Here is a 115343-nt window from a genome sequence, read left to right on the forward strand (position 1 = left end):
CAGTGAGTACGCACCGCTTAAATTGGATGATGCCGATAAGGCGCTGGACCAGTTAGAGCGGTTAATCGCTGAAGGCGCGGATCCGGCCGAGGTCGAGCAGCAGATTTACATTGTCGAGCGTCGCTTGCAGATAGCGACCCAGACCTCTCGTATGAAACAGGCCGACGAGGTGGTCGATCAGGCGAGCGAGCGTCGCAGCGACTTGTTGCTGACTGCCAGAACCCAGCGCGCCGAAGAGGCCGAGGCCCGTGCGCGCATGGCTCAGGAGGAGGCTCTGGCCGCACAGGCGCGAGCGGATCAAATGAGCGAGCGGGCGGCGAAGCTTGAACGCGAGCTAGAAAATATCTCTACTGAGAAAACCGATCGGGGCTTGGTGCTGACCTTGGGTAATATTTTGTTCGAGGTGGATAAAGCAAGCATCAAGGCGGGCTCTCAGCGCACTTTGCAGCGAGTGGCCGATTTTCTCAGCGAGTACCCGGACCGTGATGTAATGATTGAGGGTTTTACCGACAGCACGGGTAGCGAGAGCTATAACCAGGATCTGTCTGAACGTCGCGCGCGCTCAGTGCAGGATACCTTGGTGAGCAATGGCGTCAGCGCTTCGCGCATCAAAACCCGTGGTTACGGTGAAAGCCACCCTGTGGCCAGTAACGATACCGCTTCTGGTCGACTGCAAAACCGTCGGGTAGAGATTATTGTAGCCAACGCGGGTGAGCCGGTCTCCGAGCGAGAGTAAAGCCTGTGTGCCCCGTCCCTGTGGCGGGGCTTTAGCAAATGGCTGACATGGCACGGTCATAGTTTGCGGTCTATTATCAATCCTGTCGCCCGTATTGGGTATTTCCACAGGAGAGAGAAATGGCTTATGTGACTATCGATGGCGTGCAGTACGAGAAAGAACTACTGGAACTTGCCAAGCACCATACTACGGGGCGCGGTGAATCGAATCTCGCCAAGGACGAAGTGGTTGATCTGTTTAAGTCAGCCAATGACGGCCCTGGTATTACCGACACCGAACTGCGCACTCTGCGCTATATTCGTGAAACCTTTCCCTTTACCGATGCAGCGGCCGATTTATTTGATGCCGAATTCGCTAAGCTTTAGGAGGCAATATGAGCTTACTAAAGATGGCAAGCGAGTTATTTATCAAGCAGTTGGGAGGCCAGGGCGCAGGACTTAATTTGAGCTCGGTGATGACTGGATTGCAGCAGTTGCTACCCACCGAAGGTGGCGAGCTGGATATCCCCGCACTGGTGCAAAAGTTTACCGGCAGCGGCGGTGGTCTGGCCGCAATGGCATCGTCATGGCTGGGGGACGGTGCTAACCAGAGTTTTTCTGCTGCGGATGTGATGGGGTTGTTGGGACAGGATAAAGTGTCTCAATTTGCCGATCAGGTCGGGGTAGACTCTCAAGCTGCGGCTAGTGGCTTGTCGGATATGATCCCCCAGTTGATCGACAAAGCCAGCTCCGGGGGCGACCTATTGTCGAATATGACCGGGCAGGGCGCCTCTTCGTTGTTAGGTAAACTTTTCTGATCTACAGGCCGGCGTCTTTGCGTCGTCGGCTGCCTATTCCGTCGCGCAATTTCAGCAAGTAATTTCACAGCTTAGGGTCTCAATGGAGTACTGGCACTAGGCTGTTATGATCAAATTGTCTTAAGCCTCGCGGCCAACTAGTGGCACAATAGTCGGGCTAAGGAGGTGTTATGGCAAGCGGTTACCGGTTGAGTGTGGTGGGTGTTGTTCTCATGGTATTGCTAGGGGGGTGCGGCGGATCTTCAAGCTCTGGCGCCAGTAAACCCGTGGTTTCCAGTCGGCCGTCTTCTTCGCTTGCCTCCAGCGTCTCATCCTCCAGTATATCTTCCTCCTCCAGTGCCATTGCTAGCGACAGCTCTGTGTCCAGCAGTTTGGCATCCTCATTGAGTTCGGTATCCAGTAGCTCGCAGAAGCCGGATCTTAGCAGTGCGCTTTTCCCCGCCAATTGGCAGCCTGGGTTTTCGCTGCAGTATCAAGGTGAAACCTTGGCGTTGCCCGACTTTTCCTATGCGGGTTATCAGTTTGGCGAGCGGACTTTACCCGCCGAGGCAGCCGCCCATGTGTTTAATAGCCATAGCGATGGTTCGGTAGATGTCAGTGCCGAGCTGCAGTTGCTCATCGATACACTGGGCGAGGCAGGTGGCGGTGTACTTGAGATAGCCGCCGGGCTTTACCGCTTGGATCGGCCGTTACTCATGCGCCACAGTCATGTGGTACTGCGCGGCGCAGGTCGCGAACAAACCAAGCTGTGGTTTCGTGATGGAGGCGGCACAACTTCGGCCAATCGTGCCAACATTTTACTGAGCCCCGAGACAAATCCGCAGCTGCAAGAGAGCAGCGGTTGGCGTGTTGCTGAGCCGGCACAGGCCAACGACCGGGTGCTGACACTTGCCGATACTGCAGGTCTTGCGTTAGGTGATGATATTCTGATCGCGTGGCAGATCAGCGCTGCCTTTAGAGCTGAGCACGGCAGCGAAGACTACTGGAATCACGCCGAGCTCGACCAATACAAGGTTTTTTTCCGGCGCACTATCAGTGATATTCAGGGCAACCAAATTTCCTTTAAAACCCCTCTGCGATATGACATTAGCTTACGTGATGTCCCGGTCGTACAGCAGATTTCAGGCTATCTGGAAGGCGTTGGCGTGCAAGACTTGTCGCTCACTAACGCCGTTAGTTTGCAACAGGCCTGGCAGGGGTTTGATAAATCCATCTTATTACAAATGCGCTACTGCCAGCACTGCTGGCTGACAGGCTTGTCCAGTTACGATCAAAGCGGTGACGGCTACGAGGTGCGATCTCACGGTATTGCCATTGAACAGAGTGTGAATGTGACCTTGGCGAATATTCGCATGGCCAATGCGCAACACCTGGGCGATAACGGCAATGGCTATCTGTTCCAGCTGTCGGCGGCAAACGAGGTGCTGATTCAGGATTCCCAGGCCATTAACGGTCGTCACGGTTTTACCTTCAGCTGGGATTTTGGCGCCAGCGGTAATGTCCTCAGCGGGGTCACCAGCGAAGGCGGGCGTATTTGCGACTCATACCGGGAAATGCAGAGAAATGCCTGCACCCGAGGCGGCAGTGATTTTCATCATGCCTTGTCCATCGCCAACCTGATTGAATACGCACAAATAAACGACAGCCTTCAGGTGGGCAACCGCCACTGGTTATCTTCTGGCGCGGGGCAAACCGGAACGCTGAATGTATTTTGGAATATTCAGGGCCAGGGCGATGTGTACGCCTATAACCAGGGGCCGGGGTTTGTGGTGGGCACAGGGGCGAACGTCAAGGTGACGTCTGATTTGGATGTAACCCAGGATCCGGAAAGATACCTGGCTTATCAAACTCAAATACAGGACTATACCGAACTCTTGGGTGAGGCCGAGCAGCTGGTGCCGCAATCACTTTATCGCGCGCAGCTGGAACGGCGATTGTCTCGCTAACTTATTTCACCCTTTACCGAGCATGGCGTCCAGAATTACTTGCTGCAGCTTTTGATTATCCCCGGTTAATATTAAATAGCGATGCAGCCCCTCGGCAGTTTCACGCCATTGGTTGCCGCCCTTGTCGTCGGCAATGACTTCACCTGCGGGCGAGAGCGTCCACCATTTGTCTAAACCTCCGGCGACGGCGTAAAGTACCGCTGTTTGATCGTAAGATGGGTTGGGCGAAATATCACCGTCAAAGCTGTCTTTCATCCAAGGGGCATGTTCACTGAAATGTCGATAGCTTATGTACAGAGGATGCTTGGGATCTAAACGGTTGAGCGCCTCGCCGGTTTTAATGGCCTGGCCTACCTCGTAACCGGAAAAGACAACAGGTACTTGTAGTGTCTCCAAAACCTTTTGGGTTACCCCCGGCATATTACCGTTAAAATTCCACTCCCATTCGCTGCTGGGAAAGGCTCCGCCCATAATGACAAACTCTTTGACTTTGTTCTCAACCAGTTCTTTGCCCGAGCGTGATGAGATATCGTCAGGTTGCGATTCAAGCAGTTGCAGAATATTCAGCAAAGGGCCAACGGTCACAATGGTAATACTGTGGTCCTCGGCCTGTGTTAACAAGCGTCGGTATAAATCGGTGGTGCTGGGGGTAGCGTCGATGCTGGCACCGGCGGAGCCAAGAGCATCCACCAGCGGCTTGCTGTATTGCCAGTCAGCTTCCCACAAGCCATCTTTACGTGTGCCCAGTTTGATTTCTGGGTTGCCATAGTAGGCGTTGACCGCCGCTATAGCGGGTAAAGCGTGGCGTTCGTTATTCCAGTTCATTACCGCCAGTAGTTCACAGCGCTCGGCGTTGTGCATATGGTTGAGCATCGCCAGTGCTCCCATGTCATCCGCATCGGCGCCAAAGTCCGTATCAAAAATTATGATAGGTTTAGCGAGCACTGGCAGGCTCAAGAAAAGCATAACGAGTATGAGTTTGTGCATAAAAGTCTCTGAGTATTACGATCTGGCAAGTCAGTGGGTTAACACTTTTTTATTAACAACGAACTGTACACTGGATTGGTTAATCCCCGCGCACATACTTTTGTCCCCAGCGAGTCAGTACCAAGGTGACTATCCCGGCTAGTAACCACCAGGGCGATAGTAGAATCGACAATGCGATGCCGTCCACCAACCCCATGCAAGCTATCATCCACGGGATAACGGGAAATCCGTAGCCGCCCGATTTGTGATTTTCCAGGCGCGCTACCACGGTCACCAATAGTGTGTAGGCACATTGAATCAGCCCCATCACGACCACCGCTGTGGTGGCGCTGCCCGTCAGTGCGAAGGCGGCGACCAGATAAACGCCCAGTCGGGTCAAAGCCATTAGCAGCACCGTTGCCCAATGCTTTTTATGCAAAAAATCGTAAGCTACGATCAGTGCGGCAAGTCCGCAGGCAGCAATAACTCCGCGCGCACTGGGCGCCAGCAGCAAGAGTGCAAAGCCTGCGCAGAACAACCCTAGAGATAAACTCAGGACTTTCGATGCACTGATTTTTCCCGCCGGAATCGGGCGAAATGGTTGCCGCTCGGCGTCCCAGTGGCGATCGCAGTAATCGTTTAAGCACATCCCGGCGGCGTAAAAGAAACTCATCGCCAGTGCCAATAAAAAAACAATACCTGTGGGCAATGCAAAACCAAAGGCATTAGCGGTTAGGGCCGAAGCGGCAAGCACGTTCATCCAGACCGTGGGCAGGTTGCTGACGCGGCCCAGGGCCAGTGCGGTTTTAAGCATCGGGAGTCTCTTGTTCGGAATCGCTGTTTTCAGTTTGTGTGGGTGTGGTTTTGTTTTGCGGTTCGGCAAAAATATGCTGCAAAATAATATCGCAGACATCCGTGGCTTGAACCTGATGCCCCGGCAGTAAATCCGGGTTACTGCTCATCAACACCGGGGTGGTGTAATCGCTGCCGTCCCATACCCCGTGTGAACCTTTTAATTGCGACGGGTCGGTGGATATGACATCCAGCACATAGCGAAACCCCAGTTTCTTTTGCAGCAATTTACGCACAATGCGCAGCTTGGGCAGCTTGAGTTTGGGGTTTAAAAACATCTCGCAGGGATCAAAGCCCGGCTTTTTGTGAATCTCGACCTGGTTGGCATAATCTGGTGCGCGAGTATCATCCTGCCAGTAGTAATAGGTAAACCAGCTGTCCGGCTCAGCCAGCAAAATCAGCTCGCCGGCGCGCTCGTGGTCCAAACCGTATTCGGCGCGCTCGGCGCCTGCGAGCACTTTGGCAACCCCCGGGGTATTACTGAACAAGGCTTTAATCTCGTCGATGTCTTCCGGCGCTTGAATATAAATATGCGCGATTTGATGATCGCTCATGGCAAAGGCTCGGCAGGTGTGAAAATCTAGATACTCGCGGCCTAAATCCACTTTCAACGATAACTTACCCGCTTCGCGTAAAATTCGGTTGGGGTGCACCGGGCGATTCACCGGGCCAATACCGTATTCGGATAATAAAATAACCTGGCAATCGCGCTCGGTAAAAAAGTCGATCAGCTCGCCCACTAAATCATCAATCTCTTGCAGGTCTTTACCTATGTCGCCATCGGGCCCGAACTTTTGCAGGCAGTAATCCAGGTGCGGCAAATACACCAACTGCAAGGTAGGCGAGTGCTCGGTTTCCACATGCATGGCAGCATCGGCAATCCAGCGGCTGGATTTAATGCTGGTGGCCGGGCCCCAAAAGTGAAACAGCGGAAAGGTGCCAAGCTTTTCGGTAATGGTTTCACGCAGTTCTAACGGGTAGGTGTAGCAGTCGGGTAGTTTGCGGCCATCCGCTAAATACAGTGGGCGCGGCGTGAGTGTGTAATCGGCGTCGGTGGCCATGGCGTACCACCAGAAAGTGTTAGAGCAAGTAAAGCTGGCATCGCGCGCGCGGGCAATGTCCCAGATTTTGGGGGCTTGTATTAACTTATTGCTCTGGCGCCACAGCCACACTTCGTTTTGATCGCGAAAATACCAGCCGTTGGCGACAATACCGTGCTCGCTGGGTTGCTTGCCGGTTAAGTAGGTGGCCTGTGCGGCGCAGGTAACCGCCGGAGTAACCGGCTTGATGGTGGTGCTGTGCCCGGCCAGGCGGTTGATGTTGGGGGTGTGTTCACCCAATAACGCGCGGGTTAGGCCGACTACATTTAGAACGACGGTTCTCTGCATATTAATCTCGTATCTTATTTAGATTCTCAATATAGTGTTTGAAGATTTACTGTTAGCTTTCCCAAGGTTCTTGCTTCGTCCCGTTTGGATTGAATGCGCCAACAGGTATACGTAGATCACTTTAGCCTAGCTACGAAGTGTCGATTTATGCAGCCCCTGCAGCCAGCCGAGTGGAAGCCTATTTTAGGGGGTAAGCAAACAGGACGTTTGCGCAAGCATCGCCAGTGCATGGACGCCCTGTCGATGCGGCCCTCTAAAATTGGCTGGAGCGAGGGAACCCGAAGGGCGTAGCTGCCGGGGTGGCCTTTCTTTTGGTGACTTTTCTTTGGCCAAACAAAGAAAAGTCACTCGCCACGCTCGGCGAGACGAGCTTATTAAAAAAGTCCGCGTTAGCGGCGACCTGTTCCCTCGTGTTTCCGCTTATTTCAACATATTAGCGCAGGGTTCAGCACACATAAAAGGGCATTGTAATTACCCCCTTAGCAACAGCTGATTTACCCATTCAAGCTCGCGGGCTATATTTTCGCCCACGCTGCCGTGGCGCAGGTTCTCCGGTATTGCGGTAAAGCTGTAGGTCTCGACTTCCAGCGGGACTGACTTGTCCAATAAAGGTAGCAGCTCGCGCAGAAACTGCTGGGTGGTGCCCACTCGGCCTAGGTGCTGCAAAAAAATGGGTACGTGAAAGTGCACTCGACATTCATCGAATACATCTCCGCGCTCGCAGGCGGCGGCAAATTCGGGCAAATCGGTAAAGCGGTGTAGCTCGCCGGTTTCACTGTGGCGCGCAACGCTCTGATGCAAGTAAACCGGCTCGTCAAAATTCAGTAGCGCTTTTATTTCCTCACCTGTGGCTTTTAAGGCACTGGATACCTGCACCTTGCCCAGGGGGATTTGCGCCTCGCGCAACTTCTGTAAACACTGGGTGGCGTCTTCAAATTCTACCGCTTGATGGCAGGCGTCAAAGCACAGACCCACGTAGTCGCGCAAATCATCGGGTAAATCTAAGCGCGCAAAAAAGTCGATTGCCTCGGCGGTAGTTTCCAGTACGCAGGCGGGTTCCGGCTCTATGGCCAGTACCAGCTTGGTGCCGGTGCGCGCAAAGATATCGCGGTAGTGCTCGGCTACTTCGCGCACATGGGCGATGGCCTGAGGCCAATCCGCATCATTAAAAGCCGGTTTAAACGCAATGGGCACGGTGGAGATGGAAATGCGTTCGGCGCCGGGCTCAAGGGCGACGGCTAAATCGCCCAGGCGTTTGCTGTACTCGACCCTAGCGCGCTCGCGCCAGTCGGGCAGATAGACGTTTTCTTTAACCCGGGTTTGGTGAAAGGTGCCGTAGGGGAAGCCGTTAATGGTGAGTAAGTAAGCGTTGTGTTGTTCGCACCATTGGCGAAACTCGGCAATGGCGTGGTCGTCAGCCTCCAGAACCGCTTGCTGAGCGATACGCAGGCCCAGCGGAAACGGGGCATTGCTCTTTAAACGCTGTTTTACTTCAAGCGCGTGGCTGTTGAGGTTGTGCATAACATCCGCCCAGGATTCGCCCGGGTGGATGTTGCTGCAATAGGTAACGGCGGGGTTTACTCTGGCCATACGCCCCCCAGCAATTGCTGGCGGCACTCTTCCATGGTGTGATGATCAATCTCGTTGACTTCGATCGCGGCGCCTTCGCGGGTGAGCAACGTAATGCAGAGCTTGCCGCCTAAGTGTTCGCGAAAATCTTCCAGCGCTTTGTGAATATCCAGTGATTCCAGTGCCGGGTGATTCAGAGTGAAGCCTACCCCTTCTAAGGTGGAGCGAATGCGTTCCACGCTTTCAATACCAATCATGCCTTTGAGGTAGGAGTAAAGCGAGTCCAGGGCAATGCCTATGGCCACCGCCTCGCCGTGGCGCAGCTCGCTGCCTGACAGCTCTTCTAGGCGGTGGGCGCACCAGTGACCAAAATCCAGCGGCCGGGCGCTGCCCTGCTCAAAGGGGTCGCCGCTGCTGCGAATATGGTTCAGGTGCAGCTCGGCGCAGCGGGTGATCATTCGCTCGGTGGGCTCTTGCGCAAACTCAGCGAGTGGCCCGCGGTTTTCGTACAGCCAGTTAAAAAACTCACCGTCGCGAATCAGCGCGACTTTAATTGCTTCGGCAATGCCGCTGACTTTATCGCGCTGGGGCAGGGTGGAGAGAAAATCAAAATCGTTAATGACTGCAAAGGGCGCGGCGAAGGTGCCGAGATAATTTTTGCGGCCGCGGTAGTTGATGGCGTTTTTTACACCGATACCTGCATCGTTTTGGGCCAGCACGGTAGTGGGCATACGAATAAGGCGAATACCCCGGTGGGCCGTTGCCGCGGCATAGCCAATGGCATCTACCACCGCGCCGCCGCCAATCACCAGGGCAAAGCTGTGGCGATCGATATTTTGGGTTTGGGTGCGCTGGTAAAACTCGTCCACCTCGATAGGGTCGGATTTACTGATTTCGCCGCCGCGTACAATCAGTGGCGGGTCGATCAGCTCTAGCACATCGCCGTGAACTTCGGCGTACAGTTGCAGGCGGTCGACAATATCCGGGTGCGCCTCAAGTACATTCTGATCGATGACTGGCAGTATCCGGTGGGGCCCCTCTCCGGCGCGACCGAGAATATCGGTCAATACAGTGCTTTCAGGTGCCAGGGTATCCCGGTCAAAGCAGACCGGGAAGGCGTAATTCATGGTGAAGCTTTGCTCTATCTGATACACGTACAACTGCCTTTAATTTTTGACGGGCTCGTCAATGCGAGGTTGCTGACCGCGCAGCACAGTGTTGTCGCTGAACTTTTGCGACTGGTCGATAACCGGTTGTCGCAGTAGCTCTTCAACGTCAATTTGCCCGGACTGGGCGTAGGCGTCCAGGGCATTCTGCCAGCAGGTAAGTTCAATGGCCGCTTTGTCGATGCCTCGCTCTTGCATTAAATGCGCGGTTTTGGGCACTGACAGTGGGTCGCTCACGCCCCAGTCCGCCGAGCTGTCGACGATAATGCGCTCGGGGCCGTACTGGCGTACCACTTCTACCATCCGCTCCGAGCCCATTTTGGTATTGGGGTAAATGGTAAAGGCCGCCCAGGCGCCGGCGTCCAGCACGCTCTGCACGGTTTCTTCGTTGTTGTGATCAATCACCAGCTTTTCCATGGGCACGCCTATTTCGCGGGCCACATCAATCGAGCGCAGCACGCCGTTTTTCTTGTCGCGGTGGGGGGTGTGCACCATCACCACCATGTCGTGGTCCACGGCAAATTGCAGCTGATGTTGATACACCCACTCTTCGGCGGGGGTCATTTCGTCATAGCCGATTTCACCAATGGCCACCACACCCTCTTTAAGGGCGAACTGGGGGAGTAGCTCCAGCGCTTCGCGGGCCAGGCCCTCGTTGTTGGCTTCTTTGGAATTAACGCCAATGGTGCAGTAGTGGGCAATGCCAAACTGCGAAGCGCGAAAACGCTCCCAGCCTACAAGGCTGGCGAAATAATCAATAAAACTGCCCACGTTGGTGCGCGGTTGGCCCATCCAGAAGGCGGGTTCGATCACCGCGCGAACACCGGCGGCTGCCATGTTTTGATAGTCGTCGGTGGTTCGGCTGGACATATGAATATGTGGGTCAAAAAATCTCATGGCTAACTCTCGCTCTGTCCCGCCACCAGGCGGGCAAAATGGGTTTGTTGAGTAAGTCCGCCCAGGGCGTCATCTATGGCCTGGGCCACTTCGGTGTCCGCTTCGCTGGCGGCTAATGACTGTACATGGGTTTGCAAATCTGCGCGCACCAGTCCGAAAATTATGGCTTTGCGCTCGCGCGCATCGGCGCCCACCCAGCGGCGCTCTGCCAGAGCCTTTAATCGCGCGGCGTCCTGGCTGCCAAAACACAGCCACAATCCCACCGGTAGGCTGCGCCCGGCGCTTTCACGCTCTTCAGCATAGTCCAGTGCCATTCGAGTCAGTTCGGCCGAGCGGCGCTGATCAAGCCCCACAACCCGCCACAGCGGCAAATCCAGAAACAGGGCCTTCATTACCAGCTGGTGCCAGGCTGTATCGTCAAAGTGCTTGGCCGGATAGGGCGAATCCAGCGCAATGGCCTGGAAAACGCTCAGCATATTGGTGCGGCATCCCTCTCCGGCGCGCCAGACAAAGCGCTTTCCCGCCGGTAAAAAGGGCAGGGCGCGGTACAGGGCGCAGGTTTCGCCTTCGTCGGCATAGACGAACTGGGCTTCAAAATCCTCCGCAAACTGCTCGCTCTCAATATCGCGGCGCTGGCAGATAAGTGCGACTCTGAGTAGCTCCAGTAGGTTCCAGTCGTCCATCACCAAGCCGGGTAAAGCCGCGCTCACCTCCTGTTGTTCAATACCACTCAATCCCAGCGGGCGCCTTTTGCTATAGCGGCTAGCCAGAGCAAGCAGCGCGGCAAAACGGTTTCTGCTGCAGTTTGCTGCCAGTTCGGTGCGGGCGTTATGCCAAAACTTCCGCGCTTTGTCGTCCAGGCGGGGCAGGAGCAGCTTTTCAAGTAACGTATCTGGTGTCTCTGTCATAGCGTGATGTTCTTATCAGTTGTGCGCCGATTATACGGAATGCCTCTACCAGGCGCGAGGTACTCATGGCCCCTGCAGGGCGCGAATGGGTTAAGAATTGTTGCCCTTCGTAGGCCCTAGGCAGCCAGCGGGCGGCCTGCCTATGGTAAGCTTAGCGGCTTTGTACGGCTGGAGATCAAATTAACGATGGGTAAGCTCGTTGGCGGTATTATCGGTTTTGTGATCGGGTTTATTCCCGGGGCCATCCTCGGGGTCATACTCGGCCATTTGTTTGACAAGGGCTATGCGGCCAATGTGCGTCAGCCCTCGCAAGCGGATCGAGACGCCATTGGCAAAAGCTTTTTTGAAACCACGTTTACCCTTTTGGGGTATTTGGCCAAGGCCGATGGGCGGGTCAGTGAAGCGGAGGTTGCGCAAACCGAACAGCTGATGACGCAAATGGGGTTGACCGCCGAGCAGCGCCGTGAAGCAATCGCCTTGTTTAAGACCGGCTCTGCTAAAGATTTCGATCCCAACCCTACCATGGCAGCTTTTCGCGCTCAGTGTGGTCGTCGCCATAACCTGGTGCAAATGCTGTTGTCTTACCTGGTTAATCTGGCTCTTGCCGATGGCAGTTTTGATGCCGCAGAAGAGAAAGTGTTGCGTGAGATAGCGGCGGGGCTGGGCATTAACGGTTTTGCCTTTGAGCAAATACTGAAAATGATCAAAGCGCAGAACGCTTTTGCTGGCGGCGGCTACCGCCAGGGTGCGGGCGGTGGCAATCAGTCGAGCCCGAACGCACTGGCTGAGGCCTATGCCGCTCTGGGGGTAGAATCCTCCGCCTCTGACGCTGAGGTTAAGCGCGCCTATCGCAAATTAATGAGTCAATATCATCCGGATAAACTAGCGGGCCAAGGCCTTCCAGAGGATGCGGTAAAAGCAGCTACTGAGCGATCGAAAGAAATTCAGGTCGCCTACGATCTCATCAAAAAGTCTCGCGCCTAGTTCAGGGGAAGGGCTACTTCCCCTGAACTAAATTTGCTGGCGCAATCTGGCGTTTATTCGGCAATATGCTCGATTAAATCCACCAGATCGTCGGCGTGCTCTTCTTCTTGCGCCAGCAGATCTTCGAGAATGCGGCGCGTAGTTGGGTCCTGGTCCCCCACATAGGCAATCATTTCCCGATAGCTGCTGATGGCAATACGCTCGGCAATCAGATCTTCTTTCAGCATCTCCAGGGTGTCGCCGCCGCTGTGGTAGTCACTGTGGGCTCGCTTGCTGAGGATATCCGGGTTCATCTCCGGCTCGCCTCCCAGTTGTGAGATGCGTTCGGCCAGGCGATCTGCGTGCTCCTGCTCTTCTTGCGCGTGCTCCCAAAACTCTTCCGCGGCCGCTTTAGTGCCCCGACCGTTCGCGGTGTAATAGTGGGTCTTGTAACGCAAAACACAAATCAGTTCCGTCGCCAAAGCCTCGTTCAGCAGCTTTAAAATAGTGGCGCGGTTCTCTGTGTAATCTTCTGTGACGGCGCCCTTCATCATGTGCTTACGCGCCTGTTCACGGCGTGAATCTAAATCTTGAATAAACGCTGACTGTGCCATGATCTTCTCCGGTTGCAGCCGGACGGGGTCCGGCTTGTTGTTAACATTAGTTGTGGCGCGTGAGTTAAGAGGCGACCTTCAGGTTGTTGACCACCTTGGTTACACCTTCGCGCTTAGACACAATGGCTTCTGCCAATTTGCGTTGCGCCTGTGTCTCGACTTCGCCAGACAAAGTGACTTCGTCTTTGTAGGTATCTACATCAATTGATATCCCATTGATGTTAGATGAGGCCAGTAGCTCGGTTTTAATTGCGGCGGTGGTGGAGATGTCTTCCATATACTGGGAAAAGTTGCGGCCAGTTTCCTGCTCTTGTTCCGAGCCGAGATCCGTTGCTACCGTTAGTTTGTTTTCGACATCATCAATACCCTCAATGCCGATGGCGACGTTTTCGGCCAGCTCTTTGTCTATATCGCTGGATACTTCGCCCTTAAGGGTTGCGGTGTCGTCGTCGACGCTGATGTCGATTTCAAATGGGTTCAGATGCTCGTTCAGAATTAGCGCAGTTTCCAGCTTGCTTTCAATCCAGCCGTCGCGGAAGGCCTCCTGAGTGTTGTCCCAGTTTTGCTCACTGTCTTGCTTGAATTCCGCCCAGTATTCCTCGGCGCTGCGTTTGTCGTCATAAGCACCCTGCGAGTTAGCGCCTACCGCAGTCGAAATAGAAAAAGCAGTGACCAGCGCGACGGACGTTACCGGTGCAATAAATGACTGTAAGGCTTTGCGTTTCATTTCGTGTCTCCTGACTCGTTAAATGCTTGCGAATAACTTTGTGAAAAGTACTGCCCGGATAAATGCGCAAACTGTGCCAATTTTGAATGGCCCGTAATCACGGGCTTGGTGGCAGTGTCCGCAGCGCGTTCGTGAAAAAAGTGCAGGTTTTTTGTAAGGAAGAAAGAAAAGAGGGTTTAAATCGAATTTTTACTGGTATGAATTTGGCATTGTGGTTGTGATGTATTAATTGAACTTCAATTAAAAAGGCTCCCCTGACGATGAATACTAATATAGATGTGAAACCCGAGATTGCACCGGTTGGCACCGTAAAAGCTAAAGCGTTAAATGTGATAGCGATCCTCGCGATCGCATACACCATATATTTTGCTGAGACGCTTTTAGTGCCCGTGTGTGTTGCGGGTTTTATTGCGCTGTTTTCCAGTCCGATAGTCAGGTTGATGCTGATATTGAAAATTCCTCGGCCCCTGGGGGCGATTTTGGTGATTAGCTCATTGATGACGCTTGCAGTCTATATTGTCGGGCTGCTGGTAGAGCCGGCAACGCGATGGTTTGAGGTGATCCCGGCAATCATGGAAAGGCTGACATCTGAGGTCGGGGATGTAGCGCAGCCGCTCGAAGCGTTGCGCTCAAGTGTCGGCTCTGAGGGTGGTGATGGCAAATCCATTGAGCAGGCGGTAGATTCGACCTTGCAAGGTGTGGTGTCTGTGCTTGCGGAAACCACTATGTTGTTTGCGGTACAGGTCGGGGCAATTATTGTCATCACGTACTTCTTTTTGGTGTTTGGAGATGAGTTGATGCGCAATATTGTCCGCGCTCAAAGCTCGTTTTCACGTAAAAAAACCACCGTGGTTATGTTTCAGACTATCCAGAACGACGTGTCTCGCTATGTTCTGGTGATTTCCTTAATTAATGTCGGTCTGGGTGTGGCGACGGCCGCGGCCATGGCTGCGCTGGGGGTGGACGATCCAATGTTGTGGGGGGCGCTTGCGACCATCTTGAATTTTGCTCCCTATGTCGGGCCCATGTTGTTGGCAATTATTTTAACCGGTGTCGGGTTTATTGAGTTTTACCAATTCTTTCATGTGCTGTCCGTGCCTGGGGCGTTTTTGCTGCTTAACTTTATCGAGTGTCAGTTCGTGACGCCTACGCTGCTGGGCCAGAGATTTAATATTAATCCGCTTTTGGTAGTGCTGTGGATGTTCGCCTGGGGGTGGTTGTGGGGAGCTGTGGGTATGCTGATCGCTATTCCTCTGCTTGTTTGCGTGCGCATTTTGGCGACCCATCTGAACCTGGTGGGAAGCTGGGTTAAAGTTTTGAACGGGGGCTTTGCGTCTTCTATCTTTAGTGGTGCCGAGCAAACTAAGTGATAAGTGTAAAAAGTCGTAAGCTTTTGCAGCCTTTGCAAAAAATCTTACCGAAAACCGGCAAAACTCCCGCAAAAGTACTGCTTTTACAGCAAAAATAATTGGCACGGCATTTGAGTGTGTAACAGCGAAGTCATTTAATAGGAGAATGATGATGTTAGGTTACGCTATCTTGTTTTTTGTTATTGCTTTAATCGCTGCTGTACTTGGTTTTGGTGGTATCGCCGGTGCGGCTTCAGGAATCGCGCAAATCTTGTTCGTGGTGTTTCTGGTGTTGTTTGTACTGTCACTTATTTTTGGTCGTCGTCGACCATAACGATGTCTCAAGTATTGACCTCAAGCAGGTTTAATTATTAATTAACAGGAGTTAGATATGGCTACGCAAGCAAGTAAGACAGGTTCGAATTCTACTGAGCAGGCTTCAGTCAGCGAAGCCTTTGATAAAATCAAGGATGCATCGGCAAGCGTTCGCGACGCTGTAGGTGCCGTGGGTTCCGCGGGCGCGGCTTCGGCCAAGCTGAAAGTCGAGGAAGGTCGTGAAGCGGCCCGCGAGTATGGCTCGCAAGCGGAGAACTACCTGCGTGAACGTCCTTTGGTGACAGTTGGCGTCGCGTTTGCTGCCGGCTGGGTGGTGTCTCGCCTGCTGTCGGGCTCTAAGAAGGGTTAAGCCCCGTGGAGCCGACAGAGCAAAACAGCCGCCCCCGTGAGAATCAGGAGCCTCACGGGGGCGCTGCTCATTCTGAGCTCAGCGAAGAGCTGGAGAGAATTCTGGCGCTCGGAGAACAGAGCCTGGATGTTGTCAAAAGCAGTGCCGAGCTTTTCAAGCTAGAGTTTGTGCTTGCCGTGCGCAGCATCCCTAAAGCTGCTGCCAGCTGGCTATTGATGCTCCCCGCGACCTTATTGGTGTGGCTTAGCTTTTCGGCGCTGGTCGCCTGGGCGACTTTCGAGTGGAGTGGCCAGGCTTTGGTCGGTTTCGCCACGTTGTTCGCGCTGCAGTTGTTGTCATTGTTTGTGTTGCGCTGGGCATTAAAAAAGTACCAGCGAAATATGAGCTTTCCCTATACCACGCAAAGTGTGCAACAGTTTCGTGAGGAGTTGTCCAATGCGACTGCAAAAAAAGATTCAGCACCGCCACCTTAAGCTGCAGGCTCAGGGGCGGCAGCTAAAACAGCTGCTGGCGCAGGACCCGCACACGGATGCCGAAAGTCTCTGGAAGGGGCTCGCGTGCGGCGCCTTTGTCGCAGGGTTCGTCTGGCATAGGTTGGCTCCCAATTCGCGCCTTTCTAAGGTCGCCAAAAGGGCGGCGATGACAGGGTTCATTCAGTCTTTCTAGCGGGTGGTGGATCTTTCCTAGAATAACAGCGCGATGGGGCCCCTGTTGCGGGGCCAGGCGAGCAGGCCTGCGATGGGTTTTAGCGTCCGCACAAGCGTTTCACGAAGTTGAAAATCCCTCCTTGCTTGGCGTCGATGGCGGCGCTGGATTTCTGAGTGTTTGGACGGTTATGACGCGATAGGCTATCGCTCCCCGTGCTATCTACACCGCCCAGGCCTGCCAGGTAAGTCAGGGTCTTGCTGCTTGGGGATGATTGACTCATTGTGCTACTCCTAAGGTTCGTTTAGACTCGGCTGATTCGACTTTAGCAAGCCCTGTGCCAGTGCCAAAAGTACAGTGGTAGGGGGTAGCGCGGCGAGCTTTGGGAGGTTTTAGCCGGAACTGACGGGGTTACGCCCTTCTAATCGGGCACAGATTACAAGCGCGCTGTAATTTTGGCTTCTTCCTGGGCTAGGCGGACTTTTTTCACTACACCAAATCTGCGCGATCAGTGAAACCCTAACGGGATAGATCTTTTAAAAAGAGGGGATAAAGTGGCAAAGATACTACTGGTAGACGACGACCAGGCTTTTCTTGACGCAACCGGTGAATTGTTAACGATGTTGGGGCATTCGGTGGTCACTGCAGATTCGGTAGCCGGAGCTCAGCAGGTAGCGGCGGGGAGAGTGTTTGACCATGTCATTCTGGATTTGATTTTGCCGGACGGCAGCGGCCTGCACGTATTGGATAAATTGGAAAACGGTGATACGACCAACGTCACGCTGGTGACCGGGCATCCCTCGGTTAAATCGGTAGTGAAAGATTTATACGGCCCGAACATTTCCTATCTCATTAAGCCGATTGATCTCAAGCAGTTGCAAGGCCTTTTGGATAATCCGGTGGCCAGTAAAGCGCACCGCGAAGAGCGGGCCGGCATGCATTTTGGTCATCTTGTAGGCGAATCAGCGCCTATGAAAAAACTCTACGAAATGATCGAGCGGGTGGCAGGCACCAAAGCTAATGTCTTGCTTATGGGCGAGAGCGGTGTGGGTAAGGAGGTGGTGGCCGGCGCCATCCACTACGCCAGCCAGCCCGAAGGGGAGTTTGTACCTGCCAACTGCGGTGCATTTGCCCGCGACCTTATTTCCAGCGAATTATTTGGGCATGAAAAAGGCGCTTTTACCGGTGCGTCACATCGCAAAGCGGGGGTGTTTGAGCTGGCTAACAAAGGCACCTTGTTTTTGGACGAAATCACCGAGATGCCTATCGAACAGCAGCCGAACTTGTTGCGAGTGCTAGAGACACAAAAGGTAACCCGCCTGGGCGCTACCAGCGCCATCGATATAGATTGTCGGGTGGTATCGGCGACCAACCGGACAGAAACTCAGCTGGCTGAAGAAAATTGCTTGCGAGAGGATTTATATTTCCGTCTTGCAGTGTTTCCGATTTACATCCCGCCTTTACGTCAGCGCCTGGAAGACATTCCGCTGTTAGTAAGCCATTTTCTGGAAGATTTTAATCGTCAGTACAAGGCCGAAATCGGCATTGATGAGGCGAGTCTTCAGCGTTTGCAATCTTATGACTGGCCAGGCAATGTGCGTGAGTTACGCCACGCAATACACCGAGCTTATATTATGGCCGACCGAACCACCAATACTCTGGTTTTGCCTGATGATTTATCCTCGCCGTTTTCCAAAACAGGTGAGAGCAAAATGTCCGGTATTACGGTGGGGAAAACCGTAGAGGATGTAGAGCGAGAACTGATTGAAACAACGCTTGAACATTTGGATGGTGACAAGAAAAAAGCGGCAGAAATGCTCGGTATTAGTCTTAAAACGCTTTATAACCGGTTGAACAGCTACGCTGATCAAGAGCAATAGTGAGAGTTGGTATGGATGATAACTATCGCAAGTTGATTCACGATGCGCGCAACCCGTTGAATAATATTTCGGTGCACGCTGAGCTTAGTAAGCTCGCCCTGCAGACAAGTGCGGATATAGACAAAGCCGTAGCGTCTTTAGATGTGATTCTTACCGAATGCCAGCGGTGCAGCGCAACCTTGCAGCAACTGGCCGATGAGTTGGACACGGATAAGTGAGTGTAGTGCGCAGTTTAAAAGCGACGGGTATGCCCAGCAAACCGGGAATATTAGCCCTTATAGTAGTGGTGGTTTTTTTCAGCTTTAGTATGGCTGCAGCTTATCGGTCTATTGGCTTGATGCACGATAACAGCCAGAGTGTGACCAATACTTTGGCCGTTATGGGGCTTATTAAGGACTTAAAAACCGAGTTGGTGAATGCCGAAAGTGGCCAGCGAGGCTATTTGTTGACCGGAGATGGTCAGTATTTAGAGCCCTATCACGATGCCCTAGCCAAGCTGGATCACTTATTGGCTACTCTGGCTGAGTCAACCACCGAAATAGAAGAGCAGAGGGTTCGTTTCCAAGCGATCCAGGAGCTGGTCCGCGCAAAAATTGATGAAATGCAGGAGGTCGTCGCTCTTATGCACAGTAATCGACGTGCCGAAGCCGTTAGCTTGGTAAGAACTGACCGCGGCATTGCTCTGATGCGCGAAACTTCTGAACTGATTTCACAAATGGAGTCTGACGAGCGGGCACTGTTGTATCGCAATCGCATGGTGGCTCGTGAAGACAGAGAGTTTATCCTAAACGTATTAATTGCCAATAACACCATTGGTCTGTTGTTGGCGTTGGGCGTGTTCATAGCCGTGTTCCGTCATAACAAGAAAATTACAACACTGTACGAGCGTATTGAGCAGGCAAATAACGAACTCGAAGATAAAGTTGAAGAGAGAACCCTGGCGTTACAGCAATATTCGGAAGAATTGCAGCGCAGCAATCGCGAGTTGGAGGAATTTGCCTTTGTCGCATCACACGATCTGCAGGAACCCCTGCGCAAAATACGCGCATTTGGTGACAGGTTGCGGCAAAAATACAGTAGCGAGCTGGGTGAGCGCGGCGCCGATTATGTTGAGCGTATGCACGCCGCTTCTGAGCGGATGTCGCAACTGATTGATGACCTGTTGAGTTTTTCGCGGGTGTCCACTCGGCAGCAACCTTTCGAGGTTGTCGATCTGAATAAGGTGGTGGCACAAGTTCGAGATGATTTGGAATACGCGATTGAAGACGCCAACGCGACACTAGAAGTAGCCGAGCTGCCGACATTGGATGCGGACGCTTCGCAATTGGGTCAGGTGTTTATGAACCTGATTGGCAACAGCATTAAATTCAGGCGAGAAGGTGTCGCCCCTGTTATTCGAGTTGAGGCTAGCACCGGGGAAGAGTTCGCCCTAGAGGGGGATCATCTCTATGATGGCGTGAGCTGGTGTCGGCTGCGTTTTAGCGATAATGGTATCGGCTTTGACGAACAGTATGCCGAAAAAGTTTTTAACTTATTTCAGCGTTTGCACGGGCGCGACGAATACAGTGGTACGGGGATTGGCCTCGCCTTGTGCCGAAAAATCATTGAGCGCCACGGGGGAAAGATAGAAGCGAAGAGCCAGCCTGGCGAGGGCTCAGAGTTTATTATCCACATACCGCTACAACAACCACAGTTTGATCCTGCAGAGGAAGAATGAATGAGCGCGGATAAGAAGACATTGGTAATTTTAATGGCAGACGATGATGCCGATGACCGTCTGTTAACTCAGGAAGCTTTGATGGAAAGCCGGGTGTTGAATGAGCTGCACTTTGCTGAAGACGGTGTTCAGCTGATGGAATATCTGCGTGGCGACGGTCAGTATGCCGATCGAGAGAAGTATCCTCTACCTGGCCTTATTCTTCTGGATTTAAATATGCCGAAGATGGACGGTCGCGAAGCTCTGGCATTGCTCAAACAGGATTCGGTATTAAAGCGCATCCCGGTGGTTATTCTTACTACCTCTAAGGCAGAAGAGGATATGCTGAAAGGCTATGATTTGGGCGCCGCTTCTTATATTACCAAGCCAGTGACCTTCGATGTTTTGGTGGAGCTAATGCGCACCCTGGGTAAGTACTGGGTGGAATTCGTAGAGTTGCCTTAATATCGCTATGCAAGGGGTAAAGCTGCTCATCGTCGATGACGATGAAGACGATTTTATGTTGGCCCGTGACCTGTTGGATGAAATTACCACAGGTCCGTATCAGCTTGACTGGGCCGACAGCTACGAGGCGGGCCGGGAAATGTTGGCCCAGAATCGTCACGACTTATGTTTAATGGATTACAAGCTCGGCGCTCGCGACGGTATTGAGCTGCTCAGCGAGGCTCAGGGGCTCGGTTATTCTGGTCCTATTATTCTCTTAACTGGCATGCATCAGGGCGAAGTTGATATGCAGGCCCTGCAGGCTGGCGCGGTTGACTACCTGGTAAAAGACAGATTGTCGGCAGAGCAGTTGGCCCGCTCTATTCGTTACGCTTTGGCGCGCCGAGAAATGGAGCACGAGCGTGTTGAACGACTAAAGGCTGAAGCGGAGAATCGCTCTAAAAGTGAATTCTTAGCTCATTTGAGTCATGAGCTTCGCACACCCTTATCGGCGATTCTAGGGTTTACCGAGCTATTAATTAATACCAATAAAGACGAGGATTCGCTGGGTCATCTACGGGTTGTACACCGTAACGGCAAGCACCTTTTGGGATTGCTGAATGACATTCTCGATCTGTCTAAAATTGAGGCGGGCAAGCTTGAGCTGGAAATTCAGCCGGTATACCTGTCTTCATTTCTCACCGATATTTACTTTTTGATGCACGGCGCTGCGGTCGATAAGAGCTTAAAGTTGCAGCTGGACGCGCCGCAGCCACTACCCTATCAAATACACACAGACCCAACGCGATTGCGGCAAGTGCTACTGAACCTGCTGGGTAACGCTATCAAGTTTACCGACTTTGGCTCTGTGTCTATGGAGGTGGTGCCTGTTGTTCAGGGCGGCAAAGAGCAGCTGCGATTTCTGGTGCGAGATTCGGGTATTGGTATACGACAAGAAGCATTGCAGGATATCTTCCAACCCTTTGTGCAAACGCACGGCTCATCCTATGCTGAGCCACGCGCCGGTACTGGGCTTGGGCTTGCGATCAGTCAGCAGTTGGTAGAGCGTCTGGGTGGCGCGATAAAAGTGGACAGTGTGCCGGGTGAAGGCAGTTGTTTTGAGTTCACCATTGATATAGGCGATGTTGGCAATGTTGAGCGCCGGGTTTTCTCGCTGGACTTTGAGGACCAGCGCGCCGCTCCCAATGACATTCCTGTTTTGCAAGGCAAGGTTTTAGTGGTCGATGATTTACGTGATATACGACTGCTAATTGGGCATTTTGTGCAGCAGGCTGGATTGCAGGTGACCTACGCGCGCAACGGTGAAGAGGCTTTGCGGTTGGCCGAGCTAGAGCGGGATAAAGGCGAACCGTTTGATATCGTGCTGATGGATATTCATATGCCGATTATGGGCGGACATGAGGCGGCGCAAAAGTTTCGCGAGTCTGGTGCCGAGCAACCCTTAATCGCTCTCACGGCAGCGCACATGAAAGGCGACATGGATAAATGCCTGGAGTCAGGTTTTACCGCTTATTTAAGTAAGCCGGTGGATCAGCAGCAGTTATACAACACACTGGCGACCTATCTCCGCTCAAGCAACGACGGTACTGCAAATTCTGCTACCGACGGGATATTGGTGGTTGAGGACGACGCCGATGCACTGCAAGCCACCTCTAGCTTATTGGAGCTACTGGGCTGGACGGTGTATCAGGCCTCCTCTGGGGCGCAAGCAGAATCGCAGCTAAAAAATCATCAGCCCAAAGTTATTCTAATGGATTTGAATTTACCCGACGCCAACGGCTATGACTTGGCGGCTCGCTGTAAAGCTATTGCACCCGAAGTGCGGATTATAGTGTTGAGCGGTGATCCGGTGGCGGAAGATAAAGTGACGGCGGCGGGTATCAGTGCCAGTTTACTCAAACCGGTTTCTTTACAGGATCTGCAGACTTTGTAGGGCAGGGCGCTAAGCGCGGCGTTGTAACTCTTGCAACTGAGCGGTATGAGTTTGCATATGTTTATCCTTTTGCGAATATAAGATTTTGGCGGCCGTATAAAAAGTCATATAAATCAATGGCTTATGTGGTTTGTGGAAGTTGGCACGGTTTGAGCTATAGTTTAAAGCGTGAAAGTAATACGCGGCTTGCCGCTCTCACAAAACCAAGAATCAATTTCGTATCAAGGAGCTCAATTATGTCTATTCTGAAACGCATTTTGCTGTTGGCTGTATTTGCCCTGCCACTAGCCGCTTGTGACACCAACGATGGACCGGCTGAAGAGTTAGGCGAGAATCTGGACAACGCGGCTGAAGAGACCGGTGATGCTATGGACGACGCCGCCGATGAAGTCGAAGATGCCGTCGATTAATGTCTGCGAAGAAGTGTCAGGCGAAAACTGCTAAGTTAAAGTAAGACTGACCGCGAGCAGCGGCCCGACCCCCCGGGCCGCTGCTTTTGTATGTATGGAGTAAAGAGGTAACTGATTATGGGCCTGCCCTGGCGCACCGAAAAATTCCTGCCAACTTTAGTCGCCCTTGTATTGCTGCTGGTGGGTTTGATAGTCAATCAGAGCGCCGAAGCTCAAATCCAAGCCATTGCCGAGCAGTTTACTCAAGAATCTTCCTCTAGCAGTGCAAGTAGTGCGTCCAGTGCCGCGAGCGAACAATCGCAAGACAGTGGCCAGTCGGAATCGGTCGGGGTGGATGTCAACGAGGTAATCAACGTCTCAGCGGTAACCGAGTCATGGCAGAGCGTGGTAGAAAAATTCCTCGCAAGCCTCGGTTTTACCAGCGGCTGGTCGGCTCATGCGATCGCCTCGGCGGTGGTTGGCGTCATCGCTTTTATCGTCATTATTCTGATTCGCGTGGGCAATCGAAAGCTTTATGGAAAGCTGCGCAAGCGCACCCGTATGCCGGGCAATATTAAGCGCATTAAACTGTATCAGCGCTTAAGCAATTTCTCCTTAATTCTGCTCACCGTGTTATTCGCCTGTTTGGCGCTGGTGGTTGTCTGGTGGGGCGATAGCTCCAATACAACAATCGTCGAGGGGATAACGGCGTGGTCAACCCGCTTGCTGAGTTTTACCATCGGCCTGATTGTTACCATGGTGGTGTTTGAGGTAATCGTCACCGCCGCCGAGCGCTATTTTTACCGCTTGTCCAACCGTGGCAGTGCCCGGATCAATACGCTTCTGCCGATTATTCGCAATGTTCTCTACGGCACTTTGGTGGTGATTTTCGGTATCACCCTTATTTCCGAGTTAGGGGTGGACGTGACGCCGCTGCTTGCCAGTGCCGGGGTCGTTGGTATTGCTGTGGGCTTTGGGGCTCAAGCGCTTATTAAAGATGTGCTAAACGGCTTTATTCTGATTTTTGAAGACTTGATTCAGGTGGGCGATGTTGCAGGCGTAGGCGGCAAAACCGGTATTGTGGAAAAAATTACTCTGCGCAAAGTGCAGTTGCGCGATCTGGATGGTCGAGTTTACACCGTTCCCTGCGGGGAGATTAAAGTAGTGGAGAACTACACCAAAGAGTTCAGCTACTATATGTTTAATGTGGGTGTCGCTTATCGCGAGAGCCCGGATGAAGTCATTGAGGTGCTGAAGGAAATTGGCGCCGAAATGCAGCAAGAAGACGAGTACAAAGACCTGATTATTGAACCCATAGAAATTCTAGGGGTGGATCAGTTTGCCGACAGTGCCATTGTCATTAAAGCGCGCATTATGACTAAGCCGATAAAACAATGGCAGGTGGGGCGCGAGTTTAATCGCCGCATGAAGTACGCCTTTGATGAGCGCAACATTGAAATTCCATTCCCCCATCAAACGCTTTACTTTGGCGAAGACAAAGACGGATCGGCACCGGCCGCTCGGGTTGCTGTGCAAGAAATGCCTGACACCCAACCGAGTGCTGCGAACGACGGTGAAGCCAGCGAGCAAAAATAAGGGCGCGGTTATGTCTTATAGGGCCAAGCCCTATAAGGCGGTGAATCAAGGGCTAATCTGCCGCGCCAGCGGTTGCAGTGATTTAGTTTGCCAGGCCTGGCCGTTGGGAAGCTGGTATAGCTCAAGGCCGGCGTCGGCGTAATCTACACCAACGCCGGGCTCGTGGTTCATCTGGTAATAGCCGTTACTAATCAGCGCCGGGTTATTGAACACACCTTCGTGCACGCTGCGGCTCGGCTCTTCTACAAACTCTAAAATGTCGGCGGTGCCACGGTTATCATTGGCGCCGAACAGTGCTTGCTTGATCGCCTGCACGTGGCGAACTCCTTCGCATAGGCCAATGCCACCGGCGTGGGGGCAGATACGCACATTGCGCCCCTGCTGCCGCGCTTTTTGTGCCAGTAGCAATATGGCTAGGTTGTCGGCAATACCGGCGACACGGCAATAATCCATCTGCAGCACTGGCAGTGCATAGGTTTTCTCGTGATCAAATCGGCCCAGCTGGGCGAAGAGTAAGTCTTTAAAAACACTGGGGCTGGCGCCTTGCTCGCCCGTGGATATGGGCGCTTGCAACGGTGGCTCGAAATCGGAGAAAGACATAGTCAGGGCCTGCTCGATCTGCACATGGCCCATGGCACTCTGGGCGGAGGTAGGCTCTTCAAACCACTGGATTTGGTAGGAGGGATTAACCCGGTACAAGCGTTTGGCCAGCTTATGAATGAAGACGATCGCGCTTTGCACATCGAAGATTTGATTGCTGTCCACCGCCAGGGTCATTTGCTTCAGGCGTTGATCGTTTTGGGAAATGGTGTCGAACACGGCACTGAGGCGCTCGCAGTCTTGTTCGGCGGCGCGGCTTGCCAGCTCGTCCAGCTGGGTGCGGCTTAACCATTCGCCACGGCCGGCGGCCGCAAGCCGCGCTTTGGCAAACTCGGCGCCGACCTTTACCTTAACCATGGACCAATTGCGTGAAATCAAATCCCTCACCTGTTGGCACAGAGTGTCGATGTCGATTCCGCTCCAGCCCGCGGTATTGTAGGCCAGTAGTCCATGGCGGTGAATGTCGTCAATTCGTGCATCCATACCTTGGCGAGCTTGCTGCAGCATTTGCACTGCCTCGGCGGGCGGTAGCACGTCGGCGATGGGCTCAAAATCGATAAGCGCCGCCAACTGTTCTGGGGCCAGGGTGAGCAGGGCCCGCCAGGCTGGTAACTTCAGGAATCGGCTCATTAAATCCCACAGGGCATTGATCACTGCGCCTATCGCCATACGCGAGGCCCCAGCGGCGCCGAGCCAAGCGTAGTCCGGGTCTTGTAACATTTGCTGGGCGAGGTCGCCAAGCTTTGTGCCCTCATGCAGCTGGCTGACGTCAATGGAAGTTTGCAGGAGAAAGTGCCGCGCGATGCGTTCGGTCATTTGCGCCTGCTCCTGCAGGCCACGGCCATTGGTAAAAATGATGCTACTGCCCGTAAGCGAAGGGTCGGAGGTAAATACTTGCAAATATACATTGGCGTACACCGGGCCGCCCTGCGCAATATTGCGAGGGTCGCCGCCAAACCCGGTAGGTGGCGCTGCAACAGCGCTAACACGAATGTCGGTTATGCTAATCATATAACTTGTCTGCAGGCTAAAGGAGTTTACTATCAGAATAGCAGCTATAGAACGGAGTGCTCGCCATGACTAACGCCCTGATTTATTTGTGTGCCGCCATTATTGCGGTGCCATTAGCCAAGCGCGCCGGCCTGGGGGCGGTGCTTGGCTACTTACTGGCGGGTGTGCTGATAGGCCCCTATGCACTGGCATTGGTGGGGGACCAAACCGATGTTATGCATGTGGCCGAGTTTGGTGTCGTGATGATGCTATTTCTTATTGGCCTGGAATTACGTCCCAGTCGGCTGTGGGATATGCGTCGACCGATTCTCGGACTGGGTGGATTGCAGGTGGTGTTAACGGCCAGTTTAATCACCGCTCTGGTTATGGGGGTGAGCGATCTCGATTGGCGCAGCGCCCTGGCAATTGGTTTGGCGCTGGCACTGTCCTCTACCGCTATTGTGTTGCAGTCGCTGCAAGAGCGCGGGCTGTTTAATACGCCGGCTGGTGGAAACACCTTTTCTGTACTCTTGTTTCAGGATATCGCCATTATCCCTATTTTGGCGCTTCTGCCTTTGTTGTCGAATGTTGCGGGCAGTGAGTCGCCCATGGAAAGCCACAGCTTGATTGAATCCTGGCCTGCCAGTGTGCAAGTGGTGGTCAGTCTGGCGACTATCGTGGCGGTGATTCTGGCGGGGCGTTTTTTAGCGGCGCCGATTTTTCGCAAAATTGCCGAGACAGATCTGCGCGAAATCTTCACCGCGTTTGCGCTGTTTATCGTGGTCGCTATTACCGTGCTGATGCAATCTATCGGTTTATCGCCGGCGCTGGGTGCCTTTATCGCCGGGGTAGTATTGGCGGACTGTGAGTACCGCCATGAAATAGAAGCGGATATCGAACCTTTTAAAGGGCTGTTGCTGGGCCTGTTTTTTATTACCGTGGGCGCCGGCATCGATTTTGACTTGTTGCTGAATAAACCCCTGGTGATCACCCTGGCGGTGGTGGCGCTGGTGGCTGCCAAGTTGCTGGTGCTGATGCTGTTGGCGGTGGTGTTTAAAATGGGCAAGTGGCGCGGTTTGCTTTTTAGTCTGGCACTGGCGCAAGGCGGTGAATTTGCGTTTGTGATTATCGCTGCCGCGAAAGCGAATCAGGTGGTGGATGCCGGCGTTGGCGATACAGTGATTTTGGTAGTGGCGTTATCGATGTTGCTAACACCATTGTTGCTCGCTGCCTACGAAACCCTTTTTTCCCGCACGGGACGTAAAACGGCCTCGTCTCTACCTGAGGATGAGTCAATCCCTTCGTCAGAGCATGTGATTATCGCCGGTTATGGCCGCTTTGGGCAGATAATCGGCCGCCTGCTGTCGGCCCAGGGGTACGACCTGACCATTCTCGATCACAGCCCGGGCCAGGTCGAGCTGGTGCGTCGTTTCGGCAGTAAGGTCTACTATGGCGATGCTTCGCGTGAAGACCTGCTGCGCGCTGCCGGTGGCGATCAGGCCAAGCTATTGGTGATTGCGGTGGACGAACCGGATCGCGCCATGCGCATTGTTCACACCGCCAAGCGCCATTTCCCCAATTTAAAAATATTGGTGCGGGCCATCGACCGTCCGCACGCCTACAAGTTAATAGCCGCTGAGGTAGACGGCTTGCGCCGCGAAACATTTCATTCGGCACTTAAGTTGGGGGTGGATGCACTAAAGCTACTGGGACAACAAAGCGATGCGGCCGAGCGGGCCGGTCATTTGTTTGAACAGCATGACGAAAACTCTCTAAGCAAGCTCGCCAAGATTTGGGGCGACGATAAAAGCTATGGGCGCGCAATTCGTAAAAACCTGGATGATTTGCGCCGGGTTCTGCAGGAAGATCAGAGCCGTCGCTCCGACTCCGGTAGTGCAGAGAGAGACTAAATTCACGGTGGATTTAATCAGGCGATTAATTTTATAATCAACTGATTAAATTTGTTCCTTGCCGGAGGTGGGTGTGAAAAGTTCTGCAAAGCAGCGATTGGTTGCTGGGGCGTGGTTGTTATCGCTTTGGTTTGTCTTAACGGCCTGCACCGACGCTGACAAACCACTCGAGAAGCCCGCGCCGAGACTGGTGGATGCGGCGCGAGTAGAGCCCGCCAATGGCGCCAGTCAGGTGAGCTTAAGCGGTCGGGTCAGGGCGGTAGAGCGTACAGTGCTGAGCTTTGAGGTGGGCGGAGAAATTAAGGCCATTCACGTGGATGTGGGCGATGCGGTTGAGCAGGGTCAGGTGCTGGCGAGTTTACACGCTGAACGCTACCAGCTGGTTCTTAAGCAGGCGCAGGCGCAAGCGTCGGAGGCCAAGGCTGCTTTGACGGAAAAAGAGCTGGATTACAGCCGCCTGAAGGAGCTGCAGGGGCAGGGTTTTGTCAGTAAAGCAAATTTAGATACCGCCAAAGCGGCGCTGGATACGGCGCAGTCGCGTTATCGTTCGGCCCAGGCTTCGGTGAATATTGCCGAGCGGGATGTAGCGCTTACCGAGTTAAAAGCTCCCTTTTCTGGGTCTATCAGTGAGCGTGTTGCTCAGCCTGCGCAGCGTGTCGCACCCAACGAGCCGGTGCTAGAGGCTATCTCGGAGCGCGGCGGCTTTGAGGTTTATACCCATGTGCCCGAGGCTTTGGTAGGTAAGTTGCGCCGTGGTAGTGAGCAGCAGGTGCTTATACCGGCGCTGAGTCAAGAAAAGCTCCGTGCCACTATTGAGCATATTGGCACGCGCCCCGAATCTTCCAATAACTATCCTGTAGTTCTGGCGTTAAGCGCCCACGGCTCTGATCTGCGTGCGGGAATGACTGCTCAGGCGCTACTGTCTCCAAGCGGCGGAAAAAACAGCCAGGGCAGTTTTTTAGTGCCGTTAACTGCACTGGTACACGGTGAACAAAACAGTGTTTATGTGCTGCGCATTAAAGCCGATAGAACACTGGAGCAGGTTGATGTAGAGATTATCGAGCCGCGTGTCAAAGTTGCCGAGGTGCGGGGTGCTTTAACCGCTGGCGATCAAATTGTCGCTCGCGGTGCAGAGTTTGTAGCGCCGGGTGAAACCGTAGAGATTATGGGGCAGGGACCGGAGCGTTTTAATTGATGAATATCTCCGAGCTTGCTTACCGTTACCGTCCCGTTTTGCTGCTGTGTTTGGTGTTATCGGTGCTCGCGGGTATTGCCAATTATTTCACTTTGCCCGCGCGTGAAGATCCGCAGATTATTATTCGCGAGGCACTTGCCAGCACCGCTTACCCGGGTTTATCCGCCGAAGAGGTAGAGGAAAAAATCACTAAACCCTTGGAGGCGCGCATTCGCGAGGTGGGGCAGGTGGAGTCCATTCGCTCAACATCTATGCGCGGTCGCTCGTTAATTCATATTGAGGTGCGCGACGAGTTTTTTGATCTGGACCAAATATGGGATGAGGTCAGGCAAAAAATTAATGCCGCTTACCCCTCGCTGCCAGATGGCACCCAAGAGACCGTTTTTAACGATGACTTTGGCGATGTTGCCGTAGTCACCGCGGCACTGTCATCCAGCGTTTACAGTCATGCCGAGCAGCTGGAAATGGCCGAACATATTCGCGCCGAGATCTACGCACTGGAGGGCACCAAACGAGTTGAGTTGTTGGGGGTGCAGGAAGAGCGGATTTATATCAATTTACCCGAGGCGCGTTTAGCCGAGCTGGGGCTGTCTCCGGGGCAGCTGGCTTCGCAGTTGCAACAGCGCAACATATTGCCACCCGCAGCAGAAATGGAAGCGGGCGAGCAGCGCTTTGCGGTTCAGGTGTCGGGCTCGTACAGCAGTTTACAAGATTTAGCCAGCGCTGAAATTCAGCTGCCTAACAACGGCGGGTCTATGCGCCTGGGGGATTTGGGCGAAATAGAGAGAGGCTACCAAGAGCCTGTCAGTCAGACTGCTTACTTTAATGGCAAGCGTGCCATTGTATTGGCTATCTCCATGCTGGATGGGCGCAGCGTGCTGGATTACGGCCATCAGGTAAAAGACAAAATAGAGTATTTGCAAACCATTTTGCCCGCCGGCTATGAGCTGGAGATTATGACCTTTCAGGCCGATCAGGTTGCCAACGCGGTTTACGGGGTTACCTCTAGTGTCTTGCAAACATTGGCCATCGTTTTAGCCGTAGTGATTTTATTTTTGGGCCTTCGCACAGGCTTGATTGTAGGTTCAATTATTCCCGCTGTTATGCTGGTCACTCTGGCGGTTATGGGCTTTATGGATATGTCGCTGCAGCGTATGAGTCTGGCGACACTGGTTATCTCTCTGGGCCTTTTGGTCGATAACGCAATTGTGGTCGCAGAGGATTTTAAAACCCGCTTAGAGGACGGCGATACGCGCGACGAGGCTTTACGCGTTACCGGTTCGGAGTTGGCCTTGCCGTTATTGTCTTCTACCCTGACGACAATTTTGGTCTTTCTGCCGCTGATGCTTGCCAACCATGTGGCCGGGGAGTACACGCGCTCCATTTCTATTGTGATTGCCATTACCTTAACGACCTCTTGGTTTTTGTCGCTAACGGTCACGCCGGTGCTGTGCCACCGATTTTTAAGCCTGCCTGCTGCGAGAAACAATAACAGCGAGTCCGGCCCTACCACGTTGTCTGATCGTTTATTCCGCGCCATGAGCGGACGTTATGAATTGCTGCTGCGCCACGCTTTGGCGCATCGCGTGGTATTTTTGTTTGTCATGCTGGGGTTGTTAGTGTTGGGGGTGGGGCTAATGCAGTTGGTGCCGCAGAAGTTTTTCCCCGACTCGGACCGCAACCAGGTATTAGTCTATGTGGACTTTCCCGTGGATATTTCACCCACCCAGGCAGACGAGGCCATTCAAAGACTCAGTGGGGAGATTCAACAGCATTCGCAGCTGGCTGAAGATATCACTAGCGTGGCGGGTTATGCGGGCTTTGGCGGACCGCGTTTTGTCCTATCTTTAACGCCTATAGACCCGGCGGTCAACAAAGGTTTTTTGGTGGCTAATGTCGCTGAGCGCGACAAGGTGGATGCGGTTAAACAGCGTTTACACGACTATTTTGTCAATCATCATCCAGAGCTGCGCGCTCAGGTGGTAAAAATGTTTTTGGGCCCCTCCGACAGCAATTTGCTGGAGGTACAAATAAAAGGCCCAGACCGAGAAGTGCTGTTCTCTCGTGCCAAAGACGTTGAGGCAATTCTGGCCAAGCAGCCGGGTGCGCGCGATATTAAGCACAGTTGGGAAGCGCGTAATTCGGCGTTGGATGTGCAGGTAAACCAGGCGCAGGCCCGTGCCGCGGGTGTCACCTCGGAGGATATCGCCCAATCATTGCGCGGCGCCATTGACGGCTATCAGCTATCGCGTTTTCGCCAGGGGGATAAGTTGATTCCCATTATGCTGCGTAACGAAGCAGAAGAGCGCGCAAGCCTTGAGCGGCTCAAATCCCTGACCGTTTATCCGTTAGAGTCCAATGGTCGTGGCGTGCCTCTGAATCAGGTGGCCGAAATTAAACTGGTAAGCAGTTACGGCAGAATCGACCGCGAAGATTTAGTCCGTACTATTACCGTACAGGCGCGCAGCACCGTGATGACCGCCGAACAAATGCAGCCTAAAGTAGTCGCCCAGTTGACTGAGCTGGAAAAAACACTGCCGCCTGGCCATTGGATCGAGTACGACGGCGTAGTGAAAATGTCTGCGGAAGGCCAGGCGGCATTGCAGGCAAACTTGCCCATGTGCATCGGTTTGATCTTTATCTTGCTAGTCGCGCAATTTAACTCGTTTAAGCGGCCGCTTTTGATTGTGGTGACCATTCCACTGGTTATTCTCGGCGTATCTGTGGGGCTGCTGATTATGCGGGCCGACTTTGGTTTTATGGTATTGCTGGGGCTGTACAGTTTGGCGGGTATCATTATTAACAACGCGATTGTATTGATTGACCGTATTGATATCGATCGACAAAACTCTGCATATACCGCGGTTGAGGCTGTGATCAAAGCTTCTGTGCGGCGGTTGCGCCCCATCATCATGTCCACCGTCACCACGGTGTTGGGTTTTTTGCCATTAATTGCCGGTAACGATCCGCTATTTTATGGCATGGCCTGCGCGATGGCCTTTGGTTTGGCGGTAGGTACCGTTATGTCGTTGGCGGTTGTGCCTGTGCTATACAGTTACGCCTTCAAAGTATCAGTAGAGGGCGTACGTGGAAAATAATCGGCAGGATATATCAATACGACCCGAGAGCACTGAAGCCAAATTGATTGATGCGGGTATTGCTCTGTTTGGCGAGCTAGGTTTTAAGGCCACTACCACCCGCATGATTGCGGACCAAGCGGGCGCCAATATCGGCTCAATTGCCTATTATTTTGGTAACAAACAGGGGCTGTATCTCGCCATTGCTGAAACCATCAGCCGTTGCATACTGGAAAAATTATCGTTTGCCGATGCGCCCAATCCCAAAAGGCTTAATAAGCAGGAAGCCAGGGCCGAGCTTACCGCTATTTTGCATCGCATGATCGACGTATTTACCAAGGACAATGAAGCGGAGAAATGGTTAATGCTGATTTTGCGTGAGCAGGTATCGCCTGGCGCAGCCTTTGATACGCTCTACGATAATGCATTTTCCAAAGTTCAGAGTCATCTCAGCCAGCTGGTTGCCAGAGTATGCGGCACCAAGCCGAGTTCGCATCAGGTTATTGTGCAAACACACATGCTGGCGGGGCAGGTTGCCTTTTTGCTAGTGGGGCGAACTCCGCTATTGCGTCGCCTGGCTAAGCGTGAATCTCAGTTGGACGCGGCAACTATTGCCATTGCCAAAAACACTATCGCACTCAATATCAATGCCCTTGATGCTTGAGGCGTTTTTGCAGACCTCTGAGGATACTATCGCCCTCGGTTTCGCGGTTATGGCAATTTGTCAGGTACCAGTTCTGACTTATACCTCGCTTACTTTCCACTTTTGATTGCAGGCAGCTGCCGTGTCCCAAATCTACTTGGGTGCTGCCACTGATATCTCTATAGGTGCTTGGCGCGGATTCGCTTTGGCGCAGATAGCCGCCGCCAAGCCTCCCTCTCAGGCGCGGATCAAAAGCGCCTTGCGGCGCTTCCTTGGCAGATTGTAATCGCGGGTTGATCTGTTTCGCGGGCTTAGTGTCGTATTCCGGCTCAACCGGCTCAACCGGCTCAACCGGCTCAACCGGCTCAACCGGCTCAACGGTTGTCACTTTGTTCCGTTTACGGGGGGCAGGGTTGGGCTCTTGCTTTGATGTTACCCGTGGCATCGGCTCGGCTGCTATTGCAACCGGCTGTGGATTTGCGTTTGGACGTTGTTTCAGGGTAATCGCGAGAGGCTCGGTAGGCTCTGGCACACTCGTTGTTTTGCCGGGCCAAAGTAAAAAGATGCCCAGGTGTAATAATATGGACGCCCCCAGCCCCAGCGCTAAAGCCCGATGGCTGATCTCCCTACGCGCCGGCCTGCAAAGCGCATCCTCGATTGGCAAAGAATCCATTTATTACACCTATTAAACGCTAAGCCGATAGACCGCAGCGCGCAACACATGTTCCGATCAAGGTCTCGATTACCGACGAGCGAGGGTGCGGAGAAATTTTCGTCTAGAGGAAGAGCTGCAAAACGGCATGTTTTTACGCAGTAAAATTGACCGTTCTTATAGCTCTGCACCGGTGGGTTGAGGGGAGCCGAGAAAGATTCGATAGGGCTCCAATATAGAGCTACGGGCAATAAAAAAGCCGCTATCCGAGAAGATAGCGGCTTCTGTATGGTGGGCCCGCCCAGAGTGGGCTCGGCACATCCTGTGCCTCAGGCTTCGCCCGCCGTCGCTGCGCTCCCGCGCCCAAATCTGATCCCGTCAAATTTGTGAACTGGGGACCTGCCCCAGGGTTTTATAGAGAGGTGAGTCGGATGCTCTAACCAGCTGAGCTAGAAGTAATAAAAAAGCCGCTACCCGAAGAGATAGCGGCTTTCCGTATGGTGGGCCCGCCCAGACTTGAACTGGGGACCTGCCGATTATGAGTCGGATGCTCTAACCAACTGAGCTACGGGCCCTGAACTTGATCTTTTGTCCCCTGAACTGCGTTGCTTGCTCGCAATCCTCAGTCACATATTAATATATGCTCCTTGCGGGTGGCTCCCAAGCGCCTTGTCAGGGAACAAAATCTACTGCGTTCAGTAGTAATGTTTGTTTTCTGCAGCGAACTACAACACACTGTTCTGCGTTCTGCGTTCTGCGTTCTGCGTTCTGCGTTCTGCGTTCTGCGTTCTGCGTTCTGCGTTCTGCGTTCTGCGTTACGGAGCGGCATTATAGCCAGCTCCGAACTCTTGTAAATCCCTTATTCGTCCAAAAAGCTGCGCAAGTGGTCGGAGCGCGAAGGGTGGCGCAGTTTGCGCAATGCCTTGGCTTCGATCTGACGGATACGCTCACGGGTTACGTCGAACTGTTTGCCAACTTCTTCCAAGGTGTGGTCGGTGTTCATATCGATACCGAAACGCATGCGCAGTACTTTTGCTTCACGTGCGGTCAGGCCTGCCAACACTTCGCGAGTGGACTCAGTCAAGCCGATGCTGGTAGCTGACTCCACGGGCGAAACAATGGTGGTGTCCTCAATAAAGTCGCCCAGGTGAGAGTCTTCATCGTCGCCGATGGGGGTTTCCATCGAGATGGGCTCTTTGGCAATTTTAAGAACCTTACGCACCTTGTCTTCTGGCATTTCCATGCGCTCGCCCAGCTCTTCGGGGGTGGGTTCGCGACCCATTTCCTGCAGCATTTGGCGTGACACACGGTTCAGCTTGTTGATGGTCTCTATCATGTGCACCGGAATACGGATGGTGCGGGCCTGGTCCGCAATGGAGCGGGTAATGGCCTGACGAATCCACCAAGTAGCATAGGTTGAAAACTTGTAACCGCGGCGGTATTCGAATTTGTCGACCGCTTTCATCAAACCGATGTTGCCTTCCTGAATCAGATCGAGGAACTGCAGGCCACGATTGGTGTACTTTTTCGCGATAGAAATTACCAGGCGCAGGTTGGCCTCGACCATTTCTTTCTTGGCGCGGCGCGCGCGGGCTTCGCCAATGGACATGCGACGGTTGATGTCTTTGATGGCGGCCAGGCTCAGGCCGCTGTCTTCTTCAACCTGTTGCAGCTTGCGCTGGGCACGGGTGATTTCTGCCTCATAGGGCTTAAGTGCTTCTGAGTAATCGCGCTTTTTCTTGATGATTTCCGCGATCCATTCGTCGTTGGACTCGTTACCGGGAAACTCTTTAACAAAGGTCTTGCGCGGCATTTTCGCGCGACGTACACACAGTTCCATAATCGCGCGCTCTTCCTGACGGGCGCGATCGAGAATGCTGCGTACGTTGATGTAAATGGGGTCGAACTGGCGCGGCGGCAGTTTGAAGAATTTAAAAATCTCGCCCAGGGCGTTCAGTTCTTTCTCGGCCTGCTTGCTGTCACGGCCGTGTTTTTCGGCCGCTTTTTCGGCTTTAGCCAGCTGCTTTTTCAGCGCGCCAAAGCGCTCTTTGGCCTCTTCCGGGTCTACCCCAGAAGTGCTTTCCTCTTCGTCGTCGTCGCTGTCGTCGTTTTTCGACGGCGCGGCGCCAGCGGTAGGAATTTCATCAGAAGGATCGAGCCAGCCGATAATCACATCGGCGAGGCGGCGCTCTTCTTTTTCCACCAGTTCGTATTCGTCAATGACCTGCTGTACCGAGCCCGGCCAGTATGAAATGGCGTGCATCAGCTCGCGCACACCTTCTTCGATGCGCTTGGCAATGGCGATTTCGCCCTCGCGGGTGAGCAGCTCTACGGTGCCCATTTCACGCATGTACATGCGCACTGGGTCGGTAGTACGGCCTGCCTCGGTTTCTACGGCGGCCAGGGCAGCAGCGGCCTCGGCAGCGGCAATTTCATCCGCGGAGGAATCGCCGTCGGCCATCAACAGATCATCGGCATTGGGCGCCTGTTCGAAAACGCGGATACCCATGTCGTTGATCATTTGGATGATGTCTTCGACCTGATCGGGATCTGAGATGTCCTCGGGCAGGTGGTCATTAACCTCGGAGTAGGTCAGGTAGCCCTGTTCTTTACCTCGAGCAATGAGCTCTTTGATGCGAGACTGTTGCTGTTTAGCGTCGTCAGCCATTCGATACCCTGTGAAAGTAGCAGTTAAAAAGCAAGCGCGGGATTATAGCTCAAAGGGTGTGGTCAGTTCTAGGAAAATCAAGGGAAATGCAGGGTTTAAGAGGTAAAAAAGTTTATTTTTCCCGGCCGATGGCCTGCGCTACCAGAGCGGCTTTTTCCTCGCGCGATAGTTGTTTGGCTTCTGGGCTTTTCAGGCGTGCCAGAGCTTGGTTGCGCTGCATTTTGCTTTGTAGTTCGCGGATTTTGGCGAGACTGGACTCTAGAGCGGCGCGGTAGTTATAGCTGCGCTCGCTGTCGGTTTCTTTGCGCGTAATACTGGTGGCTGAGTGTAATAGGTCATTCCCGGCAATCGCGGCGAGGCGATCTGATTCTTCCTCGCCGTAGTTGGCGCGCCAGTGGCCGAGGATATGGGGCAGCTGGTAATGGCTGCGCTCGTGCAGCAGCTTTAGCAGCCGGCCCAGGCGGCGCAGTTCTATGTTGTCTTGATTGAGCCAAAATTCGTGCTCGGGTTCTGCCTCGGCAAGCTCTGGGTGTGCTAGCAGTAACGCCATGGCTTTGTGCTGAGGTGGCATCAGGTAACGGCTGGCGGTTGGCGCTGGTTGTTGTTCGCGCTGCGCTGTCGGGACGTCGTGTTCGTAATCCGGTGGTGGCAGGTCGGCGGCTGGATAGTATTCGTCCGGAGGAGGGATGTCCTCAAGCGGTGGTTGCAGCTCCTCTACGCGGATGCGCGCCACGGGTTCGGGCTCGGCGGTGGGGGTTGGTGCGGCGCTTGGCAGTGCCTCGGGTGTTTCTACCAGCTCTTCCAGAGTGGCGCGGCTGAGGCCAGTGCGGCTTGCCAGCGAGTCGAACATCAGCTCGCGAAACACGCCTTTAGGCAGCTTTTCCAGCAGTGGGGCGGCGCGCTTGCTGAGGTGAGCGCGGCCCTCCATGGTGCGAATGTTGATGCCTTCGGCGGCGGCGTCGAAGAGGTAATCTTCGAGTGGCACCGCCAGGTTAATCAAGTTTTCAAATTTTTCCGGGCCAATTTGGCGCACCAGGGTGTCCGGGTCTTCGCCTTCCGGGAGAAACAAGAACTTAACCGTGCGGCCGTCGGTCATGGCGGGCAGTGCGGCTTCCAGGGCGCGGGTGGCGGCTCGGCGCCCGGCGCTGTCGCCGTCAAAGCAAAACACCACTTCACTGGTGTAGCGGAAGGCGCGCTCTAAATGGTTTTCGCCGCAGGCGGTGCCAAGCGTGGCGACGCCGTAGCGAATGCCGAACTGCGCCAGGCTGACGACGTCCATATAGCCTTCTACCACTAGTAGTCGGGGCAGGTTGCGGTAAGCCTCGCGGGCCTCGTACAGGCCATAGAGTTCTCGCCCTTTGTGAAACACCGGAGTTTCGGGCGAATTTAAATATTTGGGTTTGTCGTCACCCAGCACCCGGCCGCCAAAGCCAATAACCCGGCCGCGGGTGTCGCGAATCGGGAAGACAATACGAAAGCGAAAGCGGTCGTAAAGCCGGTCGGTATTTTCCGGTTGAATTAACATACCGGCGGTCAACAATCCGTCTTTGGTTTCGCCGCTGGTGCCAAGGGCGCTGAGCAGGTTATCCCATCCGGGAGGGGCGTAACCTATGCCGTAATCGCGCGCAATGCGGCCGTCCAGGCCGCGGCTTTTCAGGTAATCGACGGCTTTGCTGCGCCCGGGATGCTCGCGCAGTTGCTGCTGGTAAAAATCGCTGGATTTTTCCAGCAGGTCGTAAAGACGCTTGCGCAGTCGGTCCTGTTTGGAGGCACCGGGGCTGGTTTCTTCTTTGGGAACGTCCAGCCCGCACAGGTGGGCGAGCTGCTCTACCGCTTCGGGAAAGCCTACCCGCTCGTAGTCCATCAAAAAGCCGACGGCGTTGCCGCTGGCGCCGCAGCCAAAGCAATAATAGAACTGCTTGTCGGGGCTGACGGTAAAGGATGGGGTTTTCTCGTCGTGGAAAGGGCAACAGGCGGAGTAGTTTTTGCCCGTCTTTTTCAGTTTGACGCGATGATCCACCACCTCGACGATGTCGACGCGGTCCAGCAGTTCATCAATAAAGGGCTGGGGGATACGGCTCATGGAATGATTTTACGTTCTCCGTGAGCCGAAAGAAATGCGATTCAGCCGAGTGAGGCTTTAATCCGCTTGCTTACCTCGGCCATGTCGGCGCGGCCTTGCACCTGGGGTTTCACCAGGCCCATGATCTTGCCCATGTCGCGCATCTCATTGGCGCCGGTTTGTGCGATGGCTTTGTCGACGATTTCGTCCAGTTCGGCACTACTCAGAGGCTGTGGCAGAAACTCCTGAATAATCACGCTTTCAGATTGTTCCTGCTCGGCCAGCTCGGTGCGTCCGGCCTGCTCGTACTGGGCGATGGAGTCGCGGCGCTGCTTGAGCATTTTGTCCAGCACGGCCAAAACCCGTGCGTCATCCAGCTCGATGCGCTCGTCAACTTCAATTCGTTTAAATTCCGCCATGATCAAACGCAAAACAGCCACGCGCGCCTTCTCTTTGGCTCGCATGGCGGTTTTTAGCTCGTCATTAATACGGGTTTTTAGCTCGGAGGCCATAATTTACCCTATTGTATGCTGAGCGTATGGCCCGGCCACCAGCGGGTGGCCGGCACCAGCTTAGTACATGCGCTGGAACTTGCGAGATTCGCGCTGTACTTTTTTGGCGTGGCGCTTAACAGCGGCTGCCATGTTGCGTTTGCGAACAGCGGTGGGCTTCTCGTAAAACTCGCGGCTGCGAACTTCGGCCAATACACCTGCTTTTTCGCAAGCGCGCTTGAAGCGACGCAGAGCGACGTCAAACGGCTCGTTTTCTTTAATCTTTACTGAAGGCATGCTTTTACCTTTGGTTGAACAAAAAATGTCTAACGTTCTAAGGGTGCGGGATTCTATACACTTCGGCTCTGGGCTGCAAGCGCTTCTTGCGTGTTTTTTGCGGTCGCGGCTGGCCCCCGACAAAAGGGATCTATATGATAGCGAGCTTTTACGGCATACAGGCATAAAGCATGCGAGTGTTGGGTATAGAAACCTCGTGCGATGAAACCGGAATCGCACTGTTTGATACTGAAAATGGCCTTCTGGCTCACGATCTGTATTCGCAGATCGAGGTGCACGCCGAATACGGCGGTGTAGTGCCAGAGCTGGCCTCGCGAGACCACGTGCGTAAGATTTTGCCCCTTATAAAGGAAGTGCTCGGTAAGGCCGGATTGCAGCTGAATGATATTGACGGTATTGCCTATACCGCAGGCCCGGGGCTGGTAGGGGCTTTAATGGTGGGGGCCAGTGTTGGCCGGGCGCTGGCCTATGCACTGCAGGTGCCCGCCATCGGTGTGCATCATATGGAGGGGCATCTTTTGGCTCCTATGCTGGAAGACTCGCCGCCCGAGTTTCCCTTTGTTGCGCTGCTGGTCTCCGGCGGCCATACCCAGTTGGTCAAAGTAGAGGGGATTGGTCAGTATGAGCTGCTGGGTGAATCGTTAGATGATGCCGCGGGCGAGGCGTTTGACAAAGCCGCCAAAATGCTCGATCTGGACTACCCGGGTGGCCCCCACGTGGCCCGGCTGGCAGAGCAGGGTACTGCTGGCCGGTTTACCTTTCCCCGGCCTATGATTGATCGCCCGGGGCTGGATTTTAGTTTTTCAGGCCTGAAAACTTATACGTTAAATACTGTTGCAGAGCACAAAGGTGAAGATGGGTTGCCGGATGAGCAGACCTGCGCAGACATCGCGCGCGCTTTTGAAGAGTCGGTGGTTTCTACCCTGGTGATCAAGTGCCGTCGCGCCCTGGAGGCTACTGGTTTTAAACGTTTGGTGATTGCCGGTGGTGTTTCGGCTAACAAGCGCTTGCGCACCGACCTGGAAACCGCATTGCAGAAAATCGGGGCGCAGGTGTTTTACGCTCGCCACGAGTTCTGTACCGACAATGGCGCGATGATCGCCTACGCCGGGGCCCAACGCCTGGCCGCGGGGCAGCGCGAGGGTTTAGCGATTAACGTGCGTCCTCGCTGGCCACTGGATACCCTGGCGCCGCTTTAAACGAGCCTTGGCGGATTAAAACCAACAAAGAGAACATCATGGATATTGTCTATATAAGAGATCTGCAAATCCAAACGATTATTGGTATTTACGATTGGGAGCGTGAGGTGCGTCAGACCGTCAGTATTGATTTGGAAATGGCCAGTGATATTCGCCGTGCCGCCGAGACAGACAATATTGAATACGCGCTTAACTATAAGGCTGTATCCAAACGGATTATCGCTCATGTGGAAAATCGCAGTGCGCTATTGGTCGAGTCTTTGGCGGAAGAAATTGCCGCGCTGGTGCGTGAGGAATTTCATGTTCCCTGGCTGCGCTTGCGCCTGAGCAAGCCTGGCGCGTTGCGCGGGGCGCGGGATGTGGGGCTGATCATCGAACGCGGGGAAAAGCCGGCATGAGTCGCGTGTACTTGAGTCTGGGCAGCAATATTGACCGCTATCGCCATATCGGGGCGGCCTTGGATTCGCTGGCCGCAGAGTTTGGCGAGCTGGATATTTCTACTGTATACGAGAGCGAAGCGGTAGGCTTTAACGGCAGTAACTTTTTGAACTTGGTGGTGGGTATTAATACGTCACTGCCTGTGGGGGGGCTGTCGCTAAAGCTGAAGCAGATAGAAGACGCTAACGGCCGCAACCGCGCTGGCCCCAAATTCAGTCCCCGGACTCTCGATATCGATATTCTGACCGTAGCGGAGAAAGCCGGTGACATTGATGGGGTAGAACTGCCCCGCGACGAGATCACCAAAAACGCCTTTGTGCTGTTGCCCATGGCGGAGCTTGCCCCCGACGAAGTTCATCCGTTATTGCAGCGCACCTATGCGCAACTGTGGCAAGAGTACGACCAGAGCTCGCAAAAGCTCTGGCCGGTATCGTTTGAATGGCGCGGTAAAGAGATATCGGTTGGAAAGAGGGTCTAATGTCGGAGGTCTGATGTCAGACGCGGAATGCACAATGCCTAACGCAGAACGCAGAACGCAGAACGCAGAACGCAGAACGCAGAACGCAAAAAAATGTTATCCAGCGTCCATGGCGTCCGACATCAGATGTCTGACCGCATTTATAGCCACCGCAGTTTTCTAAACAGTACCAGCAGCCCAGCGCCAATTAAGCCCATTAATCCCATAACAATAAAGTAGCCGTTTTTAACGTGCAGCTCCGGAATATTGTCGAAGTTCATACCGTATATGCCGGCGATAAATGTCAGTGGAACGAAAATGGCGGTAATGACCGTCAAAACGCGCATGGTGTTATTCAGCATGTGCGAGGTGAGCGACAGATAGCCTTCAATTAAATCACCGCAAATTTCGTAGTACATGGTCGCCAGGCTGTGTACTCGCTCGCAGCGGTCGAACAAATCCTGCAAGGCGTGGACGATATCTGGCTCGGTGCGTATAAATAGATCCGGGGTTTCTTTTAACAGGGTCTGTGCAATGCGCTCGTGGTAGTTAAACACGCGCTTTAATTTACGCAGACGAGATTTATAGGAGATTAACGTGCGCATTACTGAGTCGTTAGGACTTTCCTGCATGGCATCTTCCAGATCGTTAATCCGCTCTTCGAATGCCAGAACTGCGTCCAGATAGCGGCCTACCGAATAATGCATGATGCGAATGGCCAGCAGCGCTGGCTGGCGCACCAGAGAGCTTTTGGCGTCGTTCCAGTGCTGTTGGATGCTGAGTGATTTACCCTGATGGATACTTATAAAACACTTTTCTGAGGCGAACAGAGCAATGGGAACAAGTTCGACATTGAGTTCTTCGTCAAAGTGAGTGATACCGCGATACAGCACCAATTCCTGGTCGTCAAAACTCTCGGTCTTGGGAGGGTGTCTTTTGCGCTGGGCATCTTCGACCGCCAGAGGGTGGCAGTCCATGGCCAGCAGTAAGTCGCGTTCGGCGCGAGGGTCTTCACTTAAAATATCAATCCACAGGTGGCCGTCGCCACTTTCGCGCCATTGCGCGATAAGCTCTTCGCCGCCGCAGCGGCGTTCACCCGACTCGCTAAGCCAGAGGGTTTTAATCATAAGTTTATCCCTTACTGTTGTAGGCTGCGCCCGCCGTCAACGGCGATAATCTGCCCGGTGATATAGGGCGCCTCAGTCAGTAAAAATGCCACCGTGCGGGCGATGTCGGCAGGCTCGCCGCTGCGCTGCAAGGCGGTTTTCTCCAGTATAGATTGCTGCGCTTTATCGCTCAGCGCAGCGTCATCTTCTGGCCAGGCGATGGCCCCCGGAGCAATGCCATTGACTCGCACCTCGGGTGCCAGTTCCCGTGCCAGGGTTTTGGTTAGCATCACATTGCCCGCCTTGGCCATACAGTAAATGCTGTGATTCTTGAGAGGACGCTCGGCGTGTATGTCGGCAATGTTGATGATGCAGCCCTCGGTTTGCTGCAACGCCTGGCTCAGTTTCTGACTGAGGAAAAAAGGCGCTTTTAAATTGCTGGCAAATAAATCATCCCACTGGTGTTCGCTGGCGCTGGCTAGCGCGGTGGGATAAAAACTGGAGGCGTTGTTGATCAGAGCGTCCAGGCGGCCCCAGCTGGAGCATGCCGTTTCCGCCAGTGCTTTGAGCTCAGGCATCTTGGCTAAATCCGCGCGGACTGTGCACACACTGTTGTCCCGCTGAGCGTTTAGGTGCTCGGCCAATGCCTCCGCCTCGGTGACCGATTGGCGGCAGTGGATGATGAGGTTCCAGCCCTGCTGATGTAAATGGGAGGCAATGGCGGCGCCAATGCGTCGAGCTCCTCCGGTAATGAGGGCGACCCGGGGTGTGCTCATAAACTCTGCTCCTGTTTAAAGTCTTGCAATAAACGTAAGCGCTCGGCTTCGATTGCCTCGCCCAGCTCGCCGCCCTGGTAACCCTGTTTTACCAGAGCCTGAATATCAACTTGTTGCGCCACGTTTAGGGCCTCGGCTAGGTATTGGCTTTGTGGATAGTCGTGCTTGGTAAAACCTGTGCGCCCGCGCGAGTCGGCCTTGCAGGTCAGTAGAAATTGATGGAAACGTTTGGGTTTGCGGTAGGCGTCTGTCTGCTTAAATAATTTAAGTAAAGTGGCGGGCTTAAGTTCAAACGCGCGGTGACAGTGGGTGTGAAACTGCGCCGCTAGCAGAGCCAGATCGCGGCAATCGTTGGGCACGGCTAGGCGCTGGCATAGCTGCTTGATGGGCGCGATGCCCCGCGTTTCGTGACCAATATGGCGGGGCCATTCGTCTTTTGGTGTGAGCCCCTTGCCTAAATCGTGCATTAGGGCGGCAAAACGTACAGACACATCATCGCTTAGTTCGCAGGCTTGTTGCAGCACCATCAAGCTATGGACGCCGGTATCCACTTCCGGGTGGTGCTTGGGCGGCTGGGGGAGGCCAAACAGAGTGTCCAGCTCTGGCATGACCACTGCCAGCGCGCCACACTGGCGCAGTGTGGTGATAAACACGTCCGGATGCCGTTCGCCCAGAGCGCGTTGAAACTCTTTCCAGACTCGCTCAGCTACCAGATGATCTGCCTCGCCGGAGCTGACCATTTGTGCCATAAGTGCCATGGTTGGCTCGGCCACCGTGAAGCCAAGGTGGTGATAGCGGGCGGCAAACCTGGCTACTCGTAAAATTCTTACCGGGTCTTCGCTAAAGGCGCTGGAAACGTGGCGTAAAGTCTTTTCCCGCAGGTCGCGCGCGCCACCGTGTGGATCAATCAGTTCACCTGCTTCGTTCATTGCCATTGCGTTGATGGTCAGGTCGCGGCGAACAAGGTCTTCTTCCAAGGTAATATTTGGCGCGCAGTGAAAGCTGAAACCGCCGTAGCCGGGCGACGTTTTACGTTCTGTGCGCGCCAGGGCGTACTCTTCTTTACTGTCGGGGTGAAGAAAAACGGGAAAGTCTTTGCCTACCGGGGTATAGCCGAGCTCTGCCATTTGTGCGGGCGTGGCTCCCACCACAACCCAGTCTTGCTCGCTGTAGGGGTAGCCCAGCAGGCGGTCGCGCACAGCGCCCCCGACCAGGTAAATTTGCATCTGTTTCGCTGTGTTTGTCATGCCGACATATTATCGATTTCGGCGTTTTAGTCCCACCAATAATTTACTGCTGCGCCCGCAGTTAAGCCCCCTAAGGACGCCCACTAAGCTTCACTCATGACCTGGGTGGCGGATGGAGGCTTTGCGTCTGCTGATACGAAAAAGCCAGCTTGGCAGCAGCGTTATGTCTCACGGTGGTCATTTTTGGTGCGTAGTCTATTGTTTAAGTTTTCCGAGTGCGCAAGTTTGGTGCTTTGGCGCGCATGGTTGCTTGAGGTATTTGCTGTAAATTTGTATAAGATGTTGATATTAAAGAATAAATTCAAGTTGGCTCGCTCTTCGCTATTAACCGGGCAAGCTGGGTCGGTGTGCTAATCGACAGCTACAAAAGAAAATTACTGCCATTAGAAACTAGAGGAAGATTTCATGAAGATGATGAACAAAAAAGTACTGGCCAGTGCCGTTGCCGCTTCTGCCATTGCCTTGAGCGCCGTTGCACCCTCCGCCAGTGCCGAAGTGTCTGCATCGGTAGGCGCTGCTAACATGTACTACTGGCGCGGTATGGATCTGGGTAATGGCGATCCAGCCATCTCAGGTGACATCACTGTAAGCACTGGTGGTCTGTACGCTGGTGTGTGGGGTTCCTCTGGTGACGCTAGCTTGGGTACTGAGTACGATCTGTACGTAGGTTACGGTGGCGAAGCTGGTAGCTTTACTTATGACTTCAGCCTGTGGAACTACAACTACCCAAGTGCACCCGCTAACGCCGATGGCTCTGATGGCTCACCAGACCTTGGCGACTTGACCGAGGCCGTAGTTTCTTTGGGTTTTGGACCGGTTGCTGTGACTTACTACCACGGTCTGGAAGATCTGGATGAGTACTGGTACACCACTCTTGGCGCGAGCTTTGACAAGTTCAGCGTGACCTATGGTCTGCACGAAGACGATTATTCTCACTTGGATCTTGGCTACTCATTCAATGACAACCTGAGCTTCACCATTGGTGTGCCGGTTGATGACGTAGATGGCACTTACGATGACGATGCGAAATTCATCGTTTCTTTGAGCCTGCCAATCGAGTTTTAAGGAAGCAACAATAAGCCGCCGCCAAGGTGCGGCGGCAAAAAACAGCGAGCATGAAGCTGTGGGGGCAAACTGAGGTTTGCCCCTTTTTTGTATTGGCTTGACGGTGATAAATAAAAACGCAAATCTCGTTCACCGTTCACCGTTCACCGTTCACCGTTCACCGTTCACCGTTCACCGTTCACCGTTCACCGTTCACCGTTCACCGTTCACCGTTCACCGTTCACCGTTCACCGTTCACCGTTCACCGTTCACCGTTCACCGTTCACCGTTTCCGCTCCAGGTAGCCTGACCGTAAATCTGGCGCCGCCTAGAGGCGAGCGGGATATTTTGAGTCCGCCGTGGTAGCCGGCTGCTATATCGGCGCAGATCGCAAGGCCGATACCCTGGCCGGGTTTGGATGTGTCCAGACGCTGGCCGCGCTCGACCGGGTTAGCGTTGAGTGATTCGGCAATTCCGTCACCGTCGTCATCGACGTTAATTTGTAGTTGTGCCTCATTGAGCTGGGCGCTGACTGTTACCTGGCTGTGGCCGTATTTAAAGCCGTTGTCCAGCAGGTTGCCTAAAATTTCCAATAAGTCCTGCTCATCGCCAACGAAGGTCAGCGCCGGGTTTATATCCAGCGCGAGGTTGATGCCTTTATCGCGATAAATTTTTTGCAGTGATTGCCCCAGGCGATCGCAGGCTTTTAGAAGCGGGACTTGTTTTTTGCTGCCCGAACTCTGTTCACTGACGGCGCGTTGTAACTGATATTTCACTACTTGATCCATCCTTTCAACTTGCTCTTGTACGTTTCTAGCATAGTCCTTTGCCTCTGGTGGCGGTGTAGCGTTTTGTAATACGGCCAAAGGAGTCTTTAGGCTGTGAGCCAAATCGCCCAAGCTGTTGCGGTAGCGCTTACGCAGACTGGCCTCGCTTTCAAGTACTTGATTGAGTCTATCCACCACCCGCTGAATTTCGCGCGGGTATTGTCCCGTTAGCAGGCTTGTTTCGCCGCTTTGCATTTTGCTTAATGCGTTTGCCAGTGTTCGCAACGGACGCAGTGCCCAGGCGAGTAGCCCGGCGTAAAAAGCGGCCATGGCGGTAACGGCAAGTAAAAGCCATTTAGCCATGGCGGCGCGAAACGCACCAAGCGCGCTGTAGAAGCTCTCACCGGAGTGTACCAGGGCAAATCGGTAGGGGATGACGGCACCGCTATCGGTTTCCCAAAGTACGTCATAGTCGGCATAAAATGCTCGCTCATTTGGTCCACGCTTTCGCTGAATCCGCATTTGACCTGGGTGGTGATGACTGCCGAAATCTCGGTATTGGGGCGGGTGTTCGCTCAATAAACCCGATGCCGAGCGCCAGACCTGCGAGCCGTCGGTGCGAAAGACGTAAGCGGCGAGGCCTGAAGTCGGTTGTTCTAAGTCTGGTTCTAGCAGCGAGTCTGGCAGCTGTAAGTGCTCACCCTGCATTTCGGCGAGTGAAAATAACAAATAAAAGTAGCGCTCCAAGCGGACCTGTTCGGCCGCGAACAGGCTGCTGCGCACAGCCCGGTCAAGCGCTAAGCCCGCGAGTAACAGCAGTAGCAGTAGCGCCAGCAAGGTGCCAAACCAAAGGCGTGCCTTGAGGGTGGAGGGCTTCATGGTTTGGGCGCGGGGTGGTCCGGCGTCAGGTTAAACCGGTAGCCCAGTCCGCGCAGGGTACTGATGGGGTTAATGCTGCCGTCAGGGTCCAACTTTTTGCGCAGGCGGCCGACAAAGACTTCAATGGTGTTGCTGTCGCGGTCAAAGTCTTGCGCGTAGAGGTGTTCGGTAAGTTGCGCTTTGGATAGCGTCTTGCCGTTATTGAGTGCCAGTTGCAACAGCGTATTGTATTCATAGCCAGTCAGTTCTACCGTTCGCCCGTTTACCTGCACGCTTTTGGCGTCGGTATCCATAGCAATGGGGCCAAACTGTAACTTGCTTTGTGCCAGCCCGTGGGAGCGGCGTAGCAGAGCCTGCGCGCGAGCGCGCAGCTCCTCGGGGTGAAATGGCTTGGTGAGATAGTCATCGCCCCCGGCTTCCAGCCCTTCAACCTTGTCCTGCCAGGCGTCGCGGGCGGTGAGAATCAGAATGGGAAAGTTGCGCTGCTGCTCGCGCAGCTGCCGGATCAGGCTGATGCCATCCAGTTCGGGCAGTCCGAGGTCGATAATTGCCAGGTCATAGTTAAACTCCTGCCCCAGATAGAGCCCTTCACGGCCGTCGTGAGATGTGTCGCAGGCGAAGCCGCTGCCTTGCATTTGCGCGGCGATTTGCTGATTGAGCTGGGGGTCGTCTTCAACGATTAAAAGGCGCATGAGGGCTCCGCGGTGATTTACTTGAGGGGGCGGCCGCTGGCGGCGTCAATCAGGACTGAGTGAATGCGCCCCGATTGTTGTAGGAGCTTGACCCGGTAGGCGAGTCGGTTTTTGATTTTTACCTGCTTAATATCAATCACCTTGCCGCCAAAGGTTTTGCTGGCGATTTTACCCGCCTGAGCAGCGCTGATGGCGCAGGAGATAGGCGTGCTCAGTGGTGGCGACAGCGGGGCGGGGGGCGCGGCTTGGGCACAGACGCAAAATACTGCGGCGAACACCGGAATCAGCCATTTGAGCATTACAGTTACCTGCGAGATAGAGCGATTTATCGGTAAAACGCTATTGTAGTGTCTGCGCTTGTGTTGTGACCAGCGACAGTCAGGGAGCAATACTGAGCCTGCACGCCTTAACAAAAGCTGAAGCACCCGCTTTGTTCATGGTTTTAAGCACTGTGTTGCAGGTATAATTGCCGCAATTTTCTGCAATTTACACGGGTTTAGCATGTTGGATAAGGTTTCTGTCAAAGAGTATATGGCCCAGGTGGGTATCGACGCGCGCGCCGCGTCGCGATCCCTGGCTGCTACCAGCACCGGGGTAAAAAACGAAGCCCTGCTGGCAATGGCGCGCGAGCTGGATGCGCACCGCGAACATTTGATGGCCGAAAACGAAAAAGATCTGGCCGCAGGCCGGGCCAATGGCCTGGACGATGCACTGGTGGATCGCCTGGCGCTCAAGCCTAAAACCATCGATGGCATGATCGAAGGCCTGCGTCAGGTAGCGGCGCTGCCCGACCCCTGTGGTGAGATTACCGATATGAGCTATCGCCCCAGCGGCATACAGGTGGGGAAAATGCGCGTGCCTTTGGGGGTGGTGGGCATTATTTATGAGTCTCGCCCCAATGTGACCATTGATGCCGCGAGCCTGTGTTTAAAGTCGGGCAATGCGGCGATTTTGCGCGGTGGCAGCGAGGCGATCCATTCCAATCGCGCCATTGCCGAGTGCATTGGTCGTGGCCTGCGCGAGGCGGGGCTGCCTGAGGCTTGCGTGCAAGTGGTACAAACCACCGATCGCGCCGCTGTGGGCGAGATGATCACCATGCCTGAGTATGTGGATGTAATCGTACCGCGCGGTGGCAAAGGCCTGATTGAGCGCATCTCGCGCGAAGCCTCAGTACCAGTGATTAAACACCTTGATGGTATTTGCCACGTTTACATCGATGCCAAGGCCGATCTGGATAAAGCCTTCGCTATTGCTTTTAACGCCAAGACCCATCGCTACGGTGTGTGTAACGCCATGGAAACGCTATTGGTCGATGAGACCGTTGCCGCCAGTATTCTGCCCCGTTTAGCCGAAGCTTATGGCGCCGAGGGAGTCGAGTTGCGTGGTTGTGAGAAAACTCGCGCGATTATCGAGGCAGTAGCGGCCAGCGAAGAAGACTGGGCGACGGAGTATTTGGCGCCGGTGCTGGCCATTCGTGTGGTTAGCTCTTTGGATGAGGCGATGGACCATATAGCCAAATACAGTTCACAGCACACAGAGTCCATAGTCACCGAAGACTATACCCGCGGACGCCGCTTTATCACCGAGGTGGATTCCAGTTCGGTAATGATTAACGCCTCGACCCGCTTTGCCGACGGTTTTGAGTACGGTCTGGGAGCCGAAATCGGGATTTCCACGGATAAAATTCACGCCCGAGGCCCAGTGGGGCTGGAAGGGCTGACTTCGCAAAAATGGATCGTGTTTGGCGACGGCCACATTCGCCACTGATGCGCCGCAAAATTGCTGTTTTTGGCGGTACCTTTAATCCGATTCATCACGGGCATTTGCGTCTGGCTTTGGATCTGGTGCAGCAGGTTGGGTTTGACCAAATGCGCATGGTGCCCTGCCATATTCCCATGCACCGGGAAGACCCCAGTGTGGCCAGCCGTCGCCGTGCGCGCATGGTGGAACTGGCTATTGCCGACAGCCCAACCCTGACTCTGGACACCCGCGAGCTGGAGCGGGGCAGCGCTTCTTATTCCGTGGACACCCTGGCAGAGCTGCGCGCCGAACAGGGTGAAGATGCCTCTATTGCCCTGATTATGGGACTGGATGCTTACCAGGGATTAATGCGCTGGCACCGCTGGGACGAGCTGCTGCAGTTAGGACACCTAGTGGTGGTGGATCGGCCCGGCTATCAAATGCCCGCCAGCGGTGAGCTGGCGCAGTTTGATTGCGAGCATCGTGCAGCGGTAAAGGTTCTGGATCAGGCCAGCGCGGGTTTTGTGGTGCATTTGGATATTCGCGCTCTGGATATCAGCGCCACCGAAATTCGTAATCTTACCGCACAAGGGTTATCGACCCGATACCTGTTACCGGAAACCGTGCGCCGCTATATTGCTGAGCGCGGACTCTATGGGGCGGGCTGATTGTGTTGACAACATTTTTATTTTTGATTTTACAGATAGGTAACTCATGACCGAGCAAGTAATGCCAATTTTGTTAGAGGCGCTGGACGATTTGAAAGCGAAAGACGTGCAGCAGGTGGATGTGCGCGGTAAAAGCGATGTGATGGATACTCTGCTGATCGCTTCTGGTACCTCCAAGCGCCATGTTAAATCCCTCGCGGGCAACGCCGTTGAAGACGCAAAAAAGGCTGGTTTTCAGCCTCTGGGGGTTGAGGGGCTCGAAGGTGGTGAGTGGGTGCTGGTGGATTTTGGCGATATCGTATTGCACGTGATGATGCCCGAGACGCGCGAATTTTATGATCTGGAAAAACTCTGGTCGGTGGAACCGGCGGGACGTTCTGCGGACTAATGCGAGTTAAATTGCTGGCGGTAGGCACGCGCATGCCCGCCTGGGTTCAAGAAGGTTACGGCGAATACGCCAAGCGTTTGCCGAAGGGCGATATGCCGGTTGAGTTGGTCGAGCTGCCTCTAGGGGCGCGCGGTAAGAACAGTGATGTTAATCGCGCGATGGAAAAAGAAGGTGAGGCCATGTTGGCGGCTATCGGCCGCAGTGACCGGGTGATAGCCCTTGAGGTAACAGGCCGCAACTGGAGCACCGAGCAACTGGCGGGCAAGCTTGAAGACTGGCGTATGGACGGACGCGATGTGTGCTTATTGGTAGGCGGCCCAGACGGCCTGGCACCGGCGGCGCTGGCGCGGGCCGATGAGCGCTGGTCACTGTCGGCGCTGACCCTGCCGCACCCGATTGTGCGCGTGCTGCTAATGGAGCAGCTTTACCGAGCCTGGACAGTTATCAACCACCATCCGTATCACAAATAACAAGACCTGTTGTAAGTCTCTATGTCCGAAGCGCGTCAATTTAAAGATCACCACCGCGAAGCCAGGCTGTTTTTCGCCCGCGCAATCCTCGCCGGATTGGTGATTGTCGCACTGACGGCGCTGTTAGTGGTGCGCTATTACTCGCTGCAGGTTACTCATCACGAAGACTATGTTACCCAGTCGGATCGCAACCGGGTGCATGTTCTTCCTATTCCGCCCACCCGTGGGCTTATTTATGATCGCAATGGCGAGTTGCTGGCGGAAAACCGCGCCAGTTACACCCTTTCCATTGTCCAGGAGCGGGTCGACGACCTCGGGCTCACCCTTGCGGTGCTGGGTGAGCTGGTGGACATTTCACCCAATGACATTGAAAAATTTAACGACCAGCTGCGTCAGCGTCGTCGTCCGTTTGATGCGGTCCCTCTGAGGTATAACCTTACCGAAGAAGAAATTGCCGGCTTGGCGGTGAACGAGTTTCGCCTGGATGGGGTAGAGGTACACGCCCAGCTGGTGCGTCACTACACGCACGGCGAATTGTTTGCACACACCATCGGTTACGTGGGGCGTATTAACGAGCGCGAGCTGGCCAGCTTCAACGAGGAGCAATATCAGGCCTACGCCGGTACCCACTCGATTGGTAAAAATGGGCTGGAGCGCTCTTACGAGTCAGACCTGCTTGGGGAAGTGGGTTATCAGAACGTTGAAACTAACGCCCGCGGCCGGGTGTTGCGGGTGCTGGAAAGCGGCGACCCTAAGCCCGGTAAAGACTTGGTCTTGCACCTGGACACTAATCTGCAACGAAAAGCGTTTGAGGCTCTCGAAGGGCATCGCGGCGCTGTGGTGGCGATCGACGTGAAAACCGGCGGTGTGCTGGCAGCGGTTAGTGCCCCCAGCTTTGACGCCAATTTATTTGTCACGGGCATCAGTTTTAAAGACTACCGCGAATTGAATCAATCGCGGGATTTGCCGCTGTTTAACCGTTTCCTGCAAGGCCAGTATCCACCTGGGTCTACGGTCAAGCCAGTGATTGCCATGGCGGGGTTGCACTACGACATTGTGACTCCAGAGTACAGTGTTTACGACCCGGGCTTTTATCGCCTGCCTAACAGTAGTCGCCTGTATCGCGACTGGAAGCGGCGCGGTCATGGTACCAAGGTGGATTTAAAACAGGCGATTGCCGAATCCTGCGATACCTACTTTTACGACCTGGGGCACAATATGGGCATCGATAAAATGCATGCCTTTGGCTATCAGTTCGGTATGGGCGAGCGAACCGGTGTCGACGTGCCCAATGAGCGCCGGGGCATCTGGCCTTCGCGCGATTGGAAGCGCGGTGCCCGTGGCCAGCCCTGGTACCCGGGCGACAGCCTTAATGTCGCCATTGGCCAGGGGGATGTGTTGGCCACCCCCATGCAGCTTGGGGTGATGGTGGCCACCCTGGCCAGCCGCGGCGAACACTATAAGCCCCATATGGTGGCCAGTGTGGGCGGCGAGCCCGTAGCGCCCGAACTGATCAACCAGGTTCAGGTCGAGGGGGCTCACTGGGATTCCATACTTGAAGCTATGAAAGAAGTCGTGCATGGCACTCGCGGCACCGCCCGGCGCATCGGCCAGGGCGCCGAGTATCAAATGGCAGGCAAAACCGGCACCGCTCAAGTGGTCGCCATCGCCCAGGGCGAGGAATATGACTCGGAGGCCCTGAGCGAGCGCAACCGCGATCACGCGCTCTTTGTGGGCTTCGCTCCCTTTGATGATCCGCGCATTGCGGTGGCGGTGTTGGTAGAAAATGCCGAGTCCGGTTCAGGGGCTGCGGCGCCTGTTGCTCGCAAGGTTTTTGACGCCTGGCTGGTGGGTGAAGATAACGCGCAACAGGGGAGCGACTAATGCCTCATCAGGATTTTCTCCGCCGTCTGCCGGAATCGGACCGCTCGCTACGCAAACGCGATAGATTGCAGCAGCGTTTGCACATTGATTTTTGGCTGCTGCTGCTGCTGCTGATTATTTCCGCCGGTGGCCTGGTGGTTCTGTTTAGTGCCAGCGATCAATCCATGACCACCATTAAGCGCCAGGGCATTTACTTTTTAATCGCCTACATAGCCATGTTTATGGTGGCGCAGGTGCCAGTGCACTTTATGCGGCGCATGGCGCCCTGGGCTTACGTAGTGGGGGTGGGGTTATTAATCGCTGTGATTTTTGTCGGTGTCGGTGCTAAAGGTGCGCAGCGTTGGCTGAGCTTGGGCGGCTTTCGCTTTCAGCCCTCTGAATTTATGAAGCTCGCCATGCCCATTGCCATTGCAGCCTACCTGGGGCAAAGGCACTTGCCGCCGGTGTTTAAGCATGTATTTTTCACTTTGGTACTGGTGGCGATTCCGGTGGTGCTGATTATTAAGCAGCCGGACTTAGGTACTTCTATTTTGGTGGCGGCCTCGGGCCTAATGGTGCTGTTTTTTGCCGGTTTATCCTGGCGCTATATTTTTGCCGCTGTCGCGGCTTTATTGGCGAGCCTCTGGCCTCTGTGGCAGTTTGTGCTGCACGATTATCAAAAAAAGCGCGTCTTAACTCTACTCAACCCCGAGGCCGACCGCTTGGGGGCTGGCTGGAATATTATCCAGTCGAAAACCGCTATCGGCTCGGGTGGTGTACCGGGCAAAGGTTGGCTGCAGGGTACCCAGTCGCACCTGGATTTTTTGCCCGAAGGGCATACGGATTTTATTATCGCTGTGCTCGCCGAAGAGTTTGGCCTGATCGGTGTGCTTACTTTACTGGGGCTTTATGTGCTGGTGGTGCTGCGCGGTCTGACCATCGCCATTCGTGCCCAGGAGAGTTTTGGCCGTTTGCTGGCCGCCAGTCTTACCCTGACCTTTTTTGTCTATGTATTTGTTAATGTCGGTATGGTATCGGGCCTGCTGCCAGTGGTGGGTGTGCCGCTGCCGTTGGTAAGCCAGGGGGGAACGTCGATCGTCACCCTGATGACGGGCTTTGGTATATTGATGGCCATAGCCACAGAGCGCCGCAAGGTTATTCGTTAAGGAGTGAGTGGGTGAAAAGAACAATAATTGGCAGCTGGCTGTTGGTGATGTGGTTGAGTGCTAGTGCCGTGCCAGCGCTGGCCGATTATCGTGAGCATGCCGAGACGCAAAAGTTTATCGATAAAATGGTGAACGAGCACGGTTTTGAGCGCGCCAACTTAGAAGCTTTATTCGCCAATACCGAAAGGCAAGAGCGCATTTTAGAGTTGATTGCCCGACCGGCGGAAAAAACCAAAAGTTGGGCTGATTATCGCAAGATTTTTATTCAGGACAAACGCATCAGCGACGGGGTTAAATTTTGGCAAGAGAACCGCAATGCGCTGGCCCGCGCCGAGCAGGTTTATGGCGTACCCGCTGAGTACATTGTCGCCATTATCGGTGTGGAAACTCTCTACGGGCGGGTCACCGGATCTTACCGGGTGATGGACGCGCTCAGCACTCTCGCATTTGATTACCCGCCGCGCAGCCCGTTTTTTACCAAAGAGCTGGAAAACTACCTCATTTTAATGCGCGAGCACGGCAAGGACCCGCTGATTAACAAAGGCTCTTACGCCGGAGCCATGGGCTATGGTCAGTTTATGCCATCCAGTTACCGTCACTATGCGGTGGATTTTGACGGCGACGACTGGCCCGATATCTGGAATAACACGACTGACGCCATCGGCAGTGTTGCCAACTATTTTAAGCAGCATGGTTGGCAGCGCGGCGACTTTGTTACGGTGCGGGTGCGGCCTCCGGCTGAGATTGGCGATTTGCCCAGCCCCATTAATAAACCCGAGCAAACGGTTCCCGATTGGCAAAAGGCCGGTTTTACCCCAGTGCAATCTGTTCCCGCCGAAGCCCCGGCCGTGGTTGTTCGCCTGGATGGCGCCTTGGGGGATGAGTACTGGCTGAGCTTTATCAATTTTTATGTGATTACCCGCTATAACCGCAGCGCTATGTACGCTATGGCCGTGCATCAGTTGGCACAGGCTATTTATCGCGCAGCCGATTTGGCGCAAGGAGACGATTGACCGTGACACCTAAGCCCTACAACCGTTTATGTTTTTATCTGCTTTGGCTGTTCGCGGCCGCCGCTGTCATCTCCTGCTCGTCTAAAAAGCCTGCCAGCTCGTCGCGTTATCACATTGAGCAGGACGTCGGACCGGATAAACCCATTGATATGTCTCATGTACCGGACGCTGTGCCGCGCGTGGAGCCTCGCACCCGCGCGGGCAATAAAAACCCCTATACCGTATTGGGCAAAACCTATTACCTGATCGAGGACGAAAGCGACTATAAAGAGCGGGGCAGGGCGTCCTGGTACGGCAAAAAGTTTCACGGCCACAAAACCTCCAACGGCGAGGTTTACGATATGTATGGTATGACCGCAGCGCACAAAACTTTGCCTATTCCCTCTTATGTTCGCGTCACTCATCTGGAAAATGGCCGCAGTGTGGTGGTGCGGGTGAATGATAGGGGGCCGTTTCACGAGGGACGTATTATTGATCTGAGTTACGCCGCCGCCCAGCGTTTGGGAATCACCCAGACGGGGACCGGACCGGTTGAAGTTGCGATTGTGATGCCGGGGGATACTCCGCCGCCGCCGTTGAAGCCTGATGATCGACCCGCGAGTCAATCCGACGGTATTTATTTGCAAGTGGGGGCGTTCAGTTCTGCTTCCAGTGCTCGCGCCCTGAAAGACAAGGTGGCCTCCGCAACAGGCGAGCGGGTATTTATCAGTGAATTTTTAGCGGCTCGACCACTCTACAGAGTGCGTATTGGTCCGCTTGCCGATCAGCAGGCTGTGAATCGCGTGCGCGCACGCTTGCCTCAGGCTGGTGTATATTCCAGCCACACCGTGCAAGACTGACGGGCCCCTTTGGGGTAAGATAAATTTTGTTGTCCACTAACCAGATTAGATAATCCATGTTTGCCAAATTATTTGCCGTTCTCGGGGGGCTCGCCCTCGCTTTTTCCGCCAGTGCTCAACAAGTGCTGATCCCCGCTCCGCCGCAGTTGGCGGCCAGTGCCTATTTATTGCTGGACGCCGAAACCGGTAAGGTTCTGGTTGAGCACAATGCCGATGAGCAATTGCCCCCGGCAAGTTTGACCAAAATGATGACCAGCTACATCGTCACCCACGAGCTGGAGCAGGGCCGGTTGAGTGAGCAGGATCTGGTGAATATCAGTGTGCAGGCCTGGCAAATGGGCGGCTCAAAAATGTTTGTGCGTGAGGGCACCCAAGTACCGGTAATGGATTTGCTGCGCGGCGTGATTATCCAATCGGGTAATGACGCCAGTGTGGCGCTGGCCGAGCATGTGGCCGGCGGTGAAGACGCCTTTGCCGATGTGATGAATCAAACCGCTAGCATGCTGGGGATGAAAAATACCCATTATGTTAACTCTACCGGCTGGCCCGCCGAGGGGCACCTGACCACCGCCCGCGACCTGGCGATTCTGGCTAAAGCAATAATCGAAGATCACCCACAGTACTATCCCTTGTATGCGGAAAAATATTACGAGTACAACGGTATTAATCAGCCTAACCGTAACCGGTTGTTGTTTCGCGACGAGTCTGTGGACGGCCTGAAAACCGGTCACACCGAAGCGGCGGGGTACTGTTTAGTTGCCTCGGCTAATCGCGGCGATATGCGTCTGATCTCAGTGGTTATGGGTACCAGCAGTGAAAACTCCCGCGCCGCCGAAACGCAAAAGTTACTCGCATATGGCTTCCGTTATTTTGAGAACACCACGGTTTATCGCGCCGGTGAAGCCCTGGAAACCGCGCGTATCTGGTACGGCCGCTCCGACCAGGTGTCTCTGTCGGTGGCAGAAGACATTCGCCTGACCATACCACGCGGCAGTCGCGGCAGCATTGAAGCCAACCTACAGTTAGCCGATACCTTGAAAGCGCCTGTTAGTGCGGGCCAGCAGCTCGGGACGGTAACTCTGACCCTCAACGGCGAGGTTCTGGCTGAAGTGCCTGCGGTAGCTGTGAATGCGGTGGAAGAGGCTGGCATTTTCGCCCGTCTGATAGACGCCATTAAGCTGTTTATCAAAGGTTTGCTGAGTTAAGCTCTGCTATAATGCGGCCTGGTTTAAAGATGACGAGGCCGCATGACACAGCAAGACCCGCCCAAAATTGAGTTCCCTTGCCCCAACTACCCCATCAAAGTGCTGGGTGAGGCTGGCGAAGTGTTACAGTCGCTGGTCGTCGAGGTAATGGCCCGGCACGACCCAGACTTCAATGCCGAGCGCATCAGCGTGAAAGACAGTGGCAAAGGCCGCTGGCAGTCGGTAACGGTGTTTATCACTGCGACCGGCATTGAGCAGCTTGAAGCTATCCACCAGGATCTACGGGCGCATCCGGCCACTAAAATCGTCCTCTGATGTCGACCTCTGAAATCATCGTCCGCCAACTTGGCGTCGCGGATTACGAGTCCGTATGGCGCGCTATGTCGGCGTTTACCAATCAACGCTGCGCTGACACCCCTGATGAAATCTGGCTGGTAGAGCATCCTCCGGTGTTTACTCAGGGGCAGGCGGGCAAGCCCGAGCATTTGCTGGCGTTGACAGATATACCCCTGGTGCAGTCCGACCGGGGCGGCCAGGTCACCTACCATGGCCCCGGCCAGCTGGTGGTTTATCCGCTATTGAACTTGCGCCGCTATAAACTGGGGGTGCGAGATTTGGTCACTCTGCTTGAGCAGAGCCTGATCGAGCTATTGGCTGCCTACAGCATAGAAGCCGCTGCCAAGCCAGATGCCCCTGGGGTTTATGTGGCTGGTGCCAAAATAGCCTCTTTGGGGCTGAGGGTGAGGCGCGGTTGCAGCTTTCACGGCCTGGCGCTTAATGTGAATATGGATTTAGCCCCCTTTGCCCAAATCAATCCCTGCGGTTATCAGGGCTTGGCGATGGTGGATATGGCGCGGTTGCTGCCGAATGCACCGTTAATTGATGAGGTCAGCCACAAGCTGGTCTCAGTGCTTGTACAGAAATTGGGCGGCAAAACCGGTATAATGCCCGCCGCTCAACATACCCGGGGTGAGATCCACCCCTGAAACTGCGAGTTATCTATGACGACACAGACTCCCGAGATACAACCCGTTAAGCGTACCCGCCGCCACAAGCAGGGGGAAAAGCTGCGCGATGCCGACAAAGTAGAGCGTATTCCGGTGAAAGTTATCGCCACCGATGCTACAGAATCGCCGCGCAAGCCCGACTGGATTCGCGTACGTGTGCCCGCTTCCCCCGAGGTGGATCGGATTAAAAAACTGCTGCGCAAAAATGGCTTGTCATCTGTGTGTGAAGAGGCCAACTGCCCCAACTTGGGTGAGTGCTTCTCCGGCGGTACCGCCACCTTTATGATTATGGGTGATATCTGTACCCGTCGCTGTCCCTTCTGTGATGTCGGCCATGGTAAACCTAACCCTCTGGATGAAAGCGAGCCTGTGCACCTGGCCGAGGCCATTGCCGAAATGCAGCTTAAATATGTGGTGATTACCTCGGTGGATCGTGACGATCTGCGCGACGGCGGCGCCGGGCATTTCGCCGACTGTATTCGCGAAGCGCGTGAACGCTCGCCCAAGCTGCAAGTGGAAATTCTGACCCCGGACTTTCGCGGCCGCATGGAGCCCGCGCTGGATATTCTAGAAAAAGAAGCCCCAGATGTTTTCAACCACAACCTAGAAACCGTGCCTCGTCTCTATCGCCAGGCACGCCCCGGCGCCAACTACAAGTGGAGCCTTAAGCTGCTGGCCGAGTATAAAAAGCGTCGCCCAGACGTGCTGACCAAGTCTGGTCTGATGGTAGGGCTGGGAGAAACCAAAGAGGAAATCTTCGAGGTTATGCGCGATATGCGCGATCACAACATCGATATGATTACCATTGGTCAGTATCTGCAGCCGTCTAAAGATCACTTGCCTGTGGATCGTTATGTGCACCCGGACGAGTTCGCTGAGTACACCGAGCTTGCAAAGCAAATGGGGTTCACCCACGCCGCCTGTGGTCCGTTGGTACGTTCTAGCTACCACGCCGACAAACAGGCCCACGGCGAAGACATCAAATGGTTTGACGCCAAGGCCTGATTCTGGTGTCTGAAGCCTCTGCGTCCCGCTGCCGGGTTGAGCCTTTGGGCGCTCACCCAGAGTGGCTGGAGCTGGTAGCTCAATGGCACCATAGCGAGTGCTTGCGCCAGGGGCTAAGCAGTCGCTATGAGCGGCGTTTGCGCCGCTTACGCGCTCACACTATTGGTGGGCAGAGTGTCCCGCAGACCTGGCTGGCATTCTCTAATTCACAAGCCGCGCCAGTCGGTTGTATCAGTATTGTTAGCTATCAGCTTAATACCAGCGCTGGGGTGCCCGCGGCGGATGTGCCATTGTGGTTGAGTAATTTGTACGTAGAACCCGAGCAGCGCCGCCGCGGTATTGCCGCGTGTTTAATCGCGAAGGTAGAAGCGTTTGCGCAGCAATTGGGGCATGACTCGCTATGGTTGATTGCCAAAGAGCACACCGAATTCTATACCAGGCGCCACTGGCAAACGCTGCGTAAAACCCGTATCGCCAAGCAATGGGTGAATGTGATGCGCCGCGAGCTATAGAGATTTTGCGTTCAGATACTTCCGTAATTGCGCTGCCTTGTCGGTAAAGCAGCCGTCCACGCCGAGCGCTTCTAACTGGCGCCAATCTTCTTCGGTGTTAGCGGTGTATACCCAGTGCTGATAGCCGCGTCGGTGAATGTCCTGGGTCAATTCTCTACTCAGGAGGTTGATCGATGTGTTCACCGAATAGGGCTGTAAAGGCTCGGCGCAGGCCGCGTAACTCAGTGGCAAACTGGCTAACAACACACCGAGTTTTATGTGCGGTAGGTGTCTCCTGCACTCTGCCAATTCGTGGTGATTAAAGCTAGAGATAATTATATGCTCCAGCTTAACACCGTTGTTCCGGCCAAAGGCCGTCAGTGTTTTGCTAAGCAAATCGGCGCCCCCGGCATTTTTAAGCTCTATGTTCAACAGGCATTTATCCTGCACCAGGCTTAGCAGTTCGTCCAAATCCGCCAAGGGCTCACCGTTGCTCTGCCGAATCGCCTCCAGATCGCCCCTGGAGAGGGCTTGCAAGCTTTGCTGAGCACCCTGCCAATGACGGTCGTGAGTCATCCAAAAGCGGCCGTGGAAATACCACAGGTCAATTTCAATCCCCTCGACGCCGAGCTCGAGAGCCGCCTTGACGGCGGCTAAGCTGTTTTCTGGGCGCCCTGGGCCAGTGTGGCCTCGGTGGGCAATACAGAGCATAAGTATAATTCCAGTTGTGTCGGTAAAAACTGCTGTTAGTATGCGTCTTTTCTGTTTCGTTACATAGGTGTGGGATGCTGTTAAAAATCTTGCTGGTTTGCGGTGTTGTTGTATTGTTTTTGTTGGTGGCGCGAATTATCGATCGGGTGATTGGCGAGCTGGCTAACAAACGATCGGTGAGTGAATACCGGGTAGAGTATGTGAGTAAGATTACTCGCTTCTCCCTGTTGTTTTGCGCCGTGGCAGTTATCTGCCTGCTGTTGGGACTGGGTTATGGTGATGTGTCGCTGTTCCTGTCATCGATTTTTGCCGTGGTCGGTATTGCGCTCTTTGCTCAGTGGTCGATTCTCAGCAATATAACCGCAAGTGTGATTATCTTTTTTGGTTTTCCCTATCGGGTGGGAGATCGCATTCAGGTGTTGGACCCGGACGCGAAGCTGTGCGGCGTGATTACTGAAATTACCATGTTCCACGTTATCGTGCGCATGGACGACGGCAATACGGTAACTTATCCCAATTCATTAATGTTGCAGCGCGCGGTGCTTAAAGTTACCTCGGGGGCGCAGCCCTTAGAGCGGGATACCGGCGAGGACTAAACACTTCGCCGGTAAGACGCTGGCGTTAAATAACTTTGATGATGGCGTCGGCTAAATAATTCAGGTTGTTGCTGTTGATACCGGCAACGTTAATGCGGCTGTTATCGGTCATATAGACGCTGTATTGGCTTTTCAGTGTTTGCACTTGATCAACGCTCAGACCCAAAAAGCTGAACATGCCAGCTTCGCGGGCAATAAAGCTAAAGTCGCGTTTGCTTTGGCGTTCATTTAAGGCATTAACAAGCTGCACTCTGAGGCCGGCAATACGCTCGCGCATAGCCGTCAGCTCCCCGTGCCACTGATTGCGCAGTTCATCACTGTGGTATACCAAATCGACAATGCTGGCGCCATGGGCCGGGGGCATGGAATACAGGCCGCGGGCAATGCTCAGGGTTTGACTTAACACCGCATCGGCCCCAGCGTGGGTGGCGCTGACGATGCTCAGGCTGCCAGCGCGTTCGCGATAAAGCCCCAGGTTTTTGGAAAACGATGTTGCCAGCACCAGCTCAGGCTGAGTGTCGGCCATCAGGCGCACGCCATAGGCGTCTTCGGCTATGCCACTGCCAAAACCCTGGTAGGCCATATCAATAAACGGCGTAAAGCCCCGTTCACTGGCAAGTGCAGCCAGTTGCTGCCATTGCTCGCGACTCAGGTCGGCGCCACTGGGGTTGTGGCAGCAGGCGTGCAACAGTACCAGGTCATTCGGGCCCGCGCTTTCCAAGGTTTTCAGCATGGCCGCAAAATCAATTTTGTGCTCGGCAAAATCATAGTAGGGGTATTCTTTTAAACGCAGTCCGGCGCTGGTTAACAAGGGCACATGATTGGCCCAAGTGGGGGTGCTGATCCATATGCTTGCCTGAGGATTGGCTTTGGCGATCAGCTCAGCGGCCAGACGCAGGGCGCCGCAGCCACCGGGTGTCTGCACAGTGCTCAGGCGGTTTTCGCCAATCACCTTGTGCTCGCGGCCAAAGGCGAGTTCGGCGGCGGCGCGATTGGCTCCGGCAATTCCCGCAGGCGGGGTGTAAGATTTTGTTGTTTGCTGCTGTAGCAGTTGTGCTTCGGCGGCGGCGACGCTGCCAAGCACTGGAGTTTCACCATTTTCAGTTTTGTAGACCCCCACACCCAAATCGACCTTACTGGGGTTGGTGTCATTGCGAAAGGCGGCGCTCAGACCTAGGATCGGGTCGGCTTGCAGCAGTGGCAACTGATTGAACATGGCAGCTCCTGACGGGTGAAAAACAGTGGGCGAATGATAGCAGTAAATTGCGCTTGGCAGTGCTGGTATAATGCTTCCCTTTTTAGTCGGAGTCAGCATGTCCAAATATTGGAGCCAGGTCGTTCAGGGAATTGAGCCTTACGTGCCGGGAGAGCAGCCGCAGGTTGAAGGCTTGATTAAGCTCAATACCAATGAAAGCCCCTATCCTCCGTCACCTCGGGTGGCGCAAGCTATTACGGAAAATGTGATAAATCGCTTGCGTTACTATCCGGACCCCAATGCGCTCAAGCTGCGCGAATCCATTGCGAGCTATTATGGCGTGGACGTCCAGTCGGTGTTTGCTGGCAACAGCTCTGATGAAGTTTTGGCGCAGACGTTTATGGCGTTTTTTCAGCAGCCAGAACCTATTCTTTATCCCGATATCACCTACGGTTTTTATCCGGTTTACTGCCAGCTGTTTGGCATTGAGGCGAACTTAATCCCGCTGGCGGAGGACTTTTCCGTCGATTTTAGCGCATACCAGCGCCCCAATGGCGGTATCATCTTTCCCAATCCCAATGCACCCACCGGGCTGTTGAGTACCCTGGAACAAATCGAAGCTCTGTTGCAAAACAATCCGCAGTCGGTAGTAGTGGTAGATGAAGCCTACATCGATTTTGGCGGTGAATCGGCCGTGCCTTTGACGGAGCGCTATGACAATTTGCTGGTGGTGCAGACTTTTTCTAAGTCGCGTGCTCTGGCTGGGCTGCGGGTTGGCTTTGCGATCGGGCATCCGCAACTGATTGAAGGCTTGGAGCGGGTCAAGAACTCGTTTAACTCCTACCCTCTGGATGCCATTGCCCAGGCCGCTGCCACGGCAGCTATGGATGATGTGCCCTACTTTAAAGAGTGCCGCGACAAGGTGATTGCCACTCGCGAGCGGGTGGCAAAAGCGCTATTAGAAAAGGATTTTACTGTGCTGCCGTCAAAAGCTAATTTTGTCATGGTAAAACCGCCGGGCAGTTTATGTGCAGCCGATTTAGCCGCTCACCTGCGCGAGAAAAAAGTGTTAGTACGGTATTTCGCTAAAGCGCGTATCAGTGATTATCTGCGAATCAGTATCGGTTCGGATCAGGAAATGGATGCGCTGTTGCAGGCTTTGACCGAGCTCGGTCTATAGCTCACGGCAGGGCCTGACGATAAATTCGCGCGTCAAGCCACTCCACAGGAGGCGCTTGTAAAGCTGATTGTTGCATTGGGTTAAGCTTATATCTCGCGCCTGGGCCTGCTTGTCATCTTTAAACATTAACAGCATTGCTAGGCCGGCCAGGCTCAGTGATTTGACCTCTTTGAGGTCAAACTCAAACTGGTGGATACCATTTCCACTGGTTTCTTTTATAAGTCTGCGCCACTGCGCCATGCACTCGATATTGATATCTCCGGCAACATGAACCTTGATACTGTGGCCGTTATTGATTGGGTGCCAATCAATATGAGGCCCATGGTTTGCTTCTGATTCATCCGCAAAAGTGGTGCTGTCGCAAAAAACTCGGTTGTCGGCCTGTCTTTTGAGATATTCATCGCCGAGGAAAGGTGCGGCTTTTTTCATGGTTGCTACCTGGGTGCTCTCGGGGCTACAGCTCCCGATTGTATTATTTGTAACCAGTATAGCGGCAGTTGTGGCGTATTTTTAACCTTTTTTCTGATCCCCGTAGCGCAATTCCCCGAACAGAGTAGGAAGGTCGTTGCCAGTATCGCTATCTAGGGCCTGTCAACACTAATTAAATGCGCCTGCTGGAAGCCAGTTTTGTCTCCAGCTAGGCGTCGTGAGCGCAGTTTGTTCAGCATATCCTTATGCTTCACCCCTCCGGGGCAAAAGCGCAAAAACGCTCCCGGCGTTTTAGTGGTTATTCCAAATAAGCGATCGGCAACAACGCTGGGGGCAAAACTGGCTCCAGCCCTTCGGGTTGCGGCTAAAAATCCGCCACTCTGCGTCGCCTGCATGGACGCAGGTGAGGCGCGAGAGCAGGATGCGGTAAGCTTTGCTCGTCGTTCATTTGGAATAATCAAACCACTCTCCTCGCGCCTTGATTGGCAAATTTTTAGTGGCAACAGGCTGCATTTAATTAGTGTTAACAGGCCCTAGGGCTTCGTTATGGGCGTTGGTTTGCGAGTTGGTTATTTTTGCGACAAAAAAATCTAGCCGATTTTATCTATTTGCCGATAATTTAGTCATGTAGGCGCATTAGGAGAAAATCTCGAGGATGTTGCTTGCGTCCCACAGGGGTTTCTAATAGATTGCGGTTATTAATGCCCCAGATTATGGATGACTTAGGCATATTAAAAGAAGTGGCACGGTGCTCTTTTGAGGACAAAAACACCGGTACTTGCGCTTCTGGCGAAGCCGTTGCTCACGTTTTTGCGTGCGCCGACATTCAACTGGACACTTATGCGAGCCAAACAAGGTACCGCTGCGCTGATCAAAAAGTATCAGCAGCTGTTTAAGCGGTTAAATCACAAACAAATTGCAGAGAGGTTGGTCGGCCTGCTTGCTGCACGCCCTCATGTGAAGCGTGCAGTTCTTGTGGTGGAGTACAATGGCGAGCTGAATATCGAAGCATTGGCCGTACGTGATACCCGCGGCAGTGTGGATATTCGCGGTCTTTCGACACTCTTAAGCCAATCGCGAAATCTGCCCGTAGCGGCCATTGAACAGGCGTATCGTATACAGCGTTCGGTCAGTATTCCTCTGGCCCAAGCAGACTGCCCTGTTGATCTAAGTGCCGCCCTGCACCCGATAGAAGAGTGCGGTGAAAGCGTGGCCGCCTTTTACCTTGAGTCCACGTTGGATGCTGACAGCCTGATCGACGAGTTGGCTGAGCTTGAGTCAATTTGGCTTATTAGCTCTTTGGTGGTGCGCCAGTTTTTGGACATGAAGCGCTTCAGCCAGCAGTCCGAGCGCAGCCGCACCACTGAGAAAGCGCTGTGGGCGAGTGAAACTTACCTTAACGCGATACTGCGCTATTCACCGGCGTTGATTGCGGTAAAAGATTTGAACGGTAATGTGATCATGGCCAGTGATCACTACAAGCAATTAGCTCACACTAACGACGGCCCGCTTATCGGTAAAAATACCGCCGACATTTATCCTCCCGAGCTGGTTGAGTCGCTAAAATCCATTGAAGCGGCCGCTCTGGATGCTCGCAAGCCTTTTGAAACCGAAATTGAATTGCCGCACAAAGATGGCAGTATTCATACCTATTTAATGGTCAAGTTCCCGCTCAGCGATCGCGAAGGGGATGTGTTTGGGGTGTGCACTATCTGCACCGATGTGTCCGATCGCAAGCTGGCCGAGAGTGCCTTGCGCGAACAACAGTCGCGTTTGAATTATATGGCGTTTCACGATGCCTTGACCGCGCTGCCCAACCGCTCGCTATTTTATGACCGGATCAACCATGGTATTGCCCGGGCGCAGCGCTCGGAAAGCAAGCTGGCGTTGATGCTGCTGGATGTGGACCGATTTAAAAACATCAATGATAGCCTGGGTCATGACTCGGGCGATTTACTGTTAAAGTCTATCGCCGCCCGCCTCAATGATGGTGTGCGAGATATGGATACCGTGGCTCGCTTGGGTGGCGACGAGTTTGTCGTATTGCTTGAAGGTGTACACGATTTGGACGACGTGCGCTTTGTCGCCAATAAACTGTTGGCTCAGGTTTCTCGGCCTATGGAAATTGTGGGGCATGAGATTTCGATTACGGCCAGTATCGGTATCAGCGTGTACCCGGCCGATGGTGAAACCACTGATGAGCTTTTAAAGAACGCCGACATTGCCATGTACAAGGCAAAAGAGGCCGGTAAAAACAATTGTCAGTTTTACGCCAAAGGCATGAGTGCGACAGCGGTGAATTATTTACTGCTGGAAAACGACTTGCGCCGCGCGCTTGAGCAAGAGCAGTTGACCTTGCACTACCAGCCGCAAATTAATCTGCATAGCGGAGAGCTTACCGGGGTCGAGGCCCTGGTGCGCTGGCAACATCCGGAGCGCGGTTTGGTCTCGCCGGCTCACTTTATTCCCCTAGCTGAGGAAACGGGGTTGATTGTGCCCCTGGGCGAGTGGGTATTAAAAGCTGCTTGTCAGCAGCAAAAGCGTTGGTTGGACGCAGGACTGCAAGTGCCACAGATGGCCGTTAATCTTTCCACCCGCCAATTCCGGCAGCGGGACTTCCCCGGCAAAGTGGCAACAGTGCTGCGCGAGACGGAGCTGCCGGCCGAGTATCTAGAGTTGGAAATTACCGAAAGCTGTGCGATGGAGCACGCCAGTGAAACCATTAACCAATTAAACCAGTTGAATCAAATGGGGCTGCAGCTTTCCATTGATGATTTTGGCACGGGGTATTCCTCGCTGGCTTATTTAAAGCGCTTTCCTATCGATAAGCTAAAAATTGACAGCAGTTTTATACACGATGTCCCGCTGGATCAAAACGACGCTGCAATCGCCAAGTCCATTATTGGGCTGGCTCATAATATGCAGTTGACGGTCGTCGCAGAAGGGGTGGAGCAACAGCATCAAGCCGAATGGCTGGCAGAGGAGGGCTGCGATCAGGCCCAGGGCTTTTTGTATGCCAAGCCTATGCCCGCCGCACAATTTGAAAGCCACTTTAACGGGGCGGGCCAGTTTGATTTCAATAGTAATATCGTTTCGCTGAAGGATTTTGCGTAAGGGTTATTCGTTTTCTAGCGACTCGTCCTCGCCGATAAAAAATGGCTCTTCTTCATCTTCGGGCGTGCCAAACGTATCGTGAAAATTCACCACCTGATCTGCCACCTGATGAATTTGTTTGCTGTAATTTGCCAAGTGAAACAGCGCTTCGCCCTCGTGAATCAACGGTAAATGAGTCAGGCCAATGACGATAGATTCGGCGGGGGCACGCACCGGCATTTGGGTTAAACCTACGGGATCGGCAATATAGGCGAGAATAGTGCCTTTTTTGACTCTGGCGCCAAGCCTTACCAGCGGTCGCATCACCCCGCTGCAGGGCGCGCGCACCCAGCGACTGTCATCGGCAATAGCGACCTCGGGCACTTTTTTACTGCGACTTTTGCGCGCGAGCATTCCCAGCTCACGCATTACATTGATCACGCCCCGGGTGCCGGCTCGAATACTGAATTCATCAAAGCGCAGTGCCTCTCCCGCCTCGTAGAGCAGCAGTGGAATCCCTTTATCTGCGGCGGTCTGGCGCAGCGAGCCCTCGCGCAGTTTGGCATCGAGAATAACCGGTGAGCCAAAGGCGACGGCCAGGTCACGGGTGTCGTCCCGGCTTAAATCAACGCGAATTTGCGGCAAGTTAGTTCTGTGGCGTGCCCCCGTGTGTAAATCAATACAGTGGGTACAGTGGCCGAGAATATCATTGGCGAGGGTGTAGGCGACGCGTCCGGCCAGGGAGCCCTTCTGACTGCCGGGAAAGCAGCGGTTTAAATCTCGCCCGTCGGGCAGGTAGCGAGACTGATTGAGGAAACCGTGTACATTGACCACCGGAATGGCCATTAAAGTGCCGCGCAGTTTGCTCAGCTCTTTTATGCCAAGAATTCGGCGGATTATTTCGACGCCGTTAATCTCATCGCCGTGCACAGCGGCGGTTAACAGCAGGCAGGGGCCTGGGCGCTTACCATTGATTACATGAACCGTCAGGCCCACGTTCGTATGGGTGTACATGGCAGCCAGCGGGATGTCGACACTTTTGCTCTCTCCGGGGGCAATGGTTTCTCCTCCGATAACAACGCTGGCATTTGCTGTGCGACTCATCCTTTACCTTTCGTGCGATTACTGTGTGGGCGTGCGTTCTCTTCAATAAACTTTACAATGGCGTCGGCTACGTCCTTACCTGTGGCGCCTTCGATACCTTCAAGCCCAGGGGATGAGTTTACCTCCATGGTCAGTGGTCCGCGCGAGGAGCGTAGAATGTCTACACCGGCTATTTTTAGGCCCATGGTCTGCGCCGCTTTTATCGCGGTGCTGCGCTCATTGGGGCGCAGCTTAACCAGCTGTGCACTGCCGCCTCTGTGCAGATTGGAGCGAAATTCGCCATCGGGTGCGGTGCGTTGCATGGCGGCGACGACTTTGTTGCCTATAACTAGGCAGCGGATATCGCTGCCGCCGGCCTCTTTAATGAATTCCTGCACCAAGAATTCAGCCCGTAGTTCGCGAAAGGCTTCGATCACGCTTTCGGCGGCTTTGGCGGTTTCGGCCAAAACCACTCCGCGCCCCTGGGTGCCCTCGCACAGCTTAACTACCAAAGGTGCGCCGCCTACCAGCTTAATCAGCTCTTTGGTGTTGTGAACATTGTGGGCAAAACTGGTGCGTGGCATGCCGATGCCTTTGCGGGACAACAGCTGCAGGGCGCGCAGTTTGTCGCGCGAGCGCCCCAGTGCGACAGATTCAGTCAGGCAGTAAACGCCCATCATTTCAAATTGGCGAATAACGGCAAGGCCATAGTGGGTAACAGAGGCGCCAATGCGAGGAATGACCGCATCGAATCCTTCCAGCTCTTCGCCCTTGTACCACATGGCCGGTTTGGACGGGGTGATATCCATGTAGCATTTGAGAATATCGATAACTTGTACTTCATGGCCACGCGCTTTGCAGGCTTCCACCAAGCGGCGGGTCGAATAGAGCTTGCTGTTGCGAGATAAAATTGCAATTTTCATTTAGAGTCCTAACTAATTTCGGGTGAAAAGTGGCGCCTACGCCGAAAAGCCATTGTGGCTTTCTTTATTGCCACCGCATAAAAAGGATAGCTCTGGGTCTACCTGAAAGTGACCGGCTAGGGTATTGCGCCCGATAAGCATACGAAACAGCATGGATTCGCGGTTGGTCAAGGTCATTTCCGTTATAAATGTTTGCGACGCTACGCGGATAGCCGTTTCGATCACATAACGCTGCTCTTTGTGGCCGCCAGAGTCTGTAACTTGGCGCTGATCTTTTACCGGCGCTTCGCAGATAAACTCCGGCTCTGAGGTCCCCTGATGCGGGTGCAGGCCAAAACGTACCCATTGTTCACCCTGGCGCTCAAATGGTTCAACGAAAAAGGCATGTAGCGCCGAAGTTTTAGCCCCAGTGTCTACCTTAGCTTTGATGTGAAATGAGCCAAAGTCAGGGAACATTACCCATTCGCGCCAGCCTACACAGGTTTTTTTTTGCATTACCATGTTTTACTTCCAGTAAATTTTATTGCGCCCAGTTTGCTTGGGCGGCACTGGGCAAAGCTGCCCTCCACTATAGCAGTTAATCTCTGGGGCGTGTCCAGAGCGCCAGTCCACAGGTCGGAGGCTTTTTTTAGTGTTCAAACTAACTGTATTTGTTATGCGAAAAAAAGTCTTTGTAGAGCAAAAAAACTATGGTACATAGCGCCCATGGGCTCGCTCCTGCAGTTTGGCTTGGCGCGAGTTCGCATCTTTAGAGTATTTCGTGTGAGGTAGTAATATGACTGAAGACCACGATGAAGACGCCTTTATGGATGATGATAGCGAGTCAGAAAAAGCGGAAACTATAGCTGCAAGCGCTAAGGATAATCCCCAGCGGCAGCTGGAAATGCGGCGGCGCCTGGAAGACAGGCTAGAAAAGCGCCGCTTGCGCGATGAGCTGGGTTTTGATGATTTGTGGGAGTTGGAGCTGTAAGACTTACTAGGGCGGACTCTCGTCCGCCTCAGTTCAAACACAAGCGGGCACAAGCTGATAGATTATGGTACTTTAAGTGCCATATGCTATACCAATAAAAACAATCCAGCCCTGGGCTAGCCCAAAATGTTTAAAACCCTACGCCTTGAGAAAACTTTACTCTTGCTGGTGTTGCTCACCGCTGTTGCCATGTTTGGTCAGAACTGGCTGCTGCGCGAGAGTCATGTTCTGGCACCTGCTGAAGACACCCCCATCCGTATTTATGGCGATCAGATAGCCGGTGGTAATAGCCAGGCCGAGTTGCTTGCCAAGGGGCCCGAGGGTATTTCCTGGCGTTGTAATCTATTAGCTGGCGACCCCTACCCGTACTGTGGACTAGAGATTTTTCTCGGTGAAAGTCGCAGTCGAGGGTTGGATATGCGCGATTATAAAAAAGTGCGCTTGTGGCTTGATTATCGGGGCACCAATAAGTCTGTGCGTGTTTTTTTGCGTAACTTTGATCGCCGCTACAGTTCTGTTAATGACAATACCTCCACTAAGTACAATCAAGTTGAGTTCGAGGCGAAATCCCCTCAGGGCTATTATGAGTTTGCCTTTGATGATTTTTTTGTCGCCAACTGGTGGTTGCGCGAACACAACATCGAGCCCAACCTGAGCCACCCCCAGTTCGATAATTTAGTCAGTCTGGAAATCCAGAGCGGCTCTTCCCACCTGTTGGGCGAGCAGATGTTTACCCTGCATAGGGTCGAGCTGGTGGGGCAGCGTATCGACACTGCCGATTGGTACTTGGCAATCATTCTGGTGTGGGGTGTAGTAATTGTAGCGTTTTTGCTTTATCGGTTGATAAAAATGTCGGCTGAGCTGCGTGAGCGAAAAAGGCGTGAGCTTGAGTTAATGGAGGTGAACGCACTGTTGGATAGCCGTAGCCGCACACTTGAGACCCAGGCTAAAACCGATTCGTTGACAGGCGCTTTTAATCGTAAAGGCATTGAGGAAGCGATTAAGCACGGCCTTTGGGAGTGGCGCCATAGTCGCAAACCTTTATCCATTGTGATGATGGATGTGGATCATTTTAAACGCATTAACGACGACTTTGGTCACGCCGTGGGAGACGAAGTACTGGCAGGCATATCAGCGCTGGTAAAAGACAATATTCGCACCACAGACCTCTTTGCCCGCTGGGGCGGGGAAGAGTTTGTTCTGGTGTGTCGCAATACCCGCAGTGATTATGCCGAGCACATAGCGCAGAAACTGCGCACCCTGATCGAACAGCATGAGTTTGCCGAGGTCGGCAGGGTGAGCGCCAGTTTCGGTGTGGCTAATCTGCGCGGAGACGGCAGTATCGAGGCATTGTTTAAAGCGGCTGATGCTGCGCTTTACACGGCCAAAGAGCGGGGGCGCAACAGGGTTGAAGTGGCCCCGCGCTAAGGCTTTGCATTCCTGGTAATAGCTACGAAGCTTCGCATTTGGTGCGAAACAGCTCACCGTCCTCAAGTCGCAGCGCCGTTAAACAGCCGCCCCACACGCAGCCTGTGTCCAGTGCGGTAACATTTGCTGCCTCCGCTTTTCCCTCAAGGGCGGCCCAGTGGCCAAAGACAATCCTGTGCTGGCGGCACAGGTGATTCGGGTGAGCAAACCAGGGTAAAAAACCTTTGCTATGGGTGCGGGTGGGAGCCGATTTGTTCTCAAACTCCAGCTCACCTTCGGCGGAGCAAAAGCGCATACGGGTGAAGTAATTGGTGATTACCCGCAGCCGTTCGTTGCCAATTAACCGGTTGCGCCAGCGGTTGGGCTTGTTGCCGTACATGTTGGCTAAAAAGTCGTTGATATAGTCGCTTTGTAATACCGCTTCAACTTCGCGTGCGTGGGCGGCGGCTTGCTGCAGCGACCAGATAGGCGGAATGCCAGCGTGCACCATGGTGTAACCCAGCTGTGGGTCTGTGTGCATAAGCTTACAGTGGCGCAGCCACTGAATGAGTTCGTCGCAATCATTGGCGCGCAGCAGGTGGTCCAGGGTATCGAAAGAGCTCTTCTTTTTATAACCGTAGGCGACCGCAAGAAAGTGCAAATCGTGGTTGCCCAGCACGGCTGTGACCGCATCGCTCAGCGAATACAGATAGCGCAGTGTGGCGAGAGAGCTAGGGCCGCGATTAACTAGGTCTCCCGCGATCCAAAGGTGGTCGTGACTCGGGTTAAAACCTACCTGATTTAGCAGTCGCTGCAGGGGTTTTAGGCAGCCCTGGATGTCGCCAATGGCATAGGTGCTCATCGCTTTAACGCCTTAATGCAATGCGCCCGGCCGCACCAGCGCAAATACGGGTATAGGGGTTTCAAACTCATCACCGTTGGGATAGCGCATTTGATAAGCGCCCTCCATGGTGCCGGCCTGGGTTTGCAGTACGGCACCACTGCTATAGCGGTAAAAGCTGCCTGGTTCGATGGTGGGTTGTTCGCCCACAACGCCTTTACCCTGTACTTCTTGCACCTGGTCTTCGGCATCGGTAATGCGCCAGTAGCGACTGATAAGTTGCGCTGCCAGCGGGCCCTGGTTGTGGATAGTAATCGTGTATTTAAATGCATAGCGGCTATGCTGTGGCGCAGATTGCTCTGGTAGATAGCCGGTTTCAATTTCTATAGTGATATCGCTCATGATCCTTGCTGTAATCGCTCGTCTATTGCATCGCTAAGGGTAACAAAGTCGGCAACGCTTAAAGCCTCGGCGCGCAGCGATGTATCCACCGGCAGACCCTCCATTTGCTCAACACTGAGCATTGATTTTAAGGCGTTGCGCAGCGTCTTGCGACGTTGGCCGAAGGCGGCTGTTACCAGCTTTTCCAGAGTTTCAATGTTACCTGCAGGGTAGGGCAGGGTTTTGTGCGGTACCAGACGTACAATGGCTGAATCTACCTTGGGGGCCGGGTCGAAGGAGCCTGGGGGTACATCAAACAGCCAAGCCACGTCACAGTAGTATTGCACCATCACGCTTAAACGCCCGTAGGCCTTATCGCCCGGCGTTGCTGCGAGCCTTTTCACCACTTCTTTTTGCAACATAAAGTGCATGTCTTGCACTTGGTTTGCGTAGCTAATCAGATGAAAAATAAGAGGTGTGGAAATATTGTAGGGCAGGTTGCCAACAATTCGCAGGGGTTTGTCATCTTCGCTTAAGCTGGCAAAGTCGAATTTAAGTGCATCGGCTTGGTGCAGCTTAAACCCCGGGTGTTTTTCAAAGCGAACTTTCAGCCAGGGTACCAAATCACGATCCAGTTCAATCACGTGCAGGGTTTCGGCCTGCTCGGCCAAGGGCTCGGTTAGGGCGCCCTGGCCCGGACCAATTTCCACAATCACTTGGCCACTCTTGGGGCTGACGGCGCGAGCAATTTGCTGAATGATGGTGTGATCAATAAGGAAGTTTTGCCCGAACCGCTTTCGGGCGCGGTGTGGGTTGCCGGGAGCTGACGTGTGCTTCATAACGGATTTACTTGTCGGCGTGCGCGGGCCATGCCGCAGGCGTATTCGAGAGCTGTGTATAGGCTGCCGCTATCGGCTGTGCCCTTGGCGGCTAAGTCCAGGGCGGTACCATGGTCTACAGAGGTGCGAATAATCGGCAGCCCCAAGGTAACGTTTACCGCTTGGCCAAAGCCTTTGTATTTTAGCACCGGCAATCCTTGGTCATGATACATGGCCAGCACAGCATCGGCGTTTTGCAGGTGTTTAGGGGTGAAGAGCGTGTCGGCGGGCAGGGGGCCAATGAGGTTCAGTCCCTTTGCTCGCAATTGTTCCAATGCAGGCTCGATGATCTCTATCTCTTCACGCCCAAGGTGACCGCTCTCTCCCGCATGGGGGTTGAGACCGCAGACTAGGATGCGTGGCTGTGCAATACCAAAATGTGTAATTAGGTCTTGATGCAGTATCTTAGTGACATCGCTAAGGCGCTTGGCGGTGACGGCGCCGGCCACATCTTTTAACGGCAAATGGGTCGTTACCAGTGCTACACGCAGGCCCTTTGTAGCCAGCATCATGACCACTTGCGGGGTGTTAGTGCGCGCTGCTAAATATTCGGTATGGCCGCTAAAACCAACCCCTGACTGATTAATAATGCCTTTATGTACCGGGCCTGTCACCAAGGCGTCAAAATAGCCAGCTGTACAGCCATCGATGGCGGTGTCCAGAGTTTTTAAAACGTAAGGTGCGTTGGCGCTATTAAGTTGTCCTGGGATGACGGCGTCCGCTAATTCTACGGGCAAAACGTGCAGGCAGCCGGCTTGCGAGGGTTGCGCGGCGTCGTTGGCGGCTACGGTTTTGATCTCTAGTGCCAGCCCCAGGCTTTTGGCGCGCTCGGCCATCAGCTCAGGGTCGGCGATTACCACATACTCGTTTTCGTGGGCTTGTTGCGCCAGGGTCAAGGCCAAATCTGGGCCAATACCAGCGGGCTCGCCGGGTGTAATAGCAATGCGAAGTGGAACTGGCGCCATTAGCTGTCTGAACTCTCAAGCTCTTTAATATCGATAAAGGCGTTATCGCGCAACTCCAGCTGCCACACTTGCAGCTCTTCGTTAAAGCGGCGTTCGCGCATCATTTGCGCCGCTTTGTTGCGAATAACCACATCGCTTAGGTCTTCCTGGCGACGGTCAACAACCTGCAGAATATGCCAGCCAAATTGGCTTTTAAAGGGCCCGGCAATGCCGCCGATTTCGGTTTCGGCCATGGCGGCTTCGAAGGCGGGTACAAAGGTGCCGGGGTTAGCCCAGCCTAGGTCGCCGCCGTTAAGCATTGAGCCTATATCTTCAGAGTTTTCACGAGCCATTTCGGCAAAATCGGCGCCGTCTTCAATCTGCTGTTTAATCTCGTTCAACTTTTCCTGTGCGGTTTGGTCGTCCATGATCTCACTGGTCTTAATCAAAATATGGCGGGCTTTGGTTTGCTGTACCAGTTGCTCGCCGCCGCCACGCTGTTCAAAATTCTTAAGAATATGAAAGCCGGCGCCAGAGCGAATAGGTTTGGAGACTTCCCCTACGTCCAAATTGCCCACGACATCAGCAAATAGTTCGGGCAGTTGCGCTAGTTTACGCCAGCCCAAATCCCCGCCATCCAGGGCGGTTTGGTCATCGGAATTACTAATGGCCAACTGGGCAAAGTCGGCCCCGCCTTGCAGTTGCTGGTAGAGGGTTTCGGCCTCTTGTTTGGCAGCCTCTACCTCATCTGGCGTGCTGGAGCCGGAAACGCTGATTAATATATGCCCCAGGCGATAGTCGGGCGATGTCGCGAATTTGCCATCACTGGAGGAGAGAAAGTTGTCAATCTCTTGCTCGGTGACGCGAATGCGGTTGTTGACCACGCCTTGCTGCACCTGGTTAAGAAGTAGGTCGCGACGCACTTTCTCGCGTAGGTGATCTAGCGTCATGCCGTCGGCGGCCAGGCTTGCCGCCAGCTCGTCCATAGAGCTCATGCCATTGTTGGTCATAATCTGTTGCAGGGTATTATTAAGCTGCTGATCTGGTATTTCGATGCCATAGCGGGCCGCTTCTTCCAGCTGCAGTTGCTCCAAAATCAACTGGTCGAGAATTTGCTGGTTGAGTACGTCCATGGGAGGCAGCTGATCATATTGCCCCTGTAGTCGCTGCAAGACGGCATTTTTGCGTTCATCGAACTCGCTCTGCAGCACCACGCCGTCATCGACAATGGCGATGACCCGGTCGATAATCTGGGTTTCGGCTGTGGCGGAGGCGCCCAAGCAAAGTACTAAAGCACCTCCCATATTGGCTAGCATGCGTCTGAGCCGAAAAACTGTCGAGCTGTTATTTAGCATAATATCGTCGCTGTGTTTTAAAAATTGTCATTGCGCTGGTCGTAACCCAGCACGGTTTTGCTAAGCAGGTTGCCGATACGGTCGCTGATACTGCCCAGACCTTTAAGCTGAAGGTCCAGCATCCAACCATGGTCGTAGTCGTCGCTGTTAACTGTTTCCAGTCGATTGCCGGAGTTATAGTCAAAATTCAGCCACTTTCGCCACATCAGGCGGACTCGGTAGCAGCAATCGCTGTATTCGAACCCTGCGTAAGTGTCGAGTTCCAGGTTGTAGGTAAAATCGTAATTGGCGCGCGCCATGATGCTCCAATTATTGGATATCGGCAAATAGGTAGCTAGATCCACTTGATCAAGGCTGTGGTCGGAGGAATATTGCCCGTCAATATCCTGTCCGGCGGTATTATCGCGCATTTGGCGCATATAGCGGTATGTAAGGCTAACCAGGCGGTTTTCTTCATCGGCGTATTCGAGTAGTGCGCTGGCGCTGGAGAGGTAGTTTTGGTTCTGGTCGTACAGCACATCACTGGTAACATTAAGGGTGTCGCTTATTCTGGCGCTGATCCGGCCAGCCAGCTCCGACCACTCATAGGTTTCTTCTTCGGGTTGGTACAACGGATTAAGCGCTACTTTAGGGGCGCTAAATCGGTGGATTTGCCCTAGTCCCAAGCTCAGGTATTCCTCGCCAGTTTGCGCCGATAAAAAACGGCTGGTAATGCCCATGGCGAGCTGGTTGGCATCATCTATCCGGTCGTGGCCAGTGTAGCGGGTGGTGCGAAAAATCTGGTTGTAATCAAAAGTGAGGTAGCGCGAGTCGAACATAATCGGCGCATTGTTATCATTTAGCGGATTGTATATTTCCTCATGATTTTCGTAATCGCTGTAAAAATACAGCATCCGCGGTTCAAGGGTCTGAATAAAACTGCTATCGCCCAGGCTGCCTAGTCGCTCAAACAATAACCCCATGTCCAAGCTGGCTTGAGGCACTACCAGCGATGGGGTGCTGCTGTTGGTGACCGCATTCTCGCTATTGGACTGGTCGGGCGCTTGTTGCAGATCATAACTTAGGGTTTTTACCCCTACTTTTGGGGTTATAAAGCCCCATTCCCAACGGTTGTTCCAGGCCAAATTGTAGTCAGTGTTAATACGGGTACCCTCTACCAGGCGGTTAGTGGGGGACTCGTAATATTGGGTTATACCAAACTCGGTAAATTGGTTGTCGAGGGTAATTTGCCAATCGCCTAGATGGTACTGGCCTAAGGCGTAAATGTGGGGTAGCTCTTTATAGGGTCTTTGCTGCGATTGGTTTAAATAGCGAGTTTCTCGCGCGCGGGCGCCAAACTGCCAGGCATCGGCGGTATAGCTTATCGCTCCCATCTTTTGCACGTTTGTTTGGTGCTCGACGTCTAAATCGCTGGTGCTAATGTCCCGTAAATAGTCCACATCGCTGATGTCGGTATAGTTGATATAGGTTTTTAAGCGTGAGTTTTTACCGCCGGTTTGATTAAACTGAATGATCCAGCGGTCGTCACCTTTGTGGGGGTAAGCTTCTTCTGGGGTCAACTCGCCATTGGCGATATCGTTCTCGGCCTGACGGTCATAGCCACCTTTGTCGTTATTGAGGTAAGCGCCGGCGACATCGGTATAGAAAAACTGGTTTAGATGACGTAGCTCCGCGCCCCATAATGCACCGCGCTTTTGCATGTAGGTGGGAGTGAAGGTGGCGTCTAGCTGCGGAGCAATATTCCAGTAGATCGGCTGCGAATATTCTAAACCGTTGCGATCACTGCTGCTGAACGAGGGAAACAGCAAACCGCTCTGACGCTTGTCTCCCACCGGGAATATTAAGTAGGGGACATAGAGTACGGGGATGTCTTTGATTTCCAGGCGGGCATGTTTAGCTGTGCCAAGATTGCGAATATTGTCGACTTTCAGCTCGCTGGCTCTAAATTTCCAGAACTCGTTGTCGGGCTCACAAGTAGAAAAGCTGCCGCTTTCCAGTTGGATAACCCGGTCGCCAAATTTCTTGAGCTTCTCTGCGGTGCCATGAATGCGGGCCTGATGCAGCACATACTCAGCTTGCTCAAGGCTAGCGTCTTCATTGGCAGAATTGAGCTTTGCGGCATCGGCATAAATCAGCAGCCCTTGCTCGCGCAGGGTTATATTGCCTGTGAGCACTAGGCTGTTGTCAGTTTGGTCGAGGTCGGCCCTATCGGCCTTTAGCAGGCGAGGGCCTTGGGTCATAGTAACCTCGCCCTTTAATGTGATCCGGGTGCCATTAATTGTGCGAAAGCTATTGGCTTCGACTTCAATTGGCAGTGTTTCAATCGCTGATTCGCTATTTTCCGGATTATAAGGGTTGACATAGGCGCCGCAGCAGCCGGCAGGAAGTGCCTCAATCGCTTGCGGCGGAAGATCTTGAATGGCAACCCAATCCAGGCGGTGCGCCGAGGGTTGCGCGGCCTGGGTAGAGAGACCGATCGCCGCTGAAAGGGCGGTAAATGCCTGTACAAGGCGGATTTTCGAAGGTCTAACTACCATCAATAACTCTCAAATTGCTGCTGCGCGCTGAGCGCGCAATTCTACTGTAAAACAAGCCTCTAACACTAATTTGTTGTTGCGGCTTGTGTTGATGGGGGTAAATAAGCTAAAACAAGCCGAGTTATAAATAGGTGGCAGGTGTAAATAAAGTGCATTCAGAGGCAGATAAGCGTCTGCTGCAGCTCCATAATTGGGTTGATAAGCAGTTGGGGCTAGCGACAACTTTAGCTTCCATGCAGGGTGATGCTGGCGGGAGACGTTACTTTTATATAGAGGAAAAACCCGGCTGGTTGGCGGTGGATGCTCCGCCTGCCACTGAAAAGGTGCGTCAGTTTCTTTATTTATCCGACATTCTGCGCAAGCAGGGTGTACCTGTCCCGTCCATAGTGGCGTCTGAGCCCGAAATGGGCTTTTTACTGATTGAAAATCTTGGCGAAGGCCTGTTTTGCCGACTTGTGAGTGCCGAAACTGCGCCAGTGCTGTACGGTGAAGCGCTTCTGACGCAGCTGGCCATGGCGCAAACCCCCTTGGAGGGGGTGTCAATCCCCGTTTTCGATCGCGAATTTATTGTCCGAGAGCTGAACATCTTCCGCGACTGGTTTGTACAAGAAATGCTCGGTCTTTCTCTGGGGGCTGAAGAGAACGCTTTGCTTGACTCGCTCTTCGAGTTACTGGCCGATAAAGCTTTGCAGCAACCGCAGGTGTTTATGCACCGGGATTATCACGCCAGAAACATTCTATTGGTAGATGGTAAATCAGTAGTGATTGACTACCAGGATGCGGTTGTCGGGCCGCTCACTTACGATTTGGTTTCCCTGTTAAAGGATGCCTATTTGAGACTTCCGCCAGCCGATGTAAAACGTTGGGCTCTGGTTTACGGCGACATGGCCCGCGAGGCTGGCCTTTTAGGGGATGTCTCGGCTGAGTCGTTTATCTCGAGCTTTGATTTTATGGGGCTGCAGCGCCATTTGAAAATACTGGGGATTTTTGCACGCTTGCATTTGCGGGATCAAAAGTCGGCTTACCTCGCCGATCTGCCAAGAGTACTAGGTTATGTGCTAGAGGTAAGTGCATGTTACCAAGAGCTAAGCGAGTTTCACCACTGGCTGAACGAGCGTGTAATGCCTGTATGCCGGTTGCGTGAGTGGTATAGCGAACAGCGCTTGAGCGATACTGCCTACCCGTTGGTGGAGAGCGCATGAAGGCAATGATTCTGGCCGCTGGTCTAGGCAAACGTATGCGCCCACTGACGGACCACCTGCCCAAACCGCTCATCGAAGTGCGTGGCAAGCCTTTGATCGAATGGCATCTAGAGCGCATCGCTCGCGCGGGTATCACCGAGGTGGTCATTAATATCTCTTACCTCGGGCAGATGATTCGTGAATATATTGGTGATGGCAGCCGCTGGGGGCTCAAGGTTGCTTATTCGGAAGAGCCGGAGCCGCTTGAGACTGGGGGCGCAGTTCTTCATGCGGCCGACTTGCTCGGAAGCGAGGCATTTGTCCTGATTAATGCCGATATCTTCACAGACTACGACTTGGGTCCCCTCATTGAGAGAGGGCTGCAGAACGGAGAGAAGGGTAATTTGGTGCTGGTGCCCAACCCCGGCTTTAAGTTTCGGGGGGATTTTGATGTTCAAGAGGGGAAGTTGTTGTTGTTGGAAGATGGTAGTCATGGCTATACCTTCGCAGGTATCAGTTTGTTGTCTCCCGAGCTGGTGTTGAGTTACCCGAATTCAACACCGGTCTTTGGGTTGGCTGAAGTTTTTCGCCGCCTGGTCGGTAAGCGGTCCCTAGGCGCTGAATTGTACCTAGGGCAATGGAGCGATGTGGGGACGGCGGAGCGCTTAGCGGCTGTTGATGCTTCATTGTGATCAAAGTGTAGCATTATTGGGTTGCATTTTTGTTGGCGTAAAAAACTCGTTGTTTGGACCATCCCATAATAGGTCTTTCGATCAAATAAAAGCTGGCAGCAGCGCAAGGGATGGTAAGTGCAGTGCAAACCAATAGTGCATATAAGCTGCCGGCTGGCGAGCTCCAATCTAACATGTCGGATTGTGACACCAGCTTTTGTATGGGAAAGTGCCAAAGGTAAAGGCCAAAGCTAATTTCTCCCAGCCAAACCAAGGGGCGGCTACTTAGCGGCCTCCAGCGGTTGTCAGAGGTGGGCATGGTTTGGCTAATCAAAATCAAAGCTAGCATAAACGCGGCAAGACTGTTCCATAGCATTAATAGAAAACTGCCTTGCCAGTAGGTGTCTAGGTTGATCAAAAGTAGCTGCATCAAGGCAAGTAAACCTATGGTTCCGGCTGCGAGCAGAAGCCTGCGGTTTGTTTGTGTGTTGTTGATTCTCAGAAAGGAGGCTGCGAAGCCTGCGGCAAATGAGGATAAACTGCCAGGAAGCATGTCGAGCCACGGTAAAAGAGGTACATAGTTTGTGCTAGGGTTGCTTGCAATGATCCAGGCTCGCCATATTATCGAGCCGGTGACGCAGGCTAAGTAAACGGTCAGCCATCCCAGCTTTCTTTGGCTCACAATTAACATTGGGAGAGCCACGTAAAACGTGAGTTCAATCGGCAGTGTCCACCATACTCCGTTTAAGGGTTTTGTCATCCACGGGGGCATGTTGACCCATAAAATGGCATTACGGAAGAGTTCCGCTGTGCTCGGGTGGTAGCTAATGGTTGTGAATGTTTGGCTTGCTAACAGTAAGATGATGCCTTGAAACCACACCGCCGGGTAAATGCGTAAGAAACGACGCGTCCAAAATCTTTGTAAGGTCTGCCTATTTAAGGATTTGTCTTTCAGTTGTCCGCCCAAGAGATAGCCTGACAGCACGAAAAACAATGGCACTCCCAGCCAGCCAAAGTGGATCGGGGTGAAGACAGACCAAGTGGCGGAGCCTATAGTGAATCCCGGGGTTGCTTTATTTAATGCGGGGAATAATGAGTTCCAATGGAACAAGATGACGCCGATTGCGGCAAGTGCGCGCAAGCCGTGCAGCGACGGGGTGAACGAGGACATGAAGGTAGAACTCCAGTATATTCTTAGAGGGTTGCTATCCCTTGATGGTATTATAAAGCAAGTTGATGTCTTCGTGGCATCTGCTCTACTGCTCACTTGGTATTAAATGTGGTGATAAATGCAAGCACGGTCAAATGATTTAATTATTGCTCCTTCTATTTTGAGCGCAGACTTTGCTCGGTTGGGCGAAGAGTGTGACGCGGTGTTGTCTGCTGGGGCCGATATGATCCATTTCGATGTTATGGATAATCATTATGTGCCCAATTTAACCATGGGGCCGATGGTGTGCCGATCACTAAGGGAATATGGTATTAAAGCGCCTATAGATGTGCACTTAATGGTGGAGCCTGTAGATGCTCTGATTGAGCAATTCGCGGCCGCTGGAGCTTCTTATATAAGTATCCACCCCGAGGCGACACGCCACTTGGATCGCTCTTTGTCTTTAATTCGGGATTTGGGGTGTAAGGCTGGGCTTGTGCTAAACCCTGGTACTTCGTTAGATGTTGTGGCGCAGGTTTTAAGTCGGCTGGATATGTTGCTTCTGATGTCAGTTAATCCGGGGTTTGGTGGGCAGTCGTTTATTTCTTATGTGCTCGAGAAACTTAGGGGCGCGAGAGAGATGATCGACGAATCTGGTTTGCCGGTCAGGCTGGAGGTGGATGGTGGGGTTAAAGTTCACAATATGCCAGATGTCGCTGCTGCGGGTGCAGATACTTTTGTGGTGGGTTCGGAGATATTCGGGGCCCCGTGTTATAAGGACGTTATAGCGCGTTTGAAGGCGGCGGCTGGCTAATTAAATGCCACTTTAAGGAGTGGGGCTAAGTGCTTGCTGTGCTTTGCTTAAATTGCTTTATTTTTTTTGGGCTGGGGCCTTCCCAGTGATGAAAACAGCAGGTAAACTGCTGGCGTCTGGTAAAAGTTAGGTCTCGTGGCCACTGGTTACTTGGCAGTTACGGCATGTGACGCTGGTCTAAGTTTGAGTAAGGCGCCATATGAATTGGCTTTTGCCTCGTAAAACGCACTTTTAGGCTATTGTTATGGCTTGTGGGGTGTGGTAATTTAGAACGCGATTGGGTGTTCGACGAGCATCTGGCCGGTCATGTGCTGGTGGTAAATCGAGTTTGTAGGGCTTTGCCCGCTAACAGAAAACAATACGATACTTTGTAAATCTAGGAGCTAGAAATGAAGAAAAAACTTCTACCTTTGGCAATGCTGGCGGGACTGGCTGGTGCAGCGGGTACCGCACAGGCAGCTTATCTGAACTCAGATGGCCTGGGTCAAGTGTTGATTTTCCCTTACTATACTGTGAATGGCGAAAACTTCACCAACATTAACCTTGTTAACACCACTGGCGACGCGAAGGCTGTTAAAGTTCGCTTCCTGGAAGGTGAGAACAGTCAAGAGGTTCTTGACTTTAACTTGTACCTGTCTCCTTACGATCACTGGTCTGGTGCAGTTGCTTTGTCTGAAAACGCAGATGATGGCAGCTTGCCTTGGAGCACTGGTGATGGCGAAATGCCAGCTAAAATCATCACCCAAGATACTTCCTGTACTGCGCCTGAAATCAGTGAAGATGGCGAAGACTTCCGTAACTTTGCTTACGCGGTAGATAACTCTGGTGCTCAGCCGGTACTGTCTGACGACACCAACAAGAGCTTGTCTCGTACCCGTGAAGGTTATGTAGAAGTAATTGAAATGGGTGTTTTGAGCGATGTTGCTGACTCTGATCCGGCTGATGATACTGATGATTCGTTTGCAGTAGCTACTGCGGTAACTCACGTTGATGGTGTGCCTGCCAACTGTGATCTGGTTCGCAATGCTTGGAATGGCGGTGTATGGGAAAATGATCCTTCTTTAGGTGTTGATGCGCCTGCTGGCGGCTTGTATGGTTACGCCTCTATTATTGATGTGGCGGAAGGTACTAACGCTTCTTATGACGCGGTTGCCATCGATGACTTTATTGACACTCAGTTGAACCAGGCAACTGGTAGCTTGCTGCCTTCTTTGGCGCAGGCTCTGCCAATCTCTGATGTGTTCTACTACGACGAAACGGCTATGGCTGGCTCAGTTGCAACCAACAACTTTACCGCCGGTACTGCTGACACTGTTAGCTCGCTGTTTATGCGTGACACCCTGTCGAACGACTATGTTCTGGATGAAGTTCTGAACGCTGAAACCGACTGGGTAATTACCATGCCCACCAAGCGTTTCTACGTAAACGGTAACACTGTTACTAACGATAACGGTACTCCAGGTGACACTTCGGACGATTTCGATGAGCCAGTTGCGCTGCAGCCATTTAACGCTCCTTGGGATGGTTCTGTTGCCTGTGAGCACATCGATATCGAGTACTGGGATCGGGAAGAAGCATACCCTGTTGCGCCGGTAATTCCTGGTGAGATCGACTTCTCGCCTCTGCCTCCGCAAATTACCGAAACTCCGGATGGCTTCCAGTTCTGTACTGAAGTTAGCATCATGACTTTCAATGGTGGTAGTGTTCTGGATTCCTCTGAGAACCTGACTTATGGTTTGAACTTGGAAGAAGGTTACGAGCATGGTTGGGCGCAGATTGATCTGTCTAACCCATACTTCCCGGGTGAGTCTGGTACAGATCGTGAAGCTCGCGAGATTGCGGGCGATGCAACTACCTTCACTGGTCTGCCAGTAGTTGGCTTTGCTGTTCAGAAGTTTGAGAACGGTACTCTGGAAGGTGGTGTATTGTCTAACTACGCAGGCGTGGTTAAGCACAAGTACACTCGCATGATCACCACTTCAGCGCCTTAAGGTTCTGAAAGGGTGAAAACGCGGCCTTAGGGCCGCGTTTTTTTTGCGTGGAAGAAAAGTGCGTTAGACTTGTTGTAAATTGTACAAGAATTTGACAACCGGTTCTAAATTCTGCCTAATAGGCGTAGGGCATTTGCAGGAGCGCGAATATAATAAAATGGTTGAGTTAAGCTTGAGCTTAAAGTTGGCTTGAAGTGTGCTCTTGAATTATCGAAGTCAAATTTATGACAAAGCTATGCCTCTTTAGAAGGCAGGTACGTTCCTTATGAGGGTGATTATGAAAAAATTATTTGTGGCAGCCTGTGTCAGTGCTGCGTGTACAGCTGGCTTCGCAACGGCAGCATCCCTTACAATTGATGGACAAAATATTAATGTTGATTCGTTAACTATTAACTCCGTCGGCCAAACTTTGAGTGTAGTGGTCACCACTGCTAATGGTGGCTCTAATAGTTCTCAGTCTTCATCGAGCAGTGTGGCGAGCTCCAGCTCTTCCAGCTCTTCCAGCTCTTCCAGCTCTTCCAGTTCTTCCAGCTCAAGTAGCGATTCCAATAGTGCTTGTGGTGCCTGGCCTAGCGGTGTTGACCGTGACAATTCCTACGCTTATGGGACCTCGTTAGGTCAAGAGCGCATACAGATAAAAGACGGTATAACGTCTATGCCTTTTAAAACTTCGGGAAGTACTACTGAAGCGAATAAGGTGGATTTTGCTGCGACAATTGGTGTGACCAATATTAAGATGGAAGCTTGGGTAACGGAGTGTCCTGGTCAACCGGTAACGCAAAAAGTGTCTTTTTGTCACGGCGTAGGTTCTGAGGTGACTGGTATCAATATGTCTCAAGGCTCGCGTCGTGGTTACTGCAAGCTCCAGCCAAATACCCAATATTACCTGAACTTGCGGAGTAACGGCTGTACTAGCTACTCTGGCTGTCCGGTATATCGGTCATTGACCAAAGCATTCGACTAATTATTGTTTGATGTGAATAAAGGCGGGAGTCCTATGGGCCCCGCCTTTATTATTTGTGGTTTAGGTTTTTGGGGCGCCCCAAATATCCACTTCAGCCGAACCTTCCGGTTGATGTGCTGTCTGTTTGGCCGTACATCGACTTCTATTCTATGGCTTCAAATTGCTGGCTGTAGATGCTTCTGGGTCGTGATCAATAGTTATAGCGTGTTACTATTCTCTGCCTTATTTTTAAGGGAGTCTCAAGGCAGTATCGTCACGAGGGATAAATTCTCAGCTTGTCTTGTCTCAGTTAAGTTTGTTGGATGAAGGTTTGAAAATATGCGAGTGATACCAATAATTGCCAGTTCTGCTTTTATGAGTTTTTTGCTTGGTAGTAGTATTGCTGTGGCTGATGAAGTCAAGCCAGATGATGTTTTGCTTACAGCTGGTGACGTGACTATTACTGTGGGAGATATGCGCCACTATGTTCAAGAGCGTATTGACCATGGTTTGCCCGCTGAACGCTTTGCTGAGCCTGGTGTGGTGCCGCAGCTAATGGAAAATCTGATGTCTATTCGGACGTTGGCAAATATGGCAAGATCGAACGGTATAAGCGTCGATGAGCGAATGCAGTGGGCGTTGGATGTTGAACGTGATCGGCAGCTTTATAATCGGTATGTTCACGATACGGTTGAGGATAAACTGGCCAGCACAAATTGGAATGCTTTGGCCAAAGAAGAATACTTGGCAAATAAGTCCAATTACCAGCATCCGGCGCAGGTCAGTGTGTCGCATATTCTTGTTGCGGTCTCCAAGGAGCGTAACGAAGAGCAGGCATTGGAACGCATTAATGAAGTGGCCAAGTTGCTGGAAGAAGGGAAACCTTTTGAGTCATTAGTTCAGCAGTATTCAGACGATAATGGTTCTTTGAAACAAGATGGCGCTCTTGGCTATTTCGCCCCTGGACGTATGGTTAGGCCTTTTTCTGACGCTGCGTTTGCCATGGACGAGGTTGGTGACCTTAGTGAACCCGTCAAAACTCGTTTTGGATATCATATTATTCGTCTTGACGGACAGCGTCCTGCGGGCACTCTGCCTTTCGATGAAGTTAAGGATGAAATCATAAAAAAACTACAAAAAAATATGGAATCAGATCTGAGGACTCAGCTGACGCTTGAGGCGCGCTCGCCCAAAGAATTCGATTTGAATGAAGAAAATCTTAAAGCGCTTGAGTTGGAATATGTAAAGCCTAAACTACCGATGCCCTAGCTGGTACTGTGGCTTTTCGTGCTTAATGAATTTTGAATAACAGGTGTGCAGACGAGCTATGAGGTTAGGCGAGTGGTTGGTTGAAAGAAATAAGCTTTCCGCGCGGGATGTTGAGCGTGCACTTCTGGCTCAATCGGAAATGGGAGGCTATCTAGGTCAGGTATTGGTTAAGCTTGGGCTAGTAGCGGAGCAAGATGTAGCTCATGCGCTGGTCGATCTGCTGGGGGTGCGTTTGCTCGCAGAAGTAGATTATCCGGCAGAGCCAGTAGAGATCGCTCAATTGTCCGAGAGTTTCTTGCTTAGTAATGGTGTTGTACCGGTAGCAGCTCCCTCTGACACGTCTAATGCTTGGCAATTTGTGTCTGTGATACCGCAGGACGAGTATATCTTGAAAGCTCTCAAGATGGCTCTGGGCGAGCAGGTAGATGTGCATTTGGGGTTAGAGGCGGATGTGGCCAACGCCTTGAAACTCCGTCAGGATTCAGGTGAGGATGAAGACGAAGATGATGCTGGCTCTTCGCTAGGTGGCGTGGATGACGATGAATTTGTCGAGCACCTGAAAGATTTGGCCAGTGAGGCTCCGGTCATTCGATTGGTGAATCAAATTATCCACCGGGCGTTAGACTTGGGCGCCTCAGATATACATGTTGAGCCGTTTGATGGCGCATTACACTTGCGCTATCGAGTAGACGGTGTGATTCAGAGTATGCCTGATGCACCTTCACTTGATCTTGCCCCAGCCATAGCGTCGCGGATTAAGCTGCTGGCGCATATGAATATCGCCGAACGGCGCTTGCCGCAGGATGGCCGTATTATGACCCGTGTCAAAGGCCACGAGCTTGATTTACGGGTGTCTACGATTCCAACAGTGCACGGTGAAAGCATTGTGATGCGGGTTCTTGATCGTGAGAGTATCCAGTTAAGTCTTGAGAGTATGGGATTTTCTGCGCGAACTCTGGAAAGTTATCGTCACTTGCTCGCCAAGCCTCATGGTGTTTTGCTTGTTACAGGGCCTACTGGCTCGGGTAAGACCACTACATTGTATGCGTCGCTTGCAACCCTCGATGCTAGTGAGTTAAAAATCATAACTGTCGAAGACCCGGTTGAATATCAGTTAGATGGTGTAAATCAGATCCAGGTTCAATCACAAATCGAGCTTACTTTCGCGCGTTCTTTGCGTGCCATCTTGCGACAAGATCCTGACATAATAATGATAGGTGAAATGCGTGATGGCGAAACGGCTCAAATTGCTGTGCAATCGGCGTTAACCGGTCACTTAGTGTTGTCAACTCTCCATACAAATACTGCTGCTGGCGCGATTACCCGGTTAGAAGATATGGGCATCGAGCGCTACCTTATTACTTCATCAGTTAACGGCGTATTGGCGCAACGCTTGGTCCGGACCTTGTGTAAAAGTTGCCGTGTAGCAAAGCCCGTTGACGCCTCGGAAGCGAAACGGCTTGGCTTGGATCGTTTTTTAGTTGAGGGCGAGTCGCAAATTTATGTGCCGCAAGGGTGTTCTGAATGCAAACAGTCTGGATATCGTGGGCGCACTGCTATTCACGAGCTATTTGTTATGGATAGCGCGATGCACAGAGCGATTCAGGCTGGCTATGATGCCACCTTATTACACGAGGAGGCGCGTAAGGGCGGGATGTTAACACTCTTTGAGGATGGGTTGCGTAAAGTTGCGGCCGGTGAAACATCGCTGGAAGAAGTTTTGCGTGTCACCCAAGATCAAAATGAAAGCGTAGACGTAGACATCGCATCCTAGCTAACGCCTATTAATAGGATTTTAAAAGAAGGTTTACTGACATTGGAATGCTGTAGGTTTTGTTAACTCTTTGGTCGCGGAGTTGTTCATATGCTTGATCAACAAGCAATCTTACGTGTCTGTTTATTTAATAGTATCTGGTGCCGCTTAAAATATGCCGAGTTTTCATTATAAGGCAGCGAGAGCTGATGGAAGTGTAGTTAGCGGAACGCTAGAGTCGATTTCCAGTGATACGGCCAATCGAGACTTGCGCAACCAAGGGCTTGTTGTGCTGTCCATAAAGGCTGATATAGGTGATCGTTCCGATATAAGTGGCAAGGTAAAGTTCGGGCCCAATCAGGTGTTGTCCTTTACCAGTGAGTTGGCGGTTTTGCTGCGTGCAGGATTACCGATAGATCGCGCCCTTAAGGTACTTATTGATATGAGTGCAACGCCTGGGCTTCGGGGTGTCATTGAGGGGCTGCTTAAAACGGTCAAAGGAGGTAAGGGGCTAAGTCAAGCGTTGCAGGATCAGCCGGATTACTTTGATGATTTTTATGTCAACATGGTTCGCTCGGGTGAAGCGAGTGGTAATTTAGCGGGTGTTTTGGCTCGTCTAGCGGCCCAGCTAGAGAGATCCAAACAGGTTCGCTCTAGTGTTATTTCAGCGCTTATTTACCCGGCAATATTGGCTGTGATCGCTGTGATTTCAGTTCTGGTGATGCTTGGGTTTGTTGTGCCCCAGTTTGAGGCGTTGTTTGAAGATATGGGGGAGGCGTTGCCGTTGTTGACGCAATGGGTCATCGCCGGTGGTGAGGCTATAAAGAATTATGGCTGGCTACTTGTTTTACTTGTGGCAGGCTTTATTTGGGCGCTTCGTCGCTGGTTACGTCAACCTCGGGGTAAGCAGTGGCTGGATAAAACAGTGCTGAAGCTGCCTATTCTAGGTGCTGTTACTTTTAAATATGAAATAGCCCGTTTTTCTCGAACAATGGGTACCTTACAAGCCAGTGGCGTGTCGGTTCTGAAGTCTTTAAATATTGCTGTATCCACTGTGGGCAATGGTGTTGTCAGGGGAGCGCTGGAATCACTCTCTCCAGAGGTTAAGCGCGGTGGGCGGATGTCACATGCGCTGGCGGAAGCAAAGATGTTTTCCCCTATGATGATTCAAATGGTAAGAGTAGGTGAGGAATCTGGCCGTCTGGATGAGATGCTGCTGGAGCTTGCGCGAGTCTATGATGACGAGGTATCTAATGGTGTTAAGCGAAGCCTTACCTTGCTGGAGCCGATTTTAATATTGGGCATGGGGGGGATGATTGGATTTATCATTGTGGCTATTTTAATGGGCATACTATCGGTTAACGATTTGGCAGCGTAAAAGAACTTTTAGGTGATATAGGTGTTGGGTATGAATAATAGAAATCAGCGCGGTTTTACTTTGGTAGAGCTGTTGGTGGTCTTGGCTATCATCGGCTTATTGGCTGGCCTTGTTGGTCCTAGGGTTTTAAACCAGCTGGGCGGAGCAAAATCCAAAACGGCAAAGGTGCAGATTCGGGATTTTGAGTCCGCTCTAGAAATTTACAGTTTGGACACTGGGCATTTCCCTACATCCGAGCAGGGACTGGAGGCGCTAGTGACTAACCCGGGAAATGTTACTGGCTGGAATGGCCCTTATTTAAAGCGTAATGATTTGCCTCAAGATCCTTGGAATAATAACTACCATTATCGCTTTCCCGGGGAAAAAGCTGAATTTGATATCTATTCATTTGGTGCTGATGGGAAAGCTGGAGGGGAAGGCGATAATAAGGATATAGGCAACTGGCAGTTGTAATTAAGCTCGCTATGAACGCTCGTGCTGCTAATCCAGGTATCACTTCTGGTTTTACGCTGCTGGAACTAATGGTTGCGTTGGCTATTGCGGCCGTATTGATGGCGGCGGCTGTTCCGGCTGCTAATAAGATGTATGCAAGTATGCAGTATCGCGGTGCGGTGGCCGAGGTTAAGTCTATGCTAGAGGCCGGGCGTTACCAAGCCAGTACTACCGGTGACACGACAGTGATGCTTATTAAGCCTAAAGAGCGCAAGTTAACTGTGGGAAGTCGCTCTGAGGTATTACCCAATAGTATTACCATTGATGTGATATCCGCTGCAGAGTTGCGTCCCGATTCTGACACAGCAGCTATTCAGTTTTACCCGGATGGAAGTTCCTCTGGCGGGACTATTACCCTGACTCGCAATACAGGCCAAGCTGTAACCTTGAGTATCGGTTGGCTCTTGGGCGAGGTGGAACAAATATCAGCAATTAAGTCTGACAGATGATGCATAGCTTAAAGAGAGGCTGTCAGTCAGGGTTTTCGTTACTCGAAATGATGGTGGCGGTCTCCATTTTAGGGATTTCCCTTGGCTTGCTCTATCAGGCAGCCGGTGGCGCCGCCCGCACAGTCAATATAAGTGAGGAATATGCTTACGCTGTAATGGTTGCGCAAACTGTGCTTGCCGATCATAGCACCATGATGCCAGAAGGGGAGAGTGACAGTGGCGTTACGGAAGATGGCTTTCGCTGGCAGATTAGCAGTAATCCGGTGGTCATTAGTGCGGAAGAGGAGCCACGTTTACATAACGTTAGGGTGACTGTGACCTGGGGCTTGGGGCGTACTCCAAGACAATACAGCTTAGACTCTATTGTCCCTGTGGTCGTGCCTGAATGAAGCGCCAAAGGTCAAAAGGTTTCACTCTCGTCGAGGTGGTGGTGGCGATCACGGTCTTGTCACTGATTGTGCTGGCAACTGTAACTGCTATGCAAACTTTGGGCGTGAGTCGTCAGCGTGTGCAACAGCACGCTGACACTGTGGCCGAGATGCGTGCAGTTACCCAATTTATCCGGCGTACGCTGGAACAGGCAAAACCAGTATATGTGTACGAATCGGGCCGCCCTTTGGGGCAATATTTTTATGGTAGCAACAGTCAGTTGCTGTTTGCAGCCCCGTTGCCCATTCCTGGGCGAAATGGTGGAATAACATCCTTGCGCCTGCACGTGGATGATAGTCGTCAATTGTTGGTGCAGTTATTGGATCAGCCTACAACTGATTTGCAAGCCGTCGATGAAGGAGAGGCGTATTTACTGGCCTCCGGTATCACGGCTTTCGAAGTTAGTTATCGTGAAAACCGAGCGGCGCCTTGGCAGGAATCCTGGGGAATCGGCGGGCAGATTCCCAGCCCTCCAGGTCACGTCCGTATTAGAATACGCCAGGGGGAACGTTTTTGGCCCACTATCATTGTCGCTGTGGCTCAGCTTTAACGTGATGCTGTGATGAAATCGATCAGTGAGAGCAACTTGGGTCAATTGATTCAGCGGCACCGCTGCCCTCCGAAGTTTAGGCAGCTGCAGGGTGGAATGGCTTTAGCTATTCTGCTGTGGTTTATTGCCGCCCTGACGATCCTAGTTAGCGGGGTTGCGGTGGTAGCGAAGGTCGAAAGTCGTACCGCTAAAGCGCAAATGGCCATGGCCAGAGTCGCGGCGGCAGGGGATGGGGCTGCATTGCTCTATATGGAGACAAGAGCCGCGCTTAAGGCCAGTATCGAAGATGAGGATGCCAGGCCTCTGCAAGGCGTGTTTCAAGTTGGGGCAATGCAGGTGCACGTGCGAGCTGTGCCAGTTTCGGGTTTGATCAATCTGCTTAAAGCGCCAGAGGATGTCTTGCTGCAGCTCTTTCGTTATGGGGCTGGTGTGCCCGACGGGCGCGCTCAACGATTGACTGCATCTGTGGTAGAGTGGCGCCGGCGTAAGCTTGAAAAACGCCAGATGTTGCATGCCTCCGACACTTTTTCCCGGGTGCAGGTGCTTGAAGATGTCATGTCTGCAGAAGGAGTGACACGGGATGTATTCGAACGGATCCGTTACTTGAGTTACGCCTCGATGGCGGGTAGCTCTGAGGTTAATCTAGCGGCCGCGCCTGTGGAAGTTCTAAGAGTTTTGGCTGGTGGCAATTCAGCCTTATATCAAGAGTTTTTAGCGGCTCAGCGCCAACAACGGGGCGCTGGTGGCGGTGGGCAGATGCGTATAGATACACGTGCCATCAGCGGTTCTCGGGCTTATCAGCGTTCGGTATGGATCAAGCCTAGTGCGATTCTGGGGGGCGGCTGGAACATATACCGGAAGTTTTCTGTGCATGGTGTGCCCAGTGTTGAGTTTGATGAGTAATTTATGAGTGAACAAACGAGTCAATGGGTTCTGTTTGGTTATGATTTGCGAGGCCTCTGGCAATCATTTCGCGGGGCGTGGCGGGAAGTGTTCTGGGCCCAAGGCGCGCCCTTGCGAGAATTGATTGATGAGCCGGTAGCATTAAAATCGCCAGACGGTACCACAGAGCTTAAGGGGCGCGGTAGCGGTAATATTGCTGCTACCGCAATATTACTTCCTGATAGCATGGTGTTGAGCAAAAGCTTAATCGTGCCCAGAATGGCCGGGATAGCCCCCTCATCTGTAGTTGCGAATGAAGTTGTAGCGGCTAGCCCTTTTGGTGCTGATGACACTGCTTTTGGTTGGCGCGTGCTCGACAGTGATGCCTCAAAATCAGTTATAGGTGTCGCCATTGTTAGTAAGTCAGCCGTCATGAATCATGTACACCAATCCCGCCCAGAGGCTGCGGTAAACTCTATTGAAGTTTGGTCGGTGGTGGGAGACCAGTACATTGTATTGTCGGGGTTCGGCGAGCACGAGCGAAATAGCCGCTATCGTCGTCGATTGCAGAAAGTGGCAGTATTAGTTTCGCTTGCAAGCTTGTCGGTGCTTCTATCGGTAGCAGTGCCTGTGACTTATAAATACTACGATCTCGCGTCGACTCAGGCCGCTTATTACGATATTCAGCAGCAAGCTAAAGAAATTGTTGAGCTTCGAACTAGTCTAGCCAATGTGAACCGATATATAGATGAGCTAAACAGTACACAGGAGAATGTGTCGAACCCAATGTTTGTACTGAACTTGTTGAGTGAAAGGTTGCCGGATGACGCGTGGCTGACGAGTTTTGAACAGGAGGGGGATTCGGTAACTATTGATGGTATTGCGGATAATGGTGCAACGTTAATGCAGGAGATCTCGCAGTACCCAAGTGTACAGAATGTGCGTGCAGTGAGTGGTATTCGCAAAGTTGGTAATAACGATGAAAAAGAGCGCTATAGCTTTGCCTTCACGGTTGCGGAAGGAACACCTTAATGTTGAACAAAGCGATTTGGCGTAAACCTGAATATGTGGTTGTCGGATGTACCTTCGGCTTTCTTCTTCTTGTTGCGTTGTATGTGATTTTAGCGTTGCTTTTCAAATGGTATCAATACAGCGCCAGCGTAGCTGATATTGAGCCGAAATATGCAAGATTGGCTGGACTTGTTCAGTCTGAAGCTCAGTTGCGGGAGTTGGAGCAAGAAGGGCGTGAGTCCTTAGAGTCGCTAGTTTACGCGGCTTCTGAAAATACTAATACGGTGGCGACCAAGTTGCAGCAGCAGGCGAGAAATATTTTTTCGGTGGCAGGGCTGGAAGTCAGCGCTAGCCAGATTTCTCGCGCGAAACAAAGGGATGGGTTTATTCATATTAATATCGCTTTGAATGCCGATGGAACTTTGGATTCACTTGCTAAGGCATTTGAAGAAATTAAGCAGGCCCGACCTAAAATTTTTGTGAGCAAAGTGATTGTGCAGCCAAAGCGTCGGCGGAGTACAAACGAGCCACAACTAATCGAAGTGCGTGCGCAGCTGAGAAGTTTGCAAGCGGGGGGGCAAGGTGCCGAACAACAATCTTACTAGGCTAATTGCCGCGGAAACACCTTTTTTAAATCGTTTAATATTGCTCGTAATGGTGCTTGTTTCTGTGTTTTTCGGGTTGGTGGTAATTGCGGTCATTGTCTACGGAGCAAAGAGCTTGCCTTCACCTATTGTTCCTGCCGCAGGAGTGTTGACAGTTTCTAGCTACAACGCGGGCGAAGGCGATTCAAATTACAGTGCTCTTTTAGAACGGCCAGTGTTTTGGCGTGAACGTACACCCTACACGCCTCCGCCGGAGAAGCCAAAAAAAGAAGTTGTTGTGGCAGCTCCAAAACAAAATACCAATATTGAAGATATGCAGCTCATAGGTGTATTTGCTGCCGGCTCTGAATCTAGCGTCACCTTGCGCTACAAAGGTGATACTCATCACCTGCGGGTGGACGATGATTTAGCTGGCTGGACACTTTTGAGTGTGATGGCGAAAGGTGCTCTTTTTGGGCAGACCGACACTTTAGACGGTGACCTTGTGACTGCTCAAATTGAACTGGATCATGGGCCCTCGCTGCCAACCCAATGGCAGGGCGGTCACCCTTTTGAAGGGCAGAAACAAAATTGAATTTGCGCGAAGAGAACTTCATGACGACACGATACATAATCAAGCCACTGAACCTGGTATTGCTAACCTTGGCACTCTCTGGGTGTGCGACCGATGGTCTTTTTCCGCAAGACAGCTCTCCCGCTGTAGGGCTGACAGAAGAACCACCGTTAGATGTTAGCTCAGGAAACGAAGAGCTCGATGCCGGGCATTCTGAACCGAATGCGCAAAACGAGCCGGAGCAACTACCTGCGCAGCTATATCCAGCGACTAGAAGCATGGTTAATATGCCGGCCGCTAGTCGTCCAGTAGCGTTGCAAGGGGAGGATGTAACACTTAATTTTCAGAAAACCCCTTTGATCGACGTAGTAAACGGCATAATGGGCGATATATTGGGGCTTGATTATATTGTCGAAGGAAATCTCAACGGGCAGGTTTCTCTACGCACCCGCTCGGCCATTCCGGTGGATCAGCTGCTGGTCATTCTGGAGTCTATGCTGGAAATTAACGGTGCCTCTATAATTAAAACTAATAACGGGCGCTATATTGTCAGCTCAAACCCAAACCTTCAGCAATTGGCTCCTCGTTACTCTAACCCCGAGTCGTCAGGGGCTGGTTTTAGCAATGTCATTGTGCCGCTTGAGTACATTGGCGCAGCGCAAATGGCTGAGATTTTAAAGCCTGTCGCTCCAGAAAGTGCTTTTGTTCGTGTTGATTCCCTGAGAAACCTACTGATTTTGGGCGGCACCAGAACACAGATTGACGGCTGGATGGAAATTGTACGGACGTTTGATGTCGATTTTTTATCTGGGATGGCCGTTGGTATATTTCCCATCGAGTTTTCTACAGCTGAAGAGGTGGCAAACGCCTTAACTACCGTGTTGTCTTCGGGGCCGGGCGGCGAGGGAAACGAGCTTGAAGGGTTGGTGCGCATTGTTCCGCTCGATAGTTTAGGCAGCATCTTGGTGGTAACGCCTAAAAACAGTTATTTAGAGAAAATCAAAACGTGGGTCGCACGGCTCGATAAGGCTCCGGACGCTTCTACCGAACCGCAGCTATATGTTTATGACGTGGAAAATGGTAATGCCGTTCACCTGGCACAGCTCTTGAGTAGTGTGTTCGGAGGCGGTGGCGGCGGAGTCAGCAGTGTCAACGATGGTGTGGCCCCCGGTCTAACCGCGACATCGACTTCAGGTGGCACCCAGGGTGGAGCCAGTCGCAATCGCGGTTCGAATCGAGGTTCAGGAGGTTCCAGCGCCAGCTTTTCGTTTGGTGATTCGGCTAAGATTATTGCAGATGACATCAACAACTCTTTGTTAATTTATGCAACAAGTTCGGATTACCGAAAAATTGAACCGGCGTTGAAGCGGTTAGATGTTGTGCCGTTACAAGTGCTCATAGAGGCCAGCATTCTCGAAGTAACCCTAAGAGACGACCTCCGTTATGGCCTTGAGTGGTACTTTGATAACAGCCTTCGAAATGGCTGGAGCGGCAATGGGATGCTAGATACTGGTACGGGTGGTATTGGTCCTCAACTGGGATTCTCATATACGTTCAATAACCCATTGGGTGACTTACGTGCGGTTATAAACACCCTGGCTGAAAAAGAGTTGGTAAATGTGATTTCCACGCCTTCTATCATGGTGTTGGATAATCATTCCGCTGCGATTCACGTGGGGGATCAGCAGCCGGTGCGATCTTCGTCGACTGTGACCGACGGTGGTACGGTCACTAACTCCATTAATTATCGCGACACAGGGGTAAAGCTAGAGGTGGTGCCCTCCGTTAACTCAGGCGGTTTGGTTTCTATGTCATTAATGCAGTCGGTTACTGATGTTGGCTCTGTAGATGAAGCCACCGGGCAGACACGCTTTTACGAGCGCAATATCAATAGTGAAGTGGCTGTGCGATCGGGCGAATCTGTCGTATTAGGTGGCTTGATTAAAGACAATAAGACGACCGGAAAGGCTGGCGTGCCCTTTTTTCAGGATCTACCTATTATCGGCAGTTTATTTGGGACAACAACAATTTCTGAAGACCGGACCGAACTGTTAGTGATCATTACGCCACACGTCATTCAAAATGATCAGCAGCTTCGCGATGTTACCAGCGAGATGCGTAGGCGTATGAATGCGCTGGAAATTTTTAACGGTATGCATGGTTCGGGTGTTGAGGCCGACGATTGATAAGTGTCGGAGCCGCCTAGATAAGGCATTGCAAATCGAAATTTTTAAGTAATTTATGAGGAGTCAGAATGCTGCGCAGATATATATGTCTGTCTTTTACAATGGTGTCATTGTTTGTCGGGGTAACTGGCTGTGCTTTGCTCGAGCCCAAGTCAGATGAAGAGGTTGTGGCACAGCGCGCACAAGAGTGGTCTAACGCTTTGTTAGAACAAGATTATTCTTCGGCATATGCCTACACTTCTCCTGGCTTTAAAAGTAGGGAAAGTGCACGTAAGTATACGAAGAGATATGCTGGTTCCGGTATTTGGATTAATACCAATGTAGAAAAGGTTGCATGTGAGGTCGACACTTGCGAAGTTGTGGTGAAGGTTCGCTATAAAATCCAGAAGCAAAACCTCACGGCTAGCACGCTGTTAACTGAGAAGTGGGTTAAGGTCGATGGAGACTGGTGGTTGTATCACAGTGACTAACAATGCTAATTGTGGTGCTTGCGGTCTCTCGCATGGTATGCCTTACGATGAACTTTTTTTGAGTGTCACGCCCTGCTCATTTTACGTGGCGGAAAGTCCATGGTGTATATAGGCTGATAGAGGTTTAGTCACCTTATGTTAGGTAAAAATGTTTGAGCGTGAATGATATTTTAAGCTCAGTCGCTTCGCCTTCCTGTGCTGATGTGATTGTGCCAATGTATAAAGGCTGCGACTCCACGGTCAAGTGCGTTCAATCTGTACTGGCCACTTTGCCTGTCGATTCACAACTGATTTTAGTTAATGATGCATCACCTGAACTTGGTCTGACCGAGCATATAGAGCGATGGAGGTTAGATAAGCGAATTACTTTAATTGAGAATCAGCAGAATCTGGGTTTTGTAGCTAGTGTGAATCGTGGCATGAGTACAACAAATAATGATGTTGTGCTGTTAAATAGCGATACGGAAGTCTCTGCAGATTGGTTGAGTCGGTTGCAGCGCGCGGCATATCAAGAGACGGAAGTTGCGACTGTTACTCCCTTTTCCAATAATGCAACCGTTTGTTCCTATCCTTCGCTGAGTGGAGATGGTGTCATGTTAAAGGGCATGGGCGTGAATGAGCTTCATTCTGTTTGTGCGCTCGTGAATAGTGGCGTGACAGCAGAGTTGCCCACAGCGGTTGGTTTTTGCATGTACATTCGCCGCGATTGCCTGAACGAAGTGGGTGATTTTGATGAAGAGGCGTTTGGTAAGGGCTATGGTGAGGAAAACGATTTTTGCCTAAGGGCCAGCCAGAAGGGATGGAAACATTTATTGGCTGCAGATTGTTTTGTCTATCACGACGGTGGCGTCAGCTTTAGTGAGCAGAAGCAGGGCTTGGTCGCCAATGCTGAAAAAGTGATTGCTGAGCGCTATCCTAGCTATTTTAGCGATGTTAAAAAGTTTATTCAGCGAGACCCTATTCGTCCATTTCGCGATAGAATAGATGCCGAAATTTTTCGCCGTGGCGGTGGGGCAGCGACAGCGCTTTGGGCGTTGCGAGCCCAAGAATACCGTTCGCGCAGCAACTAATTGGCTATCAATGGACGCTACGACAGATATACCCGCTCAAGCTGCACAGGCTCTGGATTTAATACTCCGTTCTGACACTCCTACGATATTATTCGTTACACACGGTTGGGGCGGTGGAGTAGAGCAACACATCCAACAGTTGATAGACCTGTCTGGTCTTAACGTGGTCGTTCTTCACGGTGGAGAAGGTGGCCGGGTAGATGTTGCTTTATTCCCCCTAAATGCCGCTACCACTCAAATTCACACAGCCGGTTTCGGTGCTAAAACATTGGATGCTTGGCATTTGTGGCTGACGGCTTTACCTGTTAGCAGAGTGCACTTGCATCACTTACATGGTTGGCCTATTGAAATTCTTACTTTAATCCAGCGGCTTCAGTGCCCGTTGGATATAACCGCTCACGATGCCTATTTAACCTCACGATTTTATCACCAGCTTGAAAGCGGGCCTTGTTGCAATGAGCCTGGCTGGCCACATCAGGATAGTGAAAGGCAGGAGGTTTTAAAGCCCTTGATTAATTCCGCCGAGCGGGTGATCTTACCCTCGGCTTTTCTCAAGTCCGCACTGAAAGAGGCGTACCCTCAGGCCAATACTGTTGTTCAGGCCCACCCAGAGCGGGTCGAGTGCGCTCCGCAAGCGTACAAGGTTGTGGTCTTAGGAGCTCTGTCGGCAGAAAAGGGGTTGGCGCTTGTAGAGCAACTGGCTCTATTGGCCGACCAGCAGGCGTCCGGATTACACGTAGTTTTACTGGGCTACCCTACTGAGCCCACTCAGGCTCCGATCACAATACGTGGCAATTATCAGCCGGAACATTTATCTGAACTGTTGGCGTTGGAAAAAGCCGATGCGATTTTGTTTCCCGCCCAAGTCCCAGAAACTTATAGTTTTACCCTAAGTCAGGCAATGGCCTCGGGCCTTCCTATTATCAGTTCGGATATTGGAGCTCTAGGCGAGCGCCTCCGCGGCTATCCGGCTCATCACCTGCTGGAGCCGACGGCTCCGGTGGTTGAATGGCTGGCAGAGCTTAAGCAAGCGGTGAACTATAAGAGGAAAGAATACAAGACTTTTATCAATACGCTCGATAGCTACGGTCAGTGGTATGTAAAACCTATCAAGCGGGATAGAGTCGAGCCTTTAGCTGATGTGTTAGCGCTGATTGAACTGCTGCAAACTTTCCCTGCTCCGGTCCCCGTGCCAGGCAAACCCATTAAGTCGCTATTGCACTACGGTCTGCAAACGCGTCATTTTGGTGTTCTTCATGAAGTCGCACGACGGTTGCAGGTTGTGCCCGACACCGAAGAGGAAGTGGCCGGGATGCAGCAGTATCGCGAAGCATTGCAGCAGCGTGAAACTATAAGATTAGAATTAGACCGTGCCTGTGAAAAATTAGATCTAACCAAGGCCGAGTTTCGCTCATATGTTTTGGAGGCAGAAGACGATTACCGTCAGTTGACCCGACGTTACGAAGTCGATATGGCGGCAGCGGATGAATCTCTTGAGCTATATCGGGAAAATTTAGAGCAAGCTAAGGACAGTATCGAGCGCTTCCAGGAGCAGGGGCAACAGGCGCAAGGATATATCGATCATTTAGAGTCAGAGCTAAATAAGGCACGTGATCAAGTTCAGCAGGCAATTGATGAGCGAGATGCACTACTAAACAGTTTTTCCTGGAAGCTTACACGACCTTTGCGTGTTTTAAAGCGTGGCATTAAAAAGGCCTTGCTCGTACTAAAGGTGGTGTTGCGACATTTGCTTCGCCCGGCGTCTTATCAACGATTATTCTCAATGCTGCGTCGGCGTCAATGGCGTGAAGTTGCAGGCATACTTGGGTATCAAGCCAATGCGCAAGTAACTCAGCAACAGTTGGTGGGGCAGCTAAGCCACGAGGTTCAGGCGCGGGTGCAAACGGTGCAGAAGGCGCTGCAGCCGTTAGACGAGTTGACGCCTTTGAAATTGGCGACCTCGGATCAGCCTGAGGTCTCGATTGTTATCCCCGTGTATGGACAGCATCAGACGACTTATCAGTGCTTAAAAAGCATTGCCGAGAACCCTCCAGCGCAGGCCTTTGAAGTGGTTCTCGCGGACGATTGCTCTCCCGAGCCTGCCGCAGAGGCGTTGGCTGTGGTAGAGGGTATTCGTATTGTACGCGCCGAGCAAAATCAGGGGTTTGTGGGCAACAGCAATATGGGCGCCCAAGCTGCACGCGGCGAGTATGTAGTGTTGTTGAATAACGATACCCTTTTGACACCAGGTGCTTTGGATGCGTTGGTAAGCACCTTCGATCAGCATAAACAAGTAGGTATGGTTGGGGCAAAACTGCTGAACGCTGATGGCAGCGTGCAAGAGGCCGGTGGCATTATCTGGCGTGATGGGAGTGGTTGGAACTGGGGGCGTAATCAGCGCGCCGACGATCCGCGATTTAACTATGTGCGCGATGTGGATTATTGCTCGGGGGCGGTATTGGCGCTTAAGCGAGATTTATTTATCCAGTTGGGCGGTTTCGACGAATATTACAAGCCAGCTTATTATGAAGATACAGATTTAGCTTTCCGGATTCGCGAGTTGGGTTTGCGGGTGCTCTACCAGCCGGCTGCTGAAGTGTTTCACATCGAGGGGGTTAGCCACGGCACGGATGAAACCAGTGGTGTTAAAGCCTATCAGGTGAAGAACGCTAAAAAATTTCATCAGCGCTGGCAGCGTGTGCTTGAATCTCATAACGATAACGCAATAGATCCAGAAAAGGAAAGTCTCAGGTACACGAGCGGCAATGTACTTGTCATTGAGGCCTGCATGATCACCCCTGATCAGGATTCGGGCTCTGTACGAATGCTCAATTTATTGCAGATACTTAAGAGTGAGGGGTATCACGTCACTTTTATTGCGGACAATTTGGAGTTTCGGGATAAAGTGGTACGTCAATTAAACGCCATGGGTGTCGAGGTGCTCTACGGCGCTTGGGCAGGTTCTGTTCGACGAGTGTTGCGTAAACTGGGGCCTTCGTTGGATGCGATTTTTGTCAGTCGACACTATATCGCTTCTCAGTATATTTCACTTGCACGCGCTGTAGCGCCGCAGGCGAAATTCATCTTTGATACGGTTGATCTGCACTTTGTGCGTGAAGAGCGAGAAGCTGAGCTTAGTGGCGATCAGACTCTTTTGCAGCAGTCGCGCGATACCAAGCGTAAAGAGCTTGGACTGATCAAGGATAGCGATATTACTCTGGTTGTATCCGAGTTTGAAAAGAAATTGCTCGCGGATATCGTACCGCAAGCCCGGGTCGAGATTGTTTCAAATATTCACTCCCACACTCCAGAACGTCCTGGTTATAGCGAACGTGAAGGAATTATTTTTGTCGGCGGCTTTAGGCATCCACCCAATATAGATGCTGTAGAGTGGTATTCCGAGAGAGTGCTGCCTCATGTAAAGCGCCTTCTTCCAGGGGTTAAAACCACGATTATTGGCAGTCAAATGCCTGACTCTATTAAAGCTCTTGCCAGCGATGAGAGTTTGCGGGTTTTAGGGTTCGTGGAGGATATTGAGCCCGAGCTAACATCAGCCCGTGTTTCGATTGCTCCACTTCGTTACGGTGCCGGGGTAAAAGGTAAAGTCAACGAAGCTATGAACTACGCTATTCCAGTGGTGGCTACCGCCTGTGCAGTGGAGGGTATGCACGCCGAAGATGGAATTGATTGTCTTATTGCGGATGATGCGGAAGAGTTTGCCGAGAAAATTGCGCGCGTGTATAACGATGCCGACTTGTGGGCGAAAATTTCTGCTGGTGGCGTTAAAAACCTGGAGTCACACTTTTCTCCGGATGCGGCAAAGCCGGCAGTGCAGCGAATCTTTGCCTAGTCGAGTTTGGTGCGGCGCTTTAGCAGTGGAGTGATGGGCGATGCCCTGCATTAGCATTGTAATGCCAGCTTACAATTGTGAGTCGACCCTGATCGAAGCGGTTGAATCTGTGCAAAGGCAGAGCTTGCAAGATTGGGAGCTGCTAATCGTTGATGACGCTTCAGAAGACTCTACCTTAGCGCTGGCTCGTGGTCTGGCTGCCGCCGATAAACGCATAATAGTAAGTTCTAGACCGCACAATAGTGGCGGCGCGGTAGCCCCGCGAAATGAGGCAGTAGCTGCAGCGAGCGGCGACTATATCGCGTTCTTGGATGCTGATGATAAATGGTGCGAGGATAAGCTCGAATCGCAGCTTTTTTATATGCAGCGGGCGGGATTGGATCTGTCCGGAACCTGGGTAACTGTGTGCGATGACCAAGGCGCAGTCACAGGCAGGCGCTGTCCAGAGGAGCTGGTGACCTTTGAATCTATGCTAAAAAATAACGCGCTAGCCTGCTCTAGTGTTATGTGTAAATCTTATTGGTTAAAAAAGCATCCCTTTCCAAGCGTCGGCCATGAAGATTATGCTTTGTGGTTGATTCTGTTACAAGAACAGGTCCGCGCAGGAATTCTGCAGCGCTCACTCACTTTTTATCGCAAACATAAGCGGTCTTTATCTGCGAATAAGTTTAAGGTGGTGCCATATTTTTGGCATATTTACCGCCGCCTGCTTAAGTTTTCTTGGTTCCAGTCCGCGGTTTTTACTTGCCGCTATATGGCTTTAGCCGCCTTACGCGATTTAAAGCGATAACTTCGCTCGCGATCATTTTGCATCTGGATTTTATGATAATTGGCCAAGGCCTGCGGGTGGGGCTTGAAAGATTATTGCCATGTTCTCTTTTGATGAGTACGCACTCTTCTATATGCCCCATGGTGTTGCGGGTATTAGCAATCATTGCGATCCAAAGGTCGTGGGACTCTACCCATTTAGGGATCGGCAGAATCAGTGTCTTTAGGGAGCGGTTAAACCCCATGGCGCAGCCATAATATGCTCTACGGCCTAGTAAGATGCCGCCTAAATTTGTCCAGCGGTGATTGCTTTGGTTGGCTTTTAAAGAGTGTTGGTGCCTGGGCAAGGTTTTGCCGCTCGCGGCTATCGCTGTAAAGTTTCCCGCTATGGCTTCGTATTTTTCAGTCTGTAGGGAGCGGTACATGAGCTTGAGCCTGCCGCTAGGCCATATATCGTCCTGATCCGCTAGAAAAATATGCTCGCCGCGTGTCTCGGATATGGCTCTGGCAAAGCTTTGTACATGCCCCAGGCGCGTTTCGTTTTGCAGTACTCGAATTCGGGCGTCGGCGAACCCGAGGACGATATCGACCGTCGAGTCCTCTGAGCAGTCATCCACAATGATAAGTTCATCTTGCAGCTGCAGCTGAGACAAAATGGAATCAATTTGCTCGTGAATGTACTTGTCACCATTGTGGCTGGCCAGGCAAACACTGATCATCGCTAGTGAGTGTATTCTGCTAAAGCCCGGTTAAGGGAATCTAACCAATGGGGTCTTAGAACATAAAAATCTTTTTCTATCTCACGGCAGTCCAGAACACTAAAGTGTGGACGTTTAGCCGGTGTGGGAAACGCTTCGCTGGGAATGGGGTGGATGACGCATGCTTTGCCTGACCGCTGCATAATACATGTGGCAAAATCGTACCAACTGCAAACTCCGGCGTTGCTGTAGTGGTAAATAGTCGCCCGCTGTTGCGAAAGTGCTGGGCTTTGCGCGACCGCTATAAGTGCCACGGCGAGATCTTTTGCCCAGGTGGGGCTGCCAATCTGATCAGCAACCACGTTCAGGTGGTCTTTTTCTGAGCCCAGACGCAACATGGTGCCAACGAAGTTTTTGCCGAAGGCGCTGTAAACCCAGCTGGTACGAACAATTATGCCTTTCGCGCCGCTGTCGATAAAAGCGCGTTCACCTGCGAGCTTAGTTGCTCCGTATTGCCCCTGTGGGTTGGTTTGGTCCCCGGGGCGATAAGGGCGATAGTGTTTGCCGTCGAAGACATAATCGGTAGAGATGTGAATCAGACAAGCGTCCAGCTCTTGTGCTGCGCGGGCGAGCTCTGCAACGGCCAAATGATTGATAAGATCGGCGCTCTCGCGCTCCTCCTCAGCTTTATCCACCGCCGTGTACGCGGCGCAATTGATGATAACGTCGGGGCGGGCTTTGCAAATAGCTGGGCGGATAGCGTCGATTTTACTTAAGTCGAGCGTTTGGCGATCAAAAAAAGTCCACTGTTCAGCGCTTTGCGATGCCAACCGCTGCAGCTCTTGCCCGACTTGTCCTCCCGCGCCTAAGACTAAAATATGCATTCTGGTTACTCGTACAGATTGTGCTCGTAGCGAAAAAGTGAGTCCGGATCACGATTGAGTTTTTCATTCAGAGAGGGCAGTGCTCTGTCTTTGTCTGAAGTCTGAATCAGCTGCGCGTTTATGCCCCAGTCGATGGCCAGGTCCTGATCGGCAAAGTGAATGCCGCTGTCGTGCTCGGGGGCGTAAAGGTTATCGACTTTGTAGCTGAAAATCGCGGTCTCGCTCAATACCACAAAGCCATGGGCAAAGCCGCGAGGGACAAATAGCTGATGCTTGTTGTCGCTACTTAAGCGTGCGGCAACGTGTTGGCCAAATGTTGGGCTGCCGACACGGATATCAACTGCAACATCGATGACTTCGCCCTGGATAACCCGCACCAGTTTGCTCTGTGCGTAGGGTGCGCGCTGGTAATGCAAGCCGCGCAGGACACCGCGCGCCGAAAAAGATTCGTTGTCTTGCAGGAAGTTGACTGGATAACCAGTGGCCGCCTCAAAAATATCTTGACGAAAAGACTCGAAAAAATAACCTCGGGCATCGCCAAATACCTTGGGCTCTATTAATAAAACGTCAGCAATGGCTTGTGGGGTAATCTTCACAGCGGTAGTTCCTCTTGGGCGCGGCGCAACAGATACTGCCCGTACTGATTTTTGGCCAGAGGTGCCGCCAGGTCCTGCAACTGTTCGCGGCTAATATAGCCGAGCTCGTAGGCGATTTCTTCGATGCATGCCACTTTCAGGCCCTGACGCTTTTCAATGGTTTCAATAAACTGCGCCGCTTCCAACAGGCTTTCGTGAGTGCCGGTATCCAGCCACGCGTAACCGCGCCCCATAAGCTCTACCTTCAGACGGCTGTCGTCCAGGTACATTTGGTTGATGCTGGTAATTTCCAGTTCGCCGCGTTTTGAGGGTTTCACCTCTTGAGCCTTTTTCACCACATCATTCGGGTAAAAGTACAGGCCGGTGACCGCATAATGCGACTTGGGCGTTTCCGGTTTTTCTTCGATGCTGATGGCGTTACCTTGACTGTCAAACTCCACCACCCCATAGCGCTCTGGGTCATGCACATGGTAGCCGAATACCGTGGCTTGCTCGTTATCCGCATTGGCGACTGCGTTTTGCAGTGTCTCTGAAAGATGGTGGCCGTAATAAATGTTATCGCCGAGTACTAAGCATACCGAGTCATCGCCAATAAACTCTTCTCCCAGGATAAACGCTTGAGCCAGGCCGTCGGGGGAGGGCTGTACCACATACTCAAAATTTAACCCCAGATGCCGACCATCGCCCAAAAGCCGTTGAAAGCTACTCTGATCTTCCGGTGTGGTGATAATCAAAATGTCGCGAATGCCCGCCAGCATCAATATAGAGAGCGGGTAATAAATCATTGGCTTGTCGTAAACCGGGATTAACTGCTTGGAAACCCCCTGGGTGATAGGGTATAAACGCGTGCCGCTGCCGCCAGCCAATACTATGCCTTTCATTTTTCTAAGCCTATACGTTCAAGTTGGTAGTGACCGCTGAGCACATTGTCCCACCAGCTCTCATTCTCCAGGTACCACTGCACGGTCTTGCGAAGCCCCGTGGCAAAAGTTTCCTCCGGGCGCCAATCCAGCTCGCGATCAATTTTAGACGCGTCAATGGCGTAGCGCAGATCGTGTCCTGGGCGATCTTTCACAAAAGTGATCAAGTCTTCGTAGCGCCCGATAGAGGCGGGTTTTCTGTCGCCGGCCAATTCTTCCAGTAGGCTGCACAGCAGGTGAACCACGTCGATATTGCGCTTTTCGTTGTGCCCGCCAATGTTGTACGTCTCGCCAACTTCGCCTTGCAAAAGCACCTTAACCAGCGCCCGGGCATGGTCTTCCACATACAGCCAGTCGCGAATTTGATGGCCGTCGCCATACACTGGTAAGGGCTTGCCTGCCAGAGCATTAAGTATCATGTGGGGGATAAATTTCTCGGGGAAGTGGTAGGGCCCGTAGTTGTTAGAGCAGTTGGTAACCAATGTGGGCAGGCCATAGGTACGCTGCCAGGCGCGTACCAGGTGGTCCGAGCTGGCCTTGCTGGCAGAGTAAGGTGAGCTTGGAGCATAAGAGGTGGTTTCGGTGAACAGATCCTCTGTACCCTCAAGATCGCCATAGACTTCATCGGTTGAGACATGGTGAAAGCGAAAGCGCGCCTTGGCATCATCGGTTAAACTTTCAAAGTGGCGGCGCGATTGCTCCAGCAGGGTATAGGTACCGATGATGTTGGTCTGAATAAACTCACCGGCATTGGTTATGGAGCGATCCACATGGCTTTCGGCAGCCAGATGCATGACGGCATCCGGCTGGTATTTGGCAAAAACGTCCGCTATGGCGATGGCGTCGCAGATATCGACCTGCTCAAAGCGATAGCGAGGGCTGTCTGAAATATCGGCCAGTGATTCCAGATTGCCGGCGTAGGTGAGCTTGTCGACGTTGATGACACTGTGGTCAGTGTCATTGATAAGATGTCTGATGACGGCAGAGCCGATAAAACCGGCGCCCCCGGTAACAATAATATTCATTGCAGTCGCTATTATCCGTTCAAATCGTTTATTCCGGCAGGCTCTGGCTGCGCGGCCGCCATGATACCTTATGACCCCTGGTGAGAGTAGTAACAAGATGTTGCACAACCCGCAGGGCCTTGAATTTCCTGGCCCCAGGGCCTAGCATTTCGCCCTTGCTCGCCATAGGCCCAGCCATGCTGTTGATGATCGACAACTACGACTCCTTTACCTACAACCTGGTGCACTACCTTGAGGACCTGGGGGTGGAGGTATTGGTTCGCCGCAATGATTGCTTGGGCCTAGCCGACATTGAGCGGTTAGCACCCGATTACCTGGTAATTTCCCCAGGCCCCGGGCGCCCCGCAGATGCCGGTATCTGCGTGCAGGCGGTGCGCGAGTTTTCTGGTAAAATTCCGATTCTTGGAGTTTGCCTCGGGCATCAGTGTATTGCTGAGGCCTTTGGTGGTCGGGTGATTCGTGCTCACCGCGTCATGCATGGCAAAACCTGTCCGGTGCAACATAACAACACCGGCGTGTTTCGAGGGCTGGCCAATCCGCTTACCGTCACTCGCTATCATTCGCTGGTGGTGGAGCCGCAATCTCTGCCAGAGAGTTTTGAGGAGACCGGCTGGAGCTTTGCTGCCGATGGGCAGCGCGACTTGATGGGCTTTAAGCACAGCCGCTTGCCCCTCGAGGGGGTACAGTTTCATCCAGAGTCCATCAAAACAGAACAAGGGCACCAGCTCTTGCAGAACTTTTTACAGCAACCGGCCCAACAGTAGGGGAATGATCAGTGGATATAAAACAGGCCTTGGCGCAAATCGTTGATCAGGTAGATTTGTCGACAGAGGAAATGATCCAAGTAATGCGCCAGGTAATGACCGGCGAGGCAACCACGGCGCAGATAGGTGCACTGCTGATGGGCTTGCGGATGAAAGGCGAGACCCTGGACGAAATAACAGGCGCCGCCACTGTGATGCGCGAACTGGCCAGTGGTGTTGCAATCAACAGTGAAAACCTGGTGGACACCTGCGGCACGGGTGGCGATGGCGCCAATCTGTTTAATGTATCAACGGCTAGTGCTTTTGTCGTGGCGGCTGCCGGTGGCAGCGTGGCGAAACACGGCAACCGCTCAGTCTCAAGCTCTACAGGCAGCGCCGATGTACTGGAAGCGGCTGGCGTCAACCTCAATTTAAGTTCAGAGCAGGTCGCGCGCTGTGTAGAAGAGCTGGGTGTTGGCTTTATGTTCGCGCCCGCTCATCACAGCGCTATGAAGCACGCTATTGGCCCGCGTAAAGAACTTGGCCTGCGTACAATATTTAATATGCTTGGCCCCATGACCAACCCGGCCGATGTAAAGCGCCAGGTTATTGGCGTGTTCAGCGATAAACTCTGTCGCCCCATGGCCGAGGTGCTGGGCCGGTTGGGCAGCGAGCACGTGATGGTTGTGCATGCGGCCGATGGACTGGATGAAATTTCTTTGGCGCGGGAAACCCATGTGGCCGAGCTAAAAGACGGCCGAGTGAACGAGTACCAAATAAAGCCGGAAGACTTCGGTATAGAGAGTCAAAGCCTGATTGGCCTGGCAGTGGAAAGCGCGGAACAATCCCTCACCCTTATTAAAGGCGCGCTGGGGCGCAAACCCGAGGGCGCGAGCCAAAAGGCCGCCGATATTATTGCCCTTAACGCCGGTGCCGCCATTTACGTTAGTGGTATTGCAGGTTCTCTCGCCGAGGGCGTTGCCATGGCTCAGGATGCCATAGGCTCAGGTTTGGCCGGCGAAAAAATAAACGAGCTGGCCGCCTTTACCCAGTGCTTTGCTTAACTAACCCAATTTCAAATGAAGCCCGTTATGTCTGAAACACCCACCATATTAAAGAAAATTATCACCCGTAAGTGGGAAGAAATAGCCGAGCGCAAGGCCCGTATTAGCGCAAGTGAGCTGGAGCGGCAGGCAGAGCTTCAACCTGAAGCGAGAGGATTTGTGCGCGCTTTAGAAGCTAAAATCGCGGCCGGCGAGGCGGCGGTGATTGCCGAAATCAAAAAAGCATCGCCCAGCAAGGGGGTTATTCGCGAAGATTTTGTACCCTCTGAGTTGGCGCAAAGTTACCAGGCGGGGGGCGCAGCCTGTTTGTCAGTGCTAACCGACGAGGATTTCTTTCAGGGCTGCGATGCCTATCTGCAACAGGCGCGCGCGGCTGTAGACCTGCCGGTCATTCGCAAAGACTTTCTGGTGGATGAATATCAGCTACTAGAGGCGCGAGCGATGGGTGCCGACTGTGTGCTGTTGATTGTGGCCGCTCTGACGGCTGAGCGGCTGACCGAGTTGAACCAGTTCGCCCAAGACTTAGGGCTGGACGTGTTGGTGGAAGTTCACGATAGAGCCGAGCTGGATATTGCTCTTACCCTGCCCAACAAGCTCATCGGCATAAACAATCGCAATTTGCATACCTTTGATGTGACCTTGGACACCACCTTTGCCCTGCTACCGCATATTGGCGAGGAGCGCTTGGTGGTCACTGAAAGCGGAATATTGAGTCCCGCTGACGTCAAGCTGATGCGTGACAATCAAGTGAACGCATTTTTGGTCGGTGAGGCTTTTATGCGCCAGAGCAATCCTGGGGAGTCTTTAAGGGAGTTTTTTACTCGCTAAATCATCAAAACGTAAATGACACTTTGTTGTTATGTACTGTTGTTTTTCACAAGCCCGCCAGTGCCACTGCCGGGCTTTTTTATTGGTGTGTTAAAAAATATTATTTATAGCCAATATTGATATAAAGAAATAACTGACACTGTCAGATTTTCGCGTATATTTTTAATAACGATTGTGAGCGATCGCTTACCGTTTTAGTTATATATCCGTTGTTTTTTTTCCTTTCTCACCGCTTTTAATCACCAAAAAGAATAGTTGGCCCTCCTTTTAATTCCCGCTCGGGTGTAATTGGCTGTAATTGTGTTGTTATATTGACGCGTTAACATATGCAAAGATGATCTATGCGTCATTCGTCAAATACTTGATTTGGCAAAGTGATGTGTGCAGGATACAAGTGAAGGACATTGATAAGTCCTCCTTCCTCGCATCTCTAATAATTATTCGCTCGTTTACCAAAAAAACCGTGACAAAGCTGGGCTCTGCTCGGCCGTACGGGTGTTGCGTTTTCTATTGTGCGCTGCACCTGGCGGATGTTTGTTACACAAACTGCTGTGGCGTTTTGGCGCGGCTAGCGTTTGTCGATTAACCAAAGGAACAGGTATGAAAATTAGTGTATTGGGTCTGGGGTATGTGGGAGCTGTGTGTACAGCGTGTCTGGCCAACCGGGGGCACCAGGTAATTGGTGGCGATGTCTCTCGGGTAAAGGTCGATTTAATTAATGCGGGCAAATCGCCCATTGTTGAGCCTGGATTAGAAGATCTGATCGCTGAAGGTGTTGCCAAGGGCGTGATTCTGGCTACTACCAACACCGAGAGAGCCGTGTTGGAAACTGACCTTTCTATGATTTGCGTCGGTACGCCGAGCAAGAAAAATGGCGATCTGGATTTAACCTATGTGCGCGCCGTTTGCCAAGATGTTGGCAAGGCGCTTAAGCAAAAAAATACCCGTCACACCATTGTCATTCGCAGCACCGTACTGCCAGGTACGGTTCGTTCGGTCATTATTCCGGTGCTTGAAGAGGCGTCTGGTTTAAAAGCGGGCACGGACTTCGGTTTGGCGATGAACCCCGAGTTTCTCCGTGAATCCACGGCGATCGAAGATTATGACAAGCCCCCCATGACGGTGATTGGTGAGCTGGATAAGGAATCTGGCGATCCGCTGGAAGAGATTTATAAAGTGTTGGACGCGCCCATCGTTCGCAAGCCAATCGAAGTTGCCGAAATGATTAAGTACACCTGCAACGTATGGCACGCCACCAAGGTCGCGTTTGCCAACGAAATTGGCAATATATCCAAAGCGGTTGGCATCGATGGTCGCGAGGTGATGGATATTATTTGCCAGGATACCACCTTAAATATTTCTAAAACCTACATGCGTCCTGGCTTCGCGTTCGGTGGTTCCTGCCTGCCTAAAGATGTCAAAGCGCTCAACTATCGCGCACGTCAACTCGACTTAAATCAGCCTCTGCTCAGCTCCCTAATGAGCAGCAATACTCAGCAGATCGAATACGCCTTTGATCGAATTACCGGTTATGGCAAGCGCAAGATTTCGATATTGGGCTTGAGCTTTAAAGCTGGCACTGACGATCTGCGCGAGAGTCCCTTAGTGGAATTGGCGGAAAAGCTGATCGGTAAGGGATACGAGTTAAAGATCTACGATCAGAACGTGAAGTACGCAAGTATTCACGGTTCAAATCGCGAGTATATCGAAGCGCGTATTCCTCACTTATCGTCTTTGCTTCACGACAGTCGTGAAGATGTTATCGACCATGGCGAAGTTATTATTTTGGGTAACGGCGAGCCTGCCTTTGGTGAGTTGATCGACTCGCCTGTGGATGACAAGCGTGTGTTCGATCTCGTTGGCTTTATGAAAACCGGGTCGAACGGGGCCCTGGAAGGTGTTTGCTGGTAGACCTGGATGTAGGACCTATTAACCCGGTAATTAATGTTGGCGAGTTAATAGTGCGGTGCATGGATGCACCGCTACGGGCCGCGGGTCCACGCGAGTCCTTGATACTTCAATTCGTCCGCGCACGTGCGGCAGAATTTCAAGGGTGACAATAAAGTAGATCAGGACGATTTACTTTGTTGCCAGGTTAACTTTATTGCCTGGTTAAATGGGTAAGCCAAATCTGAAAATTTTTGGAGGTAAGGGATGATTCCGGTAATTTTATCTGGGGGGAACGGCACACGTTTATGGCCGCTTTCCCGTGAGGGGTTTCCAAAGCAGTTCCATCAACTGGCTAGCAGCCATTCGATGTTTCAGGAAACGGTATTGCGTTGCAGTTGTGAAATTTTCTCCAGACCGGTTGTGGTATGCAATCAGGATCACCGGTTTATCATTCGCGAGCAGCTCTCTGCGCTGGGTTTAAGTGCGCAGTCAATATTGCTGGAGCCATGCGCTAAAAATACTGCGCCGGCTATAGCCCTGGCGGCTTTGCAGATTCGTGCCAGCGGCAGCGACGATGTGATGTTGGTCTGCCCGGCCGATCACTTGATTAAGGATGAAAAAGAGTTTTTACGTATTGTAAGAAGCGCCGCCAAACGCGCTGAAAACGGCGATATGGTGCTTTTGGGCATTCAGCCAGATCATCCCGAAACTGGGTATGGCTATATACAAAGAGGGCTCGAGTATCCCTCGGAGCAGGGAAGAATCTATTCCGTGCGTTCCTTTAAAGAAAAGCCCGATCGTGAAGCAGCCGAGCAGTGGCTTGAGACAGGCGAGTATTTGTGGAACGCCGGAATCTTTTTATTTAAGCCCAGTGTGCTCTTGAATGAGCTACGCTCGTTCGCACCACAAGTGCTTGAGGCATGCGAGCGCTCGCTGCAAGAAGCAGAGCGCGACTTCGAGTTTGTGCGTGTGGATCGCAAGCAGTTTATTCAGTCTCCATCTATTTCTATCGATCATGCGGTGATGGAACAAACCAACCTGGCCAAGGTGGCAGCACTAGATTCTGGCTGGAATGATATCGGCTCCTGGTCTGCGCTGTGGGAAGCAGGGGAAAAAGATTGCGAAGAAAATGTCATCAAGGGCGATGCCATACTGCACTCCACTAAGCGATCTTTAGTCTTTAGTCAGTCGCGCTTGGTGACCGCGGTGGGTCTTGAGGATATCGTCATTGTGGAGACGGCGGATGCTGTTCTGGTGGCCGATAAGAGTGACACACAAAGCGTTAAAAAACTGGTAGGAATACTGAAGAACGAGTATCGCGATGAAACCTTGAACCATCGTGAAGTCTTTCGCCCCTGGGGCAGCTTTGATTCCATTGATCGTGGCGATCGCTTTGAAGTCAAGCATGTGTCGATTAAGCCGGGCGAGCAAATCGCGATGCAGAAGCACAATCATCGTGCTGAACACTGGGTGGTCGTCTCGGGAACGGCAGAGGTTACCTGTAACGGGGAGCAGTTTCTGCTCACAGAGAATCAATCGACCTATATCCCAATCGGCGCGGCCCACCAGTTACATAACCCAGGCTTGATTCCGCTTGAGATCATTGAAATTCGCTCTGGCGGTTATCTGGGAGAAGACGATATTCAGCGGATTGTATCCGAGCAGGATAATTCTTCCGCTATGGATGCGATCAGAGAATTGGAAGCGCTGACTTTAGCCAAGGAGAAGGTTGCATCGTGAATGCTCAATCTGCCGCAGATCCATCAGCCGTCAACCGATTTTTAAAATCGGTTGTGGCTTGGTCTGCGCTATTTTTGGTGATCGTACTGTTAGCGGGTCTAGTCGACCCTAGGTACCTCGACCCGCAGCATAAACAGTTTTTGTTCCTGCTGGGGTTTATCGGTATGTGGCGTTATAGCAATGCGTTTATGCATTATTGTCGCGGCATGTATTTTCTCTACTGGAAGTATCCGCGTATGCGTAAGCAGGCTGATAAGCTCGGTGATCAGGCGCTGCCCAGCGAGATTTACATGGTGGTGACCAGCTTTCGTATCCCCTCTCACACCACTTATCGTGTGTACCGTTCAGTGTTTGAAGAGGCCGCCCGCGTAGGCGTTCCCGTCACGGTGATTGTGTCAATCGTTGAGCGGTCTGATGAAGTTCTGATTAAAGATATTCTACGTCGCCATATCCCTGATGGAGCCCAGGTTAAGTTAGTGATCGTCAGAGCGCGCGGCACCGGTAAGCGCGATGGCCTTGCACATGCCTTTCGCGCCTTATCGCGGCAAATGCCCGCCGATGATGCGGTGGTGGGTGTAGTGGATGGAGACACTAAGCTGCTGCCGGGCTGTGTCGCTAACGCAGTAAAATTCTTTAAGCTTTTGCCCACGGTGGGGGGTATTACAACCAACGAGTTTTGCGAGGTAGAAGGCAGTGAGCTAATCCGTCAGTGGCATGCACTAAGGTTTGCGCAGCGCCACGTAAATATGTGCTCCATGGCGGTATCCAAGCGAGTCTTGACGATGACTGGCAGGTTGTCCTTCTTTCGCAGCAAAATCCTGATCGATCCGCTGTTTATCAGTGACGTCGAGGCCGATCACCTAGACCACTGGCGTCTGGGCCGGTTTCAGTTTCTAACCGGAGATGACAAGTCATCTTGGTTTAGCTTGATGCGTGCCGGCTGGGATACGTTCTACGCACCCGACAGTAACACCCTAACGGTCGAACACCCTCCCGAGAAAAACTTTTTCAAGGCGACCCGTCAATTGATGTTTCGCTGGTACGGTAACTCGCTTCGCCAGAATATCCGCACCACAAAGTTGCTGGGCTACGAAAGATTGGGCCTGTTTACGTCCTATGTGCTGTACGACCAGCGTGTCTCTATGTGGACCTGTTTGTTAGGGCTTACCGTGTCTCTGGTTGCGTCGATTATTTATGGTGCTCAATACATCATTATCTATTTTTTATGGGTCGCAATTTCGCGCACCATAATGACGCTCGCGTACGCTTTTTCCGGTCACAGCATTAACCCTATGTATCCCTTGGTGTTGTACTACAACCAGGTTGCCGGATCGGCGATGAAAGTCTACGCCCTATTCAATATGAATAAGCAAAGCTGGACCCGGCAAAAAACCACCTTGGACAGTGGCTCAGGTCGTTTCGATGCGGTTCTGAATCAGGTGTCATCAAAAATTATGCTGTTTTCATCGCTGTGCATTTTCTTTGGAGCGGTGTCGGTACTTATTCATTTAACACAAAGAGCTTATTGAGGACGTCAATTATGACAAGTGTTGCTCAAGCAAATCCAGCCGTGTTGTCAGAGCCGCAAATAGTTCATGAAGCTATTGACGAGCGGCAACACGTTAGAGCGAAAATTCCAGCGAAAGTTCGCCTGCGCGGGAAAACCGGAGAAATTAATTGTGAACTGTGCGATCTCTCATTAGGCGGGGTGGGTGTTCATACTGCGGCCCCGCTAAAAGAGGGGATGCTGTTCGACGGCGAGGTGATCATCCCTCTGTCCACAGTAGACATTAAATTGGACGTGAAACTGAAAGTGGTGAAGGTTCGGTCCGATATTATTGGCTTGGCGTATATGGACTTACCCCAGGCTAAACGAGACGTTTTACGCCATATTATGTCCGCCTATTTATCTGGAGATGTAGTCGACATTGACGGCGTGCTGAACGTAATGCAGCGGGAAAATTACATCAAGCAGCGCAAAGTTAAGTCCGGTGATTCCAGAACCTGGGGCAGCCGTATTAAATCCATTTTGGGTACGCTGCTCTATTTGGTAATGGGCCTCAGTATTCTCGCCTTTTTGGCCTACAAGGTTTATCTGTATCTATTTGAAGTTAAATCGTCCAATGCCTTTGTGGCGGCGGACACCTATTCTCTGTATATGCCGGACAATGGGTTTATCGAGTTTCTGCTTCCCCCGGGAACTACCCAAGTGAAAAAAGGCGAGCCGATTGCCAGCATTTCCAGCCAGTTGGCCTCGAGCATTACTACGCCAGCAGATCTTGAGGCATTGGCAGGCATGAGTGAGGAGAATGTCGCTGCTATTCTCGGCCGTAGCATGATTGAAACCGTGATAAGCAGCCCATGTGACTGCGAACTTGTGTACGTCAATGGTTCAGATAATCGCTATGGCTACAAGGGTGATCAGCTGATTGATCTTTTGCCCGTCGATAAACCTCTGTATATCAAGGCCAGCTTTCCGTCGCAAAAGTTGGCTGATCTGCGCAATGCCAAAACGGCAAAAGTTCAAGTGTATGGTGAGGAACAAAGCTACAGCGCAGAAATTATCTCGGCGAACTACCGCAAAGAAGATGATCTTCTTGAGGTAAAGCTGGCAACAGATCGGCAGCTGGCAGCCAAGGCTTACAACGCCCCGGCTAATGTAAGCTTGTTCAAGGACGTTTCGCTCTAAGGAAGATATCGTGAAAGGGAAAGATTGCCATTTTAGGGCGATAATTGTTGGCATGGCGCTACTCGTT

Annotated in this window: 112 protein-coding genes and 1 tRNA gene (2 of these 113 only partly in view); 70 read left to right on the forward strand and 43 right to left on the reverse strand. The window is 52.5% G+C overall.

Going from position 1 to position 115343, the window contains the following annotated elements:
- The 3 genes from NHM04_RS14930 to NHM04_RS14940 all read left to right on the forward strand — a co-directional run.
- A protein-coding gene (locus NHM04_RS14930) for an OmpA family protein (RefSeq protein WP_254264552.1) crosses the window boundary here: on the forward strand, positions 1–736 show its 3' portion. The gene continues 137 nt to the left of window position 1, outside the view; the window shows 736 of its 873 coding nt (coding positions 138–873); its start codon lies off the left edge, out of view; the stop codon is at positions 734–736.
- Between the two features lie 119 nt (positions 737–855).
- Positions 856–1101 (forward strand): hypothetical protein, encoded by a 246-nt coding sequence (locus NHM04_RS14935; protein ID WP_254264553.1) that lies wholly within the window; start codon positions 856–858, stop codon positions 1099–1101.
- Between the two features lie 8 nt (positions 1102–1109).
- Positions 1110–1532 carry a YidB family protein gene (locus NHM04_RS14940; protein WP_254264554.1) on the forward strand — a complete coding sequence of 141 codons (423 nt, stop codon included), beginning with the start codon at positions 1110–1112 and terminating at the stop codon, positions 1530–1532.
- 181 nt (positions 1533–1713) lie between these two features.
- Here the strand turns inward: NHM04_RS14940 and NHM04_RS14945 are convergent, their stop codons facing one another.
- Entirely contained in the window at positions 1714–1977 is a 264-nt protein-coding gene (locus tag NHM04_RS14945; protein ID WP_254264555.1) for a hypothetical protein, read from the reverse strand.
- A 40-nt stretch (positions 1978–2017) separates the two neighbouring features.
- On the opposite strand from NHM04_RS14945, the gene NHM04_RS14950 reads away from it, so the two are divergent.
- Positions 2018–3478, forward strand: coding sequence for a hypothetical protein (locus NHM04_RS14950; RefSeq protein WP_254264556.1), 1461 nt, complete (start codon positions 2018–2020; stop codon positions 3476–3478).
- 6 nt (positions 3479–3484) lie between these two features.
- Here the strand turns inward: NHM04_RS14950 and NHM04_RS14955 are convergent, their stop codons facing one another.
- The 7 genes from NHM04_RS14955 to NHM04_RS14985 all read right to left on the reverse strand — a co-directional run bounded on the left by NHM04_RS14955 (position 3485) and on the right by NHM04_RS14985 (position 11224).
- Positions 3485–4465: a nucleoside hydrolase gene (locus tag NHM04_RS14955; protein ID WP_254264557.1), complete on the reverse strand. Its 981-nt coding sequence runs from the start codon at positions 4463–4465 to the stop codon at positions 3485–3487.
- Positions 4466–4544: 79 nt separating this feature from the next.
- The gene (locus NHM04_RS14960) at positions 4545–5258 is read right to left on the reverse strand and encodes a UbiA family prenyltransferase (RefSeq protein WP_254264558.1); all 714 of its coding nucleotides are present in this window, start codon (positions 5256–5258) and stop codon (positions 4545–4547) included.
- The gene (locus NHM04_RS14965) at positions 5251–6684 is read right to left on the reverse strand and encodes an alkaline phosphatase family protein (RefSeq protein WP_254264559.1); all 1434 of its coding nucleotides are present in this window, start codon (positions 6682–6684) and stop codon (positions 5251–5253) included. The genes NHM04_RS14960 and NHM04_RS14965 overlap by 8 nt, the downstream gene beginning before the upstream one ends.
- 471 nt (positions 6685–7155) lie before the next feature.
- The gene (eboE, locus tag NHM04_RS14970) at positions 7156–8274 is read right to left on the reverse strand and encodes a metabolite traffic protein EboE (RefSeq protein ID WP_254264560.1); all 1119 of its coding nucleotides are present in this window, start codon (positions 8272–8274) and stop codon (positions 7156–7158) included.
- Complete coding sequence (locus NHM04_RS14975; protein WP_254264561.1) at positions 8262–9407, reverse strand: 3-dehydroquinate synthase; 1146 nt, start codon at positions 9405–9407, stop codon at positions 8262–8264. The genes eboE and NHM04_RS14975 overlap by 13 nt, the downstream gene beginning before the upstream one ends.
- 12 nt (positions 9408–9419) lie before the next feature.
- Positions 9420–10316, reverse strand: coding sequence for a TatD family hydrolase (locus NHM04_RS14980; protein ID WP_253968398.1), 897 nt, complete (start codon positions 10314–10316; stop codon positions 9420–9422).
- Between the two features lie 2 nt (positions 10317–10318).
- Positions 10319–11224 carry an EboA domain-containing protein gene (locus tag NHM04_RS14985; protein WP_254264562.1) on the reverse strand — a complete coding sequence of 302 codons (906 nt, stop codon included), beginning with the start codon at positions 11222–11224 and terminating at the stop codon, positions 10319–10321.
- A 186-nt stretch (positions 11225–11410) separates the two neighbouring features.
- Here NHM04_RS14985 and djlA point away from each other — a divergent pair, with 186 nt between their 5' ends.
- On the forward strand, positions 11411–12208 hold the full coding sequence (gene djlA / locus NHM04_RS14990; protein ID WP_254264563.1) for a co-chaperone DjlA: 798 nt from the start codon (positions 11411–11413) through the stop codon (positions 12206–12208).
- Positions 12209–12261: 53 nt separating this feature from the next.
- Here djlA and NHM04_RS14995 read toward each other — a convergent pair whose 3' ends face one another.
- Entirely contained in the window at positions 12262–12801 is a 540-nt protein-coding gene (locus NHM04_RS14995; RefSeq protein ID WP_254264564.1) for a bacterioferritin, read from the reverse strand.
- Between the two features lie 64 nt (positions 12802–12865).
- Positions 12866–13528 (reverse strand): BON domain-containing protein, encoded by a 663-nt coding sequence (locus NHM04_RS15000; protein WP_254264565.1) that lies wholly within the window; start codon positions 13526–13528, stop codon positions 12866–12868.
- 260 nt (positions 13529–13788) lie between these two features.
- Between NHM04_RS15000 and NHM04_RS15005 the strand changes: the two genes are divergently transcribed.
- The 4 genes from NHM04_RS15005 (at position 13789) to NHM04_RS15020 (ending at position 16035) form a co-directional block, all read left to right on the forward strand.
- A complete protein-coding gene (locus tag NHM04_RS15005) occupies positions 13789–14898 on the forward strand; it encodes an AI-2E family transporter (protein ID WP_254264566.1) in 1110 nt (369 codons plus the stop codon).
- 151 nt (positions 14899–15049) lie between these two features.
- Positions 15050–15211, forward strand: a complete 162-nt coding sequence (locus NHM04_RS15010) for a DUF1328 domain-containing protein (RefSeq protein WP_254264567.1) — start codon at positions 15050–15052, stop codon at positions 15209–15211.
- Positions 15212–15268: 57 nt separating this feature from the next.
- Entirely contained in the window at positions 15269–15562 is a 294-nt protein-coding gene (locus NHM04_RS15015) for a hypothetical protein (protein WP_254264568.1), read from the forward strand.
- Positions 15563–15567: 5 nt separating this feature from the next.
- Positions 15568–16035, forward strand: a complete 468-nt coding sequence (locus tag NHM04_RS15020) for an NfeD family protein (protein ID WP_254264569.1) — start codon at positions 15568–15570, stop codon at positions 16033–16035.
- Between the two features lie 272 nt (positions 16036–16307).
- Here NHM04_RS15020 and NHM04_RS15025 read toward each other — a convergent pair whose 3' ends face one another.
- Entirely contained in the window at positions 16308–16490 is a 183-nt protein-coding gene (locus NHM04_RS15025; protein WP_254264570.1) for a hypothetical protein, read from the reverse strand.
- Positions 16491–16761: 271 nt separating this feature from the next.
- On the opposite strand from NHM04_RS15025, the gene NHM04_RS15030 reads away from it, so the two are divergent.
- The 7 genes from NHM04_RS15030 to NHM04_RS15060 all read left to right on the forward strand — a co-directional run bounded on the left by NHM04_RS15030 (position 16762) and on the right by NHM04_RS15060 (position 24166).
- A complete protein-coding gene (locus tag NHM04_RS15030; RefSeq protein WP_254264571.1) occupies positions 16762–18087 on the forward strand; it encodes a sigma-54 dependent transcriptional regulator in 1326 nt (441 codons plus the stop codon).
- An 11-nt stretch (positions 18088–18098) separates the two neighbouring features.
- On the forward strand, positions 18099–18305 hold the full coding sequence (locus NHM04_RS15035) for a histidine kinase (protein ID WP_254264572.1): 207 nt from the start codon (positions 18099–18101) through the stop codon (positions 18303–18305).
- Positions 18306–18310: 5 nt separating this feature from the next.
- Entirely contained in the window at positions 18311–19804 is a 1494-nt protein-coding gene (locus NHM04_RS15040; RefSeq protein WP_254264573.1) for a CHASE3 domain-containing protein, read from the forward strand.
- Positions 19805–20248 (forward strand): response regulator, encoded by a 444-nt coding sequence (locus tag NHM04_RS15045; RefSeq protein ID WP_254264574.1) that lies wholly within the window; start codon positions 19805–19807, stop codon positions 20246–20248.
- A gap of 7 nt (positions 20249–20255) precedes the next feature.
- Complete coding sequence (locus tag NHM04_RS15050; protein ID WP_254264575.1) at positions 20256–22181, forward strand: response regulator; 1926 nt, start codon at positions 20256–20258, stop codon at positions 22179–22181.
- 236 nt (positions 22182–22417) lie between these two features.
- Positions 22418–22591, forward strand: coding sequence for a hypothetical protein (locus NHM04_RS15055; protein WP_254264576.1), 174 nt, complete (start codon positions 22418–22420; stop codon positions 22589–22591).
- 117 nt (positions 22592–22708) lie between these two features.
- Positions 22709–24166 carry a mechanosensitive ion channel family protein gene (locus NHM04_RS15060; protein ID WP_254264577.1) on the forward strand — a complete coding sequence of 486 codons (1458 nt, stop codon included), beginning with the start codon at positions 22709–22711 and terminating at the stop codon, positions 24164–24166.
- Between the two features lie 45 nt (positions 24167–24211).
- Here the strand turns inward: NHM04_RS15060 and NHM04_RS15065 are convergent, their stop codons facing one another.
- Positions 24212–25777: an enolase C-terminal domain-like protein gene (locus tag NHM04_RS15065; RefSeq protein WP_254264578.1), complete on the reverse strand. Its 1566-nt coding sequence runs from the start codon at positions 25775–25777 to the stop codon at positions 24212–24214.
- 65 nt (positions 25778–25842) lie between these two features.
- Here NHM04_RS15065 and NHM04_RS15070 point away from each other — a divergent pair, with 65 nt between their 5' ends.
- The 4 genes from NHM04_RS15070 (at position 25843) to NHM04_RS15085 (ending at position 32602) form a co-directional block, all read left to right on the forward strand.
- A complete protein-coding gene (locus NHM04_RS15070; RefSeq protein WP_254264579.1) occupies positions 25843–27666 on the forward strand; it encodes a monovalent cation:proton antiporter-2 (CPA2) family protein in 1824 nt (607 codons plus the stop codon).
- Positions 27667–27739: 73 nt separating this feature from the next.
- Positions 27740–28861, forward strand: coding sequence for an efflux RND transporter periplasmic adaptor subunit (locus NHM04_RS15075; protein WP_254264580.1), 1122 nt, complete (start codon positions 27740–27742; stop codon positions 28859–28861).
- Positions 28861–31959 (forward strand): efflux RND transporter permease subunit, encoded by a 3099-nt coding sequence (locus NHM04_RS15080; RefSeq protein ID WP_254266652.1) that lies wholly within the window; start codon positions 28861–28863, stop codon positions 31957–31959. Before NHM04_RS15075 ends, NHM04_RS15080 begins: the two co-directional genes overlap by 1 nt.
- The gene (locus tag NHM04_RS15085; RefSeq protein WP_254264581.1) at positions 31949–32602 is read left to right on the forward strand and encodes a CerR family C-terminal domain-containing protein; all 654 of its coding nucleotides are present in this window, start codon (positions 31949–31951) and stop codon (positions 32600–32602) included. The genes NHM04_RS15080 and NHM04_RS15085 overlap by 11 nt, the downstream gene beginning before the upstream one ends.
- Here NHM04_RS15085 and NHM04_RS15090 read toward each other — a convergent pair.
- The 6 genes from NHM04_RS15090 to rpsU all read right to left on the reverse strand — a co-directional run bounded on the left by NHM04_RS15090 (position 32583) and on the right by rpsU (position 38751).
- Positions 32583–32969 (reverse strand): hypothetical protein, encoded by a 387-nt coding sequence (locus NHM04_RS15090; protein ID WP_254264582.1) that lies wholly within the window; start codon positions 32967–32969, stop codon positions 32583–32585. The two genes, NHM04_RS15085 and NHM04_RS15090, sit on opposite strands and share 20 nt — an antisense overlap.
- A 762-nt stretch (positions 32970–33731) precedes the next feature.
- Positions 33732–33808: transfer RNA gene (locus tag NHM04_RS15095), tRNA-Ile, on the reverse strand.
- Positions 33809–34092: 284 nt separating this feature from the next.
- Positions 34093–35901: an RNA polymerase sigma factor RpoD gene (gene rpoD, locus NHM04_RS15100; RefSeq protein ID WP_254264583.1), complete on the reverse strand. Its 1809-nt coding sequence runs from the start codon at positions 35899–35901 to the stop codon at positions 34093–34095.
- A 112-nt stretch (positions 35902–36013) separates the two neighbouring features.
- Positions 36014–37984: a DNA primase gene (gene dnaG / locus NHM04_RS15105; protein WP_254264584.1), complete on the reverse strand. Its 1971-nt coding sequence runs from the start codon at positions 37982–37984 to the stop codon at positions 36014–36016.
- Positions 37985–38025: 41 nt separating this feature from the next.
- On the reverse strand, positions 38026–38475 hold the full coding sequence (locus NHM04_RS15110; RefSeq protein ID WP_254264585.1) for a GatB/YqeY domain-containing protein: 450 nt from the start codon (positions 38473–38475) through the stop codon (positions 38026–38028).
- Between the two features lie 60 nt (positions 38476–38535).
- Positions 38536–38751, reverse strand: a complete 216-nt coding sequence (gene rpsU / locus NHM04_RS15115; RefSeq protein ID WP_254264586.1) for a 30S ribosomal protein S21 — start codon at positions 38749–38751, stop codon at positions 38536–38538.
- A gap of 170 nt (positions 38752–38921) precedes the next feature.
- Between rpsU and tsaD the strand changes: the two genes are divergently transcribed.
- The 3 genes from tsaD to folK are packed head-to-tail and all read left to right on the forward strand — an operon-like array spanning position 38922 to position 40866.
- Positions 38922–39950 (forward strand): tRNA (adenosine(37)-N6)-threonylcarbamoyltransferase complex transferase subunit TsaD, encoded by a 1029-nt coding sequence (gene tsaD, locus NHM04_RS15120; RefSeq protein WP_254264587.1) that lies wholly within the window; start codon positions 38922–38924, stop codon positions 39948–39950.
- Positions 39951–39988: 38 nt separating this feature from the next.
- Positions 39989–40348, forward strand: coding sequence for a dihydroneopterin aldolase (gene folB, locus NHM04_RS15125; protein ID WP_254264588.1), 360 nt, complete (start codon positions 39989–39991; stop codon positions 40346–40348).
- Positions 40345–40866, forward strand: a complete 522-nt coding sequence (gene folK, locus NHM04_RS15130; RefSeq protein WP_254264589.1) for a 2-amino-4-hydroxy-6-hydroxymethyldihydropteridine diphosphokinase — start codon at positions 40345–40347, stop codon at positions 40864–40866. The genes folB and folK overlap by 4 nt, the downstream gene beginning before the upstream one ends.
- 140 nt (positions 40867–41006) lie before the next feature.
- On the opposite strand, the gene NHM04_RS15135 is transcribed toward folK, so the two are convergent.
- From NHM04_RS15135 to NHM04_RS15145, 3 genes are read right to left on the reverse strand one after another with little or no spacing between them, the layout of a single operon-like run.
- Positions 41007–41972, reverse strand: a complete 966-nt coding sequence (locus NHM04_RS15135) for a magnesium transporter CorA family protein (RefSeq protein ID WP_254264590.1) — start codon at positions 41970–41972, stop codon at positions 41007–41009.
- Positions 41973–41983: 11 nt separating this feature from the next.
- Positions 41984–42727: a pteridine reductase gene (locus tag NHM04_RS15140; protein ID WP_254264591.1), complete on the reverse strand. Its 744-nt coding sequence runs from the start codon at positions 42725–42727 to the stop codon at positions 41984–41986.
- A complete protein-coding gene (locus NHM04_RS15145; RefSeq protein WP_254264592.1) occupies positions 42724–43953 on the reverse strand; it encodes a multifunctional CCA addition/repair protein in 1230 nt (409 codons plus the stop codon). The genes NHM04_RS15140 and NHM04_RS15145 overlap by 4 nt, the downstream gene beginning before the upstream one ends.
- 426 nt (positions 43954–44379) lie before the next feature.
- Here NHM04_RS15145 and NHM04_RS15150 point away from each other — a divergent pair, with 426 nt between their 5' ends.
- Positions 44380–45039 (forward strand): TorF family putative porin, encoded by a 660-nt coding sequence (locus tag NHM04_RS15150; protein ID WP_254264593.1) that lies wholly within the window; start codon positions 44380–44382, stop codon positions 45037–45039.
- Between the two features lie 248 nt (positions 45040–45287).
- Here NHM04_RS15150 and NHM04_RS15155 read toward each other — a convergent pair whose 3' ends face one another.
- The 3 genes from NHM04_RS15155 to NHM04_RS15165 are packed head-to-tail and all read right to left on the reverse strand — an operon-like array spanning position 45288 to position 47655.
- Positions 45288–46664 (reverse strand): ATP-binding protein, encoded by a 1377-nt coding sequence (locus NHM04_RS15155; protein ID WP_254264594.1) that lies wholly within the window; start codon positions 46662–46664, stop codon positions 45288–45290.
- Positions 46661–47356, reverse strand: a complete 696-nt coding sequence (locus NHM04_RS15160) for a response regulator transcription factor (RefSeq protein WP_254264595.1) — start codon at positions 47354–47356, stop codon at positions 46661–46663. The genes NHM04_RS15155 and NHM04_RS15160 overlap by 4 nt, the downstream gene beginning before the upstream one ends.
- Before the next feature lie 17 nt (positions 47357–47373).
- Entirely contained in the window at positions 47374–47655 is a 282-nt protein-coding gene (locus tag NHM04_RS15165) for a PepSY domain-containing protein (RefSeq protein WP_254264596.1), read from the reverse strand.
- A gap of 202 nt (positions 47656–47857) precedes the next feature.
- Between NHM04_RS15165 and NHM04_RS15170 the strand changes: the two genes are divergently transcribed.
- The 13 genes from NHM04_RS15170 to NHM04_RS15230 are packed head-to-tail and all read left to right on the forward strand — an operon-like array spanning position 47858 to position 59232.
- Positions 47858–49123, forward strand: coding sequence for a glutamate-5-semialdehyde dehydrogenase (locus NHM04_RS15170; RefSeq protein WP_254264597.1), 1266 nt, complete (start codon positions 47858–47860; stop codon positions 49121–49123).
- Complete coding sequence (gene nadD, locus NHM04_RS15175; protein ID WP_254264598.1) at positions 49123–49764, forward strand: nicotinate-nucleotide adenylyltransferase; 642 nt, start codon at positions 49123–49125, stop codon at positions 49762–49764. The genes NHM04_RS15170 and nadD overlap by 1 nt, the downstream gene beginning before the upstream one ends.
- A 46-nt stretch (positions 49765–49810) precedes the next feature.
- Positions 49811–50152 (forward strand): ribosome silencing factor, encoded by a 342-nt coding sequence (gene rsfS / locus NHM04_RS15180; protein ID WP_020208090.1) that lies wholly within the window; start codon positions 49811–49813, stop codon positions 50150–50152.
- Positions 50152–50622: a 23S rRNA (pseudouridine(1915)-N(3))-methyltransferase RlmH gene (gene rlmH / locus NHM04_RS15185; RefSeq protein ID WP_254264599.1), complete on the forward strand. Its 471-nt coding sequence runs from the start codon at positions 50152–50154 to the stop codon at positions 50620–50622. The genes rsfS and rlmH overlap by 1 nt, the downstream gene beginning before the upstream one ends.
- A gap of 21 nt (positions 50623–50643) precedes the next feature.
- Complete coding sequence (mrdA, locus tag NHM04_RS15190) at positions 50644–52506, forward strand: penicillin-binding protein 2 (RefSeq protein ID WP_254264600.1); 1863 nt, start codon at positions 50644–50646, stop codon at positions 52504–52506.
- A complete protein-coding gene (gene rodA, locus NHM04_RS15195) occupies positions 52506–53651 on the forward strand; it encodes a rod shape-determining protein RodA (protein ID WP_254264601.1) in 1146 nt (381 codons plus the stop codon). Before mrdA ends, rodA begins: the two co-directional genes overlap by 1 nt.
- A 47-nt stretch (positions 53652–53698) precedes the next feature.
- A complete protein-coding gene (mltB, locus tag NHM04_RS15200; RefSeq protein WP_371872603.1) occupies positions 53699–54664 on the forward strand; it encodes a lytic murein transglycosylase B in 966 nt (321 codons plus the stop codon).
- Positions 54661–55503 (forward strand): septal ring lytic transglycosylase RlpA family protein, encoded by an 843-nt coding sequence (locus tag NHM04_RS15205; RefSeq protein WP_371872554.1) that lies wholly within the window; start codon positions 54661–54663, stop codon positions 55501–55503. Before mltB ends, NHM04_RS15205 begins: the two co-directional genes overlap by 4 nt.
- Before the next feature lie 56 nt (positions 55504–55559).
- Positions 55560–56708, forward strand: coding sequence for a D-alanyl-D-alanine carboxypeptidase family protein (locus NHM04_RS15210; protein WP_254264604.1), 1149 nt, complete (start codon positions 55560–55562; stop codon positions 56706–56708).
- A 42-nt stretch (positions 56709–56750) separates the two neighbouring features.
- Positions 56751–57023: a YbeD family protein gene (locus NHM04_RS15215; RefSeq protein WP_254264605.1), complete on the forward strand. Its 273-nt coding sequence runs from the start codon at positions 56751–56753 to the stop codon at positions 57021–57023.
- On the forward strand, positions 57023–57694 hold the full coding sequence (lipB, locus tag NHM04_RS15220; protein WP_254264606.1) for a lipoyl(octanoyl) transferase LipB: 672 nt from the start codon (positions 57023–57025) through the stop codon (positions 57692–57694). Before NHM04_RS15215 ends, lipB begins: the two co-directional genes overlap by 1 nt.
- Before the next feature lie 15 nt (positions 57695–57709).
- The gene (gene lipA, locus NHM04_RS15225; protein ID WP_254264607.1) at positions 57710–58720 is read left to right on the forward strand and encodes a lipoyl synthase; all 1011 of its coding nucleotides are present in this window, start codon (positions 57710–57712) and stop codon (positions 58718–58720) included.
- A 5-nt stretch (positions 58721–58725) separates the two neighbouring features.
- On the forward strand, positions 58726–59232 hold the full coding sequence (locus tag NHM04_RS15230) for a GNAT family N-acetyltransferase (RefSeq protein ID WP_254264608.1): 507 nt from the start codon (positions 58726–58728) through the stop codon (positions 59230–59232).
- Here the strand turns inward: NHM04_RS15230 and NHM04_RS15235 are convergent.
- Positions 59227–59922, reverse strand: a complete 696-nt coding sequence (locus tag NHM04_RS15235) for a glycerophosphodiester phosphodiesterase (RefSeq protein WP_254264609.1) — start codon at positions 59920–59922, stop codon at positions 59227–59229. The two genes, NHM04_RS15230 and NHM04_RS15235, sit on opposite strands and share 6 nt — an antisense overlap.
- Before the next feature lie 74 nt (positions 59923–59996).
- On the opposite strand from NHM04_RS15235, the gene NHM04_RS15240 reads away from it, so the two are divergent.
- Positions 59997–60518, forward strand: coding sequence for a mechanosensitive ion channel family protein (locus NHM04_RS15240; protein WP_254264610.1), 522 nt, complete (start codon positions 59997–59999; stop codon positions 60516–60518).
- A gap of 25 nt (positions 60519–60543) precedes the next feature.
- Here NHM04_RS15240 and NHM04_RS15245 read toward each other — a convergent pair whose 3' ends face one another.
- The gene (locus NHM04_RS15245) at positions 60544–61734 is read right to left on the reverse strand and encodes an amino acid aminotransferase (protein ID WP_254264611.1); all 1191 of its coding nucleotides are present in this window, start codon (positions 61732–61734) and stop codon (positions 60544–60546) included.
- Between the two features lie 97 nt (positions 61735–61831).
- On the opposite strand from NHM04_RS15245, the gene hisC reads away from it, so the two are divergent.
- Positions 61832–62893 (forward strand): histidinol-phosphate transaminase, encoded by a 1062-nt coding sequence (gene hisC, locus NHM04_RS15250; RefSeq protein WP_254264612.1) that lies wholly within the window; start codon positions 61832–61834, stop codon positions 62891–62893.
- Here hisC and NHM04_RS15255 read toward each other — a convergent pair.
- A complete protein-coding gene (locus NHM04_RS15255) occupies positions 62888–63322 on the reverse strand; it encodes an STAS domain-containing protein (RefSeq protein WP_254264613.1) in 435 nt (144 codons plus the stop codon). The two genes, hisC and NHM04_RS15255, sit on opposite strands and share 6 nt — an antisense overlap.
- Positions 63323–64162: 840 nt before the next feature.
- Here NHM04_RS15255 and NHM04_RS15260 point away from each other — a divergent pair.
- Positions 64163–66436 carry a bifunctional diguanylate cyclase/phosphodiesterase gene (locus tag NHM04_RS15260; protein ID WP_254264614.1) on the forward strand — a complete coding sequence of 758 codons (2274 nt, stop codon included), beginning with the start codon at positions 64163–64165 and terminating at the stop codon, positions 66434–66436.
- 3 nt (positions 66437–66439) lie between these two features.
- On the opposite strand, the gene NHM04_RS15265 is transcribed toward NHM04_RS15260, so the two are convergent.
- Genes NHM04_RS15265 through NHM04_RS15275 form a run of 3 tightly spaced genes read right to left on the reverse strand, consistent with a single transcriptional unit; the run spans position 66440 to position 68922 of the window.
- On the reverse strand, positions 66440–67519 hold the full coding sequence (locus NHM04_RS15265; RefSeq protein ID WP_254264615.1) for a succinylglutamate desuccinylase/aspartoacylase family protein: 1080 nt from the start codon (positions 67517–67519) through the stop codon (positions 66440–66442).
- Entirely contained in the window at positions 67516–68421 is a 906-nt protein-coding gene (gene rimK / locus NHM04_RS15270) for a 30S ribosomal protein S6--L-glutamate ligase (protein WP_254264616.1), read from the reverse strand. The genes NHM04_RS15265 and rimK overlap by 4 nt, the downstream gene beginning before the upstream one ends.
- Before the next feature lie 36 nt (positions 68422–68457).
- Complete coding sequence (locus NHM04_RS15275; RefSeq protein ID WP_371872556.1) at positions 68458–68922, reverse strand: ATP-dependent zinc protease; 465 nt, start codon at positions 68920–68922, stop codon at positions 68458–68460.
- A 274-nt stretch (positions 68923–69196) separates the two neighbouring features.
- On the opposite strand from NHM04_RS15275, the gene NHM04_RS15280 reads away from it, so the two are divergent.
- Both NHM04_RS15280 and NHM04_RS15285 read left to right on the forward strand, forming a co-directional pair.
- Positions 69197–69391, forward strand: coding sequence for a PA3496 family putative envelope integrity protein (locus NHM04_RS15280; RefSeq protein WP_254264617.1), 195 nt, complete (start codon positions 69197–69199; stop codon positions 69389–69391).
- 126 nt (positions 69392–69517) lie between these two features.
- Entirely contained in the window at positions 69518–70819 is a 1302-nt protein-coding gene (locus NHM04_RS15285; RefSeq protein ID WP_254264618.1) for a GGDEF domain-containing protein, read from the forward strand.
- A gap of 22 nt (positions 70820–70841) precedes the next feature.
- Here the strand turns inward: NHM04_RS15285 and NHM04_RS15290 are convergent, their stop codons facing one another.
- Genes NHM04_RS15290 through NHM04_RS15315 form a run of 6 tightly spaced genes read right to left on the reverse strand, consistent with a single transcriptional unit; the run spans position 70842 to position 77734 of the window.
- Positions 70842–71660: a symmetrical bis(5'-nucleosyl)-tetraphosphatase gene (locus tag NHM04_RS15290; RefSeq protein ID WP_254264619.1), complete on the reverse strand. Its 819-nt coding sequence runs from the start codon at positions 71658–71660 to the stop codon at positions 70842–70844.
- Positions 71661–71672: 12 nt separating this feature from the next.
- Positions 71673–72041 (reverse strand): Co2+/Mg2+ efflux protein ApaG, encoded by a 369-nt coding sequence (gene apaG, locus NHM04_RS15295; protein WP_254264620.1) that lies wholly within the window; start codon positions 72039–72041, stop codon positions 71673–71675.
- Positions 72038–72859, reverse strand: a complete 822-nt coding sequence (gene rsmA / locus NHM04_RS15300) for a 16S rRNA (adenine(1518)-N(6)/adenine(1519)-N(6))-dimethyltransferase RsmA (protein WP_254264621.1) — start codon at positions 72857–72859, stop codon at positions 72038–72040. Before rsmA ends, apaG begins: the two co-directional genes overlap by 4 nt.
- A complete protein-coding gene (pdxA, locus tag NHM04_RS15305) occupies positions 72856–73863 on the reverse strand; it encodes a 4-hydroxythreonine-4-phosphate dehydrogenase PdxA (RefSeq protein WP_254264622.1) in 1008 nt (335 codons plus the stop codon). The genes rsmA and pdxA overlap by 4 nt, the downstream gene beginning before the upstream one ends.
- Complete coding sequence (locus tag NHM04_RS15310; RefSeq protein ID WP_254264623.1) at positions 73863–75158, reverse strand: peptidylprolyl isomerase; 1296 nt, start codon at positions 75156–75158, stop codon at positions 73863–73865. The genes pdxA and NHM04_RS15310 overlap by 1 nt, the downstream gene beginning before the upstream one ends.
- Before the next feature lie 56 nt (positions 75159–75214).
- On the reverse strand, positions 75215–77734 hold the full coding sequence (locus tag NHM04_RS15315; RefSeq protein WP_254264624.1) for an LPS-assembly protein LptD: 2520 nt from the start codon (positions 77732–77734) through the stop codon (positions 75215–75217).
- A gap of 149 nt (positions 77735–77883) precedes the next feature.
- Between NHM04_RS15315 and NHM04_RS15320 the strand changes: the two genes are divergently transcribed.
- Together NHM04_RS15320 and murU are read left to right on the forward strand one after the other, a co-directional pair.
- On the forward strand, positions 77884–78936 hold the full coding sequence (locus NHM04_RS15320; RefSeq protein WP_254264625.1) for an aminoglycoside phosphotransferase family protein: 1053 nt from the start codon (positions 77884–77886) through the stop codon (positions 78934–78936).
- Complete coding sequence (gene murU / locus NHM04_RS15325; RefSeq protein ID WP_254264626.1) at positions 78933–79607, forward strand: N-acetylmuramate alpha-1-phosphate uridylyltransferase MurU; 675 nt, start codon at positions 78933–78935, stop codon at positions 79605–79607. The genes NHM04_RS15320 and murU overlap by 4 nt, the downstream gene beginning before the upstream one ends.
- A gap of 13 nt (positions 79608–79620) precedes the next feature.
- Here the strand turns inward: murU and NHM04_RS15330 are convergent, their stop codons facing one another.
- Complete coding sequence (locus tag NHM04_RS15330) at positions 79621–80757, reverse strand: acyltransferase (RefSeq protein ID WP_254264627.1); 1137 nt, start codon at positions 80755–80757, stop codon at positions 79621–79623.
- 118 nt (positions 80758–80875) lie between these two features.
- Here NHM04_RS15330 and rpe point away from each other — a divergent pair, with 118 nt between their 5' ends.
- Positions 80876–81550 carry a ribulose-phosphate 3-epimerase gene (rpe, locus tag NHM04_RS15335; protein ID WP_254264628.1) on the forward strand — a complete coding sequence of 225 codons (675 nt, stop codon included), beginning with the start codon at positions 80876–80878 and terminating at the stop codon, positions 81548–81550.
- 389 nt (positions 81551–81939) lie between these two features.
- Complete coding sequence (locus tag NHM04_RS15340) at positions 81940–83541, forward strand: hypothetical protein (RefSeq protein WP_254264629.1); 1602 nt, start codon at positions 81940–81942, stop codon at positions 83539–83541.
- Positions 83542–83994: 453 nt separating this feature from the next.
- On the opposite strand, the gene NHM04_RS15345 is transcribed toward NHM04_RS15340, so the two are convergent.
- Entirely contained in the window at positions 83995–84132 is a 138-nt protein-coding gene (locus NHM04_RS15345; protein WP_254264630.1) for a hypothetical protein, read from the reverse strand.
- 691 nt (positions 84133–84823) lie between these two features.
- On the opposite strand from NHM04_RS15345, the gene NHM04_RS15350 reads away from it, so the two are divergent.
- The 16 genes from NHM04_RS15350 (at position 84824) to NHM04_RS15425 (ending at position 102221) form a co-directional block, all read left to right on the forward strand.
- Entirely contained in the window at positions 84824–85753 is a 930-nt protein-coding gene (locus NHM04_RS15350) for a peptidylprolyl isomerase (protein ID WP_254264631.1), read from the forward strand.
- 58 nt (positions 85754–85811) lie between these two features.
- Entirely contained in the window at positions 85812–87527 is a 1716-nt protein-coding gene (locus NHM04_RS15355; protein ID WP_254264632.1) for a GspE/PulE family protein, read from the forward strand.
- Positions 87528–87681: 154 nt separating this feature from the next.
- Positions 87682–88884: a type II secretion system F family protein gene (locus tag NHM04_RS15360; protein ID WP_254264633.1), complete on the forward strand. Its 1203-nt coding sequence runs from the start codon at positions 87682–87684 to the stop codon at positions 88882–88884.
- Positions 88885–88914: 30 nt separating this feature from the next.
- Positions 88915–89337, forward strand: a complete 423-nt coding sequence (gspG, locus tag NHM04_RS15365; protein WP_254264634.1) for a type II secretion system major pseudopilin GspG — start codon at positions 88915–88917, stop codon at positions 89335–89337.
- A gap of 11 nt (positions 89338–89348) precedes the next feature.
- Positions 89349–89825, forward strand: coding sequence for a GspH/FimT family pseudopilin (locus NHM04_RS15370; RefSeq protein WP_254264635.1), 477 nt, complete (start codon positions 89349–89351; stop codon positions 89823–89825).
- The gene (locus NHM04_RS15375; protein WP_254264636.1) at positions 89822–90214 is read left to right on the forward strand and encodes a prepilin-type N-terminal cleavage/methylation domain-containing protein; all 393 of its coding nucleotides are present in this window, start codon (positions 89822–89824) and stop codon (positions 90212–90214) included. The genes NHM04_RS15370 and NHM04_RS15375 overlap by 4 nt, the downstream gene beginning before the upstream one ends.
- Positions 90211–90804, forward strand: a complete 594-nt coding sequence (locus NHM04_RS15380; protein ID WP_254264637.1) for a prepilin-type N-terminal cleavage/methylation domain-containing protein — start codon at positions 90211–90213, stop codon at positions 90802–90804. Before NHM04_RS15375 ends, NHM04_RS15380 begins: the two co-directional genes overlap by 4 nt.
- Before the next feature lie 96 nt (positions 90805–90900).
- On the forward strand, positions 90901–91707 hold the full coding sequence (locus tag NHM04_RS15385; protein WP_254264638.1) for a hypothetical protein: 807 nt from the start codon (positions 90901–90903) through the stop codon (positions 91705–91707).
- A gap of 3 nt (positions 91708–91710) precedes the next feature.
- Positions 91711–92718, forward strand: coding sequence for a PilN domain-containing protein (locus tag NHM04_RS15390; RefSeq protein WP_254264639.1), 1008 nt, complete (start codon positions 91711–91713; stop codon positions 92716–92718).
- On the forward strand, positions 92718–93302 hold the full coding sequence (gspM, locus tag NHM04_RS15395) for a type II secretion system protein GspM (protein WP_254264640.1): 585 nt from the start codon (positions 92718–92720) through the stop codon (positions 93300–93302). The genes NHM04_RS15390 and gspM overlap by 1 nt, the downstream gene beginning before the upstream one ends.
- The gene (locus NHM04_RS15400) at positions 93280–93876 is read left to right on the forward strand and encodes a hypothetical protein (protein ID WP_254264641.1); all 597 of its coding nucleotides are present in this window, start codon (positions 93280–93282) and stop codon (positions 93874–93876) included. The genes gspM and NHM04_RS15400 overlap by 23 nt, the downstream gene beginning before the upstream one ends.
- Entirely contained in the window at positions 93873–96041 is a 2169-nt protein-coding gene (gene gspD, locus NHM04_RS15405) for a type II secretion system secretin GspD (RefSeq protein WP_254264642.1), read from the forward strand. Before NHM04_RS15400 ends, gspD begins: the two co-directional genes overlap by 4 nt.
- A gap of 68 nt (positions 96042–96109) precedes the next feature.
- Complete coding sequence (locus NHM04_RS15410) at positions 96110–96511, forward strand: hypothetical protein (protein WP_254264643.1); 402 nt, start codon at positions 96110–96112, stop codon at positions 96509–96511.
- Positions 96512–96669: 158 nt separating this feature from the next.
- On the forward strand, positions 96670–97581 hold the full coding sequence (locus NHM04_RS15415; protein ID WP_254266654.1) for a glycosyltransferase family 2 protein: 912 nt from the start codon (positions 96670–96672) through the stop codon (positions 97579–97581).
- Between the two features lie 508 nt (positions 97582–98089).
- A complete protein-coding gene (locus tag NHM04_RS15420; protein ID WP_254264644.1) occupies positions 98090–101431 on the forward strand; it encodes a glycosyltransferase in 3342 nt (1113 codons plus the stop codon).
- A gap of 61 nt (positions 101432–101492) precedes the next feature.
- Positions 101493–102221 (forward strand): glycosyltransferase family 2 protein, encoded by a 729-nt coding sequence (locus NHM04_RS15425; RefSeq protein ID WP_254264645.1) that lies wholly within the window; start codon positions 101493–101495, stop codon positions 102219–102221.
- On the opposite strand, the gene NHM04_RS15430 is transcribed toward NHM04_RS15425, so the two are convergent.
- The 5 genes from NHM04_RS15430 to rfbB are packed head-to-tail and all read right to left on the reverse strand — an operon-like array spanning position 102172 to position 106322.
- Positions 102172–102918, reverse strand: coding sequence for a glycosyltransferase (locus tag NHM04_RS15430; RefSeq protein WP_254264646.1), 747 nt, complete (start codon positions 102916–102918; stop codon positions 102172–102174). The genes NHM04_RS15425 and NHM04_RS15430 overlap by 50 nt on opposite strands.
- Positions 102919–102920: 2 nt before the next feature.
- On the reverse strand, positions 102921–103781 hold the full coding sequence (gene rfbD, locus NHM04_RS15435) for a dTDP-4-dehydrorhamnose reductase (RefSeq protein ID WP_254264647.1): 861 nt from the start codon (positions 103779–103781) through the stop codon (positions 102921–102923).
- A 5-nt stretch (positions 103782–103786) separates the two neighbouring features.
- Positions 103787–104377 (reverse strand): dTDP-4-dehydrorhamnose 3,5-epimerase, encoded by a 591-nt coding sequence (gene rfbC, locus NHM04_RS15440; RefSeq protein WP_254264648.1) that lies wholly within the window; start codon positions 104375–104377, stop codon positions 103787–103789.
- The gene (gene rfbA / locus NHM04_RS15445) at positions 104374–105258 is read right to left on the reverse strand and encodes a glucose-1-phosphate thymidylyltransferase RfbA (protein ID WP_254264649.1); all 885 of its coding nucleotides are present in this window, start codon (positions 105256–105258) and stop codon (positions 104374–104376) included. Before rfbA ends, rfbC begins: the two co-directional genes overlap by 4 nt.
- Positions 105255–106322, reverse strand: coding sequence for a dTDP-glucose 4,6-dehydratase (rfbB, locus tag NHM04_RS15450; protein ID WP_254264650.1), 1068 nt, complete (start codon positions 106320–106322; stop codon positions 105255–105257). The genes rfbA and rfbB overlap by 4 nt, the downstream gene beginning before the upstream one ends.
- Before the next feature lie 176 nt (positions 106323–106498).
- On the opposite strand from rfbB, the gene NHM04_RS15455 reads away from it, so the two are divergent.
- The 8 genes from NHM04_RS15455 to NHM04_RS15490 form a co-directional block, all read left to right on the forward strand.
- Entirely contained in the window at positions 106499–107086 is a 588-nt protein-coding gene (locus NHM04_RS15455) for an aminodeoxychorismate/anthranilate synthase component II (protein WP_254264651.1), read from the forward strand.
- Positions 107087–107097: 11 nt separating this feature from the next.
- Positions 107098–108129 (forward strand): anthranilate phosphoribosyltransferase, encoded by a 1032-nt coding sequence (gene trpD / locus NHM04_RS15460; RefSeq protein WP_254264652.1) that lies wholly within the window; start codon positions 107098–107100, stop codon positions 108127–108129.
- Between the two features lie 15 nt (positions 108130–108144).
- Positions 108145–108957: an indole-3-glycerol phosphate synthase TrpC gene (gene trpC / locus NHM04_RS15465; RefSeq protein ID WP_254264653.1), complete on the forward strand. Its 813-nt coding sequence runs from the start codon at positions 108145–108147 to the stop codon at positions 108955–108957.
- A 600-nt stretch (positions 108958–109557) separates the two neighbouring features.
- Positions 109558–110868, forward strand: coding sequence for a nucleotide sugar dehydrogenase (locus NHM04_RS15470; RefSeq protein ID WP_254264654.1), 1311 nt, complete (start codon positions 109558–109560; stop codon positions 110866–110868).
- A gap of 243 nt (positions 110869–111111) precedes the next feature.
- Entirely contained in the window at positions 111112–112587 is a 1476-nt protein-coding gene (locus tag NHM04_RS15475) for a mannose-1-phosphate guanylyltransferase/mannose-6-phosphate isomerase (protein WP_254264655.1), read from the forward strand.
- Positions 112584–114116: a glycosyltransferase family 2 protein gene (locus tag NHM04_RS15480; protein ID WP_254264656.1), complete on the forward strand. Its 1533-nt coding sequence runs from the start codon at positions 112584–112586 to the stop codon at positions 114114–114116. The genes NHM04_RS15475 and NHM04_RS15480 overlap by 4 nt, the downstream gene beginning before the upstream one ends.
- Before the next feature lie 11 nt (positions 114117–114127).
- Entirely contained in the window at positions 114128–115276 is a 1149-nt protein-coding gene (locus tag NHM04_RS15485) for a PilZ domain-containing protein (RefSeq protein WP_254264657.1), read from the forward strand.
- Between the two features lie 52 nt (positions 115277–115328).
- Positions 115329–115343: the beginning of a hypothetical protein gene (locus NHM04_RS15490; protein ID WP_254264658.1), read on the forward strand. It continues 1287 nt past the right edge of the window; only the first 15 of its 1302 coding nucleotides appear in the window; its start codon is at positions 115329–115331; its stop codon lies beyond the right edge, outside the window.

The sequence above is a fragment of the Gilvimarinus sp. DA14 genome, from assembly GCF_024204685.1.
GTDB lineage: Bacteria > Pseudomonadota > Gammaproteobacteria > Pseudomonadales > Cellvibrionaceae > Gilvimarinus.

Bases quoted from the DNA above. Each gene is read 5' to 3' on its own strand.
- folB (WP_254264588.1), top strand. From the start codon at position 39,989: ATGGATATTGTCTATATAAGAGATCTGCAAATCCAAACGATTATTGGT.
- NHM04_RS15160 (WP_254264595.1), bottom strand. From the start codon at position 47,356: ATGCGCCTTTTAATCGTTGAAGACGACCCCCAGCTCAATCAGCAAATC.
- tsaD (WP_254264587.1), top strand. From the start codon at position 38,922: ATGCGAGTGTTGGGTATAGAAACCTCGTGCGATGAAACCGGAATCGCA.
- NHM04_RS15055 (WP_254264576.1), top strand. From the start codon at position 22,418: ATGTCTATTCTGAAACGCATTTTGCTGTTGGCTGTATTTGCCCTGCCA.
- eboE (WP_254264560.1), bottom strand. From the start codon at position 8,274: ATGGCCAGAGTAAACCCCGCCGTTACCTATTGCAGCAACATCCACCCG.
- NHM04_RS15390 (WP_254264639.1), top strand. From the start codon at position 91,711: ATGAGTGAACAAACGAGTCAATGGGTTCTGTTTGGTTATGATTTGCGA.
- rfbB (WP_254264650.1), bottom strand. From the start codon at position 106,322: ATGAATATTATTGTTACCGGGGGCGCCGGTTTTATCGGCTCTGCCGTC.
- NHM04_RS14995 (WP_254264564.1), bottom strand. From the start codon at position 12,801: ATGGCACAGTCAGCGTTTATTCAAGATTTAGATTCACGCCGTGAACAG.
- pdxA (WP_254264622.1), bottom strand. From the start codon at position 73,863: ATGGCGCCAGTTCCACTTCGCATTGCTATTACACCCGGCGAGCCCGCT.
- NHM04_RS15045 (WP_254264574.1), top strand. From the start codon at position 19,805: ATGAGCGCGGATAAGAAGACATTGGTAATTTTAATGGCAGACGATGAT.
- NHM04_RS15005 (WP_254264566.1), top strand. From the start codon at position 13,789: ATGAATACTAATATAGATGTGAAACCCGAGATTGCACCGGTTGGCACC.
- lipA (WP_254264607.1), top strand. From the start codon at position 57,710: ATGACGACACAGACTCCCGAGATACAACCCGTTAAGCGTACCCGCCGC.
- rodA (WP_254264601.1), top strand. From the start codon at position 52,506: ATGCCTCATCAGGATTTTCTCCGCCGTCTGCCGGAATCGGACCGCTCG.
- NHM04_RS15425 (WP_254264645.1), top strand. From the start codon at position 101,493: ATGCCAGCTTACAATTGTGAGTCGACCCTGATCGAAGCGGTTGAATCT.
- NHM04_RS15165 (WP_254264596.1), bottom strand. From the start codon at position 47,655: ATGCTCAAATGGCTGATTCCGGTGTTCGCCGCAGTATTTTGCGTCTGT.
- NHM04_RS15485 (WP_254264657.1), top strand. From the start codon at position 114,128: ATGACAAGTGTTGCTCAAGCAAATCCAGCCGTGTTGTCAGAGCCGCAA.
- NHM04_RS15235 (WP_254264609.1), bottom strand. From the start codon at position 59,922: ATGCTCTGTATTGCCCACCGAGGCCACACTGGCCCAGGGCGCCCAGAA.
- NHM04_RS15110 (WP_254264585.1), bottom strand. From the start codon at position 38,475: ATGGCCTCCGAGCTAAAAACCCGTATTAATGACGAGCTAAAAACCGCC.
- NHM04_RS14960 (WP_254264558.1), bottom strand. From the start codon at position 5,258: ATGCTTAAAACCGCACTGGCCCTGGGCCGCGTCAGCAACCTGCCCACG.
- NHM04_RS15355 (WP_254264632.1), top strand. From the start codon at position 85,812: ATGAGGTTAGGCGAGTGGTTGGTTGAAAGAAATAAGCTTTCCGCGCGG.
- rpe (WP_254264628.1), top strand. From the start codon at position 80,876: ATGCAAGCACGGTCAAATGATTTAATTATTGCTCCTTCTATTTTGAGC.
- NHM04_RS15430 (WP_254264646.1), bottom strand. From the start codon at position 102,918: ATGATCAGTGTTTGCCTGGCCAGCCACAATGGTGACAAGTACATTCAC.
- NHM04_RS15070 (WP_254264579.1), top strand. From the start codon at position 25,843: ATGACTAACGCCCTGATTTATTTGTGTGCCGCCATTATTGCGGTGCCA.
- NHM04_RS14985 (WP_254264562.1), bottom strand. From the start codon at position 11,224: ATGACAGAGACACCAGATACGTTACTTGAAAAGCTGCTCCTGCCCCGC.
- rimK (WP_254264616.1), bottom strand. From the start codon at position 68,421: ATGAAAATTGCAATTTTATCTCGCAACAGCAAGCTCTATTCGACCCGC.
- NHM04_RS15285 (WP_254264618.1), top strand. From the start codon at position 69,518: ATGTTTAAAACCCTACGCCTTGAGAAAACTTTACTCTTGCTGGTGTTG.
- trpC (WP_254264653.1), top strand. From the start codon at position 108,145: ATGAAGCCCGTTATGTCTGAAACACCCACCATATTAAAGAAAATTATC.
- NHM04_RS15080 (WP_254266652.1), top strand. From the start codon at position 28,861: ATGAATATCTCCGAGCTTGCTTACCGTTACCGTCCCGTTTTGCTGCTG.
- NHM04_RS15375 (WP_254264636.1), top strand. From the start codon at position 89,822: ATGATGCATAGCTTAAAGAGAGGCTGTCAGTCAGGGTTTTCGTTACTC.
- NHM04_RS15310 (WP_254264623.1), bottom strand. From the start codon at position 75,158: ATGCTAGCCAATATGGGAGGTGCTTTAGTACTTTGCTTGGGCGCCTCC.
- NHM04_RS15370 (WP_254264635.1), top strand. From the start codon at position 89,349: ATGAACGCTCGTGCTGCTAATCCAGGTATCACTTCTGGTTTTACGCTG.
- NHM04_RS15280 (WP_254264617.1), top strand. From the start codon at position 69,197: ATGACTGAAGACCACGATGAAGACGCCTTTATGGATGATGATAGCGAG.
- rlmH (WP_254264599.1), top strand. From the start codon at position 50,152: ATGCGAGTTAAATTGCTGGCGGTAGGCACGCGCATGCCCGCCTGGGTT.
- NHM04_RS15255 (WP_254264613.1), bottom strand. From the start codon at position 63,322: ATGAAAAAAGCCGCACCTTTCCTCGGCGATGAATATCTCAAAAGACAG.
- djlA (WP_254264563.1), top strand. From the start codon at position 11,411: ATGGGTAAGCTCGTTGGCGGTATTATCGGTTTTGTGATCGGGTTTATT.
- mrdA (WP_254264600.1), top strand. From the start codon at position 50,644: ATGTCCGAAGCGCGTCAATTTAAAGATCACCACCGCGAAGCCAGGCTG.
- NHM04_RS15340 (WP_254264629.1), top strand. From the start codon at position 81,940: ATGAAGAAAAAACTTCTACCTTTGGCAATGCTGGCGGGACTGGCTGGT.
- NHM04_RS15245 (WP_254264611.1), bottom strand. From the start codon at position 61,734: ATGTTCAATCAGTTGCCACTGCTGCAAGCCGACCCGATCCTAGGTCTG.
- NHM04_RS15410 (WP_254264643.1), top strand. From the start codon at position 96,110: ATGCTGCGCAGATATATATGTCTGTCTTTTACAATGGTGTCATTGTTT.
- NHM04_RS15385 (WP_254264638.1), top strand. From the start codon at position 90,901: ATGGCTTTAGCTATTCTGCTGTGGTTTATTGCCGCCCTGACGATCCTA.
- NHM04_RS15015 (WP_254264568.1), top strand. From the start codon at position 15,269: ATGGCTACGCAAGCAAGTAAGACAGGTTCGAATTCTACTGAGCAGGCT.
- rpoD (WP_254264583.1), bottom strand. From the start codon at position 35,901: ATGGCTGACGACGCTAAACAGCAACAGTCTCGCATCAAAGAGCTCATT.
- murU (WP_254264626.1), top strand. From the start codon at position 78,933: ATGAAGGCAATGATTCTGGCCGCTGGTCTAGGCAAACGTATGCGCCCA.
- dnaG (WP_254264584.1), bottom strand. From the start codon at position 37,984: ATGAGCCGTATCCCCCAGCCCTTTATTGATGAACTGCTGGACCGCGTC.
- NHM04_RS15010 (WP_254264567.1), top strand. From the start codon at position 15,050: ATGTTAGGTTACGCTATCTTGTTTTTTGTTATTGCTTTAATCGCTGCT.
- rpsU (WP_254264586.1), bottom strand. From the start codon at position 38,751: ATGCCTTCAGTAAAGATTAAAGAAAACGAGCCGTTTGACGTCGCTCTG.
- NHM04_RS15360 (WP_254264633.1), top strand. From the start codon at position 87,682: ATGCCGAGTTTTCATTATAAGGCAGCGAGAGCTGATGGAAGTGTAGTT.
- NHM04_RS15240 (WP_254264610.1), top strand. From the start codon at position 59,997: ATGCTGTTAAAAATCTTGCTGGTTTGCGGTGTTGTTGTATTGTTTTTG.
- NHM04_RS15265 (WP_254264615.1), bottom strand. From the start codon at position 67,519: ATGAGTCGCACAGCAAATGCCAGCGTTGTTATCGGAGGAGAAACCATT.
- NHM04_RS15215 (WP_254264605.1), top strand. From the start codon at position 56,751: ATGACACAGCAAGACCCGCCCAAAATTGAGTTCCCTTGCCCCAACTAC.
- NHM04_RS15135 (WP_254264590.1), bottom strand. From the start codon at position 41,972: ATGATTAAAACCCTCTGGCTTAGCGAGTCGGGTGAACGCCGCTGCGGC.
- rfbA (WP_254264649.1), bottom strand. From the start codon at position 105,258: ATGAAAGGCATAGTATTGGCTGGCGGCAGCGGCACGCGTTTATACCCT.
- NHM04_RS15315 (WP_254264624.1), bottom strand. From the start codon at position 77,734: ATGGTAGTTAGACCTTCGAAAATCCGCCTTGTACAGGCATTTACCGCC.
- NHM04_RS15025 (WP_254264570.1), bottom strand. From the start codon at position 16,490: ATGAGTCAATCATCCCCAAGCAGCAAGACCCTGACTTACCTGGCAGGC.
- NHM04_RS15170 (WP_254264597.1), top strand. From the start codon at position 47,858: ATGTTGGATAAGGTTTCTGTCAAAGAGTATATGGCCCAGGTGGGTATC.
- NHM04_RS15035 (WP_254264572.1), top strand. From the start codon at position 18,099: ATGGATGATAACTATCGCAAGTTGATTCACGATGCGCGCAACCCGTTG.
- NHM04_RS15470 (WP_254264654.1), top strand. From the start codon at position 109,558: ATGAAAATTAGTGTATTGGGTCTGGGGTATGTGGGAGCTGTGTGTACA.
- NHM04_RS15145 (WP_254264592.1), bottom strand. From the start codon at position 43,953: ATGCAAATTTACCTGGTCGGGGGCGCTGTGCGCGACCGCCTGCTGGGC.
- mltB (WP_371872603.1), top strand. From the start codon at position 53,699: ATGTGGTTGAGTGCTAGTGCCGTGCCAGCGCTGGCCGATTATCGTGAG.
- nadD (WP_254264598.1), top strand. From the start codon at position 49,123: ATGCGCCGCAAAATTGCTGTTTTTGGCGGTACCTTTAATCCGATTCAT.
- NHM04_RS15475 (WP_254264655.1), top strand. From the start codon at position 111,112: ATGATTCCGGTAATTTTATCTGGGGGGAACGGCACACGTTTATGGCCG.
- NHM04_RS15260 (WP_254264614.1), top strand. From the start codon at position 64,163: ATGCGAGCCAAACAAGGTACCGCTGCGCTGATCAAAAAGTATCAGCAG.
- NHM04_RS15210 (WP_254264604.1), top strand. From the start codon at position 55,560: ATGTTTGCCAAATTATTTGCCGTTCTCGGGGGGCTCGCCCTCGCTTTT.
- lipB (WP_254264606.1), top strand. From the start codon at position 57,023: ATGTCGACCTCTGAAATCATCGTCCGCCAACTTGGCGTCGCGGATTAC.
- NHM04_RS15350 (WP_254264631.1), top strand. From the start codon at position 84,824: ATGCGAGTGATACCAATAATTGCCAGTTCTGCTTTTATGAGTTTTTTG.
- NHM04_RS15290 (WP_254264619.1), bottom strand. From the start codon at position 71,660: ATGAGCACCTATGCCATTGGCGACATCCAGGGCTGCCTAAAACCCCTG.
- apaG (WP_254264620.1), bottom strand. From the start codon at position 72,041: ATGAGCGATATCACTATAGAAATTGAAACCGGCTATCTACCAGAGCAA.
- hisC (WP_254264612.1), top strand. From the start codon at position 61,832: ATGTCCAAATATTGGAGCCAGGTCGTTCAGGGAATTGAGCCTTACGTG.
- rsfS (WP_020208090.1), top strand. From the start codon at position 49,811: ATGACCGAGCAAGTAATGCCAATTTTGTTAGAGGCGCTGGACGATTTG.
- gspG (WP_254264634.1), top strand. From the start codon at position 88,915: ATGAATAATAGAAATCAGCGCGGTTTTACTTTGGTAGAGCTGTTGGTG.
- NHM04_RS14965 (WP_254264559.1), bottom strand. From the start codon at position 6,684: ATGCAGAGAACCGTCGTTCTAAATGTAGTCGGCCTAACCCGCGCGTTA.
- NHM04_RS15060 (WP_254264577.1), top strand. From the start codon at position 22,709: ATGGGCCTGCCCTGGCGCACCGAAAAATTCCTGCCAACTTTAGTCGCC.
- NHM04_RS14980 (WP_253968398.1), bottom strand. From the start codon at position 10,316: ATGAGATTTTTTGACCCACATATTCATATGTCCAGCCGAACCACCGAC.
- rfbD (WP_254264647.1), bottom strand. From the start codon at position 103,781: ATGCATATTTTAGTCTTAGGCGCGGGAGGACAAGTCGGGCAAGAGCTG.
- gspM (WP_254264640.1), top strand. From the start codon at position 92,718: ATGTTGAACAAAGCGATTTGGCGTAAACCTGAATATGTGGTTGTCGGA.
- NHM04_RS14935 (WP_254264553.1), top strand. From the start codon at position 856: ATGGCTTATGTGACTATCGATGGCGTGCAGTACGAGAAAGAACTACTG.
- NHM04_RS15000 (WP_254264565.1), bottom strand. From the start codon at position 13,528: ATGAAACGCAAAGCCTTACAGTCATTTATTGCACCGGTAACGTCCGTC.
- NHM04_RS15065 (WP_254264578.1), bottom strand. From the start codon at position 25,777: ATGATTAGCATAACCGACATTCGTGTTAGCGCTGTTGCAGCGCCACCT.
- NHM04_RS15455 (WP_254264651.1), top strand. From the start codon at position 106,499: ATGCTGTTGATGATCGACAACTACGACTCCTTTACCTACAACCTGGTG.
- NHM04_RS15155 (WP_254264594.1), bottom strand. From the start codon at position 46,664: ATGAAGCCCTCCACCCTCAAGGCACGCCTTTGGTTTGGCACCTTGCTG.
- NHM04_RS14955 (WP_254264557.1), bottom strand. From the start codon at position 4,465: ATGCACAAACTCATACTCGTTATGCTTTTCTTGAGCCTGCCAGTGCTC.
- rsmA (WP_254264621.1), bottom strand. From the start codon at position 72,859: ATGAAGCACACGTCAGCTCCCGGCAACCCACACCGCGCCCGAAAGCGG.
- folK (WP_254264589.1), top strand. From the start codon at position 40,345: ATGAGTCGCGTGTACTTGAGTCTGGGCAGCAATATTGACCGCTATCGC.
- NHM04_RS15050 (WP_254264575.1), top strand. From the start codon at position 20,256: ATGCAAGGGGTAAAGCTGCTCATCGTCGATGACGATGAAGACGATTTT.
- NHM04_RS15380 (WP_254264637.1), top strand. From the start codon at position 90,211: ATGAAGCGCCAAAGGTCAAAAGGTTTCACTCTCGTCGAGGTGGTGGTG.
- NHM04_RS15330 (WP_254264627.1), bottom strand. From the start codon at position 80,757: ATGTCCTCGTTCACCCCGTCGCTGCACGGCTTGCGCGCACTTGCCGCA.
- NHM04_RS15150 (WP_254264593.1), top strand. From the start codon at position 44,380: ATGAAGATGATGAACAAAAAAGTACTGGCCAGTGCCGTTGCCGCTTCT.
- NHM04_RS15275 (WP_371872556.1), bottom strand. From the start codon at position 68,922: ATGGTAATGCAAAAAAAAACCTGTGTAGGCTGGCGCGAATGGGTAATG.
- NHM04_RS14940 (WP_254264554.1), top strand. From the start codon at position 1,110: ATGAGCTTACTAAAGATGGCAAGCGAGTTATTTATCAAGCAGTTGGGA.
- NHM04_RS15140 (WP_254264591.1), bottom strand. From the start codon at position 42,727: ATGAGCACACCCCGGGTCGCCCTCATTACCGGAGGAGCTCGACGCATT.